113 protein-coding genes, 1 pseudogene and 1 riboswitch (2 of these 115 cut by a window edge) are annotated in these 110,087 nt (G+C 69.3%); of the genes and pseudogenes, 68 read left to right on the top strand and 46 right to left on the bottom strand.

Annotation, left to right across the window (positions count from 1 at the left end; genetic code table 11):
• The 3 genes in view from NNZ72_RS04910 to NNZ72_RS04900 are tightly spaced (at most 60 nt apart) and all read left to right on the top strand, a layout consistent with a single transcriptional unit that may run on beyond the window.
• Positions 1–75: the end of a transporter substrate-binding domain-containing protein gene (locus tag NNZ72_RS04910; protein WP_257313493.1), read on the top strand. Its footprint begins 801 nt before the window's first position; the window shows 75 of its 876 coding nt (coding positions 802–876); the start codon falls outside the window, past its left edge; it ends in the stop codon at positions 73–75.
• Between the two features lie 60 nt (positions 76–135).
• Positions 136–1,086, top strand: coding sequence for an amino acid ABC transporter permease (locus NNZ72_RS04905; RefSeq protein ID WP_257313490.1), 951 nt, complete (start codon positions 136–138; stop codon positions 1,084–1,086).
• The gene (locus NNZ72_RS04900) at positions 1,086–1,844 is read left to right on the top strand and encodes an amino acid ABC transporter ATP-binding protein (RefSeq protein ID WP_306766186.1); all 759 of its coding nucleotides are present in this window, start codon (positions 1,086–1,088) and stop codon (positions 1,842–1,844) included. Before NNZ72_RS04905 ends, NNZ72_RS04900 begins: the two co-directional genes overlap by 1 nt.
• 262 nt (positions 1,845–2,106) lie before the next feature.
• Here the strand turns inward: NNZ72_RS04900 and NNZ72_RS04895 are convergent, their stop codons facing one another.
• A complete protein-coding gene (locus NNZ72_RS04895; RefSeq protein ID WP_257313487.1) occupies positions 2,107–2,547 on the bottom strand; it encodes an Lrp/AsnC family transcriptional regulator in 441 nt (146 codons plus the stop codon).
• Positions 2,548–2,674: 127 nt separating this feature from the next.
• On the opposite strand from NNZ72_RS04895, the gene ocd reads away from it, so the two are divergent.
• Complete coding sequence (gene ocd / locus NNZ72_RS04890; protein ID WP_257313486.1) at positions 2,675–3,724, top strand: ornithine cyclodeaminase; 1,050 nt, start codon at positions 2,675–2,677, stop codon at positions 3,722–3,724.
• A 10-nt stretch (positions 3,725–3,734) separates the two neighbouring features.
• The gene (ctlX, locus tag NNZ72_RS04885) at positions 3,735–4,664 is read left to right on the top strand and encodes a citrulline utilization hydrolase CtlX (RefSeq protein WP_257313483.1); all 930 of its coding nucleotides are present in this window, start codon (positions 3,735–3,737) and stop codon (positions 4,662–4,664) included.
• 222 nt (positions 4,665–4,886) lie between these two features.
• Here ctlX and NNZ72_RS04880 read toward each other — a convergent pair whose 3' ends face one another.
• The 7 genes from NNZ72_RS04880 to NNZ72_RS04850 form a co-directional block, all read right to left on the bottom strand.
• Positions 4,887–5,753, bottom strand: a complete 867-nt coding sequence (locus NNZ72_RS04880; RefSeq protein ID WP_257313481.1) for a D-amino-acid transaminase — start codon at positions 5,751–5,753, stop codon at positions 4,887–4,889.
• A 36-nt stretch (positions 5,754–5,789) separates the two neighbouring features.
• On the bottom strand, positions 5,790–6,707 hold the full coding sequence (locus NNZ72_RS04875; protein WP_257313477.1) for a serine hydrolase: 918 nt from the start codon (positions 6,705–6,707) through the stop codon (positions 5,790–5,792).
• A gap of 26 nt (positions 6,708–6,733) precedes the next feature.
• Positions 6,734–7,699 carry an ABC transporter ATP-binding protein gene (locus tag NNZ72_RS04870; protein WP_257313474.1) on the bottom strand — a complete coding sequence of 322 codons (966 nt, stop codon included), beginning with the start codon at positions 7,697–7,699 and terminating at the stop codon, positions 6,734–6,736.
• Positions 7,686–8,681: an ABC transporter ATP-binding protein gene (locus NNZ72_RS04865; RefSeq protein WP_257313471.1), complete on the bottom strand. Its 996-nt coding sequence runs from the start codon at positions 8,679–8,681 to the stop codon at positions 7,686–7,688. Before NNZ72_RS04865 ends, NNZ72_RS04870 begins: the two co-directional genes overlap by 14 nt.
• A gap of 4 nt (positions 8,682–8,685) precedes the next feature.
• Positions 8,686–9,507 (bottom strand): ABC transporter permease, encoded by an 822-nt coding sequence (locus NNZ72_RS04860; protein WP_257313468.1) that lies wholly within the window; start codon positions 9,505–9,507, stop codon positions 8,686–8,688.
• Between the two features lie 3 nt (positions 9,508–9,510).
• Positions 9,511–10,446, bottom strand: a complete 936-nt coding sequence (locus tag NNZ72_RS04855; RefSeq protein ID WP_257313465.1) for an ABC transporter permease — start codon at positions 10,444–10,446, stop codon at positions 9,511–9,513.
• A gap of 65 nt (positions 10,447–10,511) precedes the next feature.
• On the bottom strand, positions 10,512–12,020 hold the full coding sequence (locus tag NNZ72_RS04850; protein WP_257313462.1) for an ABC transporter substrate-binding protein: 1,509 nt from the start codon (positions 12,018–12,020) through the stop codon (positions 10,512–10,514).
• Positions 12,021–12,168: 148 nt separating this feature from the next.
• Here NNZ72_RS04850 and NNZ72_RS04845 point away from each other — a divergent pair, with 148 nt between their 5' ends.
• The gene (locus NNZ72_RS04845) at positions 12,169–13,041 is read left to right on the top strand and encodes a LysR family transcriptional regulator (RefSeq protein WP_257313459.1); all 873 of its coding nucleotides are present in this window, start codon (positions 12,169–12,171) and stop codon (positions 13,039–13,041) included.
• 8 nt (positions 13,042–13,049) lie between these two features.
• Here NNZ72_RS04845 and NNZ72_RS04840 read toward each other — a convergent pair whose 3' ends face one another.
• From NNZ72_RS04840 to coxB, 4 genes are read right to left on the bottom strand one after another with little or no spacing between them, the layout of a single operon-like run.
• Complete coding sequence (locus tag NNZ72_RS04840; protein WP_257313457.1) at positions 13,050–13,724, bottom strand: class I SAM-dependent methyltransferase; 675 nt, start codon at positions 13,722–13,724, stop codon at positions 13,050–13,052.
• Between the two features lie 20 nt (positions 13,725–13,744).
• The gene (locus tag NNZ72_RS04835) at positions 13,745–14,062 is read right to left on the bottom strand and encodes a hypothetical protein (RefSeq protein WP_257313454.1); all 318 of its coding nucleotides are present in this window, start codon (positions 14,060–14,062) and stop codon (positions 13,745–13,747) included.
• Positions 14,059–16,557, bottom strand: a complete 2,499-nt coding sequence (gene ctaD, locus NNZ72_RS04830; protein WP_257313452.1) for a cytochrome c oxidase subunit I — start codon at positions 16,555–16,557, stop codon at positions 14,059–14,061. The genes NNZ72_RS04835 and ctaD overlap by 4 nt, the downstream gene beginning before the upstream one ends.
• Complete coding sequence (coxB, locus tag NNZ72_RS04825; RefSeq protein WP_257313448.1) at positions 16,554–17,258, bottom strand: cytochrome c oxidase subunit II; 705 nt, start codon at positions 17,256–17,258, stop codon at positions 16,554–16,556. The genes ctaD and coxB overlap by 4 nt, the downstream gene beginning before the upstream one ends.
• Before the next feature lie 27 nt (positions 17,259–17,285).
• Here coxB and NNZ72_RS04820 point away from each other — a divergent pair, with 27 nt between their 5' ends.
• The gene (locus NNZ72_RS04820) at positions 17,286–17,783 is read left to right on the top strand and encodes a DUF2231 domain-containing protein (RefSeq protein ID WP_257313446.1); all 498 of its coding nucleotides are present in this window, start codon (positions 17,286–17,288) and stop codon (positions 17,781–17,783) included.
• Here NNZ72_RS04820 and NNZ72_RS04815 read toward each other — a convergent pair.
• The 4 genes from NNZ72_RS04815 to NNZ72_RS04800 form a co-directional block, all read right to left on the bottom strand.
• On the bottom strand, positions 17,761–18,261 hold the full coding sequence (locus NNZ72_RS04815; protein WP_257313443.1) for a CopD family protein: 501 nt from the start codon (positions 18,259–18,261) through the stop codon (positions 17,761–17,763). The two genes, NNZ72_RS04820 and NNZ72_RS04815, sit on opposite strands and share 23 nt — an antisense overlap.
• Positions 18,258–19,004 carry a cytochrome c oxidase assembly protein gene (locus NNZ72_RS04810; protein ID WP_257313440.1) on the bottom strand — a complete coding sequence of 249 codons (747 nt, stop codon included), beginning with the start codon at positions 19,002–19,004 and terminating at the stop codon, positions 18,258–18,260. The genes NNZ72_RS04815 and NNZ72_RS04810 overlap by 4 nt, the downstream gene beginning before the upstream one ends.
• 12 nt (positions 19,005–19,016) lie before the next feature.
• Complete coding sequence (locus NNZ72_RS04805) at positions 19,017–19,436, bottom strand: hypothetical protein (protein WP_257313437.1); 420 nt, start codon at positions 19,434–19,436, stop codon at positions 19,017–19,019.
• A 197-nt stretch (positions 19,437–19,633) separates the two neighbouring features.
• Entirely contained in the window at positions 19,634–20,713 is a 1,080-nt protein-coding gene (locus tag NNZ72_RS04800; RefSeq protein WP_257313434.1) for an ABC transporter ATP-binding protein, read from the bottom strand.
• 100 nt (positions 20,714–20,813) lie between these two features.
• Here NNZ72_RS04800 and NNZ72_RS04795 point away from each other — a divergent pair, with 100 nt between their 5' ends.
• The 7 genes from NNZ72_RS04795 (at position 20,814) to NNZ72_RS04765 (ending at position 27,451) form a co-directional block, all read left to right on the top strand.
• Complete coding sequence (locus NNZ72_RS04795) at positions 20,814–21,500, top strand: GntR family transcriptional regulator (protein WP_257313430.1); 687 nt, start codon at positions 20,814–20,816, stop codon at positions 21,498–21,500.
• Positions 21,497–22,477 (top strand): alpha/beta hydrolase, encoded by a 981-nt coding sequence (locus NNZ72_RS04790; RefSeq protein ID WP_257313427.1) that lies wholly within the window; start codon positions 21,497–21,499, stop codon positions 22,475–22,477. The genes NNZ72_RS04795 and NNZ72_RS04790 overlap by 4 nt, the downstream gene beginning before the upstream one ends.
• A gap of 24 nt (positions 22,478–22,501) precedes the next feature.
• A complete protein-coding gene (locus NNZ72_RS04785) occupies positions 22,502–23,704 on the top strand; it encodes an ABC transporter substrate-binding protein (protein ID WP_257313425.1) in 1,203 nt (400 codons plus the stop codon).
• A 95-nt stretch (positions 23,705–23,799) separates the two neighbouring features.
• Entirely contained in the window at positions 23,800–24,723 is a 924-nt protein-coding gene (locus NNZ72_RS04780; RefSeq protein ID WP_257313422.1) for a carbohydrate ABC transporter permease, read from the top strand.
• Positions 24,720–25,553, top strand: a complete 834-nt coding sequence (locus tag NNZ72_RS04775) for a carbohydrate ABC transporter permease (RefSeq protein WP_257313420.1) — start codon at positions 24,720–24,722, stop codon at positions 25,551–25,553. Before NNZ72_RS04780 ends, NNZ72_RS04775 begins: the two co-directional genes overlap by 4 nt.
• A gap of 24 nt (positions 25,554–25,577) precedes the next feature.
• Positions 25,578–26,459 (top strand): sugar phosphate isomerase/epimerase family protein, encoded by an 882-nt coding sequence (locus NNZ72_RS04770; RefSeq protein WP_306766200.1) that lies wholly within the window; start codon positions 25,578–25,580, stop codon positions 26,457–26,459.
• Positions 26,456–27,451, top strand: coding sequence for a Gfo/Idh/MocA family protein (locus NNZ72_RS04765; RefSeq protein ID WP_257313416.1), 996 nt, complete (start codon positions 26,456–26,458; stop codon positions 27,449–27,451). The genes NNZ72_RS04770 and NNZ72_RS04765 overlap by 4 nt, the downstream gene beginning before the upstream one ends.
• A gap of 27 nt (positions 27,452–27,478) precedes the next feature.
• Here the strand turns inward: NNZ72_RS04765 and NNZ72_RS04760 are convergent, their stop codons facing one another.
• From NNZ72_RS04760 to NNZ72_RS04705, 12 genes are all read right to left on the bottom strand, one after another.
• Positions 27,479–28,207, bottom strand: coding sequence for an SDR family oxidoreductase (locus NNZ72_RS04760; RefSeq protein WP_257313414.1), 729 nt, complete (start codon positions 28,205–28,207; stop codon positions 27,479–27,481).
• Between the two features lie 19 nt (positions 28,208–28,226).
• On the bottom strand, positions 28,227–29,267 hold the full coding sequence (locus NNZ72_RS04755; protein WP_257313411.1) for a carbohydrate kinase family protein: 1,041 nt from the start codon (positions 29,265–29,267) through the stop codon (positions 28,227–28,229).
• 10 nt (positions 29,268–29,277) lie between these two features.
• On the bottom strand, positions 29,278–30,261 hold the full coding sequence (locus tag NNZ72_RS04750; RefSeq protein WP_257313410.1) for a beta/alpha barrel domain-containing protein: 984 nt from the start codon (positions 30,259–30,261) through the stop codon (positions 29,278–29,280).
• A gap of 24 nt (positions 30,262–30,285) precedes the next feature.
• Positions 30,286–31,011 carry an SDR family oxidoreductase gene (locus NNZ72_RS04745; protein ID WP_257313407.1) on the bottom strand — a complete coding sequence of 242 codons (726 nt, stop codon included), beginning with the start codon at positions 31,009–31,011 and terminating at the stop codon, positions 30,286–30,288.
• An 11-nt stretch (positions 31,012–31,022) separates the two neighbouring features.
• Complete coding sequence (locus NNZ72_RS04740) at positions 31,023–31,793, bottom strand: SDR family NAD(P)-dependent oxidoreductase (RefSeq protein WP_257313405.1); 771 nt, start codon at positions 31,791–31,793, stop codon at positions 31,023–31,025.
• 14 nt (positions 31,794–31,807) lie between these two features.
• A complete protein-coding gene (locus NNZ72_RS04735) occupies positions 31,808–32,869 on the bottom strand; it encodes an ABC transporter ATP-binding protein (protein ID WP_257313404.1) in 1,062 nt (353 codons plus the stop codon).
• Positions 32,870–32,878: 9 nt separating this feature from the next.
• A complete protein-coding gene (locus NNZ72_RS04730; RefSeq protein WP_257313402.1) occupies positions 32,879–33,922 on the bottom strand; it encodes an NAD(P)-dependent alcohol dehydrogenase in 1,044 nt (347 codons plus the stop codon).
• Between the two features lie 27 nt (positions 33,923–33,949).
• A complete protein-coding gene (locus NNZ72_RS04725) occupies positions 33,950–34,183 on the bottom strand; it encodes a DUF2160 family membrane protein (RefSeq protein WP_257313400.1) in 234 nt (77 codons plus the stop codon).
• A 4-nt stretch (positions 34,184–34,187) separates the two neighbouring features.
• Positions 34,188–35,024, bottom strand: coding sequence for a carbohydrate ABC transporter permease (locus NNZ72_RS04720; protein ID WP_257313731.1), 837 nt, complete (start codon positions 35,022–35,024; stop codon positions 34,188–34,190).
• The gene (locus NNZ72_RS04715; protein ID WP_257313399.1) at positions 35,024–35,908 is read right to left on the bottom strand and encodes a carbohydrate ABC transporter permease; all 885 of its coding nucleotides are present in this window, start codon (positions 35,906–35,908) and stop codon (positions 35,024–35,026) included. The genes NNZ72_RS04720 and NNZ72_RS04715 overlap by 1 nt, the downstream gene beginning before the upstream one ends.
• 77 nt (positions 35,909–35,985) lie before the next feature.
• On the bottom strand, positions 35,986–37,419 hold the full coding sequence (locus NNZ72_RS04710; RefSeq protein WP_371747708.1) for an extracellular solute-binding protein: 1,434 nt from the start codon (positions 37,417–37,419) through the stop codon (positions 35,986–35,988).
• A gap of 232 nt (positions 37,420–37,651) precedes the next feature.
• Positions 37,652–38,608 carry a helix-turn-helix domain-containing protein gene (locus NNZ72_RS04705; RefSeq protein ID WP_257313397.1) on the bottom strand — a complete coding sequence of 319 codons (957 nt, stop codon included), beginning with the start codon at positions 38,606–38,608 and terminating at the stop codon, positions 37,652–37,654.
• A 426-nt stretch (positions 38,609–39,034) separates the two neighbouring features.
• Here NNZ72_RS04705 and NNZ72_RS04700 point away from each other — a divergent pair, with 426 nt between their 5' ends.
• Genes NNZ72_RS04700 through NNZ72_RS04690 form a run of 3 tightly spaced genes read left to right on the top strand, consistent with a single transcriptional unit; the run spans position 39,035 to position 41,868 of the window.
• Positions 39,035–39,919, top strand: coding sequence for a sugar phosphate isomerase/epimerase family protein (locus NNZ72_RS04700; RefSeq protein WP_257313396.1), 885 nt, complete (start codon positions 39,035–39,037; stop codon positions 39,917–39,919).
• 18 nt (positions 39,920–39,937) lie between these two features.
• Positions 39,938–41,137 carry an ROK family transcriptional regulator gene (locus tag NNZ72_RS04695; protein ID WP_257313395.1) on the top strand — a complete coding sequence of 400 codons (1,200 nt, stop codon included), beginning with the start codon at positions 39,938–39,940 and terminating at the stop codon, positions 41,135–41,137.
• Positions 41,134–41,868 (top strand): amidohydrolase family protein, encoded by a 735-nt coding sequence (locus NNZ72_RS04690; RefSeq protein ID WP_257313393.1) that lies wholly within the window; start codon positions 41,134–41,136, stop codon positions 41,866–41,868. Before NNZ72_RS04695 ends, NNZ72_RS04690 begins: the two co-directional genes overlap by 4 nt.
• Positions 41,869–41,885: 17 nt before the next feature.
• Here the strand turns inward: NNZ72_RS04690 and NNZ72_RS04685 are convergent, their stop codons facing one another.
• Positions 41,886–43,304 (bottom strand): ATP-binding protein, encoded by a 1,419-nt coding sequence (locus tag NNZ72_RS04685; protein WP_257313391.1) that lies wholly within the window; start codon positions 43,302–43,304, stop codon positions 41,886–41,888.
• Positions 43,304–44,038 (bottom strand): response regulator, encoded by a 735-nt coding sequence (locus NNZ72_RS04680; RefSeq protein ID WP_257313389.1) that lies wholly within the window; start codon positions 44,036–44,038, stop codon positions 43,304–43,306. Before NNZ72_RS04680 ends, NNZ72_RS04685 begins: the two co-directional genes overlap by 1 nt.
• Positions 44,039–44,209: 171 nt before the next feature.
• On the opposite strand from NNZ72_RS04680, the gene NNZ72_RS04675 reads away from it, so the two are divergent.
• From NNZ72_RS04675 to kdgD, 13 genes are all read left to right on the top strand, one after another.
• Positions 44,210–44,713: an EF-hand domain-containing protein gene (locus tag NNZ72_RS04675; protein WP_257313388.1), complete on the top strand. Its 504-nt coding sequence runs from the start codon at positions 44,210–44,212 to the stop codon at positions 44,711–44,713.
• A 59-nt stretch (positions 44,714–44,772) separates the two neighbouring features.
• Complete coding sequence (locus NNZ72_RS04670; RefSeq protein WP_257313386.1) at positions 44,773–45,264, top strand: cytochrome b/b6 domain-containing protein; 492 nt, start codon at positions 44,773–44,775, stop codon at positions 45,262–45,264.
• Positions 45,265–45,468: 204 nt separating this feature from the next.
• Positions 45,469–46,506, top strand: coding sequence for an AraC family transcriptional regulator (locus NNZ72_RS04665; protein WP_257313384.1), 1,038 nt, complete (start codon positions 45,469–45,471; stop codon positions 46,504–46,506).
• A 152-nt stretch (positions 46,507–46,658) separates the two neighbouring features.
• A complete protein-coding gene (locus NNZ72_RS04660) occupies positions 46,659–47,729 on the top strand; it encodes a GGDEF domain-containing protein (protein WP_257313382.1) in 1,071 nt (356 codons plus the stop codon).
• 239 nt (positions 47,730–47,968) lie between these two features.
• Positions 47,969–48,784, top strand: coding sequence for an SDR family NAD(P)-dependent oxidoreductase (locus NNZ72_RS04655; RefSeq protein ID WP_257313379.1), 816 nt, complete (start codon positions 47,969–47,971; stop codon positions 48,782–48,784).
• Positions 48,785–48,813: 29 nt separating this feature from the next.
• Positions 48,814–49,752: a PLP-dependent cysteine synthase family protein gene (locus tag NNZ72_RS04650; protein ID WP_257313378.1), complete on the top strand. Its 939-nt coding sequence runs from the start codon at positions 48,814–48,816 to the stop codon at positions 49,750–49,752.
• Between the two features lie 72 nt (positions 49,753–49,824).
• A complete protein-coding gene (locus NNZ72_RS04645) occupies positions 49,825–50,841 on the top strand; it encodes an amino acid ABC transporter substrate-binding protein (protein WP_257313375.1) in 1,017 nt (338 codons plus the stop codon).
• Positions 50,842–50,902: 61 nt separating this feature from the next.
• Positions 50,903–52,033 carry an amino acid ABC transporter permease gene (locus NNZ72_RS04640; RefSeq protein ID WP_257313372.1) on the top strand — a complete coding sequence of 377 codons (1,131 nt, stop codon included), beginning with the start codon at positions 50,903–50,905 and terminating at the stop codon, positions 52,031–52,033.
• Positions 52,030–53,091, top strand: coding sequence for an amino acid ABC transporter permease (locus tag NNZ72_RS04635; RefSeq protein WP_257313371.1), 1,062 nt, complete (start codon positions 52,030–52,032; stop codon positions 53,089–53,091). Before NNZ72_RS04640 ends, NNZ72_RS04635 begins: the two co-directional genes overlap by 4 nt.
• Before the next feature lie 28 nt (positions 53,092–53,119).
• Entirely contained in the window at positions 53,120–54,319 is a 1,200-nt protein-coding gene (locus NNZ72_RS04630) for a pyridoxal phosphate-dependent aminotransferase (protein WP_257313368.1), read from the top strand.
• Between the two features lie 39 nt (positions 54,320–54,358).
• Positions 54,359–55,105, top strand: a complete 747-nt coding sequence (locus NNZ72_RS04625; RefSeq protein ID WP_257313365.1) for a GntR family transcriptional regulator — start codon at positions 54,359–54,361, stop codon at positions 55,103–55,105.
• Positions 55,106–55,212: 107 nt separating this feature from the next.
• Complete coding sequence (locus NNZ72_RS04620; protein ID WP_257313726.1) at positions 55,213–55,941, top strand: amino acid ABC transporter ATP-binding protein; 729 nt, start codon at positions 55,213–55,215, stop codon at positions 55,939–55,941.
• 146 nt (positions 55,942–56,087) lie between these two features.
• Complete coding sequence (kdgD, locus tag NNZ72_RS04615; RefSeq protein WP_257313364.1) at positions 56,088–56,996, top strand: 5-dehydro-4-deoxyglucarate dehydratase; 909 nt, start codon at positions 56,088–56,090, stop codon at positions 56,994–56,996.
• Positions 56,997–57,123: 127 nt separating this feature from the next.
• Here the strand turns inward: kdgD and NNZ72_RS04610 are convergent, their stop codons facing one another.
• The gene (locus tag NNZ72_RS04610; protein WP_257313362.1) at positions 57,124–58,743 is read right to left on the bottom strand and encodes a GMC family oxidoreductase; all 1,620 of its coding nucleotides are present in this window, start codon (positions 58,741–58,743) and stop codon (positions 57,124–57,126) included.
• Positions 58,744–58,835: 92 nt separating this feature from the next.
• Here NNZ72_RS04610 and NNZ72_RS04605 point away from each other — a divergent pair, with 92 nt between their 5' ends.
• The 6 genes and pseudogenes from NNZ72_RS04605 (at position 58,836) to NNZ72_RS04580 (ending at position 64,316) form a co-directional block, all read left to right on the top strand.
• Positions 58,836–59,717: a LysR family transcriptional regulator gene (locus NNZ72_RS04605; RefSeq protein ID WP_257313360.1), complete on the top strand. Its 882-nt coding sequence runs from the start codon at positions 58,836–58,838 to the stop codon at positions 59,715–59,717.
• Positions 59,718–59,807: 90 nt separating this feature from the next.
• A riboswitch (cobalamin riboswitch) is annotated at positions 59,808–60,041 on the top strand.
• 256 nt (positions 60,042–60,297) lie between these two features.
• Positions 60,298–61,242 (top strand): annotated as a pseudogene (locus tag NNZ72_RS04600) (ABC transporter substrate-binding protein); the annotation flags it as partial.
• The gene (locus tag NNZ72_RS04595; RefSeq protein WP_257313356.1) at positions 61,239–62,267 is read left to right on the top strand and encodes a FecCD family ABC transporter permease; all 1,029 of its coding nucleotides are present in this window, start codon (positions 61,239–61,241) and stop codon (positions 62,265–62,267) included. The pseudogene NNZ72_RS04600 and the gene NNZ72_RS04595, both read left to right, overlap by 4 nt.
• A complete protein-coding gene (locus tag NNZ72_RS04590) occupies positions 62,264–63,067 on the top strand; it encodes an ABC transporter ATP-binding protein (protein WP_257313353.1) in 804 nt (267 codons plus the stop codon). The genes NNZ72_RS04595 and NNZ72_RS04590 overlap by 4 nt, the downstream gene beginning before the upstream one ends.
• Positions 63,064–63,516, top strand: coding sequence for a pseudoazurin (locus NNZ72_RS04585; RefSeq protein ID WP_257313351.1), 453 nt, complete (start codon positions 63,064–63,066; stop codon positions 63,514–63,516). The genes NNZ72_RS04590 and NNZ72_RS04585 overlap by 4 nt, the downstream gene beginning before the upstream one ends.
• On the top strand, positions 63,516–64,316 hold the full coding sequence (locus tag NNZ72_RS04580) for a class I SAM-dependent methyltransferase (protein ID WP_257313349.1): 801 nt from the start codon (positions 63,516–63,518) through the stop codon (positions 64,314–64,316). Before NNZ72_RS04585 ends, NNZ72_RS04580 begins: the two co-directional genes overlap by 1 nt.
• Before the next feature lie 35 nt (positions 64,317–64,351).
• On the opposite strand, the gene NNZ72_RS04575 is transcribed toward NNZ72_RS04580, so the two are convergent.
• The gene (locus NNZ72_RS04575) at positions 64,352–65,491 is read right to left on the bottom strand and encodes a cytochrome c3 family protein (RefSeq protein WP_257313347.1); all 1,140 of its coding nucleotides are present in this window, start codon (positions 65,489–65,491) and stop codon (positions 64,352–64,354) included.
• A 145-nt stretch (positions 65,492–65,636) separates the two neighbouring features.
• On the opposite strand from NNZ72_RS04575, the gene NNZ72_RS04570 reads away from it, so the two are divergent.
• The 12 genes from NNZ72_RS04570 to NNZ72_RS04515 all read left to right on the top strand — a co-directional run bounded on the left by NNZ72_RS04570 (position 65,637) and on the right by NNZ72_RS04515 (position 73,748).
• Positions 65,637–66,884, top strand: coding sequence for a Na(+)-translocating NADH-quinone reductase subunit A (locus tag NNZ72_RS04570; RefSeq protein ID WP_257313345.1), 1,248 nt, complete (start codon positions 65,637–65,639; stop codon positions 66,882–66,884).
• The gene (locus tag NNZ72_RS04565; RefSeq protein WP_257313343.1) at positions 66,881–67,654 is read left to right on the top strand and encodes an RnfABCDGE type electron transport complex subunit D; all 774 of its coding nucleotides are present in this window, start codon (positions 66,881–66,883) and stop codon (positions 67,652–67,654) included. Before NNZ72_RS04570 ends, NNZ72_RS04565 begins: the two co-directional genes overlap by 4 nt.
• On the top strand, positions 67,647–68,447 hold the full coding sequence (nqrC, locus tag NNZ72_RS04560) for an NADH:ubiquinone reductase (Na(+)-transporting) subunit C (RefSeq protein ID WP_257313341.1): 801 nt from the start codon (positions 67,647–67,649) through the stop codon (positions 68,445–68,447). Before NNZ72_RS04565 ends, nqrC begins: the two co-directional genes overlap by 8 nt.
• Positions 68,448–68,450: 3 nt before the next feature.
• Positions 68,451–69,113, top strand: coding sequence for an NADH:ubiquinone reductase (Na(+)-transporting) subunit D (locus NNZ72_RS04555; RefSeq protein ID WP_257313339.1), 663 nt, complete (start codon positions 68,451–68,453; stop codon positions 69,111–69,113).
• Positions 69,113–69,724, top strand: coding sequence for an NADH:ubiquinone reductase (Na(+)-transporting) subunit E (gene nqrE / locus NNZ72_RS04550; protein ID WP_257313336.1), 612 nt, complete (start codon positions 69,113–69,115; stop codon positions 69,722–69,724). Before NNZ72_RS04555 ends, nqrE begins: the two co-directional genes overlap by 1 nt.
• Positions 69,721–70,956: an NADH:ubiquinone reductase (Na(+)-transporting) subunit F gene (nqrF, locus tag NNZ72_RS04545; protein ID WP_257313334.1), complete on the top strand. Its 1,236-nt coding sequence runs from the start codon at positions 69,721–69,723 to the stop codon at positions 70,954–70,956. The genes nqrE and nqrF overlap by 4 nt, the downstream gene beginning before the upstream one ends.
• Before the next feature lie 3 nt (positions 70,957–70,959).
• Positions 70,960–71,943: an FAD:protein FMN transferase gene (locus tag NNZ72_RS04540; protein WP_257313332.1), complete on the top strand. Its 984-nt coding sequence runs from the start codon at positions 70,960–70,962 to the stop codon at positions 71,941–71,943.
• An 8-nt stretch (positions 71,944–71,951) separates the two neighbouring features.
• Positions 71,952–72,107, top strand: coding sequence for a hypothetical protein (locus NNZ72_RS04535; protein WP_257313330.1), 156 nt, complete (start codon positions 71,952–71,954; stop codon positions 72,105–72,107).
• Positions 72,104–72,529: a CBS domain-containing protein gene (locus tag NNZ72_RS04530; protein ID WP_257313328.1), complete on the top strand. Its 426-nt coding sequence runs from the start codon at positions 72,104–72,106 to the stop codon at positions 72,527–72,529. The genes NNZ72_RS04535 and NNZ72_RS04530 overlap by 4 nt, the downstream gene beginning before the upstream one ends.
• Positions 72,530–72,621: 92 nt before the next feature.
• A complete protein-coding gene (locus tag NNZ72_RS04525) occupies positions 72,622–72,939 on the top strand; it encodes a PepSY domain-containing protein (RefSeq protein ID WP_257313327.1) in 318 nt (105 codons plus the stop codon).
• A 22-nt stretch (positions 72,940–72,961) separates the two neighbouring features.
• Positions 72,962–73,555, top strand: a complete 594-nt coding sequence (locus tag NNZ72_RS04520; RefSeq protein ID WP_257313326.1) for a general stress protein — start codon at positions 72,962–72,964, stop codon at positions 73,553–73,555.
• A gap of 19 nt (positions 73,556–73,574) precedes the next feature.
• Entirely contained in the window at positions 73,575–73,748 is a 174-nt protein-coding gene (locus NNZ72_RS04515) for a hypothetical protein (protein WP_257313324.1), read from the top strand.
• Between the two features lie 68 nt (positions 73,749–73,816).
• Here the strand turns inward: NNZ72_RS04515 and katG are convergent, their stop codons facing one another.
• On the bottom strand, positions 73,817–75,991 hold the full coding sequence (katG, locus tag NNZ72_RS04510) for a catalase/peroxidase HPI (protein ID WP_257313322.1): 2,175 nt from the start codon (positions 75,989–75,991) through the stop codon (positions 73,817–73,819).
• 164 nt (positions 75,992–76,155) lie between these two features.
• On the opposite strand from katG, the gene NNZ72_RS04505 reads away from it, so the two are divergent.
• Positions 76,156–77,079 carry a hydrogen peroxide-inducible genes activator gene (locus NNZ72_RS04505; RefSeq protein WP_257313320.1) on the top strand — a complete coding sequence of 308 codons (924 nt, stop codon included), beginning with the start codon at positions 76,156–76,158 and terminating at the stop codon, positions 77,077–77,079.
• Positions 77,080–77,136: 57 nt separating this feature from the next.
• Here NNZ72_RS04505 and NNZ72_RS04500 read toward each other — a convergent pair whose 3' ends face one another.
• From NNZ72_RS04500 to groES, 4 genes are all read right to left on the bottom strand, one after another.
• A complete protein-coding gene (locus tag NNZ72_RS04500; protein WP_257313317.1) occupies positions 77,137–77,628 on the bottom strand; it encodes an Hsp20/alpha crystallin family protein in 492 nt (163 codons plus the stop codon).
• Positions 77,629–77,718: 90 nt separating this feature from the next.
• The gene (locus NNZ72_RS04495; RefSeq protein ID WP_257313315.1) at positions 77,719–78,183 is read right to left on the bottom strand and encodes an Hsp20 family protein; all 465 of its coding nucleotides are present in this window, start codon (positions 78,181–78,183) and stop codon (positions 77,719–77,721) included.
• Between the two features lie 273 nt (positions 78,184–78,456).
• Positions 78,457–80,085: a chaperonin GroEL gene (groL, locus tag NNZ72_RS04490; protein ID WP_257313313.1), complete on the bottom strand. Its 1,629-nt coding sequence runs from the start codon at positions 80,083–80,085 to the stop codon at positions 78,457–78,459.
• Between the two features lie 45 nt (positions 80,086–80,130).
• Positions 80,131–80,445, bottom strand: coding sequence for a co-chaperone GroES (groES, locus tag NNZ72_RS04485; protein WP_503473617.1), 315 nt, complete (start codon positions 80,443–80,445; stop codon positions 80,131–80,133).
• Positions 80,446–80,729: 284 nt separating this feature from the next.
• Between groES and NNZ72_RS04480 the strand changes: the two genes are divergently transcribed.
• The 3 genes from NNZ72_RS04480 (at position 80,730) to scpB (ending at position 82,712) form a co-directional block, all read left to right on the top strand.
• Positions 80,730–81,002, top strand: a complete 273-nt coding sequence (locus NNZ72_RS04480; protein WP_257313310.1) for an usg protein — start codon at positions 80,730–80,732, stop codon at positions 81,000–81,002.
• Positions 81,003–81,093: 91 nt separating this feature from the next.
• Entirely contained in the window at positions 81,094–82,050 is a 957-nt protein-coding gene (locus NNZ72_RS04475; RefSeq protein WP_257313308.1) for a DUF1403 family protein, read from the top strand.
• Between the two features lie 2 nt (positions 82,051–82,052).
• The gene (gene scpB, locus NNZ72_RS04470) at positions 82,053–82,712 is read left to right on the top strand and encodes an SMC-Scp complex subunit ScpB (RefSeq protein WP_257313306.1); all 660 of its coding nucleotides are present in this window, start codon (positions 82,053–82,055) and stop codon (positions 82,710–82,712) included.
• A gap of 6 nt (positions 82,713–82,718) precedes the next feature.
• Here the strand turns inward: scpB and NNZ72_RS04465 are convergent, their stop codons facing one another.
• Positions 82,719–83,378, bottom strand: coding sequence for an HAD family hydrolase (locus NNZ72_RS04465; RefSeq protein WP_257313304.1), 660 nt, complete (start codon positions 83,376–83,378; stop codon positions 82,719–82,721).
• A 127-nt stretch (positions 83,379–83,505) separates the two neighbouring features.
• Between NNZ72_RS04465 and NNZ72_RS04460 the strand changes: the two genes are divergently transcribed.
• From NNZ72_RS04460 to NNZ72_RS04415, 10 genes are all read left to right on the top strand, one after another.
• Positions 83,506–83,928 carry a transcriptional regulator GutM gene (locus NNZ72_RS04460; protein WP_257313302.1) on the top strand — a complete coding sequence of 141 codons (423 nt, stop codon included), beginning with the start codon at positions 83,506–83,508 and terminating at the stop codon, positions 83,926–83,928.
• Between the two features lie 208 nt (positions 83,929–84,136).
• The gene (gene srlA, locus NNZ72_RS04455) at positions 84,137–84,874 is read left to right on the top strand and encodes a PTS glucitol/sorbitol transporter subunit IIC (protein ID WP_257313721.1); all 738 of its coding nucleotides are present in this window, start codon (positions 84,137–84,139) and stop codon (positions 84,872–84,874) included.
• Between the two features lie 22 nt (positions 84,875–84,896).
• On the top strand, positions 84,897–85,895 hold the full coding sequence (gene srlE / locus NNZ72_RS04450) for a PTS glucitol/sorbitol transporter subunit IIB (protein WP_257313300.1): 999 nt from the start codon (positions 84,897–84,899) through the stop codon (positions 85,893–85,895).
• Between the two features lie 55 nt (positions 85,896–85,950).
• Positions 85,951–86,331: a PTS glucitol/sorbitol transporter subunit IIA gene (locus NNZ72_RS04445; RefSeq protein WP_257313298.1), complete on the top strand. Its 381-nt coding sequence runs from the start codon at positions 85,951–85,953 to the stop codon at positions 86,329–86,331.
• Positions 86,332–86,356: 25 nt separating this feature from the next.
• On the top strand, positions 86,357–88,330 hold the full coding sequence (ptsP, locus tag NNZ72_RS04440) for a phosphoenolpyruvate--protein phosphotransferase (RefSeq protein WP_257313296.1): 1,974 nt from the start codon (positions 86,357–86,359) through the stop codon (positions 88,328–88,330).
• An 82-nt stretch (positions 88,331–88,412) separates the two neighbouring features.
• Entirely contained in the window at positions 88,413–89,432 is a 1,020-nt protein-coding gene (locus NNZ72_RS04435) for a sugar-binding transcriptional regulator (protein WP_257313294.1), read from the top strand.
• Positions 89,433–89,618: 186 nt separating this feature from the next.
• Positions 89,619–90,944: an NAD(P)H-dependent oxidoreductase gene (locus NNZ72_RS04430; RefSeq protein ID WP_257313291.1), complete on the top strand. Its 1,326-nt coding sequence runs from the start codon at positions 89,619–89,621 to the stop codon at positions 90,942–90,944.
• Between the two features lies 1 nt (position 90,945).
• Positions 90,946–91,983: a thiamine pyrophosphate-dependent dehydrogenase E1 component subunit alpha gene (locus NNZ72_RS04425; protein ID WP_257313288.1), complete on the top strand. Its 1,038-nt coding sequence runs from the start codon at positions 90,946–90,948 to the stop codon at positions 91,981–91,983.
• Complete coding sequence (locus tag NNZ72_RS04420) at positions 91,983–92,981, top strand: alpha-ketoacid dehydrogenase subunit beta (RefSeq protein ID WP_257313285.1); 999 nt, start codon at positions 91,983–91,985, stop codon at positions 92,979–92,981. Before NNZ72_RS04425 ends, NNZ72_RS04420 begins: the two co-directional genes overlap by 1 nt.
• Positions 92,982–92,983: 2 nt before the next feature.
• Positions 92,984–94,276, top strand: coding sequence for a pyruvate dehydrogenase complex dihydrolipoamide acetyltransferase (locus NNZ72_RS04415; protein WP_257313282.1), 1,293 nt, complete (start codon positions 92,984–92,986; stop codon positions 94,274–94,276).
• 54 nt (positions 94,277–94,330) lie between these two features.
• Here NNZ72_RS04415 and NNZ72_RS04410 read toward each other — a convergent pair whose 3' ends face one another.
• The 4 genes from NNZ72_RS04410 to NNZ72_RS04395 form a co-directional block, all read right to left on the bottom strand.
• Positions 94,331–94,966, bottom strand: coding sequence for a hypothetical protein (locus NNZ72_RS04410; RefSeq protein ID WP_257313280.1), 636 nt, complete (start codon positions 94,964–94,966; stop codon positions 94,331–94,333).
• Positions 94,967–95,032: 66 nt separating this feature from the next.
• Complete coding sequence (locus tag NNZ72_RS04405; protein WP_257313277.1) at positions 95,033–95,740, bottom strand: hypothetical protein; 708 nt, start codon at positions 95,738–95,740, stop codon at positions 95,033–95,035.
• A gap of 104 nt (positions 95,741–95,844) precedes the next feature.
• On the bottom strand, positions 95,845–97,548 hold the full coding sequence (locus NNZ72_RS04400; protein WP_257313273.1) for a glycerol-3-phosphate dehydrogenase/oxidase: 1,704 nt from the start codon (positions 97,546–97,548) through the stop codon (positions 95,845–95,847).
• Positions 97,545–98,582: a zinc-dependent dehydrogenase gene (locus tag NNZ72_RS04395; RefSeq protein WP_257313270.1), complete on the bottom strand. Its 1,038-nt coding sequence runs from the start codon at positions 98,580–98,582 to the stop codon at positions 97,545–97,547. The genes NNZ72_RS04400 and NNZ72_RS04395 overlap by 4 nt, the downstream gene beginning before the upstream one ends.
• Before the next feature lie 429 nt (positions 98,583–99,011).
• Here NNZ72_RS04395 and NNZ72_RS04390 point away from each other — a divergent pair, with 429 nt between their 5' ends.
• From NNZ72_RS04390 to NNZ72_RS04370, 5 genes are all read left to right on the top strand, one after another.
• Complete coding sequence (locus tag NNZ72_RS04390; RefSeq protein ID WP_257313268.1) at positions 99,012–99,959, top strand: substrate-binding domain-containing protein; 948 nt, start codon at positions 99,012–99,014, stop codon at positions 99,957–99,959.
• 56 nt (positions 99,960–100,015) lie between these two features.
• Entirely contained in the window at positions 100,016–101,509 is a 1,494-nt protein-coding gene (locus tag NNZ72_RS04385; protein WP_257313266.1) for a sugar ABC transporter ATP-binding protein, read from the top strand.
• 18 nt (positions 101,510–101,527) lie between these two features.
• Entirely contained in the window at positions 101,528–102,520 is a 993-nt protein-coding gene (locus NNZ72_RS04380; RefSeq protein WP_257313263.1) for an ABC transporter permease, read from the top strand.
• Between the two features lie 78 nt (positions 102,521–102,598).
• Positions 102,599–103,534 carry a sugar-binding transcriptional regulator gene (locus tag NNZ72_RS04375; RefSeq protein WP_257313260.1) on the top strand — a complete coding sequence of 312 codons (936 nt, stop codon included), beginning with the start codon at positions 102,599–102,601 and terminating at the stop codon, positions 103,532–103,534.
• A gap of 136 nt (positions 103,535–103,670) precedes the next feature.
• Positions 103,671–104,627 carry a carbohydrate kinase family protein gene (locus NNZ72_RS04370; protein ID WP_257313256.1) on the top strand — a complete coding sequence of 319 codons (957 nt, stop codon included), beginning with the start codon at positions 103,671–103,673 and terminating at the stop codon, positions 104,625–104,627.
• 27 nt (positions 104,628–104,654) lie between these two features.
• Here the strand turns inward: NNZ72_RS04370 and NNZ72_RS04365 are convergent, their stop codons facing one another.
• The 4 genes from NNZ72_RS04365 to NNZ72_RS04350 all read right to left on the bottom strand — a co-directional run bounded on the left by NNZ72_RS04365 (position 104,655) and on the right by NNZ72_RS04350 (position 109,285).
• Positions 104,655–105,935 carry an FtsX-like permease family protein gene (locus NNZ72_RS04365; RefSeq protein WP_257313254.1) on the bottom strand — a complete coding sequence of 427 codons (1,281 nt, stop codon included), beginning with the start codon at positions 105,933–105,935 and terminating at the stop codon, positions 104,655–104,657.
• 101 nt (positions 105,936–106,036) lie between these two features.
• On the bottom strand, positions 106,037–106,750 hold the full coding sequence (locus NNZ72_RS04360; protein ID WP_257313251.1) for an ABC transporter ATP-binding protein: 714 nt from the start codon (positions 106,748–106,750) through the stop codon (positions 106,037–106,039).
• 2 nt (positions 106,751–106,752) lie between these two features.
• Positions 106,753–107,208 carry a hypothetical protein gene (locus NNZ72_RS04355; RefSeq protein WP_371747701.1) on the bottom strand — a complete coding sequence of 152 codons (456 nt, stop codon included), beginning with the start codon at positions 107,206–107,208 and terminating at the stop codon, positions 106,753–106,755.
• A 325-nt stretch (positions 107,209–107,533) separates the two neighbouring features.
• Positions 107,534–109,285, bottom strand: a complete 1,752-nt coding sequence (locus NNZ72_RS04350) for an alkaline phosphatase (RefSeq protein ID WP_257313248.1) — start codon at positions 109,283–109,285, stop codon at positions 107,534–107,536.
• Positions 109,286–109,441: 156 nt separating this feature from the next.
• On the opposite strand from NNZ72_RS04350, the gene paaX reads away from it, so the two are divergent.
• Positions 109,442–110,087: the 5' portion of a phenylacetic acid degradation operon negative regulatory protein PaaX gene (gene paaX, locus NNZ72_RS04345; RefSeq protein WP_371747700.1), read on the top strand. Its footprint extends 242 nt past the window's final position; the window shows 646 of its 888 coding nt (coding positions 1–646); it begins with the start codon at positions 109,442–109,444; the stop codon falls past the right edge of the window.

Here is a 110,087-nt window from a genome sequence, read left to right as displayed (position 1 = left end):
CATGAAGACGGCACGCTGACCAGGATCTCCATGAAATGGTTCGGCGTCGACTATTCGAAGGCCGCTCCGAAATAACCGAATTCGGCGTCATGAGGCCTGGCCGTTGCCGGGCCTCTCTTCGCGGAGGAACTTGCTATGTACGCCGATACGGTCGACGGCATGAAACTAACCAGGAACGGATGGTTCCTGGCTTCGCTGCTGGTGCTGATCGCGCTCGCCGCCTTCTATCTCGATGTGACACCCCGATTCGCAAGCGAGCTCGGCTTGGAACTGCCTCCGGCCGTGCTGCGGGCCGTCTGTGCGGTGCTCGTCGCGTTGATCGTCGTCGCAAACATCTTCGCGATCGCATCGCTGCCGCGGAACGCTCAAGTCGGCATCATTTGGGCCGAGCTTACCGTCCTCTTCTTCGCATTCTTCTATCTGTTCGATCTCTCCTTCGCGTTCATCGTGAGCAAGCTCGGCTTCCTGCTCTTCCAGGGCGTGACGACGACGCTCTACGTTTCGGCGGTTTCGATCGTCATCGCCACCCTCCTGGCACTGGCTGGCGCCATCGCCAAACTGTCCCGGTCCGGCGTGGCCTACGGGATCGCCAGCTTCTACACCTCCGTCTTTCGCGGCCTTCCGCTTCTGATGCAGGTTTATCTCATCTATGTCGGGCTGCCCCAGCTGGGCTACAACGTCGATGCCGTGCCCGCCGGCATCGCGGCCCTGTCCCTGTGCTACGGCGCCTACATGACCGAGATCTTCCGTGCCGGCATCCAGTCCATACCGCGCGGCCAGTGGGAGGCATCCCGCGCCCTGGGCTTCAAGCCCGCCACCATCCTTCGCCGGATCATCCTGCCGCAGGCCGTCCCGATCGTCACGCCGCCGATCGGCAACCAGTTCATCGCCATGCTCAAGGACTCCTCGCTGGTGTCGATCATCGGGGTATGGGACCTGATGTATCTCTCGCGCACCCTCGGGAACCAGACGTTCCAGCACATGGAGATGCTGATCACGGCGGCCGTCATATACTGGGTTCTGACCATCGTCCTCGAAATCGCCCAGTCCCGCCTCGAGCGCTATTTTCGAAAGGAAACCCGTTGATGGCTGAGCAGGACGGACGGCCGCCGATCGTCGAGCTGCAATCGGTTTGCAAGTGGTATGGCACCCACAAGGTGCTGAGCGACATCTCCCTCCAGGTCGAGCGCGGGCGCAAGATCGTCGTCTGCGGTCCCTCGGGCTCCGGCAAGTCGACGCTGATCCGCTGCCTCAACCGCCTGGAAGCCCATCAGGAGGGGAGGATCCTGGTCGACGGCATCGAGCTGCACTCGAAGATGCGCGGAATCGAGCAGGTCCGGCGCAAAGTCGGAATGGTCTTCCAGAACTTCAATCTGTTCCCGCACATGACGGTGCTGGAAAACGTCATCGCCGCTCCCGTCTATGCGATGGGCGAGGATCGCGCGTCCGCCGGCAAGCGCGCGGAGGAATTGCTGGCACGCGTGAACATCGCGGAGCAGGCTGCGAAATATCCGGGGCAGCTGTCGGGCGGCCAGCAGCAGCGGGTCGCCATCGCCCGCGCCCTCTGCATGCGTCCCGAGATCATGCTGTTCGACGAACCCACGTCCGCGCTCGATCCGGAGATGGTCGCCGAGGTCCTGGACACGATGGTTTCGCTCGCCAGGACCGGCATGACCATGATCTGCGTGACCCACGAGATGGGTTTTGCGCGATCGGTCGCCGACGAGATCGTCTTCATGGACAAGGGTGAGATCGTGGAACGAGCGCCGCCGGAGACGTTTTTCACGTCTCCCCGGAACGCAAGGACGAAGCAGTTCCTGTCGCAGATCCTCAGCCATCACTGATATGTGGCGGGGGCCGGCGGCGGCGATGCCCGATCCGGAAACCAGGCCCTGTTTTTGCAGCGGCAGGGCCTGAGGCCGGGCAGGATGAGCTTCGTCCGTGCCGAACGCGATCCTGAAGATCGCCGCGGCAGCCTTGCGCGGCGGGGCGCTGTGCGAGCCCACAGCCCGCGCGGAAGCATTCCGCATCCCTCTTCGCACGCGTGAACCGCCGGCATCGCCTCACATGGCGAGGCCCAATGGCGCGTCGGCGTGCGTGAACCGATCAGACGCTGCTCAACAGCAGGCTCGTCTCGCTGTTTGCAACGCCGTCGACCAGCCTCACCTCGCGAAGCACCCGGTCGAAGTCCGAAAGGCTGGTTGCCCGGATATTGGCGACGAGATCCCAGTTTCCGTTCGTCGTATGCAAGGCCTGTATCTCGGGAAAGCCCCGCAGCTTGCGGATGACCTGCGTGGTCGACTTTCCCGATACTTCTATCATCATCACGGCATGGACGCTCTGCGCGTCGTAATCGTCGCGTACGCGTACCGTGAAGCCGAGCAGAGTACCTGTCTCCATGAGGCGGTCCAGGCGACTCTGGACCGTCCCGCGCGCCACGCCGAGCGCATCGGCCAGCTTGGCGAGCGAGGCGCGGCCGTCGGCGCGAAGGTGCGCGATGATCCGGCGGTCGAGTTCGTCCGGGATATATTTCGCGATCGTCTGCATCTGTCCGAATTCACATTAGGGCTGGGCATATTGTCCAACATTCTGCCGAAAATGTCACAAGACTGTCCTTTCGGTCAACATTACCGGTCGCTAGCCTTCCGGCAGTCAGTTCGCAAAGGAGGCAGCCATGCCCGCACCGCTCCCGTCGGAGAAAGCCCTCGTTCCCTTCGTCAGCGTCGAGAACATGATGCGGCTCGTCCATCACATCGGCATCGAGACCATGCTGGTCGAATTGGCCGACGTCATCGAGGCCGACTTCAGGCGCTGGGAGCTGTTCGACAAGACGCCGCGCGTGGCCTCGCACTCCCGCGAGGGCGTGATCGAGCTGATGCCCACCTCGGACGGCGAGATCTACAGCTTCAAATATGTGAACGGTCATCCGAAGAACTCGGGGCAGGGCCTGCAGACCGTCACCGCCCTCGGCCTGCTCGCGGAGGTCTCCACCGGCTATCCCGTGCTCCTGACCGAAATGACGCTGCTGACGGCGCTGCGCACGGCGGCGACCTCGGCCATGGCCGCCCGTCACCTGGCGCCGAAGGGCGCCCGCACCATGGCGATCATCGGCAACGGCGCGCAGGCGGAGTTCCAGGCGCTCGCCATGAAGGGCGTCGTCGGCACGGACCATGTCCGCCTCTACGACATCGATCCGCTGGCCACCGAGAAAGTCGCCCGCAACCTGTCCGGCCTCGGGCTGACGGTGACCGCCTGCCCCTCCTCGCAGGCCGCCATCGAAGGCGCGCAGATCATCACCACCTGCACCGCCGACAAGCAATATGCGACGATCCTGACGGACAACATGGTGGGTGCCGGCATCCATATCAACGCGATCGGCGGCGACTGCCCGGGCAAGACCGAGCTGCACCGCGACATTCTGCTGCGCGCCGACACCTTCGTCGAATATCCGCCGCAGACCCGGATCGAGGGCGAGATCCAGCAGATGGATGCGGACTACCCCGTCACGGAGCTCTGGAAGGTCGTCTCGGGCGAGGCCGAGGGCCGCCGGGACGCAGGCCGGATCACGCTGTTCGACAGCGTCGGCTTCGCCATCGAGGACTTCTCCGCGCTCCGCTACGTGCGCGACAGGCTGGAGGGCACGCGCTTCTACCAGGAGCTCGACGTCATCGCCGATCCCGACGATCCCCGCGATCTCTTCGGCATGCTGCAACGGGCACGATGAGGCAGGCGGGATGAAGCAGGCTCCCTACTCGGTCCAGGCCCCGTCCGCCGTCGTCATGGTCCGGCCCCATCATTTCACCGTCAACACGGAGACCGCCGCCGACAACCGCTTCCAGGTGCTCGCGGCGACCGGCGAGGACCTGGCCGCGGCCGCCTACGACGAGATCACCCGGGCGGCGCGGACGCTCGAGGACCACGGCGTAACGGTGCATCTCTTCGATGACGAGGGCACGCAGACCCCGGACTCCGTCTTCCCGAACAACTGGTTCTCCACGCATGCGGGCGGCCATGTCGCCCTCTATCCGATGAAGGCGGAAAGCCGCCGGCGGGAGCGGCGGAGCGACGTGGTCGAGATGCTGAAGGCGCGCTACCGCGTGCAGGACGTGATCGACTATTCGGGACTGGAGCCCGACGGCCTGTTCCTGGAAGGCACCGGCGCCATGGTGCTCGACCATATCGACCGCGTCGCCTATGCGGTGCGCTCCGACCGCACCGATCCGATCGCGCTCGAGCGCTTCTGCACGCATTTCAACTTCGAGCCGATGGTGTTCGACGCCTGCGACGGCAACGGCGTGCCGATCTACCACACGAACGTCCTGATGTGCATCGCGACCGGCTTCGCCATGATCGGCGCCGACATGATGACCGATCCGCGCCGGCGCGACGAGGTGATCGCCCGGCTGGAACGGTCGGGCCGCAGCATCGTCCGGCTGACGAACCGGCAGATCGAAAGCTTCGCCGGCAATGCGCTGGAACTGCAGGGCAGGCAGGGTCGGGTGCTCGCGCTGTCGGTGACGGCGCTTGCCGCGCTCGACGCGGACCAGCGGGCGGCGATCGAGGAGACCGCGGCGATCGTCCCGCTCGACATCCCGACCGTGGAGCGCGCGGGCGGCTCGGTCCGCTGCACGCTGGCCGGCATCCACCTGACGCCGCGGGCATAGGACGGTTCCACCGCGAGCCCGGCGGAACCGTTGCCGGCGGGGAGGTCCAGGCCGCCTGGCGGACGAGGACGACGGGCGCCGCCATCGTAGCCAGCCGGGCGAAGGCGAGCGCGCCGATCCCGTCGACGGCTGATAGCAGCCGAAGCCGCCCGGCGCGAACCTGACGGCCCGGGCGAGCGTATCCTGATGGTCGTCCGCCGGCCTGCGGCGGGTTCCCCCCGCTCAAACGCCCGCTTCGCGCGCCTTGTCGATGTAGAGCTCGCGCAGGCGGCGGGCGACCGGGCCGGGCTGGCCGCCGCCGATCCGCGCGCCGTCGATCTCCACCACCGGCATGACGAAGGTCGAGGCGCCGGTGACGAAGGCCTCGTCCGCCGCCTGCGCCTCCTCGATCGTGAAGGAGCGCTCGATCACCTCCATCCGCGCTTCCCGCGCATAGTGCAGCAGTGCGGCGCGGGTGATGCCGTGCAGGATGGCGTTGGAGAGCGCGCGGGTGACGATCCGGCCGTCCTTGACGATATAGGCGTTGTTGGCCGTGCCCTCGGTGACGAAGCCGTCCTCGACGAACCAGCCGTCGTCGGCGCCGGCGGCCTTCGCCATCATCTTCGCCATGGAAGGATAGAGCAGCTGCACCGTCTTGATGTCGCGGCGGCCCCAGCGGAGGTCCGGGACGGAGATCACCTTGATGCCGGTCCGCGCCTTCGGCGAATCCACCAGGTTCGGCACCGCCTGGGTGAAGAGGACGACCGTCGGCTCGACCTCGTCCGGCGGGAACAGGAAGTCGCGGTCGCCCGCGTTCCCGCGCGAGACCTGCAGATAGACGAGCCCTTCCGTCAGGCCGTTGCGCGACACCAGCTCCCGGTGGACGGCCAGGAGCGCGTCGCGCGTCAGCGGCCTGCGGATGTCGAGCTCGCCGAGCGAGCGCTCCAGCCGCGCGACATGCCCGTCGAAATCCAGGAGCCTGCCGTCGACGACGGAGGTGACCTCGTAGACCGCGTCGGCGAAGACGAAGCCGCGATCGAAGACCGAGACCTTCGCCTGGTCCTCGGGGAGGTATTCGCCGTTCAGGTAGACAATCCGCTTCTCTTGCATCGCATCCGTTCCAACGTGTTTCGCGGCCGCTGGCTCTCAGCCCAGCAGCGTTTCATAGAAAATCCGGCCCATGTCCGCCATGGCGTCGGGGCAGTCCTCGCAGATCCCCTTGCCCTGCGTCATCAGGCAGACGATGACGGGCGCCTTGCCCGGCGCGGCGATGCGGATCAGGTCGTGCTTGTAATAGGACGCGCGCGGATCGCCGGTCCAGGAGTTCTTGCCGGCCTTGCTCCAGATGCGCGCCGCGGCGGGAACGCCGCCGCCGAGGAAGCCGGCCACCTGGAAGTGCGGCTGCGCCGCCTCCGCGCTGGCGCGGTCGCGCAGCAGGATGTCCTGCGCCCTTTTGCGCGACGCCTCGGTCAGCGGGACGTCGCCGGCGAAGATCTCGTGGAAGAGCCGCGCGGCGGCGACCGGCGTCAGCGCGTTGAGGTTCTCGCCGGAGCGGCCGGCATATTGCGCCTCGCGGCCGTAGCGGATGTCGTCCATCAGCTTCTGGGTGATGTTGCAGGTGGCAAATTCCGGCCATCCGAGTTCGCGGAAGAAACCGTTCAGCCTCTCGCGCTTCCCGCGCCAGGCCTCGAAGGCGGCGCCGTCGAGCAGCGTGTTGCCGGTCGTGCCGGTGAGGATGTCGATCACGTAGTTGGTGCCGGTGTTGGACGACCAGAGGATCATGTCGCGCATGGCGCGCGACAGTTCCGCGTGGTCCTCGATGCGGCCGGCATCGATCGCGCTCAGCACGTGGACGAGATGGAAGACCTTGACCAGGCTGCAGGGGTAGCACCGCCAGTCGCCGCGATAGCCGAAGCCGTCCGGCGTCCGCCCGCGGCCGTTCTCGCGCAGGGCGACGAAGCCGAAATTGTCGGGCGTCAGGCCGTGTGCGCCGAACCGGTCGAGAAAAAGGGCGGGAAGGTCTTCGCAGCGGCCGGTCCAGTCGGCATCGGATTGGTAGAACATCGGAAAATCTCTCTGTGGGGTATGGGTCACGCGCCGGTGCGCACGGATTTCCAGCAGCGGACGAGGCCGCCGCCGTCGAGCGTCTGCATCGGCTGCGGCGTCCGGCAGGCGTCCTCCGCGAGCCGACAGCGCGGGGCGAAGCGGCAGCCGGGCAGCACGGAGAAGGGATCGGGTATCTCGCCGGTGACCGGCTCGCGCAGCGACTGGGGCCGGCGCACGTCCGGCACGGCGGCGATCAGCGCCTGCGTGTAGGGATGGCGCGGCGCGGCGAAGAGGGCGGCGCTCTCCTGCAGCTCGACGATCTCGCCGAGATACATCACCGCCACCCGGTCGCAGAGATAGCGCACGACGTTCATGTCGTGCGAGATGAAGACGATGGTCAGCCCCTTCTCGCGGTTGAGGCTCTTCAGCAGGTTGATGATCTGCGCCTGCACCGAGGCGTCGAGCGCCGAGACCGGCTCGTCGGCCACCAGCACCTGCGGATCGGCGCAGAGCGCGCGGGCGATGGAGACGCGCTGGCGCTGGCCGCCGGAGAGCGCATGCGGATATTTCAGCGCCGTCTCGGGAACCAGGCTGACCTCGGCCAGCACGCGCAGGACCTCGGCCCGCCGTTCGGCCCGCGCCATGCGGGGGCGGTAGTGCGCGACCACCTCCTCCAGCTGCACGCCGATGGTCAGGCGCGGGTTGAGCGAGGAATAGGGGTCCGGGAACACCATCTGCAGGCGACCCGCGCGGTCCGGGCCGGCGAGCGGCCTGCCGTCGAAGAGCACCCGGCCGCCGTCGCTCGGCTGGAGCCCGACGCCGATGCGCGCCAGCGTGCTCTTGCCGCAGCCGGATTCGCCGACGATGCCGAGGATCTCGCCCGGCTGCACCGACAGGTCGACGCCGCGCACGGCATGCAGATGGACCCGCTCGCGCCGGGCCAGCAGATCGGCGAAGCTGCGCTTCACCGGAAAGCGGCGCTCGACCTTCTGGAAATCAAGCAGCGGCATGGCAGACCTCGTTCAGGATGCAGGCGTCGAGATGGCCTTCGCCGGCCCCGGCGCGGGCGCGCAGCGCCGGCGGGGCGCCGATCCTGCATTGCGGCTGCGCGAAGACGCAGCGCGGCGCGAAGCGACAGCCCGGCGGCGGATCGATCAGGCTCGGCGGCGCGCCGCCGATCGGCACCAGCTCGCTGTCGCGGCCGACCTGTCCCGGCAGGGCCGCCAGCAGGGCGCGGGTATAGGGATGCGACGGGGCGTCCAGCACCTCGCGCACCGCGCCGGTCTCCACCACGCGGCCCGCATACATGACCGCCATGCGGTCGCAGATCTGCGAGACCACGCCGAGATCGTGGGTGATCAGGATGATCGAGGTGCCGAGGCTGTCGCAGCGCTCCTTCAGGAGGCGCAGGATCTGGTCCTGCACCGTGACGTCGAGCGCGGTGGTCGGCTCGTCGGCGATGATGAGGCGCGGACGCAGCGCCAGCGCCATGGCGATGACGACGCGCTGGCGCAGACCGCCGGACAGCTCGTGCGGATAGGCGTCCAGCCTGCGTTCCGGCGAGGTGACGTGCACGTCGCGCAGGAGCTGCAGGGCGGCGTCGCGCGCCTCGGCACGGGTAACGTCGCGGTGGCGGCGGATCACCTCGCCGATCTGCCTGCCGATCCGCATGGTCGGGTTGAGCGCGGTCAGCGGATCCTGGAAGATGAAGGCGACGTCGCGGCCGCGCACCTGCGCCAGCTCGCGCTCGCGCATGGCGGCGAGATCGCCGGCGCCGTCGAGCAGGATCCGGCCGCCGGCGATCCTGGCGGGGGCGCCGCCGAACAGGCGCAGGATGGAGCGGCAGGTCGCGGATTTGCCGCAGCCGGATTCCCCGACGATGCCGAAGATCTCGCCGGGGGCGACGTCGAAGCTGACGCCGTCCACAGCCCTTGCCGTGCCGGACGGGCTTTCGAACTCGGTCACCAGGTCGCGGATGGACAGGAGGCTCATGGCGTCATCCTTTCGGCTTCAGCGCCGTCGCAAGCCCCTCGCCGAGAAGCGAGAAGGCGATGCCGATCCAGACGATGGCGAGGCCGGGGAAAATGGTCATCCAGGGAGCCTCGCGCATGTAGTCGATGCTCTCGACGATCAAGAGGCCCCATTCCGGCGCGGGCGGCTGCACGCCGAGGCCGAAGAAGGACATGGCCGCCACCGCCTGCACCGTCAGCACCACGTCCGACATGGAATAGACGAGCGCCGGCGTCACGACGTTCGGCAGGATGTGGCGCAGCATCACCCGGAGCCTGCCGAAGCGCAGCACGCGCGTCGCCTCGATGAATTCCAGCCGCGACACCAGCAGCGTCTCGCCGCGCACGATGCGCGCGTAGCCGATCCAGTTGACGATGAAGAAGGCGATGTAGAGGTTGGTCTCGCTCGCCCCGAGGACGCCGACGATCGCAAGGATCAACACGTAGAAGGGAAAGGCCCAGACGATGTCGGTGAGGCGCATCAGCGCCGCGTCGACGATGCCGCCGAAGAAGCCGGCGACGAGGCCGATCATGACGCCCATGATCATCGGCCCGAAGACGCAGATCAGCGCCAGCCGCAGGTCGAACACCGCGCCCGCGAGAACGCGGGTGAAGATGTCGCGGCCGAAATTGTCTGTGCCGAACCAGTGCGCGGCCGACGGCGGCTGCATGGCGCCGCCGAAATCCAGCGCGAAGGGATCGTAGGGCGACAGCACCGGCGTCAGGATCGTCGCGGCGAGCGTGACGGCCAGCATGAGCAGGCCGACGGCGCCGGCGGGAGTGCGCAGCAGTTTGCGGAGAATGCCCATCGTTCACTCCAGCCGGACGCGCGGATCGGCGAGCGCGTAGCAGATGTCCGTGATCAGGTTGACGATCACGACCATGATGGCGAAGAACACGGTCAGCCCGCGGATGACCGGCAGGTCGCGCGACACGATGGCGTCGATCAGCAGGCTGCCGAGGCCGGGCACGGAGAAGATCTTCTCCACCACCACCGTCCCGCCGATGATCCAGCTCACCCGCACGCCGATGATCGAGATCGTCGAGATCAGGCTGTTGGGCAGCACGTGGCGCAGGAAGACCTCGTGGCCGCGCAGGCCCTTGGCGCGGGCGGTGTCGATGTAGTCGGCCTTCATCGTGTCGATCAGCGCCGCCCGCAGGCTCTGCTGGACGAGGGCGGCCGTGGACAGGCCGACGACGAGCGACGGCAGGAACAGGCGGCCGAGATTGGCGACGAAGCCGTCGCCGATGCCGCCGGTCGAGAACCAGCCCATGCGCAGCGCCAGCCAGATGATCAGCACGTAACAGAGCCAGAAGGGCGGCATGGCGATGACGACCACGAAGATCTGGCGGATGAGATTGTCGAGCATGCGCCCGCGATTGGCCGCGGCGAGGATCGCGAAGGGCAGGGCGATGACGAGCGCGATGACCGTCGAGTAGCCGACGATGGCGAGCGTGAACGGCAGTCGCTCGGCCACCAGGTCGATGATCGGCTTCTTGTGGAAGATCGAGACGCCGAAGCTGCCGGTCAGACAGTCGCGCAGGAAATAGAGGTACTGGACCCAGATGGGCTTGTCGAGGCCCCAGAGCTCCCGCATGGCCTGCAGCTCCTCGGCGCTGGCGCGGGTGCCCATGGCACGGGAGGCGGGATCGCCCGGCATGATCTGCAGGAGCAGGAAGCTGATCACGGTGATCCCGATCAGCACCGGCACCAGCATCAGCAGTCGTTTGAGAATGGCAAGTATCATCAGCGGTCACCGGCGGCCGGCCTACGGCCGGAGGGGCCTCCGCCCGGAGGGCGGAGGCGGCGGCATCAGTTCTCGAGCTTGACGTCCTCGAGGCGGAAGTTCGACGTCGGCAGGATCTCGAAGCCCTTCACCTTGTCCTGCACCGCCCAGGCGGAGGCCGGATGGTAGAGGAAGATGTAGGGCGCGCCGTCATGCAGGATCTGGATCATCTCCTTGAACATGGCGCCGCGCGCCTCGCCGTTCACGGTCTTGCGCTCCTCGGCATAGAGCTCGTTGAGGCGGTCGCTCTTCCACTGCGTGTGATAGGCGTTCGCCCGCTCCGGGTTGACCGCCACGAAGCCGATGATCTGGTCCGGGTCGATGGTGTCGGAGGTGGTGTAGGAGACCGACATGTCGTAGTTGCCGGCCTTGGTGGTTTCCCACTGGGTGCCGCCCTCCAGCATCTGCACCTTCAGCTTCACGCCGACCTGCTGCAGCATCGCCTGCAGGGCGATCGCGGCATTGCGGCTGGTCGCCGCGCCGGAATCGACCACGAGCTGCGCCTCGAAGCCGTCGCCGTAGCCGGCATCGGCCAGCAGCTGCTTGGCCTTCGCCGGATCGTAGGCATAGGGCTGGAGGTCCGGATCGGCATAGGCCATGACCGGCATGGCGGACGCGGCGGGCTTACCCGCGCCGTAGAGAACGCCCTGCACCAGCGCGTTCTTGTCCACCGCATAGTTCAGCGCCTGGCGCACGCGCTCGTCGTCGAAGGGCTTGCGGGTGGTGTTGAGCTGCACGAAATCGGCGCGGTAGGGAATGGTCTGGCCGACGCTGATGCCGTCCTTGGAGTCCAGCTCCTTGAGCTGGTTGAGCGGCGGGTCGAGCGCCACGTCCACCTCGCCGGCCTCCAGCTTGATGACGCGGGCCGACGGCTCGGTGACGACCTCCAGCACCGCCTCGTCCACGAAGGGCTTGCCCTCCTGCCAGTAGTGCGGGTTCTTCGCAAGCTCCACGCGCGAGCCGCGGACGCGGGACTTCAGCACGAACGGGCCGGAGCCGACCGGCGCGTCGAAGAAGGCGTCGCCCTTGGCCTCCACCTGCGCCTTCGGCAGGATCGCGGCGGCGAAGAGCGCGAGATTGTTGAAGGCCGGCGTGAAGGGCTCGGCGAGCTTCATGGTGATCTCGCGCTCGCCGACGATCTCGAAGCTGGTGATCGGCCGGTAGAAGCGGCCCCAGCCCGAGGCTTCCGAGGCCGCCCGCTCGATCGAGAACCTGACGTCCTCGGCGGTGACCGGCGTTCCGTCGGAGAATTTCGCGTCGCGCAGCTTGAAGTTCAGCGTCAGCCCGTCGTCGGAGACGGTCCAGCTCTCGGCGAGCCCCGGCTCCAGCCCCTCGCCGGTCTTGTCCGGGCGGATGAGCGTGTCGAAGATCAGGAGCTGCGTCCAGATCGAGCCGTTGTCGCTGGTGGCGATCGGATCGAGGCTCACCGGATCGTAGCCCATCGCCACGCGCAGCGTCTGCGCATGCGCGGCCGCGGCTGCGAGCGAAAACGCCGAAGCCAGAAGCAGACATTTCAAATTGAGTCGGCGAAGCATGAAGAGGCCCTCCTGTAACCTTTCGTGAAAACCCGTCTCGAACCGCCGCCGCGGGATCGCGCGGCCGTATTGGTGACGATTTCACATTAGACAAGGGGCATGCCCCGGAATAATAATAAATACGCTAGCTACTATCACAAGGATGATAATGGACCTCCGGGAGCTCGAACTGTTCGGCACGCTGATGCGCGTGGGGACCACCACGGAGACCGCGCGGCTGCTGGGGATCTCCCAGCCCAGCGTCAGCGGCCGGCTGAAGCGGCTGGAAAGGCAGCTCGGCTTCTCGCTCTTCCATCGGACGGGAAACCGGCTGGAGCCGACCCACGAGGCGAACGAGCTCTTCGCGCTGTCGCTGACGATCTTCAACACCCATGCGCTCGTCCGCTCCAAGCTGCCGACGCTGCGCAACCTCGCCTCCCGGCCGGTCGCGGTCTCGGCGACGCCCGCCCTCGTCGAGAGCTTCATCGGCCCGATCCTCGTGCGCGCCGGATACCGCAACTGGAAGAAGCGCATCGTGCTGCGCGTCCATTCGCCGGAGGACGACCTGCGCAAGGGGGAGGCGGACATCGGCCTGCAGATGGCGCTGCCGCCGAAGGCCGAGTTCCAGGCCTACAAGGTGGGGCAGACGCAGCTCGTCGCGGTCCTGAGGACCGACCATCCGCTGGCGCAGTCGGAGACGCTGACCTGCGCCGCCGTCGCGGCGGTCCCGCTGGTCTGCTACAATGCCGACTGGTCGCCGATGGGCGGCACCATCCGCGCGGCCTTCGCGGCGAAGGGGCTGAGCTACGATCCCGTCTGCGTGGTGCCGTTCTGCGCCAATGTCTGCAGCATGGTGCGCGCCTGCGGCGGCGTCGGCATCGTCGATGCGATGACCTCGCGCGACTATGCCATGCAGGGCCTGGTCTCCCGCCCCATCGCCGACATGCCCGACGTCTCCATCATCGCCTTCCACCGCCGCAACGAGCCCCTGCGCGCGCCGGTGCAGGATTTCCTGACGGCGCTGCGCCGGCAGGCGGCGTGAACCCGGCATCATCCCCGGGGATCGCGCGAAGGCTCTGCCTGCGCACGCCGCGGCGGCGCGCGCCGCAAGGCCACGAGCTTGAAGAAGCCGACGGGATCGAGGGTCTCGACCGCGTCGAGGCGGGCGAGCCCCTCCGCCGCACACCAGCGCTCGATGCGGGAGAGATGGAACGCCGTGCTCAGGCCGCAGCGGCGCGCGAGCGGCTCCAGGGCTCTCTCGACCCCGCCCTGCAGCGGGCCGCCGCGGCTGATGCGGCTGGCGACCAGGACGAGGCCTTCCGGCCGGACGACCCGCATGCATTCGCGCAGGACCGCCTCGGGCGTCTCGACGAGCGTCAGGACGAAGGGGAGGGTGACGACGTCGAACGCATCCGCCGGGAAATCGAGTCGGTGCGCGTCCATGACCCGGAGGCCGACGACGTTCGGCAGGGGTTCGCGCGCGGCCCGCGCCTTCGCCCGCGCGAGCATGTCGTGCGAGACGTCGATCCCGGTGATCCGGCACGCGGGCGGATAGTAGGGCAGGCCGAGCCCCGTCCCCACGCCGATCTCGAGCACGTCGCCGCCGTGCCGGCCCGCCACCTCCGCCAGGCGCCGGTGCGCCCGCTGCAGGATCCTCGAATAGATGGGATCGTAGATCGGGGCCCACCGGCGATAGATCCGGCGTTGTCTTTCCGCTCCTGACATTTCACCTCTCGCTGTTTTCATCATGTGCACATGCGCAGCCACAGGACGCCGGCGAAGCACAGCGTGGCGAGGATCGCCGCGCCGTTCGCCAGGCCGGCGATCCGCGCCAGCGACGACGCCGGCCCCTCCCGCCCCGCCTTCCGCCAGAGCGCGAGGAGCACGAGGACGACGCCCGCGGTCGCCGCGACCAGCAGCAGGCGGAGGACGGAGATCGGGCCTATCATGTCGCCGTCCCAGCCCGCCCGGCAACCGGTCGCCTGAAGTCCGTAGAGCAGGAGAAAGCCGCCGGCCCAGCCGATCCAGACCGCGAAGAGGCCGAAGAAGGGGTTCGCGTTCATGGGCCCGCTCCGCCGGTCAGAACGTTCAGGACGAACGGGAAGGCCGTCGCGGCAAGGCCGGTGACCAGCGTGAACATGTGCCAGAGCCGCGCGAGGCGCAGGTCGAGATCCCGGCGGGCGGAGACATGTCCGCTTCCGACGCGCCAGACGCAGAACAGCGACAGGACGAGACCGACCGCGACGTGAAGGACGGCGTAGCTCGTGACGGCGAAGACGCTGGCCACGGCGGCGTGTCGCACCGCCGCGCCGCGAATGTCCGCGAGGAAGGCGACGAGGACGACCAGCGCTGCGGCGTAGGCGAGCGCGGCGACGCACAGGCGTCCCGCCGTCCCGCCGTCGGCGCTGCGGACGGACACGGCCGCGACGGCGAGCGCGGCGGCGACCGCGGCGGCGGTGAAGGCGCCGAGGGGGATGGCGAGGCCGGGCGGCCAGCCGGGGGCGGACAGCCACAGGAAGAGCGCCCCGAACAGGAGCGACGCGTAGAGGGTCGCGTCGGCGGCGAGGGTGAAGATCATCGCCCAGTAGGACGGCGGCCGTTCGCTCTGGTAGTGATGCGGCAGGTCCGGGCCGTGCCCGACGGGCAGGTCGGCAAGATCGGTCCTCAGGCCGCAATCGCGCGTCCAGAGGAGAAAGAGGGCGGTCACGACGAGGAGCGCGGGCAGGGCGAGCCAATAGAGCTTGAAGAGCAGGAGAGCGAAGACGCTCCCGGTCGCAAGCGCCGTCCACAGGGGAAGGCTGGTCCTTCTCGGCAGGACGACGAGCTGCTCCGGCCTTCCGCTCACCATGTCGACGCCGAGCACCTCCATCCAGCCGTGGCGCGTGGCGCCGAGATAGCCCTTCCCCGCCGCGAGCGCCGGGCCGAGCCGGTCCGGGTCGAGCCGGTCGGCGCGGGCCGGGACCTCCGGAAGCGAGGCGAAGGCATAGGCGGGCGGCGGGGTCGGCATCGCCCATTCCAGCGTTCCGGCCCGCCACGGGTTGCGCCGGAAGGGCTTGCCGAAGACCGCGAGCAGCAGCAGGTCCAGCGCGACGAGGGCGAAGCCCGTGGTCATGACGAAGCCGCCCATCGAGGAGACGAGGTTGAGCGTCTCCCAGCCGGCCTCCGGCGGATAGGTGGAGATCCGCCGGGGCATGCCGCGGAGCCCGGTCAGGTGCATGGCGAAGAAGGTCAGGTTGAAGCCGATGAAGATCGTCCAGAAGGCGGCATGGGAGAGGTGCTGCACGGGCTGGCGGCCGAAGATGTGGGGAAGCCAGTAATAGGCCGCGGCGAGCATGGGGAAGACGAACCCGCCCACCAGCACGTAGTGGAGATGGGCGACGACGAAATGGGTGTCGTGCGCCTGCCAGTCGAAGGGCACCATGGCGAGCATCACGCCGGTCAGCCCGCCCAGCACGAAGACGAACAGGAAGCCGAAGACGTGCAGCATGGGCACGGAGAAGCGCGGCCTGCCGTGGGCGAGCGTCGCGAGCCACGCGAAGACCTGCACGCCGGTCGGCACCGCGACCAGCCCGCTCGCCGCCGAGAAGAAGGACAGGGCGACGTGCGGGATGCCGACCGTGTACATGTGATGCACCCAGAGGCCGAAGGAGAGGAAGGCGACGGCGATGACCGCCGCCACGACGATCTCGTAGCCTTCGAGCGGGCGGCGGGCGAGCGTCGGGATGACGGTCGAGAGCACGCCCGCGGCCGGGAGGAAGATGATGTAGACCTCCGGATGGCCGAACAGCCAGAAGAGATGCTGCCAGAGCAGCGGATCGCCGCCGCGGACGGGATCGAAGAAGGGCAGGCCGAAGGCGCGCTCGGCCTCCAGCAGGATGGAGCCGAGGATGAGCGGGGGGAAGCCGATCAGCATCATGCCGGCCACGATCAGCATGTACCAGGCGAAGACGGGCATGCGCGTCAGCGACATGCCGGGCGCACGCAGCTTCAGGATGCTGACGAGGACCTCCACCGCGGCGGACAGCGCCGAGATCTCGACGAAGGTGATGCCGAGCAGCCAGACGTCGGCGTTGATGCCCGGCGCATGGGTCGCCGAGGAGAGCGGCGTGTACATGAACCAGCCGCCGGCCGGTGCGACGCCGGCGAGGAGCGCGCCGACGAGGAAGGTCCCGCCGAAGAGATAGCACCAGTAGCCATAGGCGGACATGCGGGGGAAGGCGAGGTCGCGGCTGCCGAGCATCTTCGGCAGCAGATACATCGCCAGGCCCTCGAAGAAGGGGATGGCGAAGAGGAACATCATCACCACGCCGTGCATGGTGAAGACCTGCGCATAGGCGGCGGCGTCGAGGAAGGCGCTTTGCGTGGTCGCGAGCTGCGTGCGGATCAGCATCGCCAGCACGCCGCCGATGGCGAAGAAGACGAGCGCCGTCAGCATGAAGCGCTTGCCGATGGTCGTGTGGTTGACCGCCTTGAGGCGGCCCCATCCGGGTGGCGTGGCCCAGATGGCCGTGAGCTCCCGGTGGAGGCGGAGCGCCGAGCTGGGGGATCGCCGTGTCATCGCGCGGCCTCCCCTTCGTCCGGAAGGCCGGCGAGGACCGCCTCGAACGCCTCCGGCGGATGGGCGTGGACCTCGAAGACCATGCCCTCGTGACCCGCGCCGCAATATTCCGAGCAGACGCCGCCGTAGACGCCGGGACGGTCGGCGAGGATGCGCACCGTGGCGGCGTGGCCGGGGATCGCGTCGATCTTGCCGCCGAGCCTCGGCGCCCAGAAGCTGTGGATCACGTCTCCGCTCGTCGCCGTCACCACGACCGTCCTTCCGACCGGGATATGAAGCACGCCGCGGCTCGCCCGCGCGCCGCCCGAATAGCGGAAGTCCCAGTGCCACATGCTGCCGCGCGCCTCGACTTCGACGGGATCGCCGCCGGCCGCAAGGCCGAGGATGTACTCGCCGCGCATCAGCCCGTGGCCGACGAGTGCGACCAGCGTGGCGAGCGGAAAGGCGACGCCGCCGATCCAGATCCAGCCGGCGGGCGAGACGCGCCGCCCCGATCCGGGCCGGAACAGGAGAAGGAGGAAAAGCCCGAGGACGAGCAGGAAGATCGCCGCCGCACCCGCCAGCATCAGCCACCAGAGGTCGGCGACGGCGGCGGCGAAGGGTCCGGCCGGGTCGAGCGCGGAGAGGTCGCCCGTGCAGCCGGAAAGCGGCAGGGCCGCGGAAAAGGCGAGCGCGCCGCGGAACCCGCAGGCGCGCCGCACGGTTATCGGCCGGAAGGGAGAACGGGCATGGAAACGCAGGACGAGGGAAATCCGGTCATCCAGAAGGTGGAGGAGAAGGACGCGAGCTCGCTGGTCGCGATCAGCGGCCACCCGCTGCATGCCATGAGCGTGCACTTTCCGATCGCCTTCGTCTTCGCCACCCTCGGCGTGGACGTGCTCTACTGGTGGACGGGCGATCCGTTCTGGCTGCGCGTCGGGCTCTGGTCCTCCGGCGGCGCGTTCTTCCTCGGCATGGCGGCCGGCGCCGTCGGGACGGCGGAGCTGCTGCTCGTGCCGGGCATCCGCGCGCGCGTGGCGAGCTGGGCGCATGCGATCGCCGCCATGACCCTCATCGCCGTGATGGGCGCCAACTGGGGCACGCGCGCGACGGACCTTTTCGACGTGCTGCCGCAGGGGCTGCTCCTGTCGGGGCTGTCCGCCGTTCTGACGGGAATCGCCGGCTGGCACGGCGGCAAGCTGATCTTCGATCACGGCGTCGGCCTCATGGTTTCCTCCAGGGACTGAACTCGCCGTAGAGGCGCCCGAGGCCGCCGGGCTCGGCGAGGACGTCGACGACGGCGAGGTCCATTGCCGGCTTGGCGAGGACGACGAAGAAGATCGCCATCACCACCCCGCCGCTCAGCACCGTCGCCGTGACGAAGCGCCAGACCGGATAGATCTCGCCCTCGCGGAAGAGCCGGATGACGACGAGCCCGGTGAGGACGTGGAGAACGGCGAGGACGCCGACGAAGGCGAGCTTCATCGCGAACCACGGCTCGAACGTCTGGCGCAGGAAGATCAGCGCCGTGCCCGTCATGACGGCGAGGAAGGCGGCGGGCGAGATGACGGCGATATAGGCGAACCGCACGAGGCGCTGCAGGCGCAGGAGCGCGTCGCGGTCCTCCACGTGCGCCCGCTGCACGTAGAGCCCCGGCAGGCTGACCACGCCCGCGGCCCAGACGGCGATGGCGGCGATGTGCACGAACTTGGCGAGCGCGATCATGGAGCCCGCCGATCGAGGGGCGCCTGCGCGAGGACGGCACGGATGCGCCACAGCACCGCCAGCAGATAGGGCCCGGCCGCCGGTACCCACATCAGCACGCCGGCAAGCTGCTGGTCCTCGAGCGGCGTCAGGCCGAACGCCGCGGTCGTCGCGAGATGCGCGTCGTAGAGGGGCTGGCGGGAGAAGGTGAGGAGGGCCGCGAGCATGCCCATCTGGAGCACGGTGCCGAACAGGAGGGCGCAGGCGTTGCCCGCCGGGGTGCGGGGACCGAGCGCCGCCGCCCAGAGCCAGACCGCGGAACCCAGCAGGGAGAGCTGCATCAGCCAGTAGGCGGCATGGGAGGAAAGCGCGAAGCCGTAGGCGGCCGGCGCGTGCCAGAGCCAGAACAGCAGCGTATGCACGGCGAAAGCGAGCTGCGACGCGCGGGCGAGCCGGGGCATGCGGCCGAGCGCCAGGGCGAGGAAGGGTGCGGCGACGGCGACCAGCAGCACGTGATGCAGCACCCGCGCGGAAAACAGCGCCGAGGCCAGCGCGCAGAGCGGCGAGACGAAGGCGACGACAAGGACCGCAAGCCCGAGCGCCGCGAAGGCGCGCCCGTCCCTGTTGCGCAAGAGCGCGACCGCGAGCACCGCCAGCGCCGCGAGCAGCACGGGATCAAGGTTCCAGCGCCACGGCAGGGACGCCGCGTCGGGCGCGGGACCGCAATAGATGTCGTAGAGGGCCTGCGGCATCGTCGTCTCCATTCGGGGCTCCGGTCAGGGCGGACCTTCGGCGCGCGGGCACGGACCCCGTCCGCCTCCGCCGCGCCGCCGGAATCGCCCCGGCTCGATCTGACATAGGTCGCGACCGCCGCGATTCCATCGTCGTCGTGCGTCCGGCCGAACGCGGGCATGGTGGACGGCGGGGGATGCGTCTTCGCCGGCACGGCGCGCGCCTTCAAGGAGCACGCGGATGATGGCGGCGGGATTGCCCGCCTTGCCGGAGCCCGCAGGCGGCGGGACGCGGCAGGTGCCACAATTGTCGGAACGGATCGCTGCGCCGGACATCGTCACGGCATCGGCCGGCTTTTCCGGCACGACGCGTTCCTCGCCGTCGCCGTCCTTGAGATCGATGGCTATCGCCGTCAGGTCCGTTTTCTCCGTATGCTGCGTCGTGCAGGCGACGACCCCGGACATGAGGCGCTGTGGGCGTTGCGCCCCGTCGGGCAAACCTCTCCTCGGCCAAGGGTCTGAACCATGGCGATCCGGAATGGTTCCGAAACGAAGATGTGACCGTGCCTTGCTGCGGATTTGACCGCGGGCTGCCATGAAGCCGGCAGCGCAGCCGGCGTTCGCATCAGGCCGAGACGGCTCTCGCCGCGGGGACGTTCCGTTCAGTTCATCCGGCGGCCGGAAGCCGCGTCGAAAAGATGGATCGCCTCGGTGTTCGGGCGGACATGGATCGTCTCGCCGACGCGGATCGGCGCGTCGCGCGGGAACTCGACCGTCAGCATGCGGGCCTCGCCGATCTCGACGTAACCGTAGGTCTGGCTGCCGAGCCGTTCGGCCACCGCGAGCTCCCCGCTGAACCAGGCCTCCTCCGGCGGACAGGGCAGGAGGTCCTCCGGCCGGATGCCGAAGGTCGCGGGACCGGCGGGCAGGGGCGGTGCGGCGCCGGCGGGCAGGGGCAGCGCGCGTCCGCCGAGCCGCAGCGCGGCGGCGCCGCCGTCCGAGGTGACCTCGGCCGGCATCGTGTTCATCGTCGGGCTGCCGATGAAGCGGGCGACGAAGAGGCTCGCCGGGCGGTGGTAGAGGTCGAGCGGCGGGCCCACCTGCTCGATCCGCCCTGCATTCAGCACGACGATGCGGTCGGCGAGCGTCATCGCCTCCACCTGGTCGTGCGTGACGTAGACGGTCGTCGCCTTCATGCGGTTGTGCAGCTTGGCGATCTCCAGCCGCATCTCGACGCGCAGCGCGGCATCGAGGTTGGACAGCGGCTCGTCGAAGAGGAAGGCGGACGGCTCGCGCACGATGGCGCGGCCCATGGCGACGCGCTGGCGCTGGCCGCCGGAGAGCTGCGCCGGGCGGCGGTCGAGGTAGGGCTCGATCCTGAGGATCCCGGCGGCCCGGGCGACGCGGCGGTCGATCGTCGCCGCATCGGTTCCGCGCATCCTGAGGCCGAAGGCCATGTTCTCGCGCACGCTCATGTGCGGATAGAGGGCATAGTCCTGGAACACCATGGCGATGTCGCGGTCGGAGGGCGGCAGGGCGTTCACGACCTTGCCGCCGATATCGAGGATGCCGCCGGAAATCTCCTCCAGCCCGGCGATCATGCGCAGGAGCGTGGACTTGCCGCAGCCGGAGGGGCCGACCAGCACCAGGAATTCGCCGCTCGCAATCTCGATGTCGACATCGTGGATGACCTGCAGCGAACCATAGGTTTTCCGGATCTGCCTCAATGCGATTGCGGTCACGGTTTTCTCCTCCAGCAGCCCGATCGGGCCTTGACCTTCATTATCGATATCAATATCAATAATGATACTAGCAAGGAATGGCAACTCCGCGGGCCCGTCGATGACCTACTTTTCTGCACCGTCGAATGCGCGAGGCGCGGCCCGGCTGGCGAAGTCGGCCGCCGCCTTCAACGCGCTGAAGCGGGACATCATGCTCGGCGTGCTGCCCGCCGGCGCGGCGCTGACGGAGCTCGACCTCGCCGCGCATTTCGCCTGCAGCCAGGGGACGGTGCGCGAGGCGCTCCTGCAGCTGCAGGAGGAGGGGCTGGTGCGCCGCCAGGGGCATCGCGGCACGCAGGTCTCCGAATGCACCGAGGCGGAGGCCGTGGAGATGTTCCGCGTGCGCCAGCAGATCGAGTGCAACGGCATCGTGCGGGCCTTGCAGGCGCCGAGCCGCACCCTCGTCGCCGACCTGAAGGCCCTGTTCGCCGACATGCTCGAGGCGGCGCGGGCGGAGGACGAGCTGGAGCTCGCCGCCTTCGACCGGGACTTCCACCGCCGCATCTTCCAGGACGCGCAGCTCCCCGCCCTCGACCCGATCCTGCACCGCTGCCTCGTGCACAACCACCGCTTCAAGATCTCGCGCAGCACCACGCCGCGCGACCTCGTGGCGACCGCCCAGCGGCACGGCACGATCATCGAGGCGGTCGAGAGCGGCGACGTGGCGAGGGCCGGCGAGGCGCTTCGCCATCATATCGCGACCATCGTCGACCTCGGTCCCGACGTCTTTCCGGATGCGACGCAATGAGCGCGATGTCCGACATGTCCCGGCTCTCGCCGGAAATGGCGGCGTTGCTCGCGCGCGTCGCCGCCGAGACCGGGCCGCAGGTCGATCCGACGACGCTGCCGCCGGCCGAGGGCCGGGCCCTCTCGGAGGAAGGCAACCGGCGCTGGAACGTGGACCTGCCGGCGATGGCCGCCGCGGGCGAGGCCTGGGTCGACGCGGATCCCGCGCTCGGCTCGGCAAGGGTGCGCGTCAAGGTGCTCGTGCCGCCGGGCCACGGTCCGGGCGCGGTCGTCTTCGTGCACGGCGGCGGCTTCGCCTTCTGCAGCCCGGAGACGCATGAGCGCTGCGCGCGCGTCCTCGCCTTGGAGTGCGGCCTGCCGGTGCTGTTGCCGGACTACCGCCTGGCGCCCGAGCATCCCTATCCCGCCGGCCTGACGGATGTCGTCGCGACGGTCCGCCGCGCCGTCGGCATCGCCCGGCCTTTCGGCGTGGAGAAGGGCCCGCTCGTGCTTTCCGGCGATTCGGCCGGCGCGAACATCGCGCTCGCGGCGATGCTTCACGAACAGTCGGCCGGGCGGCCGCCGGCGGCCGGCGCCCTGCTTTTCTACGGAACCTATGCCGGCGACTTCCGTACGGAGTCCTACCGGGACTTCGAGAACGGCCCGGGCCTGACGACGGCGAAGATGCGGCGCTATTGGCAATGGTATGTCGGCGACCGCGACGTCTCGTCCGATCCGCTCGCCTGTCCGCTTCTGGCGGCCGACGCCGCCCTTGCGGCCCTGCCGCCGCTTCATCTGATGGCCGCGGGCGTCGACCCGCTGCTGTCCGACACGCTCGCATTGCACGAACGCCTGAGACGGCTCGGGCGCGCGGAGGAGGCGGTGGTCGTGCCCGGCGTCACGCACGGCTTCCTGCAGAACACGCTCGACCTTGCCGCCGCGCGGGAGGCGCTGGCGGCCGCGGGGGCGGCGGCGAAACGGATGGCCGCCGGCAACTGACTTCGGTTTTCACAGGAGGAGACAATGAGAATCTGGAAGAAACTGGCAATCGGCGCCGCGCTCGCGACGTCGCTTCTCGCGGGCACCGCATCGGCGGAAACCGTCCGCTTCTGGTACCATTTCGACAACCCGGAGAATCCCATGGACGATCTGGTCGCCAAGTTCGAGGCGGCCAATCCGGGCATCGAGATCGAGGCCGAGAACGTCCCGTGGAACAGCTACTACGACAATCTCTATACCGCGCTCGTCGGCGGCAACGCGCCGGACGCCGCGATGGTCAAGCTGTTCGCCCAGCCGCGCCTGATCGAGATGGGCGCGCTGGAGCCGCTCGGCGAGCGCATCGACGCCTGGCCCGGCAAGGCGGACCTGCTCGACAACCTGCTGGAGCTCAACAAGGGGCCGGACGGCCAGCAGTACTATCTGCCGATCCAGTACGTCGTGCTCTATCTCTACTACCGCGCCGATCTCTTCGAGCAGGCCGGCCTGAAGCCGCCGACCACCTGCGACGAGTTCCGCGACGCGGCGATCAAGCTCACCAAGGCGCCGGCGACCTACGGCTTCGGCCTGCGCGGCGGCAAGGGCGGCTGGGACCAGTGGGGCGCCTTCGTGCTTTCGCAGGGCGCCAAGCTCGAGCCGGGCGGCCTGACGACGCCGGAGGCGATCGCGGCCAACCAGTGGCTGATCGACCTCTTCCAGAAGGACAAGGTCATCCCGGCATCGGCGCCGAACGACGGCTTCCAGGAGATCACCGCCGCCTTCAAGAACGGCATCACCGCCATGACGATCCACCATATCGGCTCGTCGAACGACATGGTGAAGGCGCTCGGCGACAAGGTCTCGGCCGTGCCGGTGCCGGAATGCGGCGGCGGCCGCTGGACCTCCTACGGCGACGAGTCGCTGGCGGTCTTCTCCTCCTCCGAGGTGAAGGACGCCGCCTGGAAGTGGATCTCGTTCCTCGCCGAGGGCGAGAACAACGTCGCCTTCAACAAGGCGACCGGCCAGATGACCGTCACCAAGAGCGGCTCGGAGAACTGGACGCTGCACGAGCGCCGCTTCGTCGACGCCACCGTGCAGTCGCTGCCCTTCGCGCACGTGCTGCCGCAGAACACCGCGACGTCGGAGTTCGTCAACACGGCCTGGCAGACCGCGATGCAGCAGGCGCTGACCGGCCAGATCACCTCCGAGCAGATGATGCAGCAGCTCGAGGCGCTCTTCGCGCAGCAGTAACCTCCCGGGAGCGGGCGTTCCGCGCCCGCTCCGATCTCCCGTCCGCTGCCCGAGCGGCGGCGGATGGGGACCTTTCGATTGCCGGAAACGACCGCATGACCGCGACAACCGCCCCGTCCCCGACCGACATCGCCATCCCGACGCCCTGGAGCGTCCGGCTGATGCCCTACATGCTGCTGGCGCCGGCGGTGCTCGTCACGCTGTTCATCGTCTTCTTCCCGATGGTGCAGGCGGTCGTCACCAGCCTCTACGACCTCATCCTCTGGAAGCCGAACGCCAGCCGCTTCGTCGGCTTCGGCAACTACGCGAGGCTCTTCGCCGACCCGGTCTTCTGGACGGCGCTCGGCAACACGGCGATCTGGATCGGCCTGACGGTGCCGCTGCAGATGGGGCTCGGCCTCGTCACGGCGCTGCTGCTCAACCGCGACTTCCCCTGGCGAGGCCTCGCCCGCGCGCTCATCATTATCCCCTGGGCGCTGCCGAGCGTGGTGATCGCGCTGATGTGGCGCTGGATCTACGATCCCAACACCGGCGTGCTGAACGACATCCTCGTCTATCTTTCCGTCGTGCAGTCGGCCGTGCCGTGGCTCGCCGACCCGGACCTGGCACTCTATGCGATCATCGCGACGCTGACCTGGCAGGGCTTTCCCTTCTTCGCCGTCATGATCCTCGCCGGCCTCCAGGGCATCCCGAGGAGCCATTACGAGGCCGCCTCCATCGACGGCGCCTCGGCCTTCCGGCAGTTCGTGCACATCACCCTGCCGGGCATCGCGCCGGTCCTGGCGACGGCGGGGCTGCTGCGCGTCATCTGGGTCGCCAATTCCATGGACGTCATCTTCGTCATGACCGGCGGCGGACCGGGCTATGCGACGCATACCCTGCCGCTCTACGCCTTCGTGCGCGCCCGCCAGAACCTCGACTTCGGCTACGGCACGACGATCGCCGTGACCTTCACCATCCTGCTCGGCGCGATCGTCGCCGTCTATCTCGCCCGGACCATGCGGGAGGTCGAACGATGAGCAAGCCGTCCACGCTCCGCCGCATCCTCACCACCGACCTGCCGGTCCTCGTGATCGTGCTCTTCGCCATGGGGCCCTTCGCCTGGATGGTGCTGACCTCGCTGACGCCGACCGACACGCTGAACGCCACCGGCGTCTCCGTCTCGCCCGCCGGCTGGAGCCTCGACAACTACGTGCGGCTGCTGCGCCAGACCTCGTTCCTCGGCAACATGCTCGACAGCCTCGTCATCGCCTGCGGCACGGTGGTGCTCGGCCTCGCCGTCGCGGTGACGGCGGCCTATGCCTTCTCGCGCTTCCGCTTTGCCGGCCGCAGGCTGCTGATGCTGCAGTTCCTGCTGATCAACATGTTCCCGATCGTGCTGCTGATCCTGCCGCTCTTCGTGCTGATGCGGAAGGCGGGCATCCTCGACACCCATTTCGGCCTGATCCTCGCCAATGCGACGGTCGCCATCCCCTTCGCAGTCTGGATGCTGACAAGCTATGTCGGCGCGATCCCGAAGAGTCTCGACGAAGCGGCGATGATCGACGGCTGCTCGCGGCTGGCGGCGCTGCGCCGGGTCGTGCTGCCGCTCACCATGCCGGGCATCATCTCCACCGGCATCTACATCTTCATCACAGCCTGGAACGAATATCTCTACGCGCTGACGCTCGGCGGCAAGAACGTGCGGCCCGTCACCGTCGCGATCCAGACGCTGATCGGCGAATACCAGATCGAATGGGGCCTGCTCGCCGCCGGCGCCGTCGTGGGCGCCATGCCGGCGACCATCCTTTTCCTTCTCGTGCAGCGGCGCCTGATCGGCGGGCTGACCCAGGGCGCGGTGAAGGGCTGACTGCGAATGAAAGAGGGACAGACCATGAACCCCGTCGGGTTGATCTCCATGCAATATGCGCGGCCGTTCACGGCGGAGCATTTCCCGCTCTTCTCCGAGATGCGGAGGCTCGGCTACGACTTCGTCGAGCTTCTCGTGCCGGAACCGGGCGAACTCGACCTGGCGGAGACGCGCCGCGCCCTGGAGGCCGCCGGCCTCGGCGTCCTGCTCGCCGCCCGCGTCAACCTGCAGCGCAACCTCTCCTCCGACGATCCCGCCGCCCACCGCGCCGGCATCGACTATCTCAAATACGCGGCCGACTGCGCGGCCGCGCTCGGCGCGCCCGTCGTCGGCGGCCCGCTGACCGGCAACCCGCTCGTCTTCGCCGGCCGGCCGCCGCAGCCGGTGCCGGAGGCGGAGCGCCTCGCCCGAAAGGCGCGTTGCGTGGCGGGGCTGAAGGAAGCCGGCGACCATGCGGCCGGCCGCGGCGTCATGCTCGCCGTCGAACCGCTCAACCGCTTCGAGAGCGACGTCCTGTGCACCACGCAGCAGGCGGTGGAACTGCTCGACGCCGTCGACCACCCCGCCGTCCAGCTCATGCTCGACACCTTCCACATGCACATGGAGGAGGCCTCGATCGCCGAGGCGATCCGGCTCGGCGGCAAGCGGGTGGTGCATTTCCAGGCCAATGAGAACCATCGCGGCTTCCCCGGCACCGGCGCGACGGACTGGGTCGAGGTGTTCCGGGCGCTGCACGAGATCGGCTACGAGGGCCCCGTCTCGCTCGAACCCTTCCGCCGCGACGACGATCGCTTCGGCGTGCCCTTCGCCCAGTGGCGCCCGCCGCACGAGGACGAGAGCGGCCGCCTCGCCGCCAGCGCCGAATTCATCAAGTCCCACATCCTGCTTACGGAATATCGTCGATGACACTCAAGATCGGTTGGATCGGCTGCGGCGTCCACGCCACCCAGATGCTGCTTCCGCAGCTCGTTCGCCACGACGTCCGGATCGCCGCGCTCTGCGACATCGACGGCGCCCGGCTTGCCGCCGCGGGGCGGCAGTTCGGCGTTGCCAGCCTGACGGACGACGCGGAAGAGCTCGTCCGCCGCCCGGACATAGACGCGGTCGGCATGGCCGTCGGGCCGGACCAGCACCTCATGTTCGGCAGGATGGCGCTGGAGCGGGGGCTTCCCGTCTTCATGGAGAAGCCGCCGTCCGGCAGCGCCGCCGGCGCGCGCGAACTGCTCGCGGCCTCCGAGAAGTCCGGCAAGCCGCTGCTCGTCGGCTTCATGAAGCGCTATTCCGCCGGCAACAGGATCGCGGCCAACATCCTGCGTTCCGGGCGCTTCGGCGATGTCTACGGCCTGACCGGCTACTACATGACGGCGCCCGGCTATTTCGCCGGCAACGTCGACTATACCGGCTTCTTCCTGCACCATTGCGTGCACTACATGGACCTCGTCTCCTTCCTCGTCTCGCCGGTCGCCGGGCTGACGGCCCGCAAGGTCGAGAAGGACCGCGGCAAGGTGCTGTTCCACGTGCATTTCGATTTCGAATGCGGCGCGATCGGCACGATCGCCATGGGCACGGCGCAGTCGCGCGGCGCACCGGTCGAGCGGCTGGAGATCATGGGCGACCACCAGCGCATCGAGGTCGACAACGTCATCGAGGTGCGCTGGCACCGCAATCCGCCCTTCAAGGTGGACGACCCGGCCGCCACGCTTAACGATGCGGTCGACACGCTGACCTGGAAGCCCAACTTCACGGCCGCCGCCAACGAGGACCCCAAGGGATACCACGCGCTTTTGTCCGACGTCGTCCCGGCGCTCGCCGGCAGGGAGACGCCCGCGCCGACGATCCGCGACGGCGTGGTCGCCATGGACAGGCTGGAGACCCTGCGGCGCGCGCTCGCACTGTGACGGCGAGGGCGCCCGCCGTCCGCCCGCTCAGATGTCGAAATTGGTCGGCAGGACGACGATGTCGCGGATGGTGACGTTGCGCGGGCGCGTCAGCATGAAGAGGATCGCATCGGCCACCTCGGCCGGCTCGATCAGGCTTCCCGATTCCTTGGCCTTGCGCAGGTTCTCCTCCGGCCAGTCGGCGAGAAGCGCGCTGATCACCGGGCCGGGCGAGACCGAACCGACGCGCACGCCCTTCTTGTTGACCTGCCGGCGCACCGTCTGGACGAAGCAGGTCATCGCCCATTTCGACGCCGAATAGACCGGTTCCCAAGGGATCGGATAGTGCCCTGCCACCGAGCTCGTCACGACGATGTCGCCCGAGCCGCGCTCGATCATGTGCGGCAGCGCGTCGTGGACGTTCTTCATCACGACGTTGACGTTGAGGTTGAGCATGCGGTCGATCACCGCCGTGTCCGCCTCCACGAGGTCGCCGCCGATATAGGTGCCGGCATTGGCGTGCAGGATGTCGAGCCGGCCGGCGAGCGCCAGGACGGACGGCATCAGCGTCGCGCAGTCCGCCGGGTCGAGGAGGTCGATCACCAGCGGCAGCGCCGCCTCGCCCAGCTCCGCGCAGACGGCGTCGAGCGCCGTCCGGTCGCGGTCGACCAGCACCACGCGCGCGCCCTCGCCGATCAGCGCCCGCGTGCTCGCGAGGCCTATTCCCGAGGCCGCGCCCGTGACCGCCGCGACCTTGCCTTCCAGTTGCCTTCCCATGCCGGTCTCTCCTCCCGTGTCAGATCGATGTCGTCAATTCCGCGTCCCGCCGGCCCCAGGCCGCCGCCGTCTCCAGGCACTGCCGCCAGGAGGGCACGCCGTCCGTCGTCCCGGCGGTGCGCAGCGAGCAGGCGGCGGCCGCATGGCCGAGCCACAGGCTGTCCTCGAGCGTCCAGGCCTCGTGCAGGCCGTAGAGGAAGCCCGCCGCGAAGGCGTCGCCGGCGCCGTTCGGGCCGACGATCGCCTCCGCCGGCACCCTCACCGACGGCACGAAGACCGTGTCGCCCCGCCGCGTGACCGCGACCGCGCCTTCGGGGAAATGGACGGCGACGAGCCGCATGGCGCCGCGTTCGAGGACGGCGGCGGCCGCTGCCTTGCAGGCCGCCGCGTCCGCCCTGCCGCCGGGCGAGGCCGCCCTGCCGGCCAGCGCGCCGATCTCGCTGTCGTTGACGATCAGCGTGTCGAGATGCGGCAGGCAGGGCAGGATCAGCCCGCGCAGCCGCTCCGGCGTGACCGTGCAGAGTTCGAGATTGGTCTGGAGCCCCGCGGCGCGGGCGGCCGCGAGCACGCTCGCCCAGCCGTTGGGCTCGCCGCGCCAGGGCGCGTCCATCTTCGGATGGATGCCGGGCAGGCCGAGATGCAGGACGCGGGCCGACGTGCGGGAGAAATCGAAATGGTCGGGCGTGAGCAGCGCGGCGACGCCGAGGTCGGAGATATGCGTGCGCAGGCCGCTCGCCTCGGAGACGAAGGCCTCGGTCGTGTGGGTCGGCGCCCGCCGGCTCACCTGCAGCTGCCGGCGGTCGAGGCCGGCGCGCGCGGCTTCCGCGATCAGCTTGCGGCCGGCCGCGTCGCTGCCGACGAGCCCGATCGTCTCGACCGGCATCGACGGGTCGAGGCGCTTGATGTCGATCGCGAGGTTGCAGGCCGGGCCGCCGCCGCGCTCCTCCAGCCCCCAGGCGATGCCGACGCTGTCCTCGCGCGGCCAGGCGTCGATCCTGCGGTTGCGGTCGAGGCACCAGGTTCCGCCCGCTATGAAGCCGCGCCGCCCGCTTCCGGCCATCGTCGTTCCCTCACGCCTTCAGAACCTGTTCGGTGATCGCCATGTCGTCGTCGAGGGCGCGATAGGGCTTCTGGCCCTGCGCCTCGAGGTCGCCGTGATAGGCCCTGACCGCCTCGGCCGGCGACAGGTCGCCGTCGGCGACGGCGCGCATGTGGCGCACCATCGCCAGCGGGTCCTCGGCAAGGTTGATCTTGCGGCCGAAGAGGGCGACGCGCGCGCCGTATTTCTCCGCCTGGTGGATGAGCTCGAAGGCGTCGCGCGCCGTGCCCGCCCCGCCGCCGAGCACGCCGACCACGAGGCCCGGATCGTGGGAGGCGAGTTCCTCCAGCGCCTTCGGCCCGTTATAGGCGATCTTGAGGAACTGCGGCCGGTGCGCGCGGGTGAGGCCGGCGAGCGCCCGGCAGATGCAGTCGTTGACGTAGTGCGGCACCAGCTCCGGGGCGATGCCGGTGTCGACGTTCGGGTTGAACACTTCGAGGAAGTAGTCGAAGCCGTTCTCCTCCGCCTCCCGCGCGAAGTCGAGGAAGGCGGTGAGCGAGGCGTGGTCGGCGTCGAGGTCGTTGTTGAAGGTGATCGAGTAGAGGCCGAGGTCGGTGTGGCGGTGGCGGGCGGAAATCGAGGCGGTCCGGTAGGGCCGCGACGGCCTGCCGCTGTAGGTGGCGCCGCGGCCGATCCAGATGTCGGTCGCGTCGTTGGCGCGGATCGCCGGCTTGACGCGGCTGCCGTCGAAGGCGCCGGTCTCCTTGAGGATCTCGAGGTTGGAGGCCGAGGTCAGCATGATGTCGACGACGTCGTCGGCGATCACCGCGCGGATCTGGTCGAGGAACTCGGCGCGGGTGCGAAGCCGCGCATGGGTGCCGTCCCGTTCGAGCTTCGGCCCGCAGGAGGGGATGCTCGGCCCCATGTCGCCGTCCTTGGCGTCGGCGATGATGAAGTCGCCGCGCCGGTAGGCGCCGGCCTTGATCCGGGCGAGCTTGGCGTCGTAGCGGGTCATGTCTCTACCTCTCGAATGCGGGGATCAGGCGATCGTGTAGCCCCCGTCGACGGGCATCGACAGGCCGTTGACCATGGCCGCCTCGTCCGACAGCAGGAACAGGATGACCTCGGCCACGTCGTCGGGATCGGCGAAGCGGCCGACGGGGATGCGGGCGAGCATGCCGGCCGCCTTGTCCGGGTCGCTCCAGGCCTTGACCGCCATCGGCGTCAGCGTCACGGTCGGGTGCACGCCGTTGACGCGGATGCCCTTGGGCGCGAGCTCCTTCGCCATCACCCGCGTCAGCCCGTCGAGGCCGGCCTTGGAGGCGCAATAGGCGGCATGGTCGGGAATGCCGACGAAGGCGGCGACGCTGGAGACGTTGACGATCGCCCCCTTCGCGCCGCGGCCGATCACGTCGCGGGCATATTCCTGCGCGACGATCATCGGCGCGCGGGTGTTGACGGCATGGAGGAGGTCGAAGTTCTCGACCGAGACGTCGAGGAAGGATTCGAGCTCGGTCGTGCCGGCGCAGTTGATCAGGTAGTCGGCCGGCAGCGCGTTGCGCGCCGCCGCCCGCGTCGCCTCCGCATCGGCGAGGTCGACGAGGATCGACACGCAGCCGGTCTCGCGCTCCAGGCTTTCGAGGTCGGCGGGCGAGCGGGTGAGGGCGACGACCTTCGCGCCGCGCCGGGCGAGCATCAGTGCGGTGGCCCGGCCGATGCCCTTGCCGGCCCCGGTGACGATGACGCGCTTGTCGGTGAAATCCATGGCAAAACTCCCTACCAGCAGGTGAAGCCGGCATCCGCCTTGACCGTCGCGCCCGTCATCAGGCTGGAGGCGTCGCAGGCAAGGAAATGCACGACCGAGGCGATTTCGTGCGGCTGGCCCATGCGGCCCATCGGCGTGTCGCGCAGCCAGACCTCCACGGCCGACGGGTCGACGGCGGTCCGGGTCATCTCGGTCTCGATATAGGTGGGCGCCACCGCGTTGACGCGCACGCCGCGGTCGGCCCACTCGGCGGCGAGCGAGGCGGTGAGATGGTGCACCGCCGCCTTCGAGGCGTTGTAGTAGGTCTGCAGCTGCGGGCGGTTGACGATATAGCCGGACATCGAGCCGATGTTGACGATCGCTCCCCGCCGCGCCTTCAGCATGTGCCGCCCGAAGGCGCGGTTGCACCAGAAGACGGCGTTGTAGTTGACGTTGTTGACGTCGAGCCAGAGCTCGTCCGCCACCTCCTCGGCGGCCGTGCCCGTCCGGGCGATGCCGGCATTGGCAACCAGCGCGTCGACGCGGCCGTGCCGGGCGACGACGGCCTCGGCGAGGCGGTCGACGGCGGCCGAATCCGTCACGTCGAGCACATGGGTCTCGGCCGCGTGGCCCTTGCCGGCGAGCGTCGCCCTGCCGGCCTCGGCGATCGCCGCCTCGCGGTCGACGATGACGACCGTGGCGCCGGCCTCGGCGAGCGCCTCGCAGCAGGCGAGGCCGATGCCGCGCCCGCCGCCGGTTACCACCGCGACCCGTCCGTCCATCCGGAATTTCTCGAAGAACATGGTCTCTTCCCCGCTCAGATCCGCGCGCCGCTCTTGTCGTCGAAAAGATGGACGCGGGCGGGATCGATCAGCAACGGGACGGTCTCGCCCGGCCGCGCGGAGATGCGCTCGCGCACGGCGGCGTTGATCGCGTCGCCGCCGAGATGGGCGAAGATCTGCGTCTCCGAGCCGGTCGGCTCCAGCACCGAGATCGTCGCGGAAATCCCGCCGTCGCGCACGTCGATATGCTCCGGCCGGATGCCGTAGGCGACGGGTTCGGCGCGTGGCGCGGTGCCGGCGGGAACCGGCAGCACCGTGCCGTGGTCGCTGACGAAGGCCGCGCCGCCGTCGCGCGCCTCGATCCTGCCGCGGACGAAGTTCATCGCCGGCGAGCCGATGAAGCCGGCGACGAAGACGTTGGCCGGCCGGTCGTAGAGCTCCAGCGGCGCGCCGATCTGCTCGACATGGCCGTCGCGCATCACGACGATCTTGTCGGCCATGGTCATCGCCTCGATCTGGTCGTGCGTGACGTAGACGGTGGTGGTCTTGAGGCGCTGGTGCAGCTCCTTGATCTCGACGCGCATGGTCACGCGCAGCTTGGCGTCGAGGTTCGACAGCGGCTCGTCGAACAGGAACACCTGAGGGTCGCGCACGATGGCGCGGCCCATGGCGACCCGCTGGCGCTGGCCGCCGGAGAGCTGCTTGGGGTAGCGGTCGAGCAGCTTCTCCAGCGCCAGGATCTCGGCGGCCTTCCGCACCTTGGCGGCGATCTCCTCCTTCGGCCGGCCCTTCAGCTTCAGCGGGAAGCCCATGTTCTCGGCGACGGTCTTGTGCGGGTAGAGCGCGTAGTTCTGGAACACCATCGCGATGTCGCGGTCCTTCGGCAGGACGTCGTTGACGACGCGCCCGCCGATCAGCACCTCGCCGCCGGAGATGCTCTCCAGCCCGGCGATCATCCGGAGCAGGGTCGACTTGCCGCAGCCGGACGGGCCGACGAGGACGACGAACTCGCCGTCGGCGATCTCGATGTTCACGCCGTGGATGACCTGGAGGTGACCGTATTTCTTGATGACGTTCCTGACGGCGACTTCAGCCATGGGTTCTCCTCACTCAGGCAGAAGGATCTGCATCTTCACTTCGCCCTTGGGCGCGGAAGCGGCGATCTCGAAGGCCTCGACGCTCTCGTCGAAGCCGAAGGTGCGGGTGATCAGCGGCTTGACGTCGATCGCGCCGGACGAGAGCATGGCGACGCAGCGCGGGAAGACGTGCGCGTAGCGGAAGACATGCTCGACGCGGGCCTCGCGCACCATCGCCTTGCCGACGTCGTACTGGATCGGCGCCACCTGCGAGCCGATGAAGACCACGCGCCCGCCCGGGCACAGCGGATCGAACACCGCCTCGCCGCCGCTCGGGTGGCCGGAGCATTCGAAGACGATCTCCACGCCCCAGCCGTCGGTGGCTTTCAGGATTTCCGCCGCGAGGTCCTGCCGCCTGACGTTGACCGGCACGATGGCGCCAAGCCTTGCGGCGATCTCCAGCTTGGCGTCGTCGACGTCGCTGACGAAGACCCGGGCGCAGCCGGCGGCGAGCGCGGAAAGCGCGGTAACGAGGCCGATCGGGCCGGCGCCGATGACGAGCGCGACGTCGCCAGGCTTCACCTGCGCCTTGGTCGCCGCATGCACGCCGACGGCGAGCGGCTCGACCATGGCGGCCTCGGCGAAGGAGACGTTGTCGGGCAGCTTGAAGGTGAAGTCGGCCGGATGCACGACGGTCGGGCGCAGCACGCCGTGCACCGGCGGCGTCGCCCAAAAGCGCACCGCCGGGTCGATGTTGTAGAGGCCGAGGCGGGTGGCGCGGCTGTTGGGATCGGGAATGCCGGGCTCCATGCAGACGCGGTCGCCGACCTTCAGGCCCGTGACCTCGGCGCCCGTCTCGATGACCGTGCCGGAGGCCTCGTGGCCGAGGATCATCGGCGCCTTCACCTGGAAGACGCCGGTGCCGCCGTGGGTGTAGTAGTGCACGTCCGAGCCGCAGATACCGACGGTGTGCAGCTTGATGCGCACGTCGCGCGGCCCCAGCGTCTCCTCGCGCTCGATCGGGAAATCCCGGAGCGACAGCTTCATTCTTTCTTCGAGGACAAGTGACTTCATCGTTTCGTTCCGTTCCGGGAAAAGACCTCAGCCGCGCCAGACGATCAGCGCCGTGAGCGCGATCGCCAGCACGTGGCAGACGGTAAGCGGGATCGACTGCTCCAGGAAGCGCATCCAGAACAGTTCGAGCGCGACGAACAGGTAGATGCCGACGAAGAGGCGGTCGAACCAGTTGGTGCGGATCGGCAGGAAGCCCCTGCGCTCCTGCGGCGCCGGGCCGGTACCCGGGACGTCCTCGTCGAGGTCGCTGCGGTGTTCCATGGCGTCACTCCTTGACCGCGCCGAAGGTGAGGCCGGCGACGATGTGGCGCTGGACCATCGAGAAGATGATGAGCGCCGGGATGAGGGTGATGACCGCGATCGACGCCATGGTGCCCCATTCGGTGCCGGTCGTCGTCACGTATTCCGACAGGCCGGTGGTGATGGTGCGGGCGTTGAAGCTCGTCAGCGTCGCGGCGAGCAGGAACTCGTTCCAGGCAAAGACCCAGGTCAGGATGAAGGTGACGGCGAGGCCCGGCCGCGCCAGCGGCAGCACCACCTCGTGGATCACCTGCCAGGTGGTGGCGCCGTCGACGGTCGCCGCCTCGTCGAGCTCGCGCGGGATGCCGTCCATCGTCGGACGCAGGGTCCAGATCGCGAAGGGCAGATTGAAGGTGCAGTAGAGCAGCACCATGCCGACCTTGGAATCGTAGAGGCGCCACTCGCCGATGACGAAGACCTGGGTGAAGAGCAGGAAGAACGGCAAGAGGAAGACCGCCGCCGGCGCCATGCGGTTGGTGATCGTCCAGAAGAAGATGTTCTCCTTGCCGGCGAGGTCGTAGCGCGACAGCGCATAGCAGGAGAGGAAGGCGAGCATGGTGACGAGGGCGGCGTTGCTGGTCGAGATGATCAGCGAGTTGTACATGTAGCCGCGCAGCGTCGCGTTGCCGACGACGTTGACGTAGTTCTTCCAGTAGAACGTGTCGAGGATCAGGCTCGGCGTGGTGAAGAGGTCGACCGCCGGCTTCACCGAGATCACGAACAGCCAGTAGATGGGAAACAGCGTCGCCAGGCTGAGCAGGACCCAGAGCAGGACGTGGAGGAGGGGGCTCGACTGGCGCATCATTCTGCCTCCTGCTTCTTCTGGCGCGGCGCGACGAGCGCGACGTAGAGCAGCCAGCACATGACCAGCGTGAGATAGAGCACGATGACGGAGATCGCGGCGCCGTAGCCGTAGTCGGTCTTCGGGAAGACGATCTTCCAGATGTGCAGGCCGACGTAGCGGGTGGCCGCGCCCGGTCCGCCGGAGGTCAGCATCCACACCTCGTCGACGGTGCGCAGCGCGTCCATCAGGCGGATGAAGACGGTGGCGAGGATCGCCGGGCGGATCATCGGCAGGGTGATGTGCCAGAAGATCTGCCAGCGGTTGGCGCCGTCGATCTGCGCCTGCTCGAACGGCTCCTTGGGCAGCGACAGGAGGGCCGCGAGCAGCGTCAGCGTCACGAGCGGCGTCCAGTGCCAGATGTCCATCAGCACGGTCAGCGTGAAGGCCGCGCCCGCATCGCGGCCGATGTTGAGGTCGTAGCCGAACCAGGACTTGAGGAAATAGGGGATGATGCCGATCGACGGCGTCGTCATCAGCCGCCAGACGGAGCCGACGACGATGGGCGCGACGATGAGCGGCAGGGTGTGGATCGTGCGGAACAGGCCACGGCCGGGGAATTCACGCATGAAGAGCTGGGCGAGCAGGTAGCCGAGCGCGATCTCGCTCAGAACCGCGAAGAAGGCGAACTTGATCGTCACGCCGATCGAGAAGAGGAACTCGCCGTCGAACACCAGCCGGCGGAAGTTGTTGGCGCCGTTGTAGACCATGTCCGGGTTGGCCCCGAACGGGTTCCACTGGTGGAAGGCGACGTAGAGCACGTAGATGAACGGCAGGATGCCGAAGATGCCGAGGATCGCAATCGTCGGGGCGAGCATCAGCCAGCCCACAGTGTTCGAGCGCATGAAGGCGGTCTCCCGAGGGTCGTGCGCTGCACCCGGGCGGCGGTCCTGGGAGAGGCCGCCCGGGCGCAGGCTTCAGGTTACTTGCGGTAGCCGAGGTTCGTCAGTTCCGCCTCGGCGGCCTCCGCCATCTGGTCGAGCCCCTCGTCCGGCCCGATCTCGCCGAGCAGGATGCGGTAGAAGATCGGCGCCGTCGCCTCGCGCACCTGGGCGTGGAACGGGAAGGGCGGCGCACCGGCGAAGAGCTTGCCCTCGTTCTTGAGCATGGAGTAGTAGCCGTTCAGCTTCTTGTCCATGTCGATGACCTTGGGATCGTCGTAGGTCGCCGTGTTGGTGATGCGCGGTGCGGCGACCGCCCAGTCGGCCTGGACCGAATCCTGGCCGATGAACTGCAGGAAGAGCAGCGCCGCCTCCTTGTTCTTCGAGGTGATCGGCAGGCCGAAGGCGCCGCCGTCGTAGTAGCCGAGGTAGCCGGTGCCGGACTTCACCTCTTCCAGCACCGCCGGGTCGGTCGGCGGCAGCGCCACGCCGACATTGCCGACGACCTTGGACTTCTCGGCGTCGGAGGCGATCCAGGCGGCGTTCTCGCCGTAGACGAGGCCCTGGGCGACGCGGCCGGCAGCGAACGTCGTGCCGACTTCCGTCCAGGTCGAGGCGGCCGATTCCGGCGGGGCGATGTCGCGCAGGTGCAGCCAGTATTTCAGCGCCGTCTTCGACTTGTCGCTGTTCATCTGGCCGCCGTTGGCGACCGATGCGGCGTAGTTGTTGTTCGCGTCGATGCCCCAGTTGTAGACGCCGAAGGTCGGCGCGATCGACTCGAAGAACTCGTACCAGGAGGCCGGGTGGCCGGTGTGGGCCTGCGCCGTCGTGCCCCAGAGCTCCAGGCCGTTGTCCTTGCCGTACTGGGTGAAGAACTCGGCGATCTGGGTGTATTCCTCATGCGTGGTCGCGGGCTTCAGGTCCTTGCCCGTGGCCGCCTTGAAGGCCTCCTGGATCTTCGCGTCGCCGAAGAGGTCGGTGCGGTAGAGATAGACCTTGATGAAGGCTTCCATCGGGATGCCGAAGAGGTTGCCCTCGGCATTCTTGAAGTAGTTGGCGAAGGTGGTGAAGTTCGCCTCGTCGAAGTCCGGCGACTTCAGCGACGGATCGTCCTTGAGCGACTTGGAGATGTCGACGAGGAAGTTGCGCGCCAGATAGGCGTAGATGATGTCCTGCTCGATATAGACCATGTCATAGATGCCGGTCTTGGCTTCCATGTCCTTGATGGCCTTGTCGTACATCTGGTCCCAGGAGGTCGTCTCGATCTCGACCTTGATGCCGGTCCTCTTCTCGAATTCCGGGGCGAGCACGTCCTTGACGTAGTTCGAGGGCGGCGTGCTCTCGGTGACGCCGTGCAGCACGACACCCTGGTACTTCGCGCCGGCATCCGACCAGAAGTCGGCTTTCGCGGACATGGTGCCCGCCATCAGGCCGAGCGCGATGGCCGCCAGTCCAATTCCAGATTTCCTGATCATACACTCCTCCTTGAATGATCTTCGCTTGCGGGCCGCCGTCCGGCGGACCGTCCACGCCCGTCGTTCCGCAATGCCGCACGAATGCCGGCCACGCGGGCTCCTCCCCCGTGTTTCAGGCCTGCCGTTGCGACTTGGAATTTCGGCTCAGGCTCTCTTCGGGAGCCAGTTCCATGAGCGTGTCCGAAGACTAATGCGGGTCGCGAGAGCCCGCCACGCGCGTTTTCGGGCCGACCTATACTTTTCCGCCGGCCGCGGCCATGCCGGCCGAATAGGCGCGGATCTCGCGGAACGGGTCCGGCCGGGCGTCCGTGCCGATCTTGTGGGCGTTGCGCCTATAGTCGGAGGGCGTGCGCCCGCAGATCTTGAAGAACTGCCTGTTGAAGTTGGCGATGTTGTTGAAGCCGACATCGAAGCAGATGTCGGTGATCGGCCGGTAGGTCTGGGTGAGCAGCGAGCAGGCGGCATAGATGCGCGCGAGGATGACGTAGCGGGCGAAGGTGTGGCCCGTCTGGCGCTTGAAGAGGCGCGAGAAGGCCTGCGGCTCGAGCCCGCAATGGCGCGCGACCGAGGCGAGGTCGATGTCCTCGCTGTAGTTGTCGAGCACGTAGCGCATCGCCGCGTCGAGCTCGGCCGGCAATTCCACCTCGGTGGAGGCGGGCGCGAGCCGCGACAGCTTGCGCCGCTCGGACGGATCGCGCGACAGCGCGATCATCAATTGCAGGAACATCAGCACGCGCTCGGCCCCGTTCGCCGCGCCCATCTGCGCGAGCAGCCGCCGGCCGGCCGCCGCCGTCGCGCCGAGGAACTCGACGCCGTAGACGGCATCCTCGAACAGCGCGCGGATGCCGCCGAGCTCGGGGCAGAAGCCGGCGACCCGGTCGGCCCATTCCGCGGTGAACTGGATGAGCATGTCGCGGTTGCGCACGAGCTTGCCGGGCTCGATGTCGCTCACCCAGTTGTGCGGCACGTTGGGGCCGGTCAGCACCAGGCAACCCGGCTCGAACTCGCCGATATAGTCGCCGACCATCATCACGCCGGAGGTCGAGCGGGTCAGGTGCAGCTCGTATTCGGGATGGTAGTGCCACTTCGCCCCGAAATAGGGATAGTCGTGCATGTTCCATCGGAAGGATTCCGCCGGCGGGCAGATGATCATCTCGAAATCGGGTACGATCCGCAAATCGGCTCTCATGGACTGCATCCTCCTCCCGGCGGGCAGGCCGCGCCTGCCCGATGGACCAATGCCTTCATGCCAGCGGGACAGGCCGTCTCCCGGCGCCGCACGCCATTTCCGCATCCCGGCGGAAAGTCGCGGCAAGGCGGGTCCGGCCCTGCATCTCCTCCTCAATTTGGCACGACGGCCGCAATCTATATGTTGTTTGTCAAGACAAATTAATTCATGCAGACTGCCTGTCAACCGGAATCTGAAACGGGCGATGGAAGGAGGCGGAAGCGTCGTTCGCAGGTGCAAAACCGTTCCGTTTGCGGCGCAGCGGAAGACAATTGCTCCGGCAGCGATCGGATGCCCGCGGCAGCGCCCGCGCGAATAGTCCTTGACAGGGCACGCGCAAATATATTTGTTGCAAGACGCAACATAGTCTTTTGCGGGAGGAAGGGCATGGACCGGCTCGGCATTCATTCCTTTGTGTGGACGGGCGGGCAGACGCAGGCCATGCTGGAGAAGGCGATGGAGAAATCCGCCGCCTGCGGCTACAAACTCATTGAATTCGCATATCTTCGCCCGGAAAATTTCGACCTCGACGCGCTCGCGCGCCGCGCCGCAGCGCTCGACCTCGCGGTCGCCGTGACGATGGGCCTGCCCTTCAGCCACGACGTGTCGAGCGAGGACGCGGAAACGGTGAAGGCCGGCGAGCGCATGCTCGCCGACGCGGTGCGGGCCGTGCGCGACATCGGCGGCCGCACGCTGGGCGGCATCCTCTATTCCGCCCACGGGAAATACGCCCGCATGCCCACCCGGAAGGGCCGGGACAACAGCGTCGCCGCCATCGCCCGGACGGCGGACGCGGCGAAGGCCGCCGGCGTCGGCCTCGTGCTGGAGATCGTCAACCGCTTCGAGACCAACCTCCTCAACACCACCGCCCAGGGCCTCGCCTTCATCAAGGAGACGGGGTCAGACCACGTCCGCCTGCACCTCGACACGTTCCACATGAACATCGAGGAGGCCGATCCCGCCGCCGCCATCCGGCTCGCCGGCGACAGGATCGGCTATTTCCACATCGGCGAGAGCAACCGCGGCTATCTCGGCGACGGCGTCGTCGATTTCGACCGCATCTTCGACGCGCTCCTCGACATCGGCTACGGCCGCGACATAACCTTCGAATCCTTCTCGAGCACGGTGGTCGACGAGGGCCTATCGCTCGCCTGCGCGATCTGGCGGGACACCTGGACCGACAACGTGCCGCTCGCCGAGCATGCGAGGCGCTTCATCGAGCTCAAGATGGACGAGGCCGGGCGCCGCCGCGCGACCAACGCCCGGCCCTGAGGGCAAGGAGGACTGTCCGTGAGCGAAGCGGGGGCGATCGGCGCGCCGCGCGGCATCCGCCAGCGCAACGAGCTGGCGGCCATGCGGGCGCTGCACCGGTTCGGGCGGCTGAGCCGCGCCGAGCTCGCCCGCATCCTCGGGCTCAACCGCTCGTCCTCCGGCCACATCATCGCCGGCCTCGCCGGGGACGGGCTCGTGCGCGAGGTCGGCGCCGTCGAGCAGGCGCGCACGTCCCCCGCCCATGCCGGCCGGCCCGGCATCATGATCGAGCTCGTGCCCGAGGCGGCCGCCTTCCTCGGCGTCGAGATCGGCGTCGAGCACATCACCGTCGTCGAGATCGACCTCGCCTCGCGGATCGTCGCCAGAAAGGTCTTTCCCTTCGCCGGACGCGAGAGCGACGTCGAGACGGCCGTGCGGCAGGCGGTCGGCATGGCCTTCGACGGCCTCGCGCCCGCGCGTCTTGCCCGCTGCGAGGGGATCGGCGTGGCGGTCCCCGCGCAGATGGACCGCCGCGGCTTCGTCCGCATCGCGCCGCTGCTCGGCTGGGAGAACGTGCCGCTCGCCGATCTCGTCCGCGCCGCCCTGCCGGTGCCCATGCCGGTGCTGGCGGAGAACGACGCGAACGCCTTCGCCATCGGCGCCAGCCACGGCCGCAGCGAGCCGCAGTCCGGCGTCACGCTGCATCTCGTGATGGAAAGCGGCGTCGGCGGCGGCATCATCGCCGACGGCAGCCTCTTCCGCGGCGCGCACGGCCTCGCCGGCGAGATCGGCCACCTGCGCGTGCCGGGCACGGGGGAACCGGAGCGCACGCTGGAGGAGGTCCTCGGCCTCGAATGCATCCTGACGGCCTACCGCACGGTCTCGCCCGCGGCCGAACCGTCCTTCGCCGGCTTCCTCGCCGACGTCCGCGACCGCGTGCCGGGCGCCGTCGCCATCGCCGAGGGCTGGGCGCGCGCGCTCGCCTTCGGGCTGATCCAGGCCTGCCGGATCATCGACGCCGACCGCATCCTGCTCGGCGGCTCGGTCGCCGCCCTCTATCCGCTGATGGCGGCGCGCGTGCTCCACCATATCCAGGCGATCCAGGAGCCGAGCTTTCCCGTCCCGGCGATCGAGGCGAACGACGACGAGACGGTCGGCCCCGCCTTCGGCGCGGCCTGCATGCTGCACCGGCGCTATCTCTCCGCCGAAAGCCCGCGGCTCGCAGACGACGCGGTGTGACGGCAGCCCCGTGGACCGTCGCGTCGGCGCACATCCATCCCTCGACGGCGATGCGGCGAGACCTCTCCACCGGCGATGTCCGCCGGCTCGGAGCGCGGGCGCAAACCCGTTTCGTCGGCTATGCGGACCTCAGCAAGCCCGACGTCGGCGACCTGCTCGACGGGCACATGCAATATGCGAACTTCCGCGGCATCCGCCAGTCGATGAACGTCCACACCGACCCGGCCAAGACCCACCTGACCGAGGCCGAGGTGAGCCGCACGCCGGAATGGCGCCGCGGCTTCCGGGAGCTGGCGCGGCGCGACCTCAGCTTCGACCTGCAGCTCTACTACTGGCAGGCCGACGAGTTCGTCGAGCTCGCGCAGGCCTTTCCCGATACGCAGATCATCCTCAACCATACCGGCATGCAGGTGGACGGTCCGTCCCATTTCGAGGGATGGAAGGCGGCGATGCGGCGGCTCGCCTCCGCCCCCAACATCGCCTGCAAGATCTCCGGCCTCGGCATGGGCAACTGGACCTGGACGACCGAGGACATCCGGCCCTATGTCGAGGAGGCGACCGCCGCCTTCGGCGTGGAGCGCTCGATGTTCGCCTCGAACTTCCCGGTGGACAAGCTGTTCTCCGGCTACGACGCGATCTTCGACGCCTTCGGGGAGATCACGAAAAACTACTCCGCCGCCGAGCGCCTGGCGCTGTTCCACGATAATGCGGCGCGCTTCTACCGGCTGTGAGCGGGCGACGGGCAGGCTCAGGGCCGGGTCGTGGCGGGCGTCCCGGTCGATGCCGCGGGGCCGCCGGCGAGCGGCAGCGTCACCGTGGCGCGCAGGCCGCCCTCGCTCCGGTTCGACAGGGCGACGTCGCCGCCGTGGGCCCGGAGGATCGCCCGGGCGATGGAAAGCCCCAGCCCGATGCCGCCGGTCTCGCGCGAGCGAGAGGTTTCCAGCCGGGCGAACGGGTCGAAGACGCGCTCCAGCTCCCCGGGCGGAATGCCCGGCCCGTCGTCGTCGATCGTAATCTCCGCCGTCCGCTCGCCGCGGTGCAGGCCGACGCGCGTGCCGCGGCCGTAGCGCTGGGCGTTTTCCATGAGGTTGCGCAGCGCGCGGCGGACCGGCGTGCGCCGCAGGGCCGTCACGACCGGGCCGACGCCGGTGAAGACGACCGGCGGGCCGGTCTCGGAGAGCTCGCCGGCGATGTCCTCCAGGAGTGCGGCGAGGTCCGTCTCCTCCATCGGCTGGTCGCGCGAGACGCCGCGCGCGAAGGCGAGCGTCGCCTCCACCATCTCCCGCATCTCGTCGAGCGTCGCCACCATCCGCTCGCGCGTCTCCTCGTCGTCCACCATCTCGGCGCGGACCCTGAGCGCGGTGATCGGCGAGCGCAGGTCGTGGCCGAGCGCCACCAGCATCCGGGTCCGGTCGGCGATCATGTCCGACAGCCGCCTCTGCATCCGCGCCAGCGCCTCGGACAGCGCGCGGACCTCGCGCGGCCCCTCGGGCGGCAGGTCGGGCGGCGTGCCGTCGAGGCCGAAGGTGTCGGCCGCGGCGGCGAGCCGGCGGAGCGGCCCGGTGATCCGCCGGATGCCGAGCCACAGCGCCGCCATCAGGAGCGCCAGCGAGAGGACCATGGTCCCGAGGATCACCGGCGGCACCTGCAGCCGCGGCCGCTCGAAGCGGGAGCGGACGTTGAGCCAGCGGCCTTCGGCAAGGCGCACGGAGATCCTGAGCTCGGCGGGGCCGATGCCGGCGGCGAGCATACGCTCCCGCATCCAGGCGGACGGCATCGGCCGGTGGCTATTCTCCCTGCCATGCGGGGGAACGAAGACCTCCTCGACGCGCACCTCCAGCGGGCTGTCGAGGCGGCCGAGGATGCGGCCGCGGACGGCTTCCTCGCCCGCCGCTCCGGCGCCGATCATCGGCCCGTCGTCGAGGCCGAAGCGCACGAGGCGGGAATTGACCGCCGCGAGGATGCTGCCGGCGCTCGCCTCCGGCGCGTTCTGCAGCGCGCGGGCGACGGCGGCCGTCCTGTCGGCGGTCTCGACGCGGTTGGCGGCCCGCAGCGCCGCGCCGCGCTCGTCGGCGAACAGCCAGGCGCTCATCACCTGGGCCGCGACGAAGGCGCCGAAGATGAGCAAAGCGAGCTGGCCGAGCAGGCTGCGGGGGAAGAGGCGCATCACGTCACCTCGCGGACGTCGGCCGCAAGGCAGTAGCCGCCGGCGCGCACGGTGGCGATGATCTGCGGGCGGGCCGGATCGTCCTCGATCTTGCGGCGCAGGCGGCTCACCTGGTTGTCGATCGTCCGGTCGAAGACGTCGGCGCTGCGCCCGCTGGTGATGTCGAGCAGCTGGTCGCGGGTGAGCACGAAGCGCGGGCGCTCGAGGAAGGCGGTGAGCAGCTTGAACTCGGCGGTCGTCAGCGCGACCGCGCCGCCGCCGGCCGCGCGCTCCAGAACCCTCCTGTCCGTGTCGAGGATCCAGCCGGCGAAGGCGAGCCTGCGTCCGCCGACCTGGCCGGCGAGCGGCTCGGGCCGGTCGGCGCGGCGCAGGATCGCCTTGATGCGCGCGAGCAGCTCGCGCGGGTTGAACGGCTTCACCAGATAGTCGTCGGCGCCGATCTCGAGCCCGACGATCCGGTCCGTCTCCTCGCCGAGCGCGCTCAGCATCAGGATCGGCGGCCCGCCCGAGGTCGAGAGGCGGCGCGCGGCCGAAAGGCCGTCCTCGCCCGGCATCATCACGTCGAGGACGACGAGGTCGAACCGGCCGGCCTTCAGCTGGGCGTCCATCTCGGCCGCATCCCTGGCGGCGCTTGCGCGCAGGCCATTCTTCTCCAGATAGCGCGTGACGGCGTCGCGGATCTCGCGATGGTCATCGACGACGAGGATATGCGGGATGCGGCTTTGCTCGGTCATGTGTCCCTATAGCGCGGGCGGGCGGCCCGCGCGAAAACTATTCGGTCGCAGCGCGTCGCACGCGTCGGCTTCTGCGACAGACCGATACAATCGGGCCCCTCCGGCGACAATCTTCTGCGACACGGCCGGCCCATCCTCGCCGCATCGAAACACCAACGATGAGGCGACGAGATGAAACGCAAGACGATCCTGACCCTGAGCGCCGCGGCCGTCGCCGTGGCGGCGGCCGCATTCGCCATCCCCGCGATCGCCGGCGGCCCCTGGGGCGGCCACGGCTGCCACGGCATGCGCATGGGCGGCGACGGGCCGGGCATGATGATGCGGCGGGGCGGCCACGGCCCCATGGGGCCGATGGGCCTGCGGGCGATGAGCGAGAACCCGGTCTACAAGTCGTTCGATGCCGACGGCAACGGCACCGTGACGGCGGCGGAGGCCGAGGCCGGCGTCGCCGCGCTGCACGGCAGGCACGACGCCGACGGCGACGGCAGGCTTTCCGCCGCCGAGTTCGAGGCGCTGTTCGCCGAGGTGAGCAAGGGCTTCGCCGCACGGCCTTTCGCCATGCTCGACGCGGACGGCGACAAGGCGATCAGCGCCGAGGAGATGACTTTCCCGGTGACGATGATGGCGCGCATGCGGGCCTGGCAGGATGCGGTCCCGGAAGCCGGGCAGCAGTGACGGAGGCGAGGCGGGAGCCGCACCGGCTCCCGCCCGCGACAACGGAAAGGGACAGGAAGATGACCGAGCCAAGGGGCTATTCACTGACGCAGATCGTGCTGCACTGGGCCGTCGCCGTTCTGGTGGCCGGGCAGTATTTCTTCAACGACGCGATCTCGCGGGCATGGGGCATGGTCCGCCAGGGCCAGGCCTTCGCCTTCGACCCGCTGATCCTCGCCCATGTCGCCGCCGGCGGCCTGATCCTCGTGCTCGTCGTGTGGCGCGTGCTGCTGCGCCTGCGGCGCGGCGCTCCTCCGCCGCCGGAAAACGAGCCCGGGCCGCTCAAGGTCGTGTCGCAGGTGGCGCACTGGGGCTTCTATGCCGTGCTCGCCGCCCTGTCCGTCACCGGCCTGCTCGCCTGGTTCGGCGCGATCGGCGGCGCGGCGCTCGCCCACAATGTCCTCAAGGTGGCGTTGCTGGCGCTCGTCGTCCTCCATGTGCTGGCGGTTCCGTTCCACCGCCTCGTCCTGAAGAACGACGTCATGCGGCGGATGCTCCGGCCGGCCGGCTGAGCCGGCACGCGGCGGGGCCGGCCGCGCAGGGCCTCGCCGTTCCGGCCTCTCTCTCTCTCTCCCTCCCATCTGTGACGTTCGGTCGCTTCGGCAGACGAAACCGGGCATATACTATCGGTGGAATCGACCCCGAGGGTCGAGGCCTGTACCGCCCGCGCGAGGAGGATGCCGCGCCGGCGGAAGCGGCAGGACTGGAGGAAGGACTTGGAGAGAGGCCCGGCCGCCCGAACGGCGACCTATATCCGCAGCTATGCGCTTTCCGGCTTCGCCGACATCGTCCGCAGCGCGGGCGGCGATCCGGTGCGGATGGTCCGCGAGGTCGGCATCGCCGCCGAGCTCCTCGACGATGTCGACAGGCTCGTGTCCTGGCCGCGGCTCTGCGCCCTCTACGAGCTTGCGGCGCGGGACCTGGACAGGCCCGATTTCGGCATCGAGTGGTCGCTCAGCATTCCGTCGCATTTCCCCAATGTCGGTCCGGCCGTGCTGCTTGCGAACTTCGCCGAGACGCTGGAGGAGTGGATGGTCTCCGCGCTCCGCTACTGGCGCAACCACACCAACGGCGTCATCTTCCAGCTTTGCGACGACAAGATCAGCGAGGACGTCTGCTTCCGTTTCGTGAGCGACCACCCCTCGCGCCAGGCGATCGAAAGCGTGATCGCCCAGACCGTGCGGATAACGCGCTTCGTCGCGAATTCCGACGAGAAGAACCCGACGCTGGTCCGCTTCCGCCATCCCGAGCCGGCCGCGACCGAGCTCCACCGGTCCTTCTTCCGCTGCGACCTGGAGTTCGGCGCCGCGCACAACGAGGTCCTGTTCCGCCGCGAATACCTGAAGCTGCCGGTGAACGGCGGGCTCCGGCGCCTGAAATGGCTGGTCGACTTCTATGCGCGCCGCCGGATACGCCGGATCTCGACCTACGACCAGTCGATCGCCGCCACGACCCGTCTCGTCCTGCGCGACATGCTGAGCTCCGGCTACTGCACGGTCGATTTCGTCGCCGCCTCCCTCGGCCTCGGCACCAAGAAGCTGCAGCGGCTGCTTTCGCAGGAAGGCACAAGCTTTTCCGACGTCCTCGACGAGGTGCGCAGGGCCATGGCGCTCGAGCTGATCGCCGACGAGAAAATATCCATCGCACGGATCGCCGGTCTTCTCGACTATGCCGGCACGCCGCCGTTCACCCTTGCATTCAGGCGCTGGACCGGCGTCTCACCGAGCGACTTCCGCCGGGATAAATTGACATAAGGCAATACTGTCGCGCCACCTTCATAATACAGGACACTACTTTCGGCGCGTTCAGGTTCTGGAAATGATGCGGACGCTTATCTGGCAGCGACAAGGGGCGCTGCGTTGCCCGGCCATGACCGAACCATGGGCCGGCGGGATAAGGATTTGCAATGCGACAGGACATCAGTGCACGTATCTTCTCGATCATGGCGCGCATGGGCATCCAGCCGAGCCCGGCGAACTACGAGCTGCTCCACGAGATCATCAGCGGAAACAACCCCGTCCTGCGCGACCGCTTCATGCAGCTCGGCAACGCGCCAAGCCCCACGGACCTCGCGCAGCTCGCCGAGGAGTTCCTTCCCCATCACTGCGGCCAGGCGCTCGGCGACCGCTGCGCGAGCGCCATCAAGGCCGAACTCGAGCAGCTGATCGGCTCGCTGAGCAAGGTCCAGCAGGACGTCGACGCCTATTCCAGCGCGCTTGCGACGGCGACGGCGAACATCGACACGGCGGAGGGCGACCGCAACGCGATCCGGAGCCAGCTGAAGCAGCTCGCCGACGCGACGGTCAGGCAGCGCGAGAGCAACACCTCCTTCGCCGCGACGGTGCAGCAGCGGCTGTCGGCGATCACCGCGGTGTCGGCGACGCTCGACGAGGCGGAAAGGGTGAAGTTCACGCACCCCGCAACCGGGCTCCACAATCGCCGGTCCTTCAACAAGCATCTGGCGGACAGGCTCGGCTCGGGCAAGATGCCCGAAGACTTCTCGATCGTGCTGGCGCAGATCGGCAACTTCCGCATCTTCGAGACGGGCAACATGACGAAGATCAAGACGCAGGTCCTCGCGCATGTCGGCGCGATGCTGCGCAAGGCCATGCCGGCCCACGTCTTCGTCGGGTGGATCGAGACGCCGCATATCGCCGTGCTCACCGATTCGACCGAGCATTCGGAGCTCGAAAGGCTGGCATCGATCATGAAGGCGGCACTCCTGCCGGTCTTCGAGGACGTCCACAGGCGGCTGCCGAACTATCTTCCCCTGACGCTCTCCTGCGGGGCCTGCGACGCCTACAACGCCTTCAGCCTCGCCGACATGCTGGAAAAGGCCGAGAGGGCCCTGATCGACGCGGAGAAATATCCGAACGGCCGCCTCGTCATCTTCGACGCCTCGGACAAGTCCCAGGGCCAGCGCCACAACTACGCGCTCTACCAGGCGGATGACGAGCGGGCCAAGCCGGTCCGCTGATCCCGCAAGGATAGAATCTCCCCGGCCGGAAAAGCGAGCGGACTGCCGGCGTCGTGGCCGGCCCGATGCCACGTTGGTCTCGCTTCGGTCCGGCCGAACGGCCCGGCGGCGACGATCTTCCCCACCTCGGCCGGCCGTTTTCGACCCGTCATCGAGCCCTCTCCCCGCAAGTCGAAAATCCACGTTGACTAAAATCGTCGTCTATGCGACATAATCGTCGACGATTTTGGAGATGACGGATGAGGCGACTGGAAGGAAAAATTGCTGCGGTAACGGGCGGCGCATCGGGCATCGGCGAAGCGACGGTCCGCCGCTTCGTCGCGGAGGGCGCGAAGGTCTGCTTAGCCGACGTGGACGAGGAGCGCGGCGCCGCCGTGGCGGACGAACTGAACGCGGCGGGCGGAACGGTCCGCTTCGTGCGCACCCAGACGCAGGACGAGGCGCAGTGCGAGGCCTTCATCAGGGCCGCCGTCGACGCCTTCGGCGGCCTGGACATCCTCGTCAACAACGCCGGCATCCGCCACTACCAGGGCATCCTGGAGACCGACAACACGACGTGGGACCGCATTCTCGGCGTCAACGTGAAGGGCTATGCCTTCTGTGCCAAGGCGGCCGTCGCCGCGATGAAGAAGAGCGGCGGGGGCAGCATCGTCAACGTGTCGTCCAACCGCTCGACCGCCGCCGGCGGCAACATGGTCGAGTACGACACCACCAAGGCGGCGGTGATCGGTCTCACGCGCGGCATCGCCTACGACCATGCCAGGGACGGCATCCGCGCGAACGCCATCTCGCCGGGCCCGGTCTTCACGCGGTTCCACGAGAAAAGGGCGGCCGCCCTCGGCAAGACGACCGAGGAGTTCATCCGCGGCTTCGGGCAGGGCGGCATGATGAAGCGGCCGGCGCGTCCCGAGGAGATCGCCGCGGCGATCCTCTTCCTGGCGAGCGACGACGCGTCCTACATCACCGGCATCAATCTCATGGCGGACGGCGGCATCTCCGCCGTCGACCCGGACTCCCTCAATACCTGGCTCCAGCAGGGCGTCACCGCCAGCTGAGCGCCGCCGGACAACCATGCGAGAGTGACATGACGCAGGACGACTTCAACCTTCTCTCCACCATCGGCAACACGCCGCTGATCGAGCTCGCCAAGCTGCCCGGGCCCGACGATGCGCGCGTCCTCGTCAAGCTCGAAAGCAAGAACCCGACCGGCAGCTCGAAGGACCGCAGCGCGCTTTCGATGATCGAGGAGGCGGAGCGCAGCGGCCGGCTGAAGCCCGGCCAGCGGGTCGTCGAGGCGAGCGGCGGCAGCACGGGCACCGCGCTCGCGATGATCTGCGCGCTGAAGGGCTATGCCTGCACCATCGTGACGTCGGACGCCTTCGCCGACGAGAAGCTGAAGACCATCCAGGCCTTCGGCGCGACGCTCGACATCATCCCGAGCGTCCACGGCAAGGCGACCTATCCGGAGCTGTTCGACCTCATGCATGCCCGCGTCGAGGAGCTGGGCCGCATCCCCGGCAACCACTACCTGCACCAGATGAAGAATCCGGCGAACCCCAGGGCCTACAACGCCATGGGCCGGGAGATCCTCGCGCAGACCGGCGGCGCGGTCGACGCCTTCACCATGACCTGCGGGTCCGGCGGCTGCTTCTCCGGCACGATGGAGGTCTTCAGGGCGCACCGGCCGGAGATCCTCGGCATCGCGGTCGAGCCGGCCGGCTACCGGCACATCTCCGGCGGTCCCAAGGGCGTGCACCATATCGACGGCGTCGGCGACGGCCCTCCGGGCGAACTCTTCCGCTACGAATTCGTCGACGGGATCGAGGCCGTCACCGACGACGAGGCCTACGACATGGCCCGCAGGCTGGCGCGCGAGGAGGGCATCTTCGGCGGCAAGTCCGCCGCGGCGAACGTCGTCGCGGCGCTGCGCGTCGCCCGGCGCCTCGGCAAGGGCCGCACGGTCACCACCGTGATCTGCGATACCGGCTACAAATACCTGTCCGGAGATCTCTTCACGATCTGAAACAGGGAGGATCCAGAAAATCCGTCCGGCGGCATGGAGAGCCGCCGAAACCAAGCAAGAAGGGGAATACGAATGCGAAACAAACTGCTTACATCGCTCGTCGCATGCACCGCCCTGCTGGTCGCGCACCAGGCGTCCGCCGGGCCGACGCTCGAGAAGATCAAGGCCCGCGGCGAGCTCGTCTGCGGCGTCAACACCGGCCTCGGCGGCTTCAGCGTCGCCGACAGCGCCGGCGAGTGGACCGGCTTCGACGTCGACATGTGCAAGGCGATCGCCGCGTCGATCTTCGGCGATGCCTCCAAGGTCCGCTTCGTGCCGACCTCCGAGCAGGTCCGCTTCACGGCCCTGCAGGCGGGCGAGGTGGACGTGCTGACCCGCAATTCGACCTGGACGCTGCAGCGCGACGCCGGCCTCGGCCTCGACTGGGCGGGCATCAACTTCTACGACGGCCTGGCGTTCATGGTGCCGGTCGCCGCGGGCATCGCCGACCTCAAGTCGCTCGACGGCGCGACGATCTGCATGAACCAGGGCTCGGCCGCCGAGGTCGACACCCGCAACTACTTCACGACCCACGGCATGACCTACCAGCCGCTGGCGATCGAGAACCAGGAATCGCTGAACGCGTCCTTCTTCTCCGGACGCTGCGACGCGATCACGGCGGATTCCTCCAACCTCGCCGCCATCCGCACCACCGCGGAGAAGCCCGAGGACTATGTCGTGCTTCCGGAGATCATCTCGAAGTCGCCGCTCGGCCCGGTCGTGCGCAAGGACGATCCGGAATTCACCGCTATCGTCCGCTGGACGCTGAACGCGATGGTCACCGCCGAGGAATACGGCGTGACGAGCGCGAATGTCGACGACATGAAGGCGAACGGCAGCGAGAGCGTCAAGGCGCTGCTCGGCGTCAACCCCGGCGCGGGCAAGGCTCTGGGCATCTCCGAGGACTGGGCCTACAACATCGTCAAGCAGATCGGCAACTACGGCGAGAGCTTCGAGCGCAACGTCGGCGCCGGCTCGCCCCTGGGCCTGCCGCGCGGCGCCAACGCGCTCTGGTCCAAGGGCGGCCTGCTCTACGCGCCGCCGATGTGATCGCGTCCTGTCCCGCGCCTGTCCGGCAGGCGCGGGACGATCCTTCTCCGATAGGTGCCCAGTGTCGAACCCGACCCCGATCTCCGCAAGGCATACGATCCTCGGCTACGCGCTGACATGGATCGCCATGTTCGCCGGCCTGTTCCTGCTCGTGCGCTTCTCGGTCGCCACGCTCGGCAGCCGCAGCATCAGCGTCGACTTCGGGTTCCTCGGCTATCCCGCCAATTTCGACATCGGCAACAGCCTGCTGCCCTTCACGGGGAGCGACAGCTACGGCAAGGCGCTGTTCATCGGCTTCCTCAACACGATCAAGGCCGCACTCGCCTGCATCGCGCTTGCGACCGTCGTCGGCACCCTGATCGGCATCCTGCGCCTCTCGTCCAATCCGCTGCTGCGCGGCTGCGCCGGCCTCGTCATCGAGGTGCTGCGCAACGTGCCGCCGCTCCTGCAGCTCTTCGCATGGTCGGCGGTCATCCAGTTCTCGCTGCCGCTGCCGCGCGAGGCCTGGGAGCCGGTCACCGGGGTCGTCCTCTCCAACCGCGGCATCTGGTTCCCCTTCCTGGCCTTCACGGGCGAGCACTCCGCACCGTCGCTCCTCGGCCTCGCGCTGGCCGCCGCGGCGGCGGGCGTGGCGGCATGGCGGGTGTTCGGCGGCCGCGTGCCGAAGCGGCTGCGGCACCTCGCCGTCGCCGCCCTCGTGGCAGGTGTCGCCCTGCTCATCCTGTCCGGGTCGGTCGTGCCGGACCTGCCGGAGAAGCGCGGCTTCAATTTCCGCGGCGGCGTTTCCGTGACGCCCGAATTCGCCGCGCTCGTCGTCAGCCTCACGCTCTACACCAGCGGCTACATCGCGGAGGTCGTGCGCGGCGCGGTGCTCGCCGTGCCGGTGGGCCAGTCGGAAGCGGCCGGCGCGCTCGGCCTTCGCTACCTGCAGACCCTCCGGCTGGTGGTGCTGCCCCAGGCCGTGCGCATCGCCATCCCGCCGATGACGAACCAGTACATCAACGTGACGAAGAGCACGTCGCTGGCGGTGGCGGTCGGCTATTCCGACATCGTCTCCATCGGCAACACCATCATGAACCAGAGCGGGCGCGCGATCGAGGTCATCGCCATCTTCGTGGCGGCCTACCTGCTGCTGAACCTCGTCATCTCCGAGGTCATGAACCGCCTCAACAGACGGATGTCGCTGGCATGAACACGGCGCGATCCTCCCTCCGGCACCGCACGCGCAGCCCCTTCTTCCATCCGTGGCACAATGCCGCGATCACGGTCGGCCTGTCCGCCTTCCTGCTCTACCTCGCCTGGCATCTGTGGCGATGGGCGGTGAGCGAGGCCGTGCTGCTGCCGGGCCGGGGCGCCGAATGCATGCAGGCCGCCGGCGCCTGCTGGTCCATCGTGCAGGAGAAGTGGCGGCTGATCCTGTTCGGCTTCTATCCGCAGGCCGAGCTCTGGCGCGTGGTCGCCGTCCTCGCGGTCGTGGCCGTCGCCGTCGGGATCTCGTCGGTGCCGCGATTCTGGTCGCGCCACCTTCTCACCCTGTGGGCCGCCGCGATCGTGTCCGTGCTGACGCTCCTCAGCGGCGGCGTGCTGGGGCTGCGCTACGTCTCGCCGGACCAGTGGAGCGGCCTGCCGCTGACCGTGGTGCTGTCGCTCGGCGCGATCATCATCGCCCTGCCGCTCGGCATCCTGCTGGCGCTCGCCCGCCAGTCGGAGATCATCCCGCTGCGCGCGGCCGCCGTCGCGGTGATCGAGCTCATCCGCGGCATACCGCTGGTGACGGCGCTGTTCGTGGCCTCGGTCGTCCTGCCGCTGTTCCTGCCGGCCGAGGTGACGATCCCGAAGATCATCCGCGCGCTCATCTGCATCGCGGTCTTCCTCGCGGCCTACGTGGCGGAGGCCGTCCGGGCCGGGCTGCAATGGATACCGGGCGGGCAGAAGGAGGCCGCCGCGGCGCTCGGCCTGCGCTACTGGCGCACGCAGCAGCTCGTCATCCTGCCGCAGGCCCTCAGGGTCTCGCTTCCCGGGCTGATCAACGCCTTCCTGGACTTCCTCCAGGCCACGTCGCTGGTCGTCATCATCGGGCTCTTCGATCTCTTGGGCACCACGCGCGCCGCCATCGCCGACACCGCCTGGCAGGCATTCTACCTGGAGGCCTATCTCGCGGTGGCGGCCATCTATTTCGTCCTGTGCTTCTCGATCTCGAAATATTCGGGCTGGCTGGAAGCCTATCTGCGGCGGAGCCTCAAGCGATGACGCACGCCAAGCCATACGGGAAACGAGCATGAAATACGAAAACAGCCGGTCGAGCGGCATAAAGGCATCGCCGAGCATGGCGATCGCGATGGCGGCGAAGAAGCTGAAAGCCGAGGGGCGCGACATCATCGACCTCTCCCTCGGGGAGCCGGATTTCGAGCCGCCGGCGCATGTCGCCGAGGCGGCGCAGGCGGCCGTCCGGGCGGGCAGGATCCGATACGGGGCCGCCGCCGGCAGCGAGGCGCTGCGGCAGGCGATCCGCGACAAATTCCGCCGGGAGAACCGGCTCGATTTCGCCCTCGACGAGATCACCGTCGCCAACGGAGCGAAGCAGATCATCTTCGACGCGTTCCTGGCGACGCTGGAGCCGGGCGACGAGGTCGTGATCCCCGCGCCCTGCTGGGTCTCCTACGGCGACATCGTCTCCCTCCACGGCGGCACGCCCGTCTACGTGGCGTGCGGCCCGGACGCCGGCTTCAAGCTCTCCGCAAGCCGCCTCGAGGAGGCGATCACCCCGCGCACCCGCTGGCTGATGCTGAATTCCCCGTCGAACCCGACCGGCGCGGTCTATTCGGCGGAGGACTATGCGGCCCTGGAGGCGGTGCTCGCCCGCCATCCGCGGATCCTGGTCCTGTCGGACGAGATATACGAGCATATCCTGCTGCGCGACGTGCCGTTCGCGTCGTTCGGCGCGACGTGCCCCTCGCTGCGCCACCGCACGCTGCTGGTCAACGGCGTCTCCAAGGCCTATGCGATGACGGGCTGGCGCGTGGGCTACGCCGCGGGGCCGAAGGAGCTCGTCGCCGGCATCAGCAAGATGCAGTCGCAGAGCGTCACCTCGGTCTGCGGCGTCGCGCAGGCGGCGGCGGTCGCGGCGCTGACGGGAGACCAGGCCTTCGTGGCGGAGGCCGCGCGAACCTTCTCGCGCCGCGCGGAACTGATCGCCACCGGGCTGGCGGCGATCGGCGGCATCGAATTCGTCCGGCCGGACGGGGCCTTCTACGCCTTCATCGGCGTGCGCGACCTCGTCGGCAAGGCGGGTCTTTCGGACGACACGGCCGTCGCGGCGCATCTCTTGAACGAATGCGGGCTGTCGAGCGTGCCGGGAACCGCCTTCGCCATGCCGGGGTTCATACGCCTGTCGATCGCGGCGTCGGATCGGGAGCTGCAGGGTGCTTGCGAAAGAATAGCAAGGATGGTCACATCGCTGGGGTTCAGGGCGGCATGACGCCTTGTGGGTCAGGGGTCGATCGGGTCAGGAGAATGGATGTCTAATCTACCGAGCCTTCGGGAGGTTGTCGGGCGGCACGCCTCGGCGGCGCAGACCGCGCCGGAGATGGCGGCGGTCGCCTTGCGCGAGGCGATCGTCACGGGCGCCCTGCAGGGCGGCGCGACCATCAAGCAGGACGACGTCGCGCAGCTGCTGCAGATCAGCAAGGCGCCGATACGGGAAGCGTTGCGCGAGCTGCAGGCGGACGGGCTGGTGCAGGCCGTGAAGAACCGCGGCTTCATCGTCACGCGCATGTCGGCGGCGGAGATGGACGAGATGTTCCGCATCCGCAGCGCCCTCGAGCCGATCGCCATCGAGCTCGCCATGCCGATGATGACGAGCCGCGACATCGAGAAGGCGGCGGCGTTCATCGACAAGATGGAGAACCTGTCGGACCTCTCTTGGATGTGCGACTTCAACCTGAATTTCCACCTGTCGCTCTACGCGCCGTCGGAGGCGAGCCACCTGCTGAAGATGATCCGCCACGCCCATTACGTTTCGCACCGCTACGTGCACGCGTCCTACTGGGCCGGGCATTCCGCGCCGGCCTCGCAGGACGAGCACAAGGCGATCCTGGAGGCGTGCCGGCGCCGCGACGTCGTCCAGGCGGGCGCGCTCCTGTCGGGGCACATCCAGAACGCGTGGCAGACGATGAGGTCCGATCTCGCCCGGTTCTTCGTCGGGCACGGCGTCGTGCCGGAGTTCCAGACCGAGGGCGGTTCGCGCGCGGCCGCGCGCCGGTAATCAGGGCGGCGGTCGCCCACATTTCACGAGGGATCAGGAGGAGCATGATGGTCAGGACCCAATTCGCCGAGGCGGTGCAGGAAAGCGCCGATGCCGGCCGGGACGCGATGATCCGGCTCGTCGGGCTCAACAAGTGGTACGGCTCCTACCATGCGCTGCGCGACATCGACCTGACGGTGAGGCGGGGAGAGCGCATCGTCGTCGCCGGCCCGTCGGGCTCCGGCAAATCGACGATGATCCGCTGCATCAACCGCCTCGAGCAGCACGAGAAGGGCCAGATCGTCGTGGACGGCATCGAGCTCACGGACGATCTCAGGAAGATCGACGAGGTGCGCCGCGAAGTCGGCATGGTGTTCCAGCACTTCAACCTCTTTCCCCACCTGACGATCCTCGAGAACTGCATGCTGGCGCCGCTCTGGGTGCGCAAGCTGCCGAGGAAGGAGGCCGAGGAGATCGCGATGCACTACCTCGCCCGCGTCCGCATCCCCGAGCAGGCGAACAAGTATCCCGGCCAGCTCTCCGGCGGGCAGCAGCAGCGGGTGGCGATCGCGCGGGCATTGTGCATGAGGCCGAAGGTCATGCTGTTCGACGAACCCACGTCGGCGCTCGACCCGGAAATGGTCAAGGAAGTGCTGGACACGATGGTTTCGCTTGCCGAGGAGGGGATGACGATGGTGTGCGTGACGCACGAGATGGGGTTCGCGCGGCAGGTGGCGGACCGCGTGATCTTCATGGACCAGGGCGAGATCATCGAGGAGGGCGACCCCGCCGGCTTCTTCGACAACCCGCGGCACGACCGCACCCGGCTCTTCCTGAGCCAGATCCTCGGCCATTGACGACGCCGGCCTGAGAAGGGGCAGCTCGACAGCACAGCAAGCACATGGATCAGGCGGCGCGGCGGACCGCGCCGCCGCGACGAAGCGCGTGCCGCCGACAGGCAGGGCGGCCGGCCAAACCAGCAATCCCAGAGAAAGGAACACCCATGAAAACCGAAGACCTGAAGCACGTGCTCGGCGCCGGCCTGCTTTCCTTCCCCGTGACGCATTTCGACGCGGAGGGCGATTTCAACGCCGCAAGCTATGCCGAGCATGTCGGCTGGCTGTCCGGCTTCGGCGCGGCGGCGCTGTTCGCCGCCGGCGGAACGGGCGAGTTCTTCTCGCTTGCGCCCGAGGAGATTCCGCAGGTCGTCCGCGTCGCCAAGGAGGCCGCCGGCAAGACGCCGATCGTCTCCGGCTGCGGCTACGGCACGACGATGGCCGTCTCGATCGCCAGGGCCGTGGAGAAGGCCGGCGCCGACGGCATCCTGCTCCTGCCCCATTACCTGATCGATGCGCCGCAGGAGGGCCTCTACCGCCACGTCAAGGCCGTGTGCCAGGCGACGGGCATGGGCGTGATGGTCTACAACCGCGACAACTCGGTCCTCCAGGCCGACACGCTAGCCCGGCTTTGCGACGAGTGCCCGAACCTCGTCGGCTTCAAGGACGGGACGGGCGACATCGGCCTCGTCCGCCAGGTCACCGCGAAGATGGGCGACCGCCTGACCTATCTCGGCGGCATGCCGACGGCGGAGCTCTTCGCCGAGGCCTATCTCGGCGCCGGCTTCACCACCTATTCCTCCGCGGTCTTCAACTTCGTCCCGGCCCTCGCGATGGAATTCTACACGGCGCTGCGCGCCGGCGAGCGGGCGAAATGCGAGGCGATCCTCCTCGACTTCTTCTATCCCTTCATGGCGATCCGCAACCGCGCGAAGGGATACGCCGTCTCGGCGGTCAAGGCCGGCGTCCGCCTGCAGGGCTTCGACGCCGGTCCCGTCCGCCCGCCGCTCAGTGACCTGACGGCGGAGGAGACGGCGATGATGGAGGCGCTCATCGGACGCCGCAAGCGCCGCTGAAACGCCGCGGCCGCCCCGTCATGGAGACGGGGGCGGCCGCGCGGTGCCTCGGACGGTCATGTGCTCGCGGACAAGGTCGTGAAACAAAACACCCGCGCGCCGGCCGCGGCAAGCCGGCTTGGCCGGTCTATCGCAGATCCTCGGCGATCATCTTGGCGCCCTTGAGCCCGATCAGGGCGGTCGGCGTGTTGGTGTTGCCGGAGGTGATCGTCGGCATGACGGACGCGTCGACCACCCTGAGGCCGTCGAGGCCGATCAGCCGCAGCCGTTCGTCGACGACCGCCCCCGGGTCCGTCGGCCGGCCCATCCTGGCCGTCCCTACCGGGTGGAAGATCGTCGTCCCGATGTCGCCCGCCGCGCGCGCCAGGCTCGCGTCGTCGTCGCCCACCGCCGGGCCGGGCAGATATTCGACGGGCCGGAAGCGGGAGAGGGCGGGCTGCGCCATCAGGCGCCGTGTGACGCGGATGGCGTCGGCCGCGACCTTGCGGTCCTCGTCCGTCGAGAGGTAGCAGGGCGCGATGCGCGGAGCGGCATGCACGGAAGCCTCCGTTATGCGCACGCTCCCGCGGGACGTCGGCCTGAGATTGCAGGCGCTGACGGTGATCGCGGGGAAGCGGTGGAGCGGATCGCCGAACTTGTCGAGCGAAAGCGGCTGGACGTGGAACTGGATGTTCGGACGGTCGTGTTCCGGGCTCGAGCGCGTGAAGATGCCGAGCTGCGAGGGAGCCATCGTCAGGGGGCCGCGCCGCGCCAGCGCATATTGCAGGCCCATCCAGCCGCGGCCGGGGAGGGAATGGTACATCTCGTTCAGCGTGCGGACGTTCTCGACCTTGAAGATCGCCCGCTGCTGCAGGTGGTCCTGCAGGTTCTCGCCGACGCCCGGGGCGTCCAGGACCGGCGTGATCCCGAGGCCGGAGAGGAAATCGGCCCGGCCGATGCCGGAGCGCTGCAGGACCTGGACGGAACCGATGGACCCCGAGCAGAGGACCACCGTTCCGCGCGCCCGGGCGACGAAGGTCTGCGATCCCTTGCGGTACTCGACGCCGGTGACCCTCGATCCCGAGATCTCGAGCCGCTCCACCAGGACCTGCGTCTCCAGCCTGACGTTCCGCCGCGCCAGCGCCGGCTTGAGGAAGCCGCGGGCGGAGGACCAGCGGCGGCCCCGCTTCTGGTTGACGTGGAAATATCCCGCGCCTTCGTTGTCGCCGACGTTGAAGTCCGGCGTCGGCGGTATGCCCATCTGGCCCGCCGCCTCGCGCACGGCGTCGAGGATGGCCCAGGACAGGCGCGGCGACTCGATGCGCCATCCGCCGCCCGCGCCGTGGAATTCGCTCTCGCCGAGGAAATGGTCTTCCAGCTCGCGGAAAAGCGGCAGGACGTCGCTCCAGCCCCAGCCCGTCATCCCGAGCGAGCGCCAGTGATCGTAGTCGGCCGCCTGTCCGCGCATCGAGATCATGGCGTTGATGGCGGACGAGCCGCCGATCACCTTGCCGCGCGGATAGGCGAGCGACCGGCCGTTGAGGCCGGGCTCGGCCTCCGTCCTGAACATCCAGTCGGAGCGCGGATTGCCGATCGCGAACAGGTAGCCGACCGGAACGTGGAACCAGATCCAGTTGTCCATGCCGCCCGCTTCCAGCACGAGGATGCGCCGCGCGGGATCGCGCGACAGCTGCTCGGTGACGACGCAGCCCGCGGTCCCGGCGCCGACCACGATGCAATCGAATTCGCCCGCATCCGTCTTCTGCATGATCTCCTCCCCGCTCATCCCCCATCTTGCCCATTGCCGGCACGGAGGCAACATGTAGAAATGCACTTTCGCTATGCGCAAACGGGTGCAGGATGGATTGGGACGACCTCCGGCTTTTCCTCGCCGTCGCCCGGCAGGGGACGATCGTCGACGCGGCGCGCGCGCTCGAATGCGATCATTCGACCGTGTCGCGCCGGCTGTCGCAACTGGAGGCGACGATCGGCGTCGACCTCTTCCATCGCGCGGGCCGGCGCCTCAGGATCACGGATGCGGGATCGAAGCTCCGCCGCACGGCGGAGAAGGTGGAGACGACGCTGATCAGGGACATGGCCGCCATCGACGAGGCGCGGGCCATCCGCACCGGATCGGTCACCATCGGCGCGCCGGAGGGGCTCGGCGTCAGCTATCTCGCCGCCAATATCGGCGCGATCGTCGATCTCTACCCGGAAATCTCGATCGAGCTGGTGGCCCTTCCCCGGAACTTCTCGCTCGCCGACCGGGAGGTGGACATCGCGATCACGCTCGACCGCCCGACCGCGGGCGACCTGACCTTCCGCAAGCTGACGGACTACGCGCTGCAATTCTACGGCAGCCCCGGCTATCTGGAGCGCGCGGGAACGCCGCGCGCGGCGCAGGACCTGCAGGCCCATCGCCTGTGCGGCTACATCGACCAGCTCCTGCACACGGACGAGCTCGACTACATGCGCTCACTCGGCAGGAACCTGCGCCCGCAGATCAAGAGCAGCAGCATCGCCGCCCAGATGCAGACCATCGCGAGCGGGGCCGCCATCGGCGTCCTGCCGAAGTTCATGGCCGTCTCGCATCCCGGCCTGAGGCCGATCCTGCCCGACACGGTGCTGACGCGGTCCTACTGGATGTCGTTCCACAACGACCTGCGGAGGGTCGAGCGCGTCCGGCTGGTCTTCGCGGCGATCGCGGAGGCCGCGCAACGCGACCAGGACGTCTTCCGGTAGCGGGCCCGCAGACTCGCCTGCCGGGGTCCGGGAACCGCCGGTGCGAAAGCCGCGCGCCGTTCTTTGGGCTTGACGGTATGCGCCGCCGCCCTTTATCTGGTCCCCGACGGTTCCCCGAGGGATGACTCCCAGGGGATTAATAGGGAACACGGTGCGGACGACCCAACAGGGACCCATTCCGTGGCTGCCCCCGCAACTGTAGGCGGATTGCCGCCTGTCCTCGTGACGCCTCCGCGCGTCATGCCACTGCGGCCCGGCCGCGGGAAGGCAGACAGGCCGCAGATATCCGTGAGCCAGGAGACCTGCCGTCAGAGCAACAATCCCAGTCACGGGCGGGGATGCCCGGAACAGGAGACGCCATGACGATTCCGGCTGCCCCCCGCGGCAGATATCCGTCCGTTTTCTCCCGACCGCGATCGATCCGCCCCTGTCGGCGCATCGGCTAGCCCCGTCGCTTTCACTCATCCGGGAGAAACCCATGACCATCCTTTCCGCGGCGCCACGCGCCGCATCGCTCGTTTCGCTCGTGGCCGGCACCGCCGCCGCGCTCGTCCTCGCCGCCGGCGCCGCCCGCGCCGCCGGGACGCAATATCCGCTGACGCTCGAAAACTGCGGCCGCCCCGTCACCGTCGAGAAGGCCCCCGAGCGCGCCGTCTCGATCGGCCAGAGCTCGACCGAGATCCTCTACCTGCTCGGCCTCGCCGACCGCGTGGCCGGCACGGCCGTGTGGATCGGCCCGGTCATCGCCGGCTACGAGGAGGCGAACGCCAAGGTCGAGCGCCTCGCCGACAACGACCCGAGCTTCGAGAGCGTGGTCGCCAAGAAGCCGGACCTCGTGACGGCGCAGTTCCAGTGGCACGTCGGCCCCGAGGGCATCGTCGCGACGCCCGAGCAGTTCGAGGAGCTGAAGATTCCGGTCTACACCTCGCCCGCCGATTGCGTCGGCAAGGACAATACCGGCGGCGGCGACGGCGTGCGCCACACCGTCTTCACCATGGACCTGATCTACCAGGAGATCGCCGAGCTCGCGCAGATCTTCGACGTGCAGGAGCGCGGCGAGGCGCTGATCGCCGAGCTGAAGGCGCGCGAGGAGGCGGCCCGCCGCAAGATCGCCTCGGCCGACGGCAAGCTCTCCGCCGTCTTCTGGTTCTCCAGCGCCGAGCTCGACATCGATCCCTACGTCGCCGGCAAGAACGGCGCGCCGGGCTACATCATGTCGGCGCTCGGCATCAGGAACGTCATCGACAGCGAGGAGGAATGGCCGACGGTCGGCTGGGAGACGATCGCCAAGGCCGACCCGACGATCATCGTCGCCGGCAAGATGGAACGCCGCCGCTTCCCCGCCGACGACGTCGCCGTCAAGCACCAGTTCCTGAAGTCCGACCCGGTCGCGAGCCTGATGCCGGCGGTCAGGAACGGCCATGTCGTCGACATGGACGCGCAGGCGATGAACCCGACGATCCGCACCATCGAGGGCATCGAGGTGCTCGCCGACGCGGTCGAGAAGGCCGGCCTGGCGAAGTGACCGCGGACCATCCCATCCTGCTTCGCACGGGCGCCGCCTTCGCGGCGCTCGCGCTCCTCGTCGCGGCCCTCGGCCTCGGCGCGGCGGTCGGCGAGACCGCGATCCCGCTCGACGTCGTCGGCAAGACGGTGGCGAACCGCCTCTGGCAGGCGGGCCACGCGCTCGAGCCGATCGACGAGGGCATCATCTGGAACTACCGGCTGAGCCGGGCGGTGGTGGCCGCCTGCTGCGGCTCGGCGCTGGCGCTTTCCGGCGTCATCCTGCAGTCGCTGCTGCGCAATGCGCTCGCCGACCCCTACATTCTCGGCATCTCCGCCGGCGCCTCGACGGGCGCGGTTGGCGTCGCGATCCTCGGGCTCGGGGCCGGCATGCTGACGCTGCCGGCCGGCGCCTTCCTCGGCGCGCTGGTCGCCTTCGGCCTCGTCGCCGCCCTGGCCGTCCGCGCCGGGCGCGGCACCGGCGCGATCATCCTCGCCGGCGTCGCCGGCTCGCAGCTCTTCAACGCGCTCACCTCCTTCATCGTCACCAAGGCGGCCAATGCCGAGCAGGCGCGCGGCATCATGTTCTGGCTGCTCGGCAACCTGTCCGGCGTGCGCTGGCCGGATGTCTGGCTGGCGCTGCCGGTCGCGCTCGCCGGCCTCCTCGTCTGCCTGTGGCATGCCCGCGCGCTCGACGCCTTCACCTTCGGCACGGAATCGGCCGCCGCCCTCGGCATCCCGGTGCGCCGCGTCTACGCCGTGCTGATCGCCGTCTCGGCGCTGATGACGGCCGTCATGGTCTCCATCGTCGGCTCGATCGGGTTCGTCGGCCTCGTCATCCCGCATGCCGCGCGCATGGTCGTCGGCGTCCGGCACGGCCTGCTGCTGCCGGCCTCCGCGCTGATCGGCGCCGTCTTCATGATCGCGGCCGACGTGCTGTCGCGCATCATCATCCCCGGCCAGGTGCTGCCGATCGGCGTCATCACGGCGCTGTTCGGCGCGCCGGCCTTCGCGCTCATCCTCAGCCAGAGGAGGTCGGCGACATGACGCTTGCGGCGGAAGGCCTCTTCTGGTCGGCCGGCGGCGCCGCCATCCTCACGGACGTCTCGCTCGACGTGCGTCCCGGCGAGTTCCTCGGCATCATCGGCCCGAACGGCTCCGGCAAGACCAGCCTGATGGCGCTGCTTTCGGGCATCCGCCGGCCGCTCGCCGGCACGGTGAGGCTCGACGGCCAGCCGCTTTCCGCCCACGGCCGCCAGGCGGTCGCCCGGCGCATCGCCTTCGTCGAGCAGCAGGCGGAGACGACCGAGCGCATCACCGCCCGCCAGGCCGTCGAGCTCGGCCGCACGCCGCATCTCGGCGCGCTGACGCCGTGGTCGCGGGCCGACGACGCCATCGTCGAGCGGGCGCTGGAGGCGGTCGACATGGCGCATTTTTCCGGCCGGCTCTGGCACACGCTCTCCGGCGGCGAGCGCCAGCGGCTGCACATCGCCCGCGCGCTCGCCCAGCAGGCGCCGATCCTGCTGCTCGACGAGCCGACCAACCATCTCGACATCGGCCACCAGATCGGCCTGCTCCAGCTCGTGCGCGAGCAGGAGCTGACCGTCGTCGCCGCGCTGCACGACCTCAACCACGCCGCCATGTTCTGCGACCGCATCGCCGTCATGCAGGGCGGGCGCATCGTCGCGCTCGGCACTCCGGCCAGGGTGCTGGAGCCCGAGCGCCTGCACGACGTCTTCGGCGTCACCGTCGAGGTCGAGCGCGACAGCGCCGGCGGCTGCTTCATCCGCTACCGCCGGCCCGACCCCCGCCCCGCCAAACTCAAGCTCGTTGCAGAGGCAAGATGACAAAGCCGACCATCCTCGCCGCAGCCCTCGTCGCTGCACTCTTCCATGCCGCGCCCACCGCCGCCGAGACCTTCGAGGTCGAGATGCGCAATCGCGGCGAGAAGGGCTCCATGGTGTTCGAGCCGGATTTCCTGGCGATCCGGCCGGGCGACAGCGTGAAGTTCATCGCCGCCAACAGGAGCCACAACGCCGCGAGCATCGACGGCATGGTCCCGGAGGGCTATGCCGGCTTCAAGGGCAGGATCGACGAGGAGATCGAGGTGATCTTCGATATGCCCGGCTATTACGGCATCAAGTGCTCGCCGCATTTCGGCATGGGCATGGTGATGCTGGTGAAGGTCGGCGAGGCGGAGCTGACGGAGGCGATCCGCGCGGTCGAGGTGCCGGCCCGCGCCCGGCCGCGCTTCGACGCCATCTTCGCCCGGATCGACGCGGGCGAGGGGAAGTGATGCTCGGCACGCACGCCAACAGCCACCTCAAGGAGGACATCCGCGACTACTGGTCGCGCCGCTCGGAGACCTTCGACCTCGCCTTCGGCCACCGCATCCCGGACGGGCCGGAATTCGACGCCTGGGCGGCGGCGATCCGCGAGCGCCTCGGCCCGGCGCCGCGCCGCGTGCTGGAGCTCGCCTGCGGCACCGGCGAGGTGACGCGCCTTCTCCTCTCGCTCGGCCACGAGGTGACCGCGCTCGACTTCTCCGAGGCGATGCTCGCCGTCGCGCGCCGCAAGCACGCAGGCGCCAGGGGGCTGCGCTTCCTGCTCGCCGACGCGGAAAACCCGATGGAGCCCGACGAGAGCTACGACGCCATCGTCTGCCGCCATCTCGTCTGGACGCTGACGGCGCCGGAGCGGGCCTTTTCCGAATGGTACCGCCTGCTGAAGCCGGGCGGCACGCTTCTCTTCTTCGACGGCGACTGGGCCGCGCCGACGCGGCTCGGCCGGCTGGCGAGCCGGGCCATCGCCGCGATCGACCGGATCGTCGGCGCCGATCCCCATTATGACGGCGCGATGAGCGACCGCCATGCCGGCATCATGCAGCGGCTGCCCTTCGGCGACGGGCTCACCGCCGGGCGCGTGCTGCCGCTGCTCGAAGCGGCCGGCTTCCGCGACATGGCGGTCGGCTCGCATGCGCCGATCGCCGCGGCGCAGCGCCGGACGGCGGACCTGCGCAACAGGCTGCGTACCCTGCTCTACCGCCGCTTCATCCTCGTCGCCTCGCGTCCGCCCGCCCCGGCGGCGCCCTCCTAGAGCGTGTGTTTCCACGCAATCCCGAACGCAACGGTCTAGCGGCCGAGCCCCAGCGCGGCGAAGTCGATGCCCAGCGGGCCGGCGAGGTCCTCCATCGAATCGTGGAGCAGTTCGAGGGCGTAGTGCGGATTGTGCACGTGGATGCCCCTGTCGGAGCCCACGAATTTCCAGTTGTAGGCCGCCCGCAGCAGGCGCGGCGTCCAGGCGGCATAGGGCAGGGGCTTGCCGTCCGCCGCGTCGGCCACTCCGTCGCCGTTGGCGTCGGCGAAGAAATAGGGGTGGCGGCTGCCGTCGTAGAGCAGCGGCACGCCGGCGATCCTGGCGGCATAGTCCTCCAGCATGCCCTTCAGCCGGCGCGCATTGGCGTCGATGTCCTGCCTTATGCCCTTCTTCACGTCGCCGCTGCCGTCGAAGCTCATGCGGGCGATGCGGATGTCGGCCGCCTTGCCGGAGGCGTGGCAGGTCAGACAGTTCTCCTCCGCCGTCGTCAGGCTGTGCGGATCGTGGCACGAGGCGCAGGTCGCGACGGGCTTGGCGTGCAGGAAGCGGCCGGAATAGGTCTTCCCCGGATACTGGTAGCCCATGCCGCCGTAGCCGCCGAGCAGCGTGGCGGCCGCCGTGGCATAGTGCGGGTTGATGAAGCCGAGCGCCGGGTCGGGCGTGTCGTCCGGCTTGCCGCCGGTCGCCTTCGTCACGGTGCTGCCGGCAGCCCGGCCCTGGTGGCAGGTCATGCACGAGGCCTCGCCCGCGGTGACCGGATGCTTCAGCCCGCTCGGCATGACGATCTGCGTGACCGCGGCGAGGCCCGGATTATGGCAGGTCTCGCAATCGACCACCCCGCCGACCGGCACGGGATGCGCCGGAAGGCCGGGCTCGCTTCCGTCCAGGCCGTGGAACAAGCGGAACCCCGCCCCGGCATGGCAGACGGCGCAGGCCGGCGGAATGGTGCCCTCGGCGTTCCAGTGCGCGAAGGATTCCGAAGCGGCGTTCGCATGGCCGGAGCGCGCCCAGGCGTCGATGAAGCGGCTCTGCGGAATGGCGATCTGCTCGGGCGTGAACGGACCCGATTTCGGCATGACATAGACCGGCGCCTCGCCGTCCTCCGCCGTCTGCGCGAGGGCCGCGGCGGAGAACAGGCTACAGAGCGCGACCAACGAGAACAGCAACCGGCGCATCCTTGCCTCCCAACGTTCCGGGTGCGCCGGACTGCTGCCAGTCTAGCGCCATCGTGCCAGTGTGCAGGGGAAAAGGGGAAGCAGCCTTGATATAGATCAAGGCTGGAGGGGGCAGTATTGTGCTTGGCTGGATCATGGATTCGTCATGCCGACACGTTTTCCTCTATTCCGGGGTGCCGACATAGGAACGATCATTACTGACCAGTGCGCGCTGACGGCGCGATCGGAGGAGGATTTCCGCGTCGATCTTCTGGTCGCCGAGGGCGACCGGGTCGCGCAGGGCACGCCGGTGCTGCGCTCGCGCCGCGATCCGGATATCGTCCTCGTCGCGCCCGTTTCCGGGGAGGTCGCCGCGATCGACCTCGGACCGGGACGGCGGCTCTCGCACGTGCTGTTCTTCCATGCGCCGGATGCCGGGCGGCACGCATACGACGTGACGGCGGCGAACAGGGGAGACGACCCCGCGGCGACCCGCGCGCTGCTGCTGTCCGCCGGCCTCTGGCCGCTCCTGCGCTCGCGCCCCTTCGGCCGCATCCCCGCGCCCGCCGAGACGCCCTCGGCGATCTTCGTGATGGCGCTCGACACCCGGCCGGACGCACCCCCGCCGCGCCTTGCCCTCGACGGGCGCGAGGAGGATCTCGCCCGCGGCCTGCGGGCGCTTGCCGGGCTCGCGTCCGGCCCCGTCGTGCTGTGCCAGGACCGCGGCGCCGACATCGTCGATGCCGGCGGCACGGGCGCGCGCTGCCGCATCCGCAAGGTCGCGCCGGTCCACCCGCACGGGCTTGCCGGGTTCCAGCTCGCCGCGCTCCATCCCGCAGCGGCCGGCCGGCCGGTCTGGGACGTCCATGCGGAGGACGTCGCCGGCATCGGCGCCTTCCTCGAGACCGGGCTGGTGCCGGAGACGAAGCTGGTCTCGGTCGCCGGGCCGGCGCTCCGGGAGCACCGGCTGGTGCGCTGTCAGCCGGGGGCCGACCTGCGGGCGCTCACCTTCGACATCGTCAGGCCGGGGCCGCACCGCCTCCTGTCGGGCTCGGCGCAGGACGGCGTCGAGGCCCGCTGGCTCGGGCGCTGGCACCGGCAGGCGACCGCGGTCGCCGCGGCACCCGACGCGGCTCGCCGCCACTGGTTCTCCGTGGCGCTGCGGCGTGCGCGGCGCCCCCTGCCGATCATTCCCACCGCCGCGCTCGACCACGCCTTCGGCGGCCTGCTGCCGGCAGCCGCGCTGGTGCGGGCGCTCGCCGCCAACGATGCGGAGACGGCGACGCGGCTCGGCGCGCTGTCGCTGCTGGAGGAGGACCTCGCGCTCGCCGACCACGTCACCGGCGCGGCACCCCGCCTGTCGGCGATGCTGCGCGCCATGCTCGACCGCATCGAGGCGGAGGAAGCGGCATGACGCGCGGCCTGTGGGACCGGGAGACGGTGGCGCTGCTGCTGCTCGCGGCCGTGCTGCCGCTCGCCGTCACGTGGCTTTTCTACGCCGGCGCGGCCGGCATGACGCGGCTCGTCTTCGTGCTCGCCGTGGCGGGCTTCTGGCATCTCGTCTTCATGCTCGCCCGCGCGCAGCCGCCCTCCGTGGCGGGCGCCCTTGCCGCACTGGCGATCGCCGTGCTCGCCCCGCTCGACCTCGGCCCGATACCGCTCCTGCTGGGCGTCAGCTTCGGCGTGGTGGCGGGAGAGCTCGTCTTCGGCGGCTGGGGCCGCAACGTGGTCCATCCGGCGGCGGTGACGCTCGCCTTCCTCGGCTTCGGCTTTCCGGCCGCGCCCTGGCCGGACCTGCCGGTCCAGCTCGGCTGGTCCGCCGCCGCCGTCGCCCTGCTCGGCGTCGCCCTCGGGGTCATGCCGTGGCGCGTCGTCGCCTGCGGCGCGGCCGTGCTTTTCGCCGGACGCAGCGTCCTTCCGCTCGAAACGCCCGTGCTGACGGCCGCCGCCGTGGCGCTCGTGCTCCTCGTCGGCGATCCCGTCACCAGCGCCGCCACCCGGCTGGGACGGTGGCTCAACGGGCTCCTCTACGGGGCGCTGGTCCTCCTCTTCGCCCTCGGCTGGCAGGGGGCCGCGCCGGTGCAGATCGCCGTGTCGGCGGCGATGCTCGCGACGCTCGCCGCCCCGCTTCTCGATGAACTCGCCATAAGCCTGTGGCTCGCGCGGAGGAAACGCCTTGGCTGATCTCAACCCCCTCTCGCTCTGGCGGCGCTTCCTGACCCTGCCGAACGACAGCCGGACGAAGACGCTCGTCGTGGCCTTCCTCGTCTCGGCCGTCTGCGCGGTGATGGTGACGGCCGCCACCGTGGTGCTGCGCCCCATCCAGGCGCAGAACCGCGCCGCCGAGCAGCAGGCCCGGCTGGAGGCGCTGGTCGCGGCGGTGCCGGCGATTTCCGACCTCGTCGCCCGGGCGGGCGGGGCGGCGCTCTCCACCGTCGTCGTCGATCTCGACGCCGGGGCGGCCGCAGGCGGCGTCACGCCCGAAACCCTCCAGGCGGCGCTCGCCGATCCCGCCAACTGGACCGCGCTTTCGCCCGCCGAGGATGTCGCCGGCCTCGGCAGCCGGCCGGACTATGCGCAGATCTACCTGCTGCGCGACGGCGAGACCGTGTCGCTGGCGATCCTGCCCATCGCCGGCACCGGCTACAACGGCCGCATCCAGGCGCTGCTGGCGCTCGGCGGCGACATGCGCATGGTGGCCGGCATCGCCGTCACCGAGCAGTCCGAGACGCCCGGGCTCGGCGCGCGGATCGAGGAGCAGGCCTGGCAGCAGGGCTTCGCCGGCAAGCAGCTCTTCGACGACGCCGGCGCGATCCGCTTTTCCGTGGCGCGCGGCCCGGCGCGCACGGAGCACGAGGTGGACGGCATCACCGGCGCCACGCGCACCAGCAACGCGATGACGCAGATGGTGCGCTTCTGGATGGGGCCGAAGGGCTACGGCCCGCTGATCGCCGCCATCCGCCGCGGGGAGTTCTAGGCGATGGCCGGCCGGGAGAGCCTGTGGAACGCGCTGACCGCGCCGCTGATCCGGCAGAACCCGGTGACGCTGCAGATCCTCGGCATCTGCTCGGCGCTCGCCGTCACCACCTCGCTTGCGACCGCCTTCACGCTGTCGGTGTCGCTGACCGTCGTCGTGGTGCTGTCGGCCGGCCTCATCAGCCTGATCCGCCGCCATATCCCCAATTCCATCCGCCTGATCGTGCAGATCATCATCATCGCCTCGCTGGTGATCGTCATCGACCAGATCCTGCAGGCCTGGTTCTTCGCGCTCAGCCAGCGGCTTTCCGTCTTCGTCAGCCTGATCGCCACCAACTGCATCGTGCTCGGCCGCACCGAATCCTTCGCGCGCTCGAACCCGCCGCTCCTCTCCATGGTCGACGCGCTCGGCAGCGGCCTCGGCTATTCGCTGGTGCTGACGGTGATCGGCGCCTGCCGCGAGCTCTTCGGCAGCGGCAAGCTCGCCGGCGTCGCGGTGCTGCCGCTCGCCGACGAGGGCGGGTGGTTCACGCCGCTCAGCCTGATGCTGCTCGCCCCCAGCGCCTTCTTCCTGCTCGGCGGGCTGATCTGGGCGATCCGCAGCCTCCGGCCGGAGCAGGCCGAGCCGCCCGAGTTCCCGCCGCACGAGACCGGGGAGGCGCGCTGATGGCCGATCTCGGCGCGCTCTTCCTCCGGGCCATGTTCGTCGAGAACATGCCGCTCACCTATTTCCTCGGGCTCTGCACCTTCCTCGCGCTGTCGCGCCGGACGGAGGCGGCCGTCGGCCTCGGCGTCGCCGTGATCGCGGTCATGGGCGTGACCGTGCCGCTCAACCAGGTCATCTACACGGCCGTGCTGGCGCCGGGCGTCTGGGCCTGGCTCGGCATGCCGGACCTCGACCTCTCCTATCTCTCGCTCATCACCTTCATCGGCGTGGTCGCGGCGAGCGTGCAGTTCCTGGAAATGGTGCTGGAGCGCTACCTGCCGCGCGTGCAGGCGACCTTCGGCGCCTTCCTGCCGCTGCTCACCATCCATTGCGCCATCCTCGGCGGCAGCCTGTTCATGGTGGAGCGGCGCTACGGGCTGGCGGAGGCGGCGGTCTACGGGGTCGGCAGCGGGGCGGGCTTCGCGCTCGCCGTCGTCCTGCTCGGCGCGATCCGCGCCCGGCTCGCCTATGCCGACCTTCCCGCGGGGCTGCGCGGCCTCGGCATCGCCTTCCTCATCGCCGGCATGATGTCGCTCGGCTTTTCCGCCTTCGCGGAGATGGCCGCGCCATGACCGGGACCGACGTCACCGAGATCGCGCTCGGCAGCCTCTTCGTCGTCCTTCTCGTCGTCGCCCTGACGGTGGTGCTGATGTTCGCGCGCAGGCGGCTCCTGCCGCAGGGCGCGGTGCGCGTCACCGTCAACGGCGGCATGGGCATCGAGGCGGCGCGCGGCGATCCGCTGCTCGGCGTTCTGCACGGTGCGGGCATCGGCATTCCCGCCGCCTGCGGCGGCAGCGGCACCTGCGGGCTCTGCCGCGTCGGCGTCGAGGGTGCGGGCGCCGGCGAGGTGCAGGCGACCGAGCGCGCGCTCCTCTCGCCCGCCGAGCGGCGCGCCCATGTCCGCCTCGCCTGCCAGGTGCGGCTCCGCGGTCCCGTGGACGTGACGGTGGCGGCCGACGTGCTGGCCGCCGAATCCTTCCCCTGCCGGGTGCTCTCCAACCGCATGCTCGCGCCGCTGATCCGCGAGCTGGTGCTGGAGCTGCCGGAGGGCCGCGCCTTCCCCTTCCGCGCCGGCGGCTTCGCGCAGCTCACCGCACCGGCCTACGGCCTCGACTTCTCCGGGATCGACATCGATCCGGCCTATGCCCAGGCCTGGCGCATCGCCGGGTGGCCGGCGCTGAAATCGGTCTCCACCGAGCCGGTGACGCGCGCCTATTCGATCGCCAGCCGCCCGGAGGACGCCGGCCGCATCGTCTTCAACATCCGCCTCGCCGTGCCGCCCGCCGGCCGCGAGCACGACATCCCGCCCGGCATCGTCTCCTCCTGGCTCTTCGCGCTGAAGCCGGGCGACACGGTCGAGACGGGCGGGCCGTTCGGCGAGTTCCACGTCCAGCCGACCGACCGCGACATGGTCTTCATCGGCGGCGGCGTCGGCATGGCGCCGCTGCGCGCCATGATCCACGAGCAGATCGCGCTCGGCACGAGGCGCCGCATGACCTATTTCTACGGCGCGCGCACGGCGGCGGACCTGTTCTACGTCGAGGAGTTCGAGGCGATCGCGGCCCGGCACGAGAACTTCACCTGGACGCCGGCGCTCTCCGACCCCGCGCCCTCCGACCGCTGGACCGGCGCGACGGGCTTCATCCACGAGACGGTGCGCGCCGCGCTTGCCGGCCATCCCGCGCCGGACGAATGCGAGTACTATCTCTGCGGGCCGCCGGTGATGATCTCCGCCGTGCTCGCCATGCTCGACCGCCTCGGCGTCGAGCCGCATTCCATCTTCAACGACGATTTCGGAGGCTGATCCATGCGCTTTGCCGGCAAAGGACTGAACCGGCGCGGCTTCCTCGCCCTCGGCGGGACCGCGCTCTTCGCCGCCGGAACCGCCGCGCGGGCGGCCCCGCTCGCGGGCCTTGCCGGGACGGCGCTCGGCACCGGCTGGAGCGTCGCGCTGCCCGCCGGCGCGGACGTCGCCGGCCTGAGGGAGCGGCTTGCCGCGCTGCTCGACGGCATCGACTACGCCTTCTCGCCCTTCCGCCCGGAAAGCGCGATCGGCCGCTTCAATGCGGGCGCCGATACGGAGGCGGCCGTGCCCGGCGAGGTGGTCGAGGTCACCCGCGCGGCCCTTGCGATCGCCGGGGCGAGCGGCGGGGCCTTCGATCCGACGGTCGGGCCGCTGGTCGCCCGCTGGGGCTTCGGACCGATCCGCGCGGGCGAGACTACGGCCGGCGGCTGGCGCGGCATCCACGCCGGGAACGGCCATCTGGCGCGGGACCGGCAGGGCCTGACGCTCGACCTCTGCGGCATTGCCAAGGGCCACGCGCTCGACCGCATGGCGGCGCTGCTGCGCGACGCCGGCCACGAGGATTTCCTGATCGACCTCGGCGGCGAGCTTTCGGCCCGCGGGCGGCACCCTTCCGGCCGGGCCTGGCGGGTCGGCATCGAGGACCCGCGGCCGGGCGCGGAGGGGCTTGCGGCGGTGCTGGACCTCGCCGGCATGGCGGTCGCCACCTCCGGCGACCGGGTGAACGGCTACGATCTCGGCGGCCGGCGCTACAGCCACATCATCGACCCCGCGGAAGGCGAGCCGGTGGAAAGCGCGCCCGCCTCCGTCTCGGTGCTCATGCCCACGGGGCGGGAGGCCGACGGCTGGGCGACGGCGCTGATGGCGGCCGGCGCGGCGGGGCCGGCGCTCGCTTCGCGCCAGGGCATTCCGGCGCTGTTCCTGTTCCGCGCCGGCGGCAGCCTGCGCCGGGTCGCGACCGGCACCTTCGAACGGCATCTTGCGTGAGGTTTCCCATGGAAGCGATCTTCGCCGTCGCAATCGTCTGCCTCTCGGCCCTGGGCCTCGCCCTCGGCCTGCTCGCAGGGCGCGCCCCGCCCGCCGCCGGCTGCGGCGGCTGCGCCTGCGGCGGCGCATGCTGCGGCCGCCGGGCGGAGGAGGAGCAGCGATGAACCGCGACACGACCGTCGAATCCGTCATGCGGACCGATTTCCCCCGGTTCACGCCGGCCATGCCGATCCGCGAGGCCGTGGCGATCCTCGCGCGCCGGCGCCTGCCGGCCGCTCCGGTGATCGACGAGGCGGCGGGGCTCGCCGGCATCCTGACCGAGAAGGACTGCTTCCGGCCGATGCTCAATGCCAGCTACTACCAGCAATGGGACGGCAGCGTCGCCGACCATATGAGCCGCGAGGTGCTGACGATGCCGGCAGACCTCGATTTCGTCTCGGCGGCGGAAGCGTTCCTCGGGCGCTCCCACCGGGTCTACCCGGTCGTGCGGGACGGCCAGGTCGTCGGCCTGCTCCACCGCTCCGACCTTTTCGCCGCGATCCTCGCCGCCTCGGAGCCCCGCGCGGCCGACCCCGGGCCGCAATAGCAAGAATGCACGGTCCCGTTCGCCGTCAAGGAACCAAACGCGCCGAAGCGGGTTTCTGGAAGGCCGATCAACGGCTCGAACGAGGACATACCATGAAAAAGCTTCTGCTAGCCGCCGCACTCGTCGGCGCAACGACCCTTTGCGCCCATGCGCAGGATTCGACCACGCCGGCGACCGACGGCGACACGCCCGCTGTCGCCACACCCGACAGCAACAACGCCTCGGCACCGGTCGAGGGCGCGAACAGCTTCACCGAAGACCAGGCGCGCGAGCGCATCGTCGAGGCCGGCTATGCCGACGTCACCGGGCTCGTGCTCGACGACAAGGGCGTCTGGCGCGGGACGGCGACCAAGGACGGCAAGGCCGTGAACGTCGCGCTCGACTACCAGGGCAACATCGTCGCCAACTGACCCCAGGCTTGAGGAACACACAATGAGAACCGTTTCAGGACTTTTCGACGACTATTCCGACGCCAGCGCCGCCGTCAGCGCGCTTGAGGCAAGCGGCGTGCCGTCCGACGACATCAGCATCGTCTCGAACAATGCCGGCGACCGGCTCACGAAGGAATCCAACGCGGCCGAAGGCGCAGGCGCCGGTGCGGGCATCGGTGCCGCCGTCGGCGGCGTCGGCGGCCTCCTGACCGGGCTCGGCATCATGGCCATCCCCGGCGTCGGCCCGGTCGTGGCGGCCGGCTGGCTGGCCGCCACCGCGGCGGGCGCGGCGGCCGGTGCGGTCGCGGGCGGCGCCGCCGGCGGGCTGATCGGGGCGCTCACCGAATCGGGCGTGCCGGAAGAGCATGCGCATGTCTATGCGGAGGGCGTGCGCCGCGGCGGCACGCTCGTCACGGCGAGGGTCGACGACAGCCTCTACGACGAGGCCGAGGCGATCCTGCGCCGGTCGAACTGGGTCGACCCGGCCGAGCGCCGCGCCGCCTATACGGCGCAGGGCTGGTCGCGCTTCGACGAGACGCTCGATCCCTACGGCCCCGCCGAGATCGAGCAGGAACGCCTTCGCTACCGGCGTTGAATAAAGAAGGAAGAAGGCCATGGAAAAGGAGACGCGCGTTTCCACCCGCAAGGATGACGATCGCAGGAACGATCCCGATCGCGGCATGATCGTCGCGGGACCGGATGCGCATGCGAACGAGAGCGCGGGCGCGACGCCGCCGGGGCGAGACCCGAAGGGCGGTCCCGCGAAGAAGCCGGAAGGCCGCTCCTAGGGCCGTTCCAGGGCTTCCAGTCGACGGCCTTCCCCCACCGTGCGTGGGGGAAGGCCCAAGTCGTTTGATCAGGCGGCGAGATCGAACCGGTCGGCGTTCATGACCTTCGTCCAGGCGAGGACGAAGTCCGTCACGAACTTCTCCCTGCTGTCGTCCTGGGCATAAACCTCCGCATAGGCGCGCAGGACCGAGTTCGAGCCGAAGACGAGGTCGACGCGCGTGGCCGTATAGCGGGTCGCGCCGGTCTTGCGGTCGCGGATCTCGTAGAGATTGCCGCCGGTCGGTACCCAGGAATAGGCCATGTCGGTGAGCGTGGCGAAGAAGTCCGTCGTCAGCGTGCCCGGACGGTCGGTGAAGACGCCGTGCGCCGTGCCGCCGTGGTTCGTGCCGAGCACCCGCATGCCGCCCACCAGCACCGTCATCTCCGGCGCCGTCAGCCGCATGAGCTGGGCGCGGTCGAGCAGCAGTTCCTCGGGGCTGACCACGTAGTCCTTCTTCAACCAGTTGCGGAAACCGTCGGCGAGCGGCTCGAGCGGGGCGAAGCTGTCCGCGTCGGTCTGCTCGGCGGTGGCGTCGCCCCGGCCGGGCGCGAAGGGCACCGTGACGTCGAAGCCCGCGGCCTTCGCCGCCTGCTCCACGCCCCAGTTGCCGCCGAGGACGATGACGTCGGCGAGGCTCGCGCCCGTCGCCGCCGCGATCGGCTCCAGCACGGCGAGGACGCGGGCGAGCCGCGCCGGCTCGTTGCCTTCCCAGTCCTTCTGCGGGGCGAGGCGGATGCGCGCGCCGTTCGCGCCGCCGCGGAAGTCCGAGCCGCGGAAGGTGCGGGCGCTGTCCCAGGCGGTGGCGACGAGGTCCGCGACCGAAAGGCCGGACGCGGCGATCCCCGCCTTGACGGCGGCGACGTCGTAGTCCGTGCGGCCGGCCGGGATCGGGTCCTGCCAGATCAGGTCTTCCGCGGGCACGTCCGGGCCGACGTAGCGGCTCTTCGGGCCCATGTCGCGGTGGGTCAGCTTGAACCAGCCGCGGGCGAAGGCGTCCGAGAAGGCCGCGAAGTCGTTCATGAAGCGCAGCGAGATCTCGCGGTAGATCGGGTCCACCTTCAGCGCCATGTCGGCATCGGTCATCATCGGCAGGGTGCGGATCGAGGGATCCTCGACGTCGACCGGCTTGTCCTCCTCGGCGATCGTGATCGGCACCCACTGGGAGGCGCCCGCCGGGCTGTGCGTCAGCGTCCACTCATGCTTGAACAGCATCTCGAAGAAGCCGTTGTCCCACTTGGTGGGCTCGCTGGTCCAGGCGCCTTCCAGGCCCGAGACGACCGTGTTGCGGCCGATGCCGCGCCCCTTGGTGTTCATCCAGCCGAGGCCCTGGAATTCCGGGCCCGCGGCCTCCGGCTCGGCGCTGAGGTTGCGCGGGTCGCCGTTGCCGTGACACTTGCCCACGGTATGGCCGCCGGCGGTGAGCGCCACCGTCTCCTCGTCGTCCATGCCCATGCGCGCGAAGGTCTCGCGCATCTGCGCGGCGGTCGCCATCGGGTCGGACTTGCCGTTGACGCCTTCCGGGTTGACGTAGATGAGGCCCATCTGCACGGCGGCGAGCGGGTTCTCCAGCGTCCGCGGATTGGCGACGTCGCCGTAGCGGCCGTCGCTCGGCGCGAGCCATTCCTTCTCCTCGCCCCAGTAGGTGTCCTTCTCGGGATGCCAGATGTCCTCGCGGCCGAAGGCGAAGCCGTAGGTCCTGAGGCCCGCCACCTCGTAGGCGATGGTGCCGGCGAGCGCGATCAGGTCGGCCCAGGAGATCTTGTTGCCGTACTTCTTCTTGATCGGCCACAGCAGGCGGCGGCCCTTGTCGGTGTTGACGTTGTCCGGCCAGGAATTGAGCGGGGCGAAGCGCTGGTTGCCCGTGCCGGCGCCGCCGCGGCCGTCGGTGACGCGGTAGGAGCCCGCGGCATGCCAGCTCACGCGCGCCATCATGCCGACATAGCTGCCCCAGTCGGCCGGCCACCACTCCTGGCTGTCCGTCATCAGCGCGCGCAGGTCGGCCTTGAGCGCCTCAACGTCGAGCTTCTTCAGCTCTTCGCGGTAGTTGAAGTCCTTGCCGAGCGGGTTGGTCTTGGTGTCGTGCTGGTGCAGGATGTCGAGGTTCAGCGCGTTCGGCCACCAGTCCATGACGGATTTGCCGAGCGCGGTGTTGCCCCCGTGCATGACCGGACACTTGCCGGTCGTCGTCGTCTTCGTATCCATTTCGTCCTCCAAGGGATGTCTGCTTCTACAGGACACTGGAAGCGGCCTCGCGGGCGAGCCTCGTGGGTGCATCGCCGCCGGACGTCTTCCGAGTGGCGCAGGAGTAGCAAACCGGTTCCATAAATTCCAATTGTATATTCTAAAGGCTGCGATATGCTCAGATTATGATAGGTCTCTCCATGAAGCACCTGCGCTATTTCGACGCGCTGGCGCGGCTCGAGCATTTCGGCCGGGCGGCGGAGGCCTGCGCCATCTCGCAGCCGGCGCTTTCCGTGCAGATCCGGGAGCTGGAGGAGCTGATCGGCGCGCCGCTGGTGGAACGGGGCGGGCGGCGCATCCGGCTCACGGGCCTCGGCGAGGAGTTCGCGGCGCGCACGCGCGCCATCCTGCGCGCCGTCGACGAGCTGGGGGAGCTCGGGCGGGCGGCGCACGGGCCGCTGACGGGGCGCCTGCGCCTCGGCGTCATCCCGACGGTGGCGCCCTATCTGCTGCCCGACGTCATCCGCTCGCTGGCGCAGCTCTATCCCGGGCTCGATCCGCGCCCGCGGGAGGCGATCACGCGCAAGCTGATCGAGGATCTGGCGGAGGCCAGGCTCGACGCCGCCATCGTCGCGCTGCCGATCTCGGAGCCGGCGCTGGAGGAGGTCCCGCTGTTCGACGAGGAGTTCGTGCTGGTGCGGCCGCTGGAGGATGCGGGAAAGCCGGTCCCGAGCTCCGACCGGCTGCACGAGATGCGCCTGCTGCTGCTGGAGGAGGGGCACTGCTTCCGGGACCAGGCCCTCTCGGTCTGCAACATCGCCAACCTGCCGCCGCGCGAGCTGATGGAGGGAAGCTCGCTGTCCACCCTCGTCCAGATGGTGGGCGCCGGCATCGGCGTCACGCTCATCCCGCAGATGGCGGTCTACACGGAGACGCTTTCCGCCGCGGTCTGCGTGTTCCGCCTCGCCGAGCCCCGCCCGTCGCGGACCATCGGGATGGTGTGGCGCAAGACCAATCCCCTGGCGCCGCAGTTCACCCGGATCGCCGAGATCATCCGCGAGGCGGGACGGCGCAAGCAAAGCCAGACGCAGGGCCTGCTCGACCGGTGAGCCGGCGCTTTCCCGGCGGCGGCGGGCTCACCGACCGCCGCCGGCGGCCGGCCCGCGTCAGCTGCTGATGGCGATGCGCCTGACCTGCGACTGCGCCTTCTCGCTCTTCGGCAGGGTCACCGTCAGCACGCCGTTCCTGAAGCGCGCGTCAACCTGGTCTTCCTTGACCTCGGCCCCCAGCGGGATGCGCCGCTCGAAGCGGCCGTAGAAGCGCTCGGAGAACTGCTTGTCCTTGTCCTCCGTCTCGGAGCGCTTCTCGCCCTTCAGCGTCAGCACGCCGTCGTTCAGCAGCACCTCGATGTCCTTCTCCTCGAGCCCGGGCACCTCGGCCGTCACCCTGATCTCCTTCTCGCCGTCGGAGATCTCGACGCTCGGCCAGCCGCCGCCGAAGGACGGCACGCCCGACCCGAAGCCGCGGAAGACGTCGTCGAACAGCCGGTTCACCTCGCGGTGCAGCGACAGGAACGGATCGCGGTCGCCGTCGCGGAAGGGGCTCGGAACCTGGTTGCCGTTGTTCCGGCCCCAGGGGATCAGATCACGGACACTCATTGTTTTCTCCTTTCAATCCTTGAGGATACGTCCTGTCGGCGCCGGGGCCTGCCCGGCGCCGCATGCGCGGCCTGCACCCGCGGCCTCGGCTCAGGCGACCTGCCGGGGGGCTTCGACGCGCTTCATCTGCGCCCCGTCGGTGGCGATCTCGATCCGGCGCGGCTTCATTTCCTCGGGGATCTCGCGCTTGAGATCGATCGTCAGCAGGCCGTTGACGAGGCTGGCGCCCACCACCTTCACATGGTCGGCCAGTTCGAAGCGGCGGCGGAAGGCCCGCTCGGCGATGCCGCGATGCAGGTACTGGCCGTCCTCCTCGCCGGCGCGTTCGCCGGAGACCGCGAGCATGTTCTGCTCCTGCGCGATGGTGAGATCGCCCTCGGCGAAACCGGCCACCGCCATGGTGATGCGGTAGTCGTCCTCGCCGGTCTTGACGATGTCGTAGGGAGGCCAGTTGTCGAACGGCTCGACGCGGTTGGCGGTCTCGAGCGCGTCCAGCATCCGGTCGAAGCCGATGCTCGACCGGAACAGGGGAGAGAAGTCGAGAGTGGTTCTCATAGCCACATCCTCCTTTGAGCAATATGGGTACAAGACTGTCGCCGGGCGTCCGCCCGGCACCGCCGGCTCCGCTATCGGCAACCGGCAGACAATGATTTGGGAACCTTCTCTTCGCGTTTCAAGAGGCTCCGCGCCGTCCGCAATTCCTTGATATCGCACGCTGCCTGCCCGCAATCCGCCGGGTCTCGCCGAGGCAGGTCGCCCGCCGCCCGCGCATGAAAAGGCCCGCCCCGAGAGACAGGGCGGGCCGGGCAGTCGCCGGGACCGGATCGCTCAGAAGTCCATGCCGGCGCCGGCCGGCATGGCCGGGGCGGCTTCCTTCTTCGGCTTCTCGGCGATCATCGCCTCAGTCGTCACCAGCAGGCCGGCGACGGAGGCCGCGTCCTGCAGCGCGGTGCGGACGACCTTGACGGGGTCGATCACGCCCTGCGCGTAGAGGTCGCCATATTCGCCCGTCTGCGCGTTCCAGCCATAGGAGAACTCGGCCTTCTCGCGCAGCTTGCCGACGACGATCGAGCCTTCGGCGCCCGCGTTCTCGGCGATCTGGCGCACCGGCGCCTCGATGGCGCGGCGGACGATGTCGATGCCGACGCGCTGGTCGTCATTGGCCGTCGCGAGCCCGTCGAGCGCCTTGACGGCGCGCAGCAGCGCCACGCCGCCGCCCGGCAGGATGCCCTCCTCGACGGCCGCGCGGGTCGCGTGCAGCGCATCGTCGACGCGGTCCTTCTTCTCCTTCACCTCGACCTCGGTCGAGCCGCCGACGCGGATCACGGCGACGCCGCCGGCGAGCTTGGCGAGGCGCTCCTGCAGCTTCTCGCGGTCGTAGTCGGAGGTGGTTTCCTCGATCTGGGCGCGGATCTGGGTGACGCGGCCGTCGATCTCCGCCTTCGAGCCGGCGCCGTCGATGATGGTGGTGTTCTCCTTCTCGATGGCGACCTTCTTGGCCCGGCCGAGCATGTCGAGCGTGACGTTCTCCAGCTTGATGCCGAGGTCCTCGGAGATCACCGTGCCGCCCGTCAGGATGGCGATGTCCTCCAGCATGGCCTTGCGGCGGTCGCCGAAGCCCGGGGCCTTGACGGCGGCGATCTTCAGGCCGCCGCGCAGCTTGTTGACGACCAGCGTCGCCAGCGCCTCGCCTTCCACGTCCTCGGCGATGATGAGCAGCGGCTTGCCGGACTGCACGACGGCCTCGAGCACCGGCAGCATGGACTGGAGGTTGGAGAGCTTCTTCTCATGGACGAGGATGTAGGGATCGTCGAGCTCGACGCGCATCTTGTCGGCATTGGTGACGAAGTAGGGCGAGAGATAGCCGCGGTCGAACTGCATGCCCTCGACGACCTCGAGCTCCGTCTCCGCGGTCTTGGCCTCCTCGACGGTGATGACGCCCTCGTTGCCGACCTTCTCCATCGCCTCGGCGAGATAGCGGCCGATCTCGGAATCGCCGTTGGCGGAGATGGTGCCGACCTGGGCGATCTCGGAATTGTTGGAGATCTTGCGGGCGTTGGCCTTCAGCTCCTTGACGACCGCGTCGACGGCAAGGTCGATGCCGCGCTTCAGGTCCATCGGGTTCATGCCGGAGGCGACGGCCTTGGCGCCTTCCTTGACGATCGCCTGGGCGAGAACGGTCGCGGTCGTCGTGCCGTCGCCGGCGAGATCGTTGGTCTTCGAGGCGACCTCGCGCAGCATCTGCGCGCCCATGTTCTCGAACTTGTCCTCGAGCTCGATCTCCTTGGCGACGGAGACGCCGTCCTTGGTGATGCGCGGGGCGCCGAAGGACTTGTCGATGACGACGTTGCGGCCCTTGGGACCGAGCGTCACCTTCACCGCATTGGCGAGGACGTCGACGCCGCGCAGCATCTTCTCGCGGGCATCGGTGTGGAATTTGACTTCTTTCGCAGCCATGGTTCACTCCTTCATAGGCAGCTGGTTATGACTGAAACGGGCGCCTCAGGCGGCCTTCCTCTGCTCGGCCTGGACTTCGATCACGCCCATGACGTCGGCTTCCTTCATGATCAGGAAATCCTCGCCGTCGATCTTGATCTCCGTGCCGGACCATTTCCCGAAGAGGATGCGGTCGCCGGCCTTGACGTCGAGCGCCACGATCTGTCCCTCATCGTTGCGCGCACCGGGACCGACGGCGACGACCTCGCCCTCCTGCGGCTTCTCCTTGGCGGTGTCGGGGATGATGATGCCGCCCTTCGTCCTCTCCTCGGATTCGAGCCGGCGGACGACGATGCGATCATGCAGCGGTCGGAACTTCATGTTTTCCTCCATGGACAAACAGGATGTTTGGAACCCCCTCCGTCCCGGACCGGGCGACCGGCCCGGAACGAGGTGCCGGACCTTCCTCGAAGCGTCCGGCGGCCGATGATCTGGTTTGGCGGTTTCCCGATTTCAAGGGGTCGCCGAAGAAAAATCAGCACTCGCCCGCCGCGGCTGCTAACAGACTGTAATGGAACAAGAATATCGAAATCCGCGTTCGTTTTCCCGTTGATGGAAGCCAAAAAAGCGGCCATCCTGGAACCGTCACGAAACGGAGATCAAGCATGCGATTTTCTTCGGATCTGGAACGTCAGCTCAACGGCTACGGCCTCACCACCGCCCACATTCTCTATCGCATCCCCGACTTCGAGTCCGTGCTGCAGACCTATGTCTGGCAGGACTACGACCTCGCCCCCGACTTCCCCGAGATGCACCGGTTCCTGGATTTCTGGCAGAGCAACCTCGACGGCCCCCTGCACTCCGTCCGCTACACCCACCGGCGCCTGATCGGCCCGAACGAGTGGCGCCGCGTCGAGGGCGAGTTCAGGCTGCACTGACGCCGGAAAACGGCGGCGGCAGCTTGGCGGGCACGTGCAGTTTCATGCGAAAGCGATGGCGCAAACCGCGCGGCCCTTGTAGGCTCGCGGCATGGATTCGCTTGCCGCCATGCCCGCTCCGGCCGACCTGCCGTCCCTGCGCCTGCCCGGCTGGGCGGCGGCGCGCGGCCGGGAGCCCGGCGATCCCGACGCGGCGTTCGCCGCCGGCGTCGCGCTGAAGTCGCTCGACGACCTCGTCCAGGCCGAAGCCGGCTGGGCCGGCTGCTGGCGGGCGCGGCAGGCGCTCCTCTGCGCCACGGCGGCCGTCCGGCTGGCGGGCCGCAGCAAGGACCCGGCGGCGTTGCGCGATGCGGTGCTGCTGACCGCCGCGGACGGCGATCCCGGCCCGGCCGGGCGGGTGTTTTCGGCCTTCGCGGGGCTTGCGGCGCGAAAGCCCGGCTTTTCCACGAAGGCGGTGGCGGACCTCGCCGATCTGCTGGGCCTTGCCCGGGACGACCGGTTCGCCGCCGCCGCCGTCGACCACGCCGAGGCGGCGCTCCAGTCCGTCCGGCCTGCGCCCTTCGCCGCGGCGGAGCTGGTGACGGCCATCCACGCCACACGGCCGGACGCCGAGCCGCTCGCCTGGGCGCTCGCCGACGTCCTGCTCGCGGCCAAGCTGAAATGGCCGCACACGGTGCCGCTCCTGATGGCCGGGCGCCACGGGCCGGCCTACCGGCTGCCCGGCGGCCGGGCGCGCGTGCGGCCCGGCGAGGAGGCCTTTGCGCGCGCCGTCTGCCTGGCGGTCGCGGACGGGGCAGGCGACGCGCTGCGGCTGGCGGCCGAGATCGCCCGGCGCGCCGAGCGGCTCCTCGCCGTCGCGCCGAAGGTCCGCACCAAGGGCGCGGGACCCGTCATCCGCAGGCTGCTCGACGGGGACGCCGTCTCCGCCTCCGCGCCCGGCGCCGGGCTGTCGCGCTGGGCGAGCAGCCGGCTGTTCGAGCGCCTGGAGACGCTCGGCGCGGTGCGCGAGCTTTCCGGCCGCGCGAGCTTCCGCATCTACGGGCTGTGACCATGGCGGCGGCGAACCGGAGGAAGGCGGGGGACGAAGCCCCCCTCGACCGCGAGCTGGCCGACCTGCAGGCGCCCGCCCGCTGGCGGGAATGGATGCGGCGCGCCGAGGCGGTGATCTTCGCCGCGGCCGAGCCCGTTCCCCGCGAGATGATCGCCCGCGTGGTGGGCGCGGACTGCAGCATCGACCTCCTCATCGACGACCTCAACGAGGACCTGCGCGACCGGCCCTACGAGATCGTCGCCGTCGCCGGCGGCTGGCAGCACCGCACGCGCCCCCGCTATGCGGCGACGGTACGCGCGTCGGCCGCGCCGGTCCGCTCGCCCGCCGCGGGCCTTTCCGACCTGGAGGCGACGGTGCTGATGGCGATCGGCTATTTCCAGCCGGTGACGCGCGGCGAGCTGGCGCGGATCCTCGGCCGGGAGATCGGCCGCGACACGATCGGCAGCCTGCGCGGGGCGGGCTTCATCGGCTCGGGCCCGCGCAGCCCGACGCCGGGCGCGCCCTATACCTACGTGACGACGCGCCACTTCCTCTCCGCCTTCGGCCTCGCGACGCTGCGCGACCTGCCGGACATCGAGGCCCTGGAGGACGCGGGCCTGATCAGCCGCCACGACCTGGAGGCCGCGGACGGGCCGGGATCGGAGGAGGAGGCCGGGTGACCGGCGTCAGGCGGCCGGGATCAGGTCTTCGGCGATCTCGTCCCAGTGCGAGAAGATCCGCCCGGCGCCGGCGCGGCGCAGCGTCTCGGCGTGGGTCGGCGTCGTGTGTCCGCCGCCGGTGAAGCCGATCACCGCCATGCCGGCGGCGACGGCGCCCTGAACGCCGAAGGGCGAATCCTCGATGACGACGCAGTCGGCCGGATCGACGCCCATGCGCTCGGCCGCGAAGAGGAAGAGGTCCGGCGCCGGCTTGCCGTTGCGCACCATCGAGGAGGAGAAGACGTTGCCGGCGAAGAACGGCAGCAGGCCCGTCGCCGCGAGGCTGAACTCGATCCGCTCGACCGAGGAGGACGAGGCGACGCAGGCGGGCGCGGCCAGCCTTTCGAGGAAGGCGCGGATGCCCGGCATCGGCGCCAGCGATTCGGCGAAGACCGCGCGCGTCTCCGTCCAGATGTCGGCCTCGTGCCCGGGCGGATAGGCATGGCCCGTCAGCGCCTCGATGCGGCGCAGGATGTCGGCCTGCTTCATGCCCACGCACTGGGCGATGACGTCGGCGGTGATCGCCAGCCCGTGCCTGGCATAGACCCGCACATAGGCCTCGGCCGCCAGCGGCTCGCTGTCGACGAGAACGCCGTCGCAATCGAAGATGAAGAGTTTCTTGCCCAAGGTGCCTCGCTTGAGATGTGCCGGCGCGTCGATTGCCGTGGCGACGTTATACACATTGACATTCAAAGAAACAAATGTTCATTTATCTCTCGTTAGGCGTTGGCACGGCTCCAGGGAGGAGGCAGCGGTGGCGATATGGCAATGGGCCCTTCTGGGGCTTGGGATCGTCTGGGCGATCCAGGCGGCCGGCGTCTGGGTGCAGATGCAGCACTATTCGGACGTCTTCAAGGGCATCACCAACCAGTTCAACGACGGCTTCGTCGGGGCGGGCCACGCCCGCGGCCGGTTCCGCAAGGGCGCGATCGCCATGGTCGTGGTCGGGCCGGATCTCACGGTCGAGCGGGTGCTGACGATGACCGGCCGTTCGGTGTTCGCGAAGTTCCGGCGCAACCGGGATTTCGAGGGCATGACGCTGGAGGCCCTGAAGCAGGCGAGGGCTGCGACGGGCAAGGACTGTACCGACACCGCGATCGCCAAGGCGATCGAGCAGGTGGAGGCGGCACGGGCACGCGGGCTCGAACGGGAAAGCGCGCTCGGGGCGCCGGCCTAGAGCCATCCTCCGCACGTCCGTCCGGACGCGCGGCGCTCTGGGCAATTCCGGCAAAAGCGCGTCGCGGTTTTGCGTCCGGAGTTGCGTGGGAACAAAGGGATGGAGCGTTTTCGCTTTTCGGAGAAAAGCGGAGATTCTCCGGCACATTCTTGGGGAGAGGAGTCCGTTTGCGGACGGCATTTCAGGGAGGACATGCATGTTAGTTTCAATGCTGGCTGACTACGGCAGCCAAATGAACCCGCACGACGTCGGGGCGATGCTCGGCGACGCGGCGATCCACGGCAAGCTCGCCCTCAAGGGCGCGAGCGACAAGCTCGTCATCCTGGCGCAGGCCGGCGGCGACATCTCCGTCGAGCAGTTCAAGGAGAAGCTGAACACCGTCACGCAGGAGGAGCAGCTCGGCTGGCTCGCCAGCATCGGCAAGTATTTCATCGGCATCTTCCAGAAGGGCGGCGAGGTCTTCGCCGGCTTCGTCACCGGCATCATCCCGACCCTCGTCGTGCTGATGACCGCCTTCTACGCCATCACCGAGCTGGTGGGCGAGGAGCGCGTGCACGGCGTGGCGCGCGGGGCGGGCCGCATCGCGCTCACGCGCTACACGGTGCTGCCGCTGCTCTCGGTCTTCTTCCTCACCAACCCGATGGCCTATACCTTCGGCTCCTTCCTGGAGGAGAAGCACAAGCCGGCCTTCTACGACGCGGCCGTCTCCTACGTGCATCCGCCGCTCGGGCTCTTCCCGCACATCAATCCGGGCGAATACTTCGTCTGGGGCGGGGTGCTGGTGGCGCTGCTGGAGCTGGAGAAGAACGGCACGGTGCCGGCCGGATACCACATCCAGATGGCGATCTGGTACGCGCTCGTCGGCCTCGTCGTCATCCTGCTCAAGGGTATCCTCACCGAACGCATCACGATGATCATGGCGCGCCGCCAGGGCGTCGAACTCTAAGGCCGGCAGGGGGGATCCAACCATGGTCAAGGAATACAAGGCGGTCAAAATCTCGCACGGCAAGTCGGGCTGGGGCGGCCCGCTCGTCATCCAGCCCACGCCCGAGCGCAACAAGGTCGTCTCCGTCACCGGCGGCGGCATCCATCCGATCGCCCAGCGCATCGCCGACATGACGGGCGCGGAGGCGGTGGACGGCTTCCGCTCCCCGCCGGTCGAGGGCGAGATGGCGGTGGTCGTGGTCGACTGCGGCGGCACGGCGCGCTGCGGCGTCTATCCGCGCAAGCGCATCCCGACGGTCAACCTGACGCCGGTCGGCCAGGCCGGCCCGCTCGCCCAGTTCATCACCGAGGACATCTATGTCTCCGGCGTGAAGGAGCAGGACATTGTCATGGCCGACGGCTCCGAGCCGGTGACGGTCGCCGCCGTCGCGCCGGCGAAGGCCGCCGAGACGACGACGCGCACCCGGCCGGTCGATACGTCCGGCGGCGGCTTCATCAACCTCATCGCCAGCATCGGCCGCGTCATGGGCCGGGTCGTCGGGATCTTCTTCAATGCCGGCCGCCGCACGATCGACCAGGTGGTGCGCAACGTGCTGCCCTTCATGGCCTTCGTGACCATGCTGATCGGCCTCATCCTCTACACGGGCATCGGCGACGTGCTGGCCCAGCCGATGGGGCCGCTCGCCAACAACATCGTCGGCCTGCTGATCATCTCGGCGATCTGCGGCCTGCCGTTCCTGTCGCCCATCCTCGGGCCGGGCGCGGTCATCGCCCAGGTCATCGGCGTGGCGATCATCGGTCCGCAGATCGCCAACGGCACCATCGCGCCGGCGATGGCCCTGCCGGCGCTCTTCGCCTACAATACCCAGGTCGGCTGCGACTTCGTCCCCGTCGGCCTGGCGCTCGGCGAGGCCAAGCCCAAGACCATCGAGATCGGCGTCCCGGCGGTGCTGATCAGCCGCCAGATCATGGGGCCGTTCTCGGTGCTGTTCGCCTGGGTGGTGAGCCTGGTCGTGTTCTGACAGACGCGCGGGCGGCCGGGAAGGGCCGCCCGCAGCCCACAGCATGGAGAAGCCCATGACAGTCCATCTGAAGACCCGCATCACGGCCGTCGGCCCGGAAGTGGCCGAGCTGGCGGAGGGCGGCGTCCTCATCCTGTTCTCGGACGGCGCGCCGCCGGAGCTTTCCGAGGTCTCGGTCCTCCACAAGCCAGACGCCGGCCCCGCCGAGGAGGCGCCCGCCGTCGGCACCGCCATCGCCATCGGCGCGGTCGGCACGACGATCACCGCGGTCGGCGACACGGCCTGGAAGAAGGTCCTCGACCTCGGCCACGTCGTCATCAACTTCAACGATGCCGCGACGGCGGAGCGGCCGGGCGAGATCTGCGCCGGCGCCGTCGACATCGACGCGCTGAAGGCCGCGCTGGCGGTCGGCGGCACGATCACGATCGGCGCCTGACGCGCCCTTTCCAAGAGAGACAGCGATGGAACGTTCCACTGTCGTGCGCGTGCACGAAGGCCTGCACGCTCGCCCCGCCACGCGCTTCGTCAAGCTCGCCAAGAGCTTCGCGAGCGATGTCGAGATCGTCAAGAACGGCAAGGCGGCGAGCGCCAAGAGCTCGGTCAAGCTGATGCTGCTGGCGGTGAAGGAGAACGACACGGTCGCGCTGCGCGCCGAGGGAGAGGATGCCGCGGCGGCGCTCGACGCGCTGGTGGCCTTCCTCGAGAATCCCGATTCCGGCCTCGGCGAGGACGACGCGCCCGCCGCGTCCTCCAAGCCGCATCCGGCGCCTGCGGCGGACGCGTCCGAGGGCGCGGCCGGCGGCGTGCAGGGCATCGCCGCGAGCGAGGGCGTGGCGCTCGCCGCCGCCTTCCACCATTTCCCGAAGACCTTCGCCCCGACCCACCGGCGCCTGCGCGACGAGGAGATCGCCGGCGAGCTCGACGCCTTCCGCTGCGCGGTCGCCACGGTCCAGCAATCGATGCAGGCGGCGCTTGCGGGCGACAGGCTGTCGGACACCGACCGCAGCATCATCGCCGCGCTCAGCGACATCGCCGGCGACACGGCCATCACGGAGGAGATCGCCGACGCCATCGCCCAGGGCTATACCGCGCTCGACGCCGTGCTCAGCGTCACGGAGACCACGGCCTCGGCCTTCGGCCGCGTCTCCGACGTCTATCTCAACGCCCGCGCCGACGACGTGAAGGCGATCGCCCGCCAGATCTGCCTGGCGCTCACCGGCGAGCGCGACGTCGGCCTCGACGCGATCTCCGGCCCGGTCGTCGTGCTGGCGGAGGACATCGGCGCCTGGGACCTCGCGCGCGCGCCGCTGAAGCTCGTCAGGGGCGTGGTCTGCGCCCATGGCGGCGCGACCTCGCACATCGCCATCATCGCCCGCGCCCACGGCATCCCGGCCGTGCTCGGCCTCGGCCATGCGATGGAAAGCCTCGCCGGCGCCCGCGAGATCGCGCTCGACGGCAGCCTCGGCCAGGTCTTCGCCGATCCGTCGCCGGCGCTGCGGCAGGCCTTCGAGGCGAAGGTCGCGGCCGCCGCGAAGGAGGAGGAGGGGCTTCGCCGCTTCAGGGACGTGGTGCCGAAGGCCGCCGACGGCACGGTGATCGAGGTCGCCGCCAACATCGGCTCGCTCGAGGAGATCCAGGCGGCGAAGGAGGCGGGCGCCATGGGCGTCGGCCTCTTCCGCACGGAGCTGCTCTTCATGAAGCACGGCGGCCTGCCGAGCGAGGACATGCAGTACGAGATCTATGCGGAGGCGGCGCGGGCCTTCGCGCCCCATCCGGTGATCATCCGCACGCTCGACATCGGCGGCGACAAGCCGGTCTCCGGCATCGCCTTCCCGCCGGAGCAGAACCCGTTCCTCGGCTGGCGCGGCGTGCGCATGTGCCTCGACCGGCCGGACATCTTCAAGCCGCAGCTGAAGGCGCTCCTGCGCGCGGCGGCGCACGGCGCGGTGAAGGTCATGCTGCCGATGGTCTCGACGCTGGAGGAGGTGCGGCGCACGCGCGCGCTGATCGACGAATGCGCGGGCGAGCTTGCCGCCGCCGGCGTGCCGTTCCGCCGCTTCCCGCTCGGCGTGATGATCGAGACGCCGGCCGCCGTGCTGGTCGCCGCCGCGCTCGCCCGCGAGGTCGATTTCTTCTCGATCGGCACGAACGACCTCACCCAGTACGTCATGGCGGCGGATCGGATGAACCCGCAGGTCGCCGCCCTCAACGACGTCGCCAACCCGGCGGTGCTCGCGGCGATCGAGCTGACGGCGAGCGCCGGGCGCGCGGCCGGCATCATGGTCGGCATGTGCGGCGAGGCCGCCGCCCGGCCGGACCTCATCCCCGTCTTCGTGCGGATGGGGCTGACGGAGCTCAGCATGAGCCCCGCCTCCATCCCGCGTGCCAAGAAATGCATCGTCGAGGCCGCACCGGCCGCTGGCCGACCTTCGTAGCATGGGACACTTTGCCGATTCCCAAGCACGCCGAGTGTTGCTAGACAGGCAGACGACCGTTCCAGAGGATATCCGAGGCAGCGTGGCGCGCGGCAAGAAGAAAGCATCCCCGGCGGAGACCGGCCCCGACGACGCGGCCGCGCTCGCGCAGCCGCCCGGCAGCCGGACCGACCGGATGCGCATCCGCGCCGCCTGGATGTATTTCGTCGAGCAGATGACCCAGAACGACATCGCCGACATCCTCGGCGTCGGCCGGGTTACGGTCGTGCGCATGCTCGCCGAGGCGCGCAGCCGCAACGAGGTGAAGATCGCGATCGAAGGGGAGCTTGCCGAGGTCGTGCGGCTCGAGCGGCTGCTGGAGACCACCTTCGGCGTCGACGAGGCCATCGTCGCGCCGATCTCCGAGCCCGGCGCCGATCCCATCCCCACCATCAGCGCGGCGACCGGCGCCTTCCTCTCGCAGGCGATGAAGCCCGGCATGACGGTCGGCGTCGGCTGGGGACGCACGCTCTTCGCCTCGCTGTCGACCATCGGCAGCCGCACGCTCGCCGATTTCAAGGTTATCTCGCTGCTCGGCGGCGTCAGCCAGGTCCGGCGCTTCAACCCGGCGGAATTCGCCTGGCGCTTCGCCCAGACCTTCCAGGGCGAGGGCTACCTCATCCCGGCGCCGGCCATGGTCGACAGTCCCGCGACCAAGGAGGCGCTGATCCGGCGCTGCGGCATCCAGGAGATCTTCGACATGGCCGACACGCTCGACGCCGTCGTCGTCAGCGTCGGCGGCATCGCCTCGGCCACCACCTTCTACCGCGGCGGCTTCCTCAGCGAGGCCGAGCGGCAGGACCTCGCCGGCCGCGGCGCGGTGGGCGACCTGCTCTTCCATTTCTACGACCGCAACGGCGAGCTGATCGAGCATCCGATCAACGACCGGGTCATGTCGGTCGACGTCGACCGCATCCGCCGGGCGCCGCTGCGCATCCTCGCCTCGGGCGGGGCCGAGAAGGCCGACGCCATGATCGGCGCCATGCGGCTGGTGCAGCCGACCGTGCTGATCACCGACGAGGAAAGCGCCCGCGCCATGCTCGCCGACGCCGGCCGCGGCTGATCCGCCCCGGCGCTTTTTTCCAGCCTTTTCCAGCCTTTCCGCGCCGGATCGCGGCGATTGCGCGCGCGTCTTCGCGCGGCTCCCGTCAATGCGCAAACATGAACAATCGTGTTGACAGAAAAACAAATGTACTGTTATCTATCCCCGACAGTCTCAAAACGTCCGTATGCCCTGGGAGGAAATTCGATGGCTATCAATGTCGCGCCGACAGGCTTGGCGCGTGACCTCATCGCGCGTGCCGAAACCGGCCGTCCCGTCCGCATCGGCCTCATCGGCTCCGGCGAGATGGGCACCGACATCGTCACCCGCGTGGCGCACATGCAGGGCATCGAGATCGGCGCCATCTGCGACCTCAACCTCTCCGCCGCGCAGAAGGCCGTCGACATCGCCTTCCAGGAGGGCGGCCACCACCGCGAGGCCGCCTCCGCCGACGCGCTCAACGCGGCGATGGAGGCCGGCAAGGTCGCCGTCACGGGCGATGCGAACGCCATCCTGCAGAGCGGCCTCATCGACGTCGTCATCGACGCCACCGGCGTGCCGAGCGTCGGCGCCGAGATCGGCCTGTCGGCGATGGAGCAGGGCAAGCACCTCGTGATGATGAACGTCGAGGCCGACGTCACCATCGGCGCCTATCTCAAGAGCGAGGCCGAGCGCCTCGGCGTCACCTATTCGCTGGGCGCCGGCGACGAGCCGTCCTCCTGCATGGAGCTGATCGAGTTCGTCTCGGCCATGGGCCATCCGATCGTCGCCGCCGGCAAGGGCAAGAACAATCCGCTCAACGTCGACGCCGTGCCGGACGACTATGCAGAGGAGGCCGCCCGCCGCCACATGAACGTGCGCATGCTCGTCGAGTTCGTCGACGGCTCGAAGACCATGGTGGAGATGGCGGCGATCGCCAACGCCACCGGCCTCGTGCCCGACAAGCCCGGCATGCACGGTCCCGCCGCGACCCTCGACCAGCTCTCCTCCACCCTGATCCCGGAGAAGGACGGCGGCGTGCTCTCGAAGGTCGGCGTCGTCGACTATTCGATCGGCAAGGGCGTGGCGCCGGGCGTCTTCGTGGTCGCCGACATGTCGCATCCGCGCATCTCCGAGCGCATGGAAGACCTGAAGATGGGCAAGGGCCCCTATTTCACCTTCCACCGGCCCTATCACCTGACCTCGCTGGAAGTGCCGCTCACCTGCGCGCGCGTCGTGCTCTACGGCAAGGCGGACATGGTGCCGCTGTCGAAGCCCGTGGCCGAGGTCTGCGCCGTCGCCAAGAAGGACCTGAAGCCCGGCGACAGGCTCGACGCCATCGGCGAATACACCTACCGCGCCTGGATCATGACGGCGGGCGAGGCCCGCGCGGCGCAGGCGATCCCCTGCGGCCTGCTGCAGCACGGCACCGTCACCGCGCCGATCCGCAAGGGCGAGCTCATCACCTATGCCAACGCCGCCGTCGTGCCGGGCTCGAAGATCGCGGCGCTGCGCGCCCGCCAGGACGCGCTCGTCCACGGCAAGGGAGACTGACATGGCGAAGACCACCGCAGCCAAGGCCGCCCCCGCGGCGGAAGGCGGGAACCTGCCCTTCATCTACCGCGAGTATCCGCGCGAGACGCTGCTCGGCGCGCTGCGCAAGATGCACCTCATCCGCAAGTTCGAGGAGGGGGCCGAGGAGAGCTACATGCGCGGCCTCATCCACGGCACCATGCACCTGTCGATCGGGCAGGAGGCGAGCGCCATGGGCATCTGCCTGCCGCTCACCAACGACGACCAGATCACCTCGACGCATCGCGGCCACGGCCACTGCATCGCCAAGGGCGCGGACGTCAAGCGGATGTTCGCCGAGTTCTTCGGCAAGACGACCGGCTACTGCGCCGGCCGCGGCGGCTCCATGCACATCGCCGACGTCACCACCGGCAACCTCGGCGCCAACGGCATCGTCGGCGGCGGCCTGCCGATCGCCGTCGGCGCGGCGCTGACGGCCAAGCGGCTGAAGACCGGCAAGGTCGCGGTCTGTTTCTTCGGCGACGGCGCCAACAACGAGGGCGCCTTCCACGAGGCTCTGAACATGGCCTCGGTCTGGAAGCTGCCGGTCGTCTTCGTCTGCGAGAACAACAAGTACGGCATGTCGACCTCGACCGAACGCTCGACCGCCGTCGCCAACATCGCCGACCGTGCCGCCGCCTATTCGATGCCCGGCGTCATCGTCGACGGCAACGTGCTCTCCGACGTCGCGGAAGCCTCGCACGCCGCCGTGGAGCGGGCGCGGCGCGGCGAGGGGCCGAGCCTCATCGAGTGCAAGACCTATCGCTACCGCGGCCATTCCAAGAGCGACCGCAACCGCTACCGCACCAAGGACGAGATCGACGACTGGATGAGCAACCGCGACCCGATCGAGCGCTACGAGGCGCAGCTCGTCGAGTTCGGCATCGCCAAGGCCGACGAGATCGAGGCGATCCGCGCCTCGGTCGCCGAGGAGATCGCCGCCGGCATCGAGTTCGCCAAGGCGAGCCCCGCGCCCGAGATCGCCGACCTTGCGAACTATGTCTATACGGAGCAGGCGTGATGGATGCCGCAGTGAGAGAGTTGAGCTATTCGCAGGCCATCCAGGAGGCCATGGCGATCGCCATGGAGGCCGACGAGCGCGTCATCCTGATGGGCGAGGACATCGGCGTCTACGGCGGCGCCTTCCAGGTGACGGGCGACCTCATCGACCGCTTCGGCCCGGACCGGGTGATGGACACGCCGATCTCCGAGCTCGGCGGCGCCGGCGTCGCCGTCGGCGCGGCGGTGACCGGGCTGCGGCCGATCTTCGAGTTCCAGTTCTCCGACTTCGCCGCGCTCGCCATGGAGCAGATCGTCAACCAGGCGGCCAAGATGCGCTACATGCTCGGCGGCGCGGTCTCCGTGCCGGTCGTCATGCGCTTTCCCGGCGGCTCCGGCACGGGCGCCGCCGCCCAGCACAGCCAGAGCCTCGAGGCCTGGCTCGGCCACGTGCCCGGCCTCAAGGTCATCCAGCCGGCGACGCCGCACGACGTCAAGGGCATGCTGCTCGCCGCCGTCGCCGATCCCGACCCGGTGATGATCTTCGAGCACAAGCTGCTCTACAAGATGAAGGGGCCGGTGCCCGAGGGCCACTACACGGTGCCGATCGGCAAGGCCGAGGTGCGCCGCGAGGGCCGCGACCTCACCGTCGTCGCCACCTCGCTGATGGTGCACAAGGCGCTGGAGGCCGCCGAGACGCTCGCGGCCGAAGGCATGGACGTCGAGGTCATCGACCTGCGCACCATCCGGCCGATGGACCGCGAGACGGTCATCGAGAGCGTCAAGAAGACCTCAAGGCTGATGTGCGTCTACGAGGGCGTCAAGACGCTCGGCGTCGGCGCGGAGCTTTCCGCCATGGTGGCCGAGAGCGAGGCCTTCGACTATCTCGACGCGCCGATCGTCCGCCTCGGCGGGGCCGAGACGCCGATCCCCTACAATCCCGAGCTGGAGAAGGCGGCCGTGCCGCAGGTCCCCGGCATCGTCGCGGCCGCCCGCGACCTGATCAGGGGAGCGCGCTGACCATGCCCGTCGAGGTGATCATGCCGAAGGTCGACATGGACATGGCGACCGGCCGGATATCGAAGTGGTTCTTCGGCGACGGGGCCGAGGTGAAGAAGGGCGACGTGCTCTTCGAGATCGAGACCGACAAGGCGGCGATGGAGATCGACGCGCCGGCGAGCGGCACGCTGCGCGACATCAGCGGCCGCGAGGGCGTCGACATCGCCGTCGGCGCCCCCGTCGCCTGGATCTACGAGGCGGGCGAGGCCTATGCCGGCGCGCCCGCGCAACAGCCCGCGCCCGCCGCCGCCGAGCCGGCGAAGGCGCCGGAGGAGGCCCGGCCCGCCGCTGCGGTCCCGGCCGTCCCGCCGGCGGCTGCGGACACCGGCGGCAAGGTGCGCGCCACGCCGCTCGCCCGCCGGCTCGCCCAGGAGGCCGGCATCGACCTTTCCGCCGTCGGCGGCTCGGGCCCGAAGGGCCGCGTGACGCGCGCCGACGTGCTCGCCTGGCGCCCGCCGGAAAAGCCCGCCTGCACCGCCGCGGCACCCGCCGCAAGCCCCGCGCCGGCCCCGGCCGGCCCTTCCGACGAGCAGGTCCGCCGGCTCTTCGCCGAGGGCAGCTACGAGGTCGTCGCCCACAGCAACATGCGACGCACCATCGCCCGCAGGCTGGTCGAGGCGAAGTCCACCGTCCCGCATTTCTACCTGACGGTCGACTGCAGCATCGACGCGCTGCTGAAGCTGCGCACGGAGCTGAACGCGGCCGCCCCGGTCGCCGACGGCCGGCCGGACTTCAAGCTCTCCGTCAACGACATGGTCATCCGCGCCTATGCGATGGCGCTGCGGGCCGTGCCGGAGGCGAACGTCTCCTGGACGGAGGAAGGGCTCCTCAAGCACCGCCATGCCGATATCGGCGTCGCCGTCTCGGTGCCCGGCGGCCTCATCACGCCGATCGTGCGCAGCGCCGAGATCAAGACGCTGTCGGCGATCTCCAGCGAGATGAAGGACCTCGCCGCGCGCGCCAAGGACGGCAAGCTGAAGGCCGAGGAATACCAGGGCGGCACGGGCGCCGTCTCCAATCTCGGCATGTTCGGCGTCCGGGAATTCGCGGCCATCGTCAACCCGCCGCACGCGACGATCCTCGCCGTCGGCGCGGGCGAGCGCCGGCCGGTGATGGTCGGCGACGAGGTCAGGGGCGCGACGCTGATGACCGTGACGCTCTCGACCGACCACCGCGCGGTCGACGGCGCGCTCGGCGCCGAGCTTATCGGCGCGTTCCGCTCCTACATCGAGCGGCCGATGCTGATGCTGGTCTGAGGCCCTCTTGCGCCTCCCGCTCCCGCCTTTCTCCCAAGCGGCGGGGGCATTCCTTCAGGGCTGCACCCGGGACGCGGCCCCGCCGCCGATGAGGCCCTCGTGCACGGCGGCCTCGATCATCGCCGCGCGCGCCTCCGGCAGGTCCGGCATCGTCCAGTTCGGCTCGGCGCCGAGGAAGCGGTCGAGGAAGGCGACGGCATAGGCCGGCATCTCGTGCGTGTTCTCGCGGAAGGACCACCAGGTGCGCAGGTCGTCGACGCAGCCCGCGAGCTTCAGCGGCTCGCCGACCTCCTGCATGTGCACCGCCGAGACCGCGCTGATGCAGAAATTGGTGTAGAGGAAGCCCTCCGGCCAGAAGGCCACCGTCTCGGGCAGGTCGTCCGACGGCCGCGCGGGCAGCTCCACCGTCGCCGGATGCGCCTTGATCAGCTCGCGCAGCATCAGCCCGCCGGAGAATTTTATGAAATCGGCGCGGTCGACGCGGGCGAGCGCCTTCTTCTGCTCGATGGTCTCCACCCAGTCGACGAAGACCCTGGCGAGCACGTCCTCGTCCACCCGGGTCGTCAGCCCGTAGCGGCCGTCGAGCGCGCGCACGCAGGAGGCGAAGGCGCGGCGGAACCAGCGCAGCTGCCGCAGCCGGTGGCCGAGGTCCGGCAGCACGTTCATCTCGCTCTGGGTCAGGACTTCCACGCCGGCATCCTTCCTCGTTCCGCGCCGCCCCGGAACGTACAAGTATCCATCCGCAAGGTCAATTGTTCAGGCGAGGTGGTCGGCGAGCCCGGCCAGCAGCGACGGCAGCCGGTCGCCGGATTCGCCGGGCGCGAGCGCCGCCGAGATGGCGTCGAGCCGCGTGCCGGCGATCAGCAGCGCATCCTCGATCAGGGCGGACGCTTCCGCCTCCGGCGGCGCGCCGCGCAGGAAGACGGCAAAGAGCAGGGCAAGCGCGACATATTGCCGGAGGATCGCCGCCGCGCCGCCCTCCTCGGCGAAGTCGACCAGCGGCTTGCGGCGGACGAGGGCGCGCAGCAGCGCGGCGCCGGCCTCCTGCGGAGCCGCCTCGCGCTCGCCGGCAAGATCCGCCGCCACGGCGGCGAGCCGCGCCTTGAGGACGAGCTGGTTCGGCCGCTCGGCCGCCGCCACCGCCTTCAGCCCGCGATAGAGATCCTCCTGCAGCCGCTCGGCGCCGGCGGCGGAGAAATAGGCCTCGAACGGCGCGAAGCCGCGGAAGGGGCCGGAGGCGGGGCGCACGGTCGCGACCGCCGTCTCCACGGTGCTCAGCATGGTGTCGACGGCACGGAAGGTGCGGCCGACGAGCCGGTCGAGCTCCGGCAGCACCTCGGGCAGGGCCGGCGGGGCGAGGCCCGGGCGCTGCGCGTCCGACCCCAGCATGCGCACCAGGCAGCGCATGCCGCGCAGCTGGTCGCCGACGCTCCGTTTCAACTCCCGACCGACCGAAGACGGCATGGATGCGATCCTCCTTCGTGCAAAACCCGGAGCGTTTCCGCTTTTCTCCGATTCGCGAAAACGCTCCATCCCTTTGTTTCCATGCGATTCCGAGCGCAAGACCGCTACGCGCTCCTGCCGGAATGGCCCTGGGCCATCGCCATGCCGTGAGCATGACACGTTTGCAGGGTGGCGTCGATTTCATTCTGGCGGCGTGCGGCGTCCCAGCCGAGGCTTTCGGCGGCGATATCGGCGGCCTCCGCGATCACCGCCAGCGAGAGGCGGCCGGAGAGCGCGATGTCGGTGCGGCGGAAGAGGAGGTCGGCGAGCCGGCCGACGCGTTCGTTCCGGCAGATCCAGGCGAGCTCCGCCCGGCCGTAGGCCGGCAGCGACCGCAGCGGCCGGTCGCCCTCGGCCCGCGCCGCCTCCGCCGCGAGCCGGGCGCGGCTGCCGTAGCGGGCGAAGAGATCGGCCGCGGCCTCGCGCGAGCGCAGGCCGTCCGCGAGCGCGTCGACGAAGGCGCCGGCATCGGCGGGATAGCCGCGCCCGCCGCCGATCGGCAGGTCGCGCGTCGAGCAGCGGCGGCTGCGGCCGAGGCGGTCGAGCACGAGGTCGGCCGCCTCCTCGGAGAAGCCGCGATAGGTCGTCCACTTGCCGCCGATCAGCGAATAGACCGGGATCCGGCCGTCCGGCATCGTATCGCGGGCGATCGAATGGTCGCGGCTGACGGCGCCGGGATCGAGCCCGTCGCTGCGCGGCAGCGGGCGGACGCCGCAATAGGCCATGACGATCTCCTCCGGCCGGATCTCGATATCGGGGAAGACCTCGCGCGTCACGGTCGAGAGATACTGCCGCTCGCCGGCGTCGCAGGCGGCGCGGTCCGGATCGTCGACCGGGATGTCGGTCGAGCCGACGAGCACGTTGCCCATGAACGGATAGAGCAGGTTGACCCGGCCGTCGGCCGAGCCGAAATAGACCATCCGCCCGCCGAGCGCCCGGTGGAGCCGCTCGTTGCGGACGATGAGATGCGAGCCCTTGTTGCCGCCCATGTGCCGCGTCGTGATGCCGAGCGCGCGGTTGACCGCGTCGATCCAGGCGCCGCCGGCATTGACGACGACGTCGGCCGTCATGGTCGCCCGCGCGCCGGTGAGCGCGTCGGCGAGCACGATGCCGCCCTGTCCGTCGCCGGAGGCGGCGACGTGGTTGAGGGCGACGGCCTGCGGGTTGTCGGCCATGCCGTCGAGCAGGAGCTCCAGGCCGAGCCGCTCGGCGTGGGTGATGCGGCCCTCGTAGTAGATGCCGGCGGCGACGATATCCGGCGTCAGCTCCGGCATGGCGGCCCGCATCGCCCGCTTCAGCCGCATGCGGTGGTTCGGCATGGTGCGGAAATGCCGGCCGAACAGGTCGTAGAGGAGGAGGCCGATCTCGGTGATGACCGCGCCGCGGTCGTTGAGCTTCGCCTTGAAGCCGAGGAAACGCATGACGGAGGGCACGATGCCGCCGAACCAGGAATGGACGGGCAGCACGGTCTCGAGCGGCTTGACGTAGTGCGGCGCGTTCTTGAGCAGCAGGTTGCGCTCCATCGCCGACTGGCGCACCAGGCGGAACTCGCCGGTCTCCAGGTATTTTATGCCGCCGTGAATCAGGCGGGAGGGGGCGGCGCTGGCGCCCGAGCAGAAGTCGCCCTTGTCGACCAGGAGGCAATCGACGCCCTGGGCGGCGAGGTCGCGGAACAGGCCGCAGCCGTTGATGCCGCCGCCGACGATGACGACGGGATAATGCGCCTTCAGCGCGCCGAGGCGCCCGGCCGGTGTCGCAGCCTCCGTCATGCGTTGACGACCGCCACCTTCACGGCGCCGCCGCGCTCCGCCGTCTCCAGCGCCGCGCCGATGTCCTCGAGCGCGAAACGGTGGGTCAGCATCGAATCGACCTCGATGCGGCCGGCGGCGATCATGTCGAGCGACTTCTCGAACTGCAGGCGGTTGAGCCCGAAGGAACCGGTGACGACCAGCTCGTTGTAGTGGATCAGGTTGACGTCCATCGTCGCCATCTCGGCGGAGGAGAAGCCGGCGAACAGGCTGACCCTGCCGCGGTGGCGCACGAGCGAGAGCGCGTCGTTGGCGAGCTTCGCCACACCGATCGCGACGATCAGCTTGTCGGCGCCGAGCCCTTTCGTGTGCACCCGCACGACCGCCTGCAGGTCCTCGCTGACGGGATCGACCGCGATGTCGGCGCCGGCGGCGATCGCCGCCTCGCGGCGCGAGGCGCTCGGCTCGCTGACGATGACGCGGTGGGCGCCGGACAGGCGGGCGAGCTTGATGTGCAGGAGGCCGATCGGGCCGGAGCCGAGGACGACCACGGTGTCGCCCACCTCGATGCCGATCTTCTCCTGGCCGTTCAGCACGCAGGAGAGCGGCTCGACCAGCGCCGCCTTCTCCCAGCTCAGGCTCTCCGGGATGCGGAAGACGTTGCGCGCCTCGATCGCCCGGGCCGGGATGCGGATGTATTCGGCGAAGGCGCCGTCGATCTCGTAGCCGATCGCCGTCAGGTTCTGGCAGATGTTCTCGTAGCCGCGCTTGCAATAGTCGCAATGGCCGCAGGGGATCGCCGGACAGACGGCGACCGCCTCGCCGCAGGAGAAGTCGCCGTTGCCGCCGGTGTCGACGATCTCGCCGGCGAACTCGTGGCCGAGGATCGAGGGATAGCGGACGCCGGCGGTCTTGCGGCCGCGGAAGATGCGGATGTCGGTGCCGCAGACGGTGGCCGCGCGCACGCGGACGAGAAGGTCGCCCGCCGCCAGCACCGGGTCGGGCACGGTTTCAAACGACAGGTCATTCGGTGCTCTGAGCAGGCCAGCCTTCATCGATCCCTCCTTGGCGATTTCGCACATATGTGACGTAGAAGAAACAAATATGCAAGCTGTTGTTCGCAATGTGCGGGATTTTCACACCGCTTCAAGACGAGCGACCGGACGGCTGCACACCCCGTTGAGACCGAGGCATATAAATTTATAATTCTAAAACAACATGATATGTATGCTCCGCACAGCGACCCGGCAAAAGAGGTTGACATTCGCATCTGATGATGAACATTTTATTTTGTCTGCTGATAAATGTTCTATCGGCCGACAGGGAGGAACAGAGGCCAACCGGGCCGCCCGCCGGCGGACGGCGCTTCCTTCCTCCATGCGACCACTTTCGAGGGCCCACGGCCCCTGCCGCATGCGCGCCGCGCAGGCGCGGAAGCCGTAGCCCGCGCGAGGCGGCCGGCAAGGTTCAACTGGGAGGTAGAAATGAAACTGTCCAAACTTCTGACGACCGCAGGCCTCGTATCGATGGTTGCCGCTTCCGGCGCCATCGCCCAGAGCCAGCAGGACCTGCTCAAGCCGATCGACAAGGAGCTGACCTTCGTCTTCATCCCCAAGGTCATCCATCCCTGGTACGACGTCGTCGCGGAAGGCAGCAAGTTCGCCGCCGAGGAGCTGGCGAAGTCGGGCATCAAGGTCAACGTCATCTGGGACCAGCCGCCGCAGGCCGACGTCGCCGACCAGAACCAGCGCATCGAGACCAATATCGGCCGCAAGCCGGACGGGCTCGCCGTCGCCTGCCTCGACCGCGCCACCAACGTGCAGCTCCTGACGGAGGCCCGCGAGGCCGGCGTCAACGTCACCACCTTCAACTCGTTCTGCGACGAGAAATTCCCCTTCATCGGCCCGAAGAGCAGCTACCAGGACGGCTACGACCTCGGCGAGTTCCTGGCCAAGCACCTCGGCGGCAAGGGCAAGATCGGCATCCTCTCCGGCAGCCTGACGGCCTCCGACCACGTCGAGCGCATCCAGGGCTTCAAGAAGGCGCTGGAAAGCCATCCGGACATGACGATCGTCTTCGAGCAGCCCGACAACGACATCCTCGAGGAAGCCGTCACGCTGACCGAGAACGCGCTGCAGGCCCATCCGGACATCGCCGGCCTGTTCGGCTCCAACGCCTCCAACCCGATCGGCGCGGCGCGCGCGGTCAAGAACGCCGGGCTTGCCGGCAAGGTGGCGATAGTCGGCATGGACGACCTGCCGGAGGCGGTCGACGCCGTCTGCGACGGCACGATCACGGCCCTGAAGGCGCAGCGCCAGTGGGACATGGGCTACTGGGCGGTGAAGTACCTCGTCGCCATGAACGAGAACCACACGACGCCGCTCTTCCACGACACCGGCTCGCGCTTCATCACCAAGGAAGACTGCAAGTAACCCCCGACGGGCGGGGCGCGCGCGCAAGGCGCGCCCCGTTCAGGAGACGCCCGGCCATGACGCACCCCATCTTCGAGGCCCGTGACATCACCAAGTCCTACGGCGTCGTCCACGCCCTCAAGGGCGTGTCGATCGGCATCGGCGCGGGCGAGATCCATGCCATCATCGGCGAGAACGGCGCGGGCAAGAGCACGCTGATGAGCATCTTCTGCGGCAAGATCAGGCCGAGCTCCGGCACGCTCCACCGCGACGGCGAGCAGGTCGCCTTCGCCCGGCCGCTCGACGCCCAGCGCGCGGGCATCAGCATCGCCCCGCAGGAGATCAACCTCGTGCCGGACCTCACCGTCGCCGAGAACATCATGCTCGGCGCGCACGAGACGACCGGCCCTGCGATCGACTGGAGGAAGACGCGCCGCAAGGCGCTGCGCCACCTGCTGGAGATCGACGAATCGATCGACCCGGCGAGCAAGGTCCACCGGCTGAGCAAGGCGCAGCAGCAGCTCGTGCAGATCGCCCGCGCCGCCGCCACGCTCGCCCGCATCCTCATCCTCGACGAGCCGACCGCGGCGCTCACCTCGCGCGAGACGGAGAAGCTCTTCAGCTATGTCCGCCGCTTCCGCGCCGAGGGCGGCTCGGTCTTCTACATCTCCCACCGCCTCGGCGAGATTCTGGAGCTCGCCGACCGCATCACCGTGCTGCGCGACGGCGCCCATGTCGGCGAGCTCGACCCGAAGACCACGACCAAGGACGAGATGGTGCGCCAGATGGCCGGCCGCGTCGTCGGCCGCGGCAATCCCGCCCCGCATGTCGGGCTGGAGGCGCGCGAGGTGGTGCTGAAGGTCGACGGCCTCACCCGCCACGGCGAGTTCGATGACGTCAGCTTCGAGCTGCACCGCGGCGAGATCCTCGGCGTCTCGGGCCTGATCGGCGCGGGCCGCACGGAGGTCGCCAAGTGCATCTTCGGCCTCACCCAGGCCGACGGCGGCACGGTCGAGCTGTTCGGCGAGCGGCTCGACGCGCGCCGCAGCCCGCTCGACTGCATCGCCAAGGGCCTCGTCTACCTGCCGGAGGAGCGCAAGCAGGAGGGCATCTTCCCGCTGCTCAGCATCGCCGAGAACATGACCATGCCCTCGCTCGACCGCTTCGGCGGCCTCCTGCGCATGCGCACCGCCGACATGCTGCGCGAGGTCGACGGCTTCGTCGAGCGGCTGCGCATCAAGCTCGGCTCGCCCGCCGACCCGATCACCAGCCTCAGCGGCGGCAACCAGCAGAAGGTGATCATCGGCCGCTGGCTGATGCGCAACGCCCGCGTCCTGATCATGGACGAGCCCACGCGCGGCATCGACGTCGCCGCGAAATTCGAGATCCAGAACGAACTGCGCCGCTTCACCGACCGGGAAGGGCTGTCGATCGTCTTCATCTCCTCGGAGCTGGAGGAAGTGCTCGACGTCTCCGACCGCATCGTCGTGATGCACGAGGGCAAGGTGAAGGGAATCCCCGCCGCCGCCGCCGCGACGCAGGAATCGCTCCTACAGCTTGCCATGAGCTAGGCACCGGAAGGCAAAGACATGACACACGACATCACCGTTTCCTCCGCCCATGCCCCGGCCAAGAAGCGCGCCGGCCTCCTCGCCCGGTTCTGGCAGTGGGAGGCGAGCGGCATCCTCGTCGCGCTGATCGCGCTGATGGTCGTTCTGTCCTTGGCGACCGACAATTTCCTGTCGACCTACAACATGTCGGTCGTCGCCCGGCAGGCGGCCTTCGTCGGGCTGGTCGCGCTCGGCCAGACGCTGGTGCTGCTCGTCGGCGGCATCGACCTGTCGGTGGGCGCGGCGGCCGGGCTTTCGGCCATCGTCGGCTCGCTGCTGCTCACCATGTTCGGCGTGCATCCCTATGCGGTCATCCCGCTCACCATGGGCTTCGGCCTCTGCCTCGGCTTCATCAACGGATTCTTCGTGGCGGGGCTGCGGCTCAACCCGTTCATCGTCACGCTCGCCACCTGGGAGATCTTCGCCGGCCTCACCATGGTCATCACCAAGGGCTATCCGATCCGGCCGCTCGGGGAGACGTTCGGCGTCTTCGGCAAGGGCGAGATCCTGTCCGTGCCGATCCCGGTCCTCGTCTTCCTCGTCTCCGGCGCCGTGCTGATCTGGCTGCTGACGCAGACGCGCTTCGGCCGCAACATCTTCGCCGTCGGCGGCAACCGCGACGCGGCCGTGCTCGTCGGCATCCGCGTCAAGTTCGTGGAGTTCCTCGTCTTCGGCCTCGCCGGCATGTTCGCGGCGCTTGCCGGCATCCTGTTCGCGAGCCGCATGGACGCCGGCCAGCCCTCGGTCGGCGAGGGGTGGCTGATGGGCGCGATCACCGCGGCCATCCTCGGCGGCACCAGCCTGCGCGGCGGCCAGGGCTCGATCGTCGGCACGATGCTCGGCGCCATGCTGCTCACCGTGCTCGCCAATGGCACCGTGCTGCTCAACGTCTCCGGCTTCTGGCAGCGGGTGATCGTCGGCGGCGTCGTGCTCATCGCCGTGCTGGTCGATCTCTTCCGCCGACGCGGCTGAGCGCGATCGCCCTTGCGGCAGGCGCCCGTTCCGTCATTTATACGCAGACTGGACCAACCCCTGACAGAGAGTGAGAGAGTGTCTGATCTGAACGACGATCTGCGGACCCGGGCCGCCTGGCTCTACTACAAGGAGGGACTGACACAGGATCAGGTCGCCCAGGAGCTCGGCATGACGCGCACGCGGGTGCTGCGCATGCTGGCGGCCGCCCGCCTCGACGGCACGGTGCAGATCCGCGTGCTCTCCAAGCACAGCCACTGCGTCAAGCTGGAGCGCGAGCTGGAGCGCAAGTTCAAGGTCGAGCGCGCCATCGTCGTGCCGATGCCGCAGAAGCCGGACATGGTGCCGGAGATCATCGGCACCGTGCTCGGCGAGTACCTGACCGACCTCCTGAGCGAGAACACGACGATCGGCCTCGGCTGGGGCAAGACGCTGAGCTCCTGCCTGCCGTCGATCCCGCAGCAGCAGCATGCCGGCGTCTCGGTGGTCTCGCTGCTCGGCGGGCTCACCCGGGTCAGCACCTTCAACCCGTCGGAATTCGCCTGGCGGCTCGGCGACCGGCTCTCGGCGGAGAGCTACCTGATCGCCGCGCCGGTCTTCGCGCCCGACGAGCGCACCCGCGACGCGCTCCTCACGCACCCGGGCATCCGCGAGGTCTTCCGCCGCTCGGAGAACCTCGACATCGCCATTGTCAGCGTCGGCGACCTGTCGCCGTCCTCCACCTTCGTCAGCTACGGCCTGCTCGACAAGGAGGAGATGGTCTCGCTGCAGCGGGCCGGCGCCATCGGCGACATCCTCTGCCGCTTCATCGACGCGGACGGCCGGGTCATCGACCACGACGTCAACCGGCGCGTGGTCGCCGTCGACCCGCATACCCTGCGCTCGGCGCGCAAGATCGTGCTGGCCTCGGGCGGCTGGCACAAGCTCTCGGCCTTCCGCGCGGCCATGAAACTTCTTTCTCCCCACGTGATCCTGACGGACGAGCAGGTCGGGGAGAGCCTGCTCGACGGCTGAGGCCGGCGGGCGGAGGAGACGCGGAACATTGCCGGCCACGACGGTGCGGCGGTCCGGAGGGGCCGGCGCAGCGGAACCCTTTTGACGTCAACCAGAGCGCATCGGCGCGAACGCGCCGGTCCGGGAGGAACAGACCATGCAGTACGACTACACCTCGATCGGCTTCTTCACCTTCGATTGCCTCGGCCGGCCGGTCACCGAGATCCCGCCGGGCGGCAACACCTATTTCATAGAGGAGGTGGCGATGGCCGTCTCCGGGGCGGCGGGCGCCGCCGCCATCGTCGCGGCGAAATACGGCATGAAGGTGCTGGCCGTCGGCGGCATCGGCGACGACCTGATGGGCGAATGGGTGATCCGCCGCATGGGCCAGTTCGACATCGACACGTCGATGATGCAGCTCTGCCCGGGCGTCGGCACCTCCTCCTCCATCGTCACGACGCGGCCGGACGGCCAGCGCCCGGCGCTGCACATGCGCGGCGCCACCGGCGCCTTCGTCATCGACGAGGACGACTACGACAAGGTGCTGGACGCCAGGATCGTCCACATGGGCGGCACCGGGCTCATGGACCGGATGGACGGCGAGCGCAGCTTCCGCCTGATGGCCGAGGCCAAGCGCCGCGGCCGCATCACCACGCTCGACGTCTTCGCCGCCGACCGCAAGGACATGGAGAACGTCGCCGGCCTGCTGCCGCACACCGATTATTTCATCCCCTCCATCGAGGAGGCGCGGGCGCTGTCCGGCCTGACGACGAAGGAGGACATCGGCCGCTACTTCAACGACCTCGGCGTCCGGTGCACGATCATGACCATGGGCGAGGCCGGCGCCTATTATCACCACGCCGACGGCACGCGCTTCCACATGCCGGCTTTCGAGATCGACGTGGTGTGCACCTGCGGCTGCGGCGACGCCTTCAACGCCGGCTTCGCCGCCGGCCTGCTGCAGGGCTACGACCCGGAGGCGGCGACGCGGCTCGCGCAGGCCTCCTCCGCGCTCAACGCGACCGGCCTCGGCAGCCAGGCCGGCATCGTCGACCTCGAACGCACGCTCGCCTTCATCGAGGGCGCGCGCACCAAGTCCGTCCAGGCGGCCTGATCCCCCCGGACCGCCGGCGGCCCCGGCTCAGGCACGCAGCGCCTGGGCCGGGGTCTGGCGATAGGCGATCAGCACCGGCACGAGCGTGGCGAGCGCCGCGACCGCGAGCAGGCCGATGAGCGTCCAGGCGTCGGCGGCGGTGAAGCCGACCGGCAGCACGACGCCGCTCGCCTCCGTCAGCCGCACGGAGAGGAGCCTGACGGCGCCGTATCCGAGCGCGAAGCCGGCAAGCAGCCCGCCCGCCAGGATCAGGAACACCTCCAGCCAGACCATCGACAGCACCACCGCGCGCGGCGCCCCGAAGGCCCGCAGCGCGCCGATCTGCCGGCGGCGCTGCAGCACGTGCACGACGACCACCATCAGGATCGCCGCGGCGACCAGCGCCTGCGCGCCGCCGGCGATCGCGTCGAGCACGCGGCGGGCGTCGCCCAGCGTGCCGTAGAGCCGCGTCAGCACCTCGCCCGGGAACACCGCCATCGTCGTGTCGCGGCGGTATTCCTGGCGCAGCGTGTAGGCGTCGGCGATGCTCCTCGGCTTGACGACGATGGCCGGCACGCCGGGATTGTCGCCGCCCGCCAGCACCGTCTCGTCGACCGGCCGGCCGGCGCCGCCGGCGTGGTCGTGGTCGTGGCCGTGATCATCGTCGTGCTCGTGCGCCGCCTCCGCGGCGTGGTCATGCCCGTCCTCTTCCCCGCCCGCCGCGTGGTCGTGGTCGGCGTGGACGTCCCAGACGGACTGGATGGGCACGAGGATGGCGCGGTCCCAGGGCGTTCCGGTCGGCGCGAGGCGGCCGACGATGCGGTATTCGGCCTCGGCATGCACCTCGCCCGCCTCGCCGGCATTGCCGTGGAAGGGATGGAAGCTGGAGCCGACGGCCTGGCGCACCAGCGCGCCCGCCACCGCGTCGCCGAAATGCGCAAAGCCCGTGCCCTCGGCGAGCCCGCCGAACAGGTCGATCGCCTCCGACGTCGTGCCGACGATCGGATGGCTGCCGACGAAATCGCCGAAGCCGACGGGGATCGCCCGTTCGACGCGCGGATCGGCCCGGAGCGCCGCGAGCACCTCGGGGCCGGCAAGCGGCAGCGGAGCCGCCTGCAGGAACACCGCGGAGAGCACGAGCTGCGTCTCGCTGCCGGCCGCGCCCACCACGAGGTCGAAGGGGGCGGAGGCGCGGGCGCTGCCGAGCCGGAGCGCCCGCTCCTGCAGCGTCACCGCCACGCCGAGCGCGGTGGCGAGCGCCACGAGCAGGGCGACGAGAGCGACGCCGATGCGGTTGCGGCGAAGGTCGGCGAGGATGAAATGGAACATGGTTTTCCTCTCAGGGCATTTTCGCTCTTGTCCGAAGCGCGAAAAGCACCGTCTGTCTCGTTTCTGCGCGATCCTACGCGTCCGCCGGGACGGCTCCGGGTTCAAAGAGCGGCAGCGACCTTCGTGCCTTCGCCCGGATGCACGGCGGCCTCGCCGGCGATTCGGCCGTTCTCGAGCCGCACCACCCGGTCGAGCCGGCCGATCAGCCGCTCGTCGTGGCTTGCCGCGATCAGGGTGGCGCCGGTCTCGCGGGCGAGCTCGAGGAGGAGGTCCGAGACCGCGGCACCCGCCTCCCTGTCGAGGCTCGCCGTCGGTTCGTCGGCGACGACGACCCCCGGCCGGCCGACCAGCGCCCGGGCGACGGCGACGCGCTGCATCTGGCCGCGCGACATCGTCTCGACCGGCTGGCCGGGCCGCTCGATGCCGACCCGTTCGAGAAGGTCGAGCGCGCGGCGGCGCATGCCGGGCTCCAGCGACAGGCGCGAGAGGCGGTGCGGCAGGAGCACGTTGGCCTCCGCCGAGAGGCCGGGAAAGAGGTGGAACTCCTGCATGACGAGGCCGACATGGGCGAGCCGCCAGCCGTCGCGGCGGTTCTCCGAGAGGAGGGCGATGTCCTCGCCGTTCCACAGGATGCGGCCGCGGCCGGCCCGCTCCATGCCGGTGATCACGTTGACGAGGCTGGTCTTGCCCGAGCCGGAGGCGCCGGTAAGCGCGACATGCGCCCCCGCCGCGACGGTGAGCCCGGGGATGTCCAGCACCGGCGCGGCGAGGCCGGGATAGGTAAGTTCGAGCCCTTCGATCGTCAGCGCCAGCATGGTCAGGCCCGCCGGAATTCGGCGCCGACGATGCGCAGCAGGCTGACGAACCCCGTCTCCGGATCGCGCCAGGAGCCGACCTCCAGCGTGCCGGAGACGTCGATGAGGCCGTTCGCCTGCTCGAAGGTCTGGGCGCTGTCGAGATAGACGACGACGATGTTGTCCGGCCAGTCGGCATCCGACGAGCAGAAGGGGCAGAGCGCCATGGGGATCTCCGTCAGCACGAAGAAATTCGCCTCCGCCTTCAAGGGCGGCGCCATGAAGCCGCGCATGGAGACCGGCTTGCCGGCAAGCGCCTTCACCTTGTCGGAGAAGACGAGGCCGAGCACGCCGAAGCTGGCATAGAGCTCGCCGAAGCCGACGGTCGAGCCGGCCGCGCGGGCACGGCGCGGTCCCGCGAGCAGGGCGGCGGCCATCAGGCCGAGAAAGGCGCGGCGGCGAGGGCGGATGGCGAACATGTCCTTCTCCTTCGATGCAGAGGCGGTCGCGTCGCGATACCCCCCTCTGGCCTGCCGGCCATCTCCCCCTCAAGGGGGAGATCAGATGGAGCACCGTTTCGCCCATCGCTGACGGTGCGGCTCAAGCGAGGCTTTCACCTCTTGCCGATCTCCCCCCTTGAGGGGGAGATGGCCGGCAGGCCAGAGGGGGGTGGACAAGACCACCCCATTCTTCCGATTCCCCCCATTCTCGAGGGCTTCGGCCCACCCTCCCAATCGAGGGGAGGGTGGGTGCCCCGCCCGGGCCGGACCTCATGTCCGCGCCGGGCGAGGAACAGCCTTCTGCCTACTGCGTCTGCTTGGCGCCGAGCGCCAGCGCCTCGGCGATCACGCGGTAGACGTCGCTCTGCTCCAGATAGCCCTTGAAGCCTTCCGAGCCGGGGCCCGTCGCCTGCAGCACCACGTCGTCCACCGAATGGACGCCGGTGTCGCCGTCGCGCGGGATGTTGCCGGCGACGAAGACGGCGCCGGGCACATCCTTGTAGGCCTCGTTGGCGATGTACGTCTTGTTCTCGTCCTGGATCGCCGGAACGAACGGGCCGTCGAGCTTCGGGCGGAAGGTCTCGTAGTGGTCCGGGCCGTTGTTGGCGGCGAGGAACAGGCGGCGCGAGACGTCGACGCGGTCCGGATAGCCGTCGCCGTCGGCGTCCTCGTAGTTCGGGAAGCCGGCCTCGGCATAGGTGCCGACCTTCTCGCGCATGTCGTCGCCGGCCTTCTCGTCGTCGACCGTGCCGATGATCGAGACGCCGTGCGTGTGGTCGCCCGTCACGACGATCAGCGTGTCGGGATTGGCGGCGGCGAATTCACGCGCCACGCCGATCGCCTGGTCGAACTCGATCGTGTCGAAGACCGCGCGGTCCCAGTCGAGCGGGTGGGACATCTTGTCGACATTGGCCGCCTCGACGACGAGGACGAAGCCTTCCGGGTTCCTGGAAAGCTGCTCGATCGCCGTGCGGGTCATGTCGACGAGGCCCGGCTGCCCGGGGAACTTGTCGACGGTGCCCTTCTTCAGGAATTCGCGGTCGAGCGTCGAGTCCATGTTGCCGGTGTGGAAGAGGCCGAGCACCTTGCCGCTGTTGGAGCCGGAGGCGGCCGCAAGCTCCGCCTTCGAGGTCGCGAGCGTATAGCCGGCCTCCCGGTAGAGGCCGACGTGGTCGATGTCGTCCTTGCGCTTGGAGCCGGCCGTCGACTGCGGCAGGAAATAGGCCGAGCCGCCGCCGAGGATGACGTCGGGCTTCAGCTCGAAGATCTGGCTGTTGATGTCGGCCTTCTCGGCGCGGCGGCGGGTATGGGCGAAGACGGCGGCCGGCGTCGCGTCCTGCAGCTCCGACGTCGTGACGATGCCGAGCGACTTGCGGGTCTGGCGGCGCACGGCCTCGGCCAGCGTCTCGACCTTCGGGTCGTCGAACGGGTCTGCGGTGCGGTCGGCATAGACGCCGAGCGCGTTGACGGCGCTCTTGTGGCCGGTCATGTAGGCCGACATGGTGTTGGCGCTGTCGGTGGCGACCGCTTCCGTCGAGGACGTGCCGATGAAGGCCATGCGGTCGAGGTCGTCCATGGCGAGGCGGCCGTTCGCCTTGCCCTCGGTCATGCCCTTCGACATGATGCGCGCGGCGGTGCGGTGGGAGACGGAGAGGCCGTCGGCGATCAGGAAGATGACGTTCTTCGCGGCCGGTGCGTCCGGCGTGCCGTAGACCTCCCAGGTCACGGTCTTCTCCTCGCCGCCGGCCCTGGCGACGACGGTGTAGCTGCCGGGCTCGGCAAGCGCCGCCGCGTCGATGCGCAGCGCGGAGGCCTCCGCACCCTCTTCCTTCTCGATGAAGGTCGGCGCCTTGCCGAGCACCTCGGCGGCGGGCTTGCCGTTGATCGTGACGCTGACGTCGCCCTCGGCGACGACCGTGTCGAACTCGACCTTCACGTCGAAGGGCGAGGATACGAGGATCGTGGCGCGGTCCAGCGGATAGACCGTCGCCGCCGAGGCGATAAGCGGCGCGGCGAGGATCGTGGTTGCTGTGAGGATGGCTATGAGGCTCCGCATGTCCGGTTCTCCTGTTACGGTGACATCGCGGCACCGCTAAACCAGTCACGTTGCAGGTTTGTGACGGATGGCCGACTATGGGTACAGTTCCAGCGGTGCGCCGCTTCCTGTACAAGCGGGCGAACCGATTCTCGTGAGCGAAAGAGGCGTTCCGTCTTGTCGAGCGGCGCAACCACAGGCAGGGGCGGGGCGCTGGTGCGGCTTGCCCTCGGGCAGGGCCCGCTGAAGGCGGCGAGCTTCATCGTCACCGTCTACGGCGACGTGGTCGAGCCGCGCGGCGGCGTCGTGTGGATCGGCAGCCTGATCGAGACCTGCGCGGCCGTCGGCATCAGCGAGACGCTGGTGCGCACCGCCGTCTCGCGCCTCGTCGCCGCCGGCCAGCTTTCCGGCGAGCGCGAGGGGCGGCGGAGCTTCTATCGGCTGACCGCGCCCGCGCGCGCGGAGTTTTCCGCCGCCGCGCGCCTGCTGTTCGGCCCGCCGGAGCCGGCGGACTGGCATTTCGTCCATCTTACGGGCAGCGCGCCCGAGGAGGCGATGCAGGCGCTGGAGCGGGCGGGGCATGCACGCCTCGGGCCGCGGCTCGCCGTCGGCTGCCGGCCGTTGCCGCCCTCTCTCACCCGGGGCGTCGTGTTCCGCGCCGGGATCGTGCAGGGCGAGGACGATCTCGGCGCCTTCGCGCGCGAGCACTGGGCGCTCGAGCCGCACGCGGCCGCCTATCGCGGCTTCCTCGACCGTTTCGGCGCGCTTACCGGCGAACTCGAAGGGGGGCTCAGGCCCGATCCCGCCACATGCCTCGCCGTGC

The organism is Shinella pollutisoli, assembly GCF_024609765.1.
In the GTDB taxonomy this organism is placed as follows: domain Bacteria; phylum Pseudomonadota; class Alphaproteobacteria; order Rhizobiales; family Rhizobiaceae; genus Shinella; species Shinella pollutisoli.
This window is presented reverse-complemented; position numbering and strand designations above follow the sequence as displayed.

Excerpts from the sequence above, each read along its gene's own strand:
- NNZ72_RS04905 (WP_257313490.1), top strand. The coding sequence starts at position 136 with ATGTACGCCGATACGGTCGACGGCATGAAACTAACCAGGAACGGATGG.
- NNZ72_RS04900 (WP_306766186.1), top strand. The coding sequence starts at position 1,086 with ATGGCTGAGCAGGACGGACGGCCGCCGATCGTCGAGCTGCAATCGGTT.
- NNZ72_RS04895 (WP_257313487.1), bottom strand. The coding sequence starts at position 2,547 with ATGCAGACGATCGCGAAATATATCCCGGACGAACTCGACCGCCGGATC.
- ocd (WP_257313486.1), top strand. The coding sequence starts at position 2,675 with ATGCCCGCACCGCTCCCGTCGGAGAAAGCCCTCGTTCCCTTCGTCAGC.
- ctlX (WP_257313483.1), top strand. The coding sequence starts at position 3,735 with ATGAAGCAGGCTCCCTACTCGGTCCAGGCCCCGTCCGCCGTCGTCATG.
- NNZ72_RS04880 (WP_257313481.1), bottom strand. The coding sequence starts at position 5,753 with ATGCAAGAGAAGCGGATTGTCTACCTGAACGGCGAATACCTCCCCGAG.
- NNZ72_RS04875 (WP_257313477.1), bottom strand. The coding sequence starts at position 6,707 with ATGTTCTACCAATCCGATGCCGACTGGACCGGCCGCTGCGAAGACCTT.
- NNZ72_RS04870 (WP_257313474.1), bottom strand. The coding sequence starts at position 7,699 with ATGCCGCTGCTTGATTTCCAGAAGGTCGAGCGCCGCTTTCCGGTGAAG.
- NNZ72_RS04865 (WP_257313471.1), bottom strand. The coding sequence starts at position 8,681 with ATGAGCCTCCTGTCCATCCGCGACCTGGTGACCGAGTTCGAAAGCCCG.
- NNZ72_RS04860 (WP_257313468.1), bottom strand. The coding sequence starts at position 9,507 with ATGGGCATTCTCCGCAAACTGCTGCGCACTCCCGCCGGCGCCGTCGGC.
- NNZ72_RS04855 (WP_257313465.1), bottom strand. The coding sequence starts at position 10,446 with ATGATACTTGCCATTCTCAAACGACTGCTGATGCTGGTGCCGGTGCTG.
- NNZ72_RS04850 (WP_257313462.1), bottom strand. The coding sequence starts at position 12,020 with ATGCTTCGCCGACTCAATTTGAAATGTCTGCTTCTGGCTTCGGCGTTT.
- NNZ72_RS04845 (WP_257313459.1), top strand. The coding sequence starts at position 12,169 with ATGGACCTCCGGGAGCTCGAACTGTTCGGCACGCTGATGCGCGTGGGG.
- NNZ72_RS04840 (WP_257313457.1), bottom strand. The coding sequence starts at position 13,724 with ATGTCAGGAGCGGAAAGACAACGCCGGATCTATCGCCGGTGGGCCCCG.
- NNZ72_RS04835 (WP_257313454.1), bottom strand. The coding sequence starts at position 14,062 with ATGAACGCGAACCCCTTCTTCGGCCTCTTCGCGGTCTGGATCGGCTGG.
- ctaD (WP_257313452.1), bottom strand. The coding sequence starts at position 16,557 with ATGACACGGCGATCCCCCAGCTCGGCGCTCCGCCTCCACCGGGAGCTC.
- NNZ72_RS04820 (WP_257313446.1), top strand. The coding sequence starts at position 17,286 with ATGGAAACGCAGGACGAGGGAAATCCGGTCATCCAGAAGGTGGAGGAG.
- NNZ72_RS04815 (WP_257313443.1), bottom strand. The coding sequence starts at position 18,261 with ATGATCGCGCTCGCCAAGTTCGTGCACATCGCCGCCATCGCCGTCTGG.
- NNZ72_RS04810 (WP_257313440.1), bottom strand. The coding sequence starts at position 19,004 with ATGGAGACGACGATGCCGCAGGCCCTCTACGACATCTATTGCGGTCCC.
- NNZ72_RS04805 (WP_257313437.1), bottom strand. The coding sequence starts at position 19,436 with ATGTCCGGGGTCGTCGCCTGCACGACGCAGCATACGGAGAAAACGGAC.
- NNZ72_RS04795 (WP_257313430.1), top strand. The coding sequence starts at position 20,814 with ATGACCTACTTTTCTGCACCGTCGAATGCGCGAGGCGCGGCCCGGCTG.
- NNZ72_RS04790 (WP_257313427.1), top strand. The coding sequence starts at position 21,497 with ATGAGCGCGATGTCCGACATGTCCCGGCTCTCGCCGGAAATGGCGGCG.
- NNZ72_RS04785 (WP_257313425.1), top strand. The coding sequence starts at position 22,502 with ATGAGAATCTGGAAGAAACTGGCAATCGGCGCCGCGCTCGCGACGTCG.
- NNZ72_RS04780 (WP_257313422.1), top strand. The coding sequence starts at position 23,800 with ATGACCGCGACAACCGCCCCGTCCCCGACCGACATCGCCATCCCGACG.
- NNZ72_RS04775 (WP_257313420.1), top strand. The coding sequence starts at position 24,720 with ATGAGCAAGCCGTCCACGCTCCGCCGCATCCTCACCACCGACCTGCCG.
- NNZ72_RS04770 (WP_306766200.1), top strand. The coding sequence starts at position 25,578 with ATGAACCCCGTCGGGTTGATCTCCATGCAATATGCGCGGCCGTTCACG.
- NNZ72_RS04765 (WP_257313416.1), top strand. The coding sequence starts at position 26,456 with ATGACACTCAAGATCGGTTGGATCGGCTGCGGCGTCCACGCCACCCAG.
- NNZ72_RS04760 (WP_257313414.1), bottom strand. The coding sequence starts at position 28,207 with ATGGGAAGGCAACTGGAAGGCAAGGTCGCGGCGGTCACGGGCGCGGCC.
- NNZ72_RS04755 (WP_257313411.1), bottom strand. The coding sequence starts at position 29,267 with ATGGCCGGAAGCGGGCGGCGCGGCTTCATAGCGGGCGGAACCTGGTGC.
- NNZ72_RS04750 (WP_257313410.1), bottom strand. The coding sequence starts at position 30,261 with ATGACCCGCTACGACGCCAAGCTCGCCCGGATCAAGGCCGGCGCCTAC.
- NNZ72_RS04745 (WP_257313407.1), bottom strand. The coding sequence starts at position 31,011 with ATGGATTTCACCGACAAGCGCGTCATCGTCACCGGGGCCGGCAAGGGC.
- NNZ72_RS04740 (WP_257313405.1), bottom strand. The coding sequence starts at position 31,793 with ATGTTCTTCGAGAAATTCCGGATGGACGGACGGGTCGCGGTGGTAACC.
- NNZ72_RS04735 (WP_257313404.1), bottom strand. The coding sequence starts at position 32,869 with ATGGCTGAAGTCGCCGTCAGGAACGTCATCAAGAAATACGGTCACCTC.
- NNZ72_RS04730 (WP_257313402.1), bottom strand. The coding sequence starts at position 33,922 with ATGAAGTCACTTGTCCTCGAAGAAAGAATGAAGCTGTCGCTCCGGGAT.
- NNZ72_RS04725 (WP_257313400.1), bottom strand. The coding sequence starts at position 34,183 with ATGGAACACCGCAGCGACCTCGACGAGGACGTCCCGGGTACCGGCCCG.
- NNZ72_RS04720 (WP_257313731.1), bottom strand. The coding sequence starts at position 35,024 with ATGCGCCAGTCGAGCCCCCTCCTCCACGTCCTGCTCTGGGTCCTGCTC.
- NNZ72_RS04715 (WP_257313399.1), bottom strand. The coding sequence starts at position 35,908 with ATGCGCTCGAACACTGTGGGCTGGCTGATGCTCGCCCCGACGATTGCG.
- NNZ72_RS04710 (WP_371747708.1), bottom strand. The coding sequence starts at position 37,419 with ATGATCAGGAAATCTGGAATTGGACTGGCGGCCATCGCGCTCGGCCTG.
- NNZ72_RS04705 (WP_257313397.1), bottom strand. The coding sequence starts at position 38,608 with ATGAGAGCCGATTTGCGGATCGTACCCGATTTCGAGATGATCATCTGC.
- NNZ72_RS04700 (WP_257313396.1), top strand. The coding sequence starts at position 39,035 with ATGGACCGGCTCGGCATTCATTCCTTTGTGTGGACGGGCGGGCAGACG.
- NNZ72_RS04685 (WP_257313391.1), bottom strand. The coding sequence starts at position 43,304 with ATGCGCCTCTTCCCCCGCAGCCTGCTCGGCCAGCTCGCTTTGCTCATC.
- NNZ72_RS04680 (WP_257313389.1), bottom strand. The coding sequence starts at position 44,038 with ATGACCGAGCAAAGCCGCATCCCGCATATCCTCGTCGTCGATGACCAT.
- NNZ72_RS04675 (WP_257313388.1), top strand. The coding sequence starts at position 44,210 with ATGAAACGCAAGACGATCCTGACCCTGAGCGCCGCGGCCGTCGCCGTG.
- NNZ72_RS04670 (WP_257313386.1), top strand. The coding sequence starts at position 44,773 with ATGACCGAGCCAAGGGGCTATTCACTGACGCAGATCGTGCTGCACTGG.
- NNZ72_RS04660 (WP_257313382.1), top strand. The coding sequence starts at position 46,659 with ATGCGACAGGACATCAGTGCACGTATCTTCTCGATCATGGCGCGCATG.
- NNZ72_RS04655 (WP_257313379.1), top strand. The coding sequence starts at position 47,969 with ATGAGGCGACTGGAAGGAAAAATTGCTGCGGTAACGGGCGGCGCATCG.
- NNZ72_RS04650 (WP_257313378.1), top strand. The coding sequence starts at position 48,814 with ATGACGCAGGACGACTTCAACCTTCTCTCCACCATCGGCAACACGCCG.
- NNZ72_RS04645 (WP_257313375.1), top strand. The coding sequence starts at position 49,825 with ATGCGAAACAAACTGCTTACATCGCTCGTCGCATGCACCGCCCTGCTG.
- NNZ72_RS04635 (WP_257313371.1), top strand. The coding sequence starts at position 52,030 with ATGAACACGGCGCGATCCTCCCTCCGGCACCGCACGCGCAGCCCCTTC.
- NNZ72_RS04630 (WP_257313368.1), top strand. The coding sequence starts at position 53,120 with ATGAAATACGAAAACAGCCGGTCGAGCGGCATAAAGGCATCGCCGAGC.
- NNZ72_RS04625 (WP_257313365.1), top strand. The coding sequence starts at position 54,359 with ATGTCTAATCTACCGAGCCTTCGGGAGGTTGTCGGGCGGCACGCCTCG.
- NNZ72_RS04620 (WP_257313726.1), top strand. The coding sequence starts at position 55,213 with ATGATCCGGCTCGTCGGGCTCAACAAGTGGTACGGCTCCTACCATGCG.
- kdgD (WP_257313364.1), top strand. The coding sequence starts at position 56,088 with ATGAAAACCGAAGACCTGAAGCACGTGCTCGGCGCCGGCCTGCTTTCC.
- NNZ72_RS04610 (WP_257313362.1), bottom strand. The coding sequence starts at position 58,743 with ATGCAGAAGACGGATGCGGGCGAATTCGATTGCATCGTGGTCGGCGCC.
- NNZ72_RS04605 (WP_257313360.1), top strand. The coding sequence starts at position 58,836 with ATGGATTGGGACGACCTCCGGCTTTTCCTCGCCGTCGCCCGGCAGGGG.
- NNZ72_RS04590 (WP_257313353.1), top strand. The coding sequence starts at position 62,264 with ATGACGCTTGCGGCGGAAGGCCTCTTCTGGTCGGCCGGCGGCGCCGCC.
- NNZ72_RS04585 (WP_257313351.1), top strand. The coding sequence starts at position 63,064 with ATGACAAAGCCGACCATCCTCGCCGCAGCCCTCGTCGCTGCACTCTTC.
- NNZ72_RS04580 (WP_257313349.1), top strand. The coding sequence starts at position 63,516 with ATGCTCGGCACGCACGCCAACAGCCACCTCAAGGAGGACATCCGCGAC.
- NNZ72_RS04575 (WP_257313347.1), bottom strand. The coding sequence starts at position 65,491 with ATGCGCCGGTTGCTGTTCTCGTTGGTCGCGCTCTGTAGCCTGTTCTCC.
- NNZ72_RS04570 (WP_257313345.1), top strand. The coding sequence starts at position 65,637 with ATGCCGACACGTTTTCCTCTATTCCGGGGTGCCGACATAGGAACGATC.
- NNZ72_RS04565 (WP_257313343.1), top strand. The coding sequence starts at position 66,881 with ATGACGCGCGGCCTGTGGGACCGGGAGACGGTGGCGCTGCTGCTGCTC.
- NNZ72_RS04555 (WP_257313339.1), top strand. The coding sequence starts at position 68,451 with ATGGCCGGCCGGGAGAGCCTGTGGAACGCGCTGACCGCGCCGCTGATC.
- nqrE (WP_257313336.1), top strand. The coding sequence starts at position 69,113 with ATGGCCGATCTCGGCGCGCTCTTCCTCCGGGCCATGTTCGTCGAGAAC.
- nqrF (WP_257313334.1), top strand. The coding sequence starts at position 69,721 with ATGACCGGGACCGACGTCACCGAGATCGCGCTCGGCAGCCTCTTCGTC.
- NNZ72_RS04540 (WP_257313332.1), top strand. The coding sequence starts at position 70,960 with ATGCGCTTTGCCGGCAAAGGACTGAACCGGCGCGGCTTCCTCGCCCTC.
- NNZ72_RS04535 (WP_257313330.1), top strand. The coding sequence starts at position 71,952 with ATGGAAGCGATCTTCGCCGTCGCAATCGTCTGCCTCTCGGCCCTGGGC.
- NNZ72_RS04530 (WP_257313328.1), top strand. The coding sequence starts at position 72,104 with ATGAACCGCGACACGACCGTCGAATCCGTCATGCGGACCGATTTCCCC.
- NNZ72_RS04525 (WP_257313327.1), top strand. The coding sequence starts at position 72,622 with ATGAAAAAGCTTCTGCTAGCCGCCGCACTCGTCGGCGCAACGACCCTT.
- NNZ72_RS04520 (WP_257313326.1), top strand. The coding sequence starts at position 72,962 with ATGAGAACCGTTTCAGGACTTTTCGACGACTATTCCGACGCCAGCGCC.
- NNZ72_RS04515 (WP_257313324.1), top strand. The coding sequence starts at position 73,575 with ATGGAAAAGGAGACGCGCGTTTCCACCCGCAAGGATGACGATCGCAGG.
- katG (WP_257313322.1), bottom strand. The coding sequence starts at position 75,991 with ATGGATACGAAGACGACGACGACCGGCAAGTGTCCGGTCATGCACGGG.
- NNZ72_RS04505 (WP_257313320.1), top strand. The coding sequence starts at position 76,156 with ATGATAGGTCTCTCCATGAAGCACCTGCGCTATTTCGACGCGCTGGCG.
- NNZ72_RS04500 (WP_257313317.1), bottom strand. The coding sequence starts at position 77,628 with ATGAGTGTCCGTGATCTGATCCCCTGGGGCCGGAACAACGGCAACCAG.
- NNZ72_RS04495 (WP_257313315.1), bottom strand. The coding sequence starts at position 78,183 with ATGAGAACCACTCTCGACTTCTCTCCCCTGTTCCGGTCGAGCATCGGC.
- groL (WP_257313313.1), bottom strand. The coding sequence starts at position 80,085 with ATGGCTGCGAAAGAAGTCAAATTCCACACCGATGCCCGCGAGAAGATG.
- groES (WP_503473617.1), bottom strand. The coding sequence starts at position 80,445 with ATGAAGTTCCGACCGCTGCATGATCGCATCGTCGTCCGCCGGCTCGAA.
- NNZ72_RS04480 (WP_257313310.1), top strand. The coding sequence starts at position 80,730 with ATGCGATTTTCTTCGGATCTGGAACGTCAGCTCAACGGCTACGGCCTC.
- NNZ72_RS04475 (WP_257313308.1), top strand. The coding sequence starts at position 81,094 with ATGGATTCGCTTGCCGCCATGCCCGCTCCGGCCGACCTGCCGTCCCTG.
- scpB (WP_257313306.1), top strand. The coding sequence starts at position 82,053 with ATGGCGGCGGCGAACCGGAGGAAGGCGGGGGACGAAGCCCCCCTCGAC.
- srlA (WP_257313721.1), top strand. The coding sequence starts at position 84,137 with ATGCTGGCTGACTACGGCAGCCAAATGAACCCGCACGACGTCGGGGCG.
- srlE (WP_257313300.1), top strand. The coding sequence starts at position 84,897 with ATGGTCAAGGAATACAAGGCGGTCAAAATCTCGCACGGCAAGTCGGGC.
- NNZ72_RS04445 (WP_257313298.1), top strand. The coding sequence starts at position 85,951 with ATGACAGTCCATCTGAAGACCCGCATCACGGCCGTCGGCCCGGAAGTG.
- ptsP (WP_257313296.1), top strand. The coding sequence starts at position 86,357 with ATGGAACGTTCCACTGTCGTGCGCGTGCACGAAGGCCTGCACGCTCGC.
- NNZ72_RS04430 (WP_257313291.1), top strand. The coding sequence starts at position 89,619 with ATGGCTATCAATGTCGCGCCGACAGGCTTGGCGCGTGACCTCATCGCG.
- NNZ72_RS04425 (WP_257313288.1), top strand. The coding sequence starts at position 90,946 with ATGGCGAAGACCACCGCAGCCAAGGCCGCCCCCGCGGCGGAAGGCGGG.
- NNZ72_RS04420 (WP_257313285.1), top strand. The coding sequence starts at position 91,983 with ATGGATGCCGCAGTGAGAGAGTTGAGCTATTCGCAGGCCATCCAGGAG.
- NNZ72_RS04415 (WP_257313282.1), top strand. The coding sequence starts at position 92,984 with ATGCCCGTCGAGGTGATCATGCCGAAGGTCGACATGGACATGGCGACC.
- NNZ72_RS04405 (WP_257313277.1), bottom strand. The coding sequence starts at position 95,740 with ATGCCGTCTTCGGTCGGTCGGGAGTTGAAACGGAGCGTCGGCGACCAG.
- NNZ72_RS04400 (WP_257313273.1), bottom strand. The coding sequence starts at position 97,548 with ATGACGGAGGCTGCGACACCGGCCGGGCGCCTCGGCGCGCTGAAGGCG.
- NNZ72_RS04395 (WP_257313270.1), bottom strand. The coding sequence starts at position 98,582 with ATGAAGGCTGGCCTGCTCAGAGCACCGAATGACCTGTCGTTTGAAACC.
- NNZ72_RS04390 (WP_257313268.1), top strand. The coding sequence starts at position 99,012 with ATGAAACTGTCCAAACTTCTGACGACCGCAGGCCTCGTATCGATGGTT.
- NNZ72_RS04385 (WP_257313266.1), top strand. The coding sequence starts at position 100,016 with ATGACGCACCCCATCTTCGAGGCCCGTGACATCACCAAGTCCTACGGC.
- NNZ72_RS04380 (WP_257313263.1), top strand. The coding sequence starts at position 101,528 with ATGACACACGACATCACCGTTTCCTCCGCCCATGCCCCGGCCAAGAAG.
- NNZ72_RS04370 (WP_257313256.1), top strand. The coding sequence starts at position 103,671 with ATGCAGTACGACTACACCTCGATCGGCTTCTTCACCTTCGATTGCCTC.
- NNZ72_RS04365 (WP_257313254.1), bottom strand. The coding sequence starts at position 105,935 with ATGTTCCATTTCATCCTCGCCGACCTTCGCCGCAACCGCATCGGCGTC.
- NNZ72_RS04360 (WP_257313251.1), bottom strand. The coding sequence starts at position 106,750 with ATGCTGGCGCTGACGATCGAAGGGCTCGAACTTACCTATCCCGGCCTC.
- NNZ72_RS04355 (WP_371747701.1), bottom strand. The coding sequence starts at position 107,208 with ATGTTCGCCATCCGCCCTCGCCGCCGCGCCTTTCTCGGCCTGATGGCC.
- NNZ72_RS04350 (WP_257313248.1), bottom strand. The coding sequence starts at position 109,285 with ATGCGGAGCCTCATAGCCATCCTCACAGCAACCACGATCCTCGCCGCG.